Origin of the sequence: Algisphaera agarilytica (assembly GCF_014207595.1) — a bacterium.
Classification (GTDB): domain Bacteria; phylum Planctomycetota; class Phycisphaerae; order Phycisphaerales; family Phycisphaeraceae; genus Algisphaera; species Algisphaera agarilytica.
Genome location: NZ_JACHGY010000001.1, coordinates 1,729,045 through 1,842,485 on the forward strand (window position 1 = coordinate 1,729,045; position 113,441 = coordinate 1,842,485).

Sequence of the window (113,441 nt, forward strand, 5' to 3'; positions counted from 1 at the left end):
AGCGTCTGCCGCGACCACCGCGAGCCCACCTTCGCCCCGCAGTTGCCCATGAACACCACCACCGGCGTCATCACCAGCCCGCCCGCGATCGCCCACCACAGCTCCCCGCCGAACTTCCACAACATCAACCCCAACTGCACCGGCATGAGTTGGAGAAACAGCACCCAGAGGAACGCCCGGGTCCGCTGCGTCGACCAATCGTGGGACACCACCCACAACACCAACGGCGGCCCGCCCATCCCCGTCGTCCCGCTCAGCACCCCGCTGCTCAGACTCACCGCGGGCACCCATTTCTTCGAGACCCGTTCCCGGGGTTTGGGACGCAACAGCGCGGTCAACGCCACTACTCCCAGCAGCACCACCCCCACGCCTTGTTTCATCAGCTCGACCCCGCCCGCGGTGAGCCAGGCCATGATCACCAGCCCGATCGGCACGCCGATCATCCGCCCCACCATCATGCCGGGCATGTCGCGCCAGACGATGTGCTTGCGAAACTTCCAGCTGCCCGCCGCGGTCTGCGTGAGCACCGTGGTCCCCAACACGGCAACGGCTTGATGCAGATCCAGTCCCGCCCAGATCAGCAGCGGCACCGAGACCAGCCCAAACCCAAACCCCGCGGCGCCCTGGACAAACGCTCCCAATGCCAGCGCACCGATCGCGAAGAGAAGATGCGCGGTGCCGAGTTGTTCGAGCAGGGGCATCCGCCGAGCTTAGCCGAAGTAGGCCGGCTCGTTGCCCGCGATCCATTTGATGTTGCAGCCGATCGACGGCCACTGCTGCTCGGGCATCGGCTTCCCAGCCAATAACGCGTCGAGCGCCGCCCGCATGTCTTCGCCGTTGGCGGCGCCGTTGCGGTCGTCGTAGTTGCCGCTGCTGATGCGGTACGGCCGGGTGCTGTCGAGCTGGCCGCGGTAGGCGAGCTTGTGCTCCGCATCGAACAGGAAGAAGTCCGGCGTACACGCCGCGGTGTACGCCTTGGCCACCGATTGGTCGGCGTCGTAGAGATACGGGAACGTGTACCCCCGCTTGGTCTTTTCCTCAGCCATCTTGTCCGGCGCGTCCGCGGGGTAGTTCGCCACGTCGTTGGATTGGACCGCCACGATGCCAACCTGGTCCCCGTAGTCCGCGGCGAGACGGGCGAGTTCGGGCGCAACGTGGATGACAAACGGGCAGTGGTTGCAGATGAACATCACCAGCAGCGGTTTACCGGTGTAGTGACCGAGCGAGACGGTGCTGCCGTCGGTGTCGGTCAGGGCGAAGTCCGGCGCGGGCGTGCCGAGGGCGAGCATGGTGGACGGGGTATGGGCCATGGGGTTCCTTCTCAAGTGCATGTGAGCGTGGCCACATCAATATAGACCGTTGAGATCGAACGATTCATCCTCGAGCTCGAGTGTCCCGCGGATGTCGGGGTCCAGAAGGGTCATATTCCAATCGTCGGGTTCATCGTTCGGGAAGTCTGCCATATCGTAGTCATCCCACCGGTCGAGTCCGCTGTCGTCTCGGCCGTTGCTGCCGAAGGAATACACCTTGAACCCCTGCTCGGTTCGGGTCACCGCCAGACGGTTGCCCCAATCGTCGATCGGCGGCAGGTCTGAGAGTTGGATCTGCTCGATCGACGTGGGCCAAGCCCCTTCCCGCAGGCGGTATCGCTCGGCCTCCAGGCCGTAGATGTGGCAATACAACGTGGTCCGCCCTTGACGAAGTGTCCTCAGGTTCGAGTCGACCGCCTTGGGCGTATAGAACTCGGTGTCGTCGACCTCATCAAGTAGGGCGGGGTCAACTTCGCCATCGTTTTCGACTTGCTCTAGCGCCTGAAGCATGTACTCGTATTCGCGAACCATCCGCAGCTGCATGCGGCCGGGGCAAATCCAATAGGACGCGAAACCGATCCGGTTGGCCCAGTCGTACCACCAGGCTTCGACGCGTTCGTAGGGCGTGCCGGTGAATTCTTCGTGGATCGTCTGGCGGACCTGCTCCCAGACATCGCTGATGTAAATGCCTTGGGCGAGCGTGTGGTTCAGGGCTTCGTCAGGGTCCAGCCATCGGGCGAGATCGCGTTGGGCTTCCCGCTTCATGATGTTGAGGGTGTCCCATCCATCGACGGCGGTTATGAGTTCGCATTGCATCCGAGCCAGGGCGTCATCCGGAAACTCTTGTCGGCTGAGCGAATCTTCCACCATGGAAAAACCCAGGGCGACGATCGAGAGGTCGACCAACGCCGACAGGAGGGTGTCGTCTTGCCGCAGGGATTTGGCTACCAACAACACGTCGCCGACCATCTCGGCCGCTTGCTCGGGTTTGTCTTGTTCAATCAGTAGCAGATGGCGGATCGATAACCACCGGGCTAAGTGCCTAGAGCCAGAGAGGACCTCCAGTTTCTGCTGCAGATCGAATTCTCTTTGGGGATCAAAGTCGAAGGATTCGTAGGCCCGGGCGGCCTTCATGGCTCGATAGCCGTCTCGACTCAACTCGACCATCTGGGTCAGGGTCTCGATTTGGTCGGCTTCGAGGGGGACGCCGAACTCTGGCCAGTCGGCCATGCCGAACACCGGCCAATCCTCATGCCGCGTCTCGCTAACAAACATCAAGATGGCGGCGGCCCGAAGGTGTCGGGCCCCGTTTTCCTCGGCAGGGATCGCCACGGGCTCGGGTGGGAATTCCCCTTGATCCACGACGGCCCGGACCGCGTCCTCGACCGCTCGCTGCCCTTGGTGGTTGGTCCAGCTGATCCAGCCCACGCCAAGGGGCAAGGCGACCAGCAGCAGCAGAGCAACGACCTTGATCCCCCGCCAAAGCCAGCGGAACGTCGTGCGTGTCAACCTGCGTCGGCGAGAAGGCTTGGGGGCGGCGGCTTTGGTGTTCGCGGAATCAGGCATGGTAGGATCACCCTACCATCTGCGATGGTGGCAGAGTTTGGGATATCGCCCCACATCTTCGCGTTTTTGAGTTGGGTTTGAACGGAGTTTGATCGTGCCCTCGATTTGGGAACCCCTATTCGGAATCATCGTGCTCTTGGCGTTGGCGATGACGCTGGGGTCGATTGCCGAACGGCTCAAGCAGTCGGCGATTGTGGGGTTCATGCTCGCGGGGCTTCTGCTGGGGCCGAACGTGCTGGGCCGGTTTGTGCAGTGGTTCCAAGAGAAGCAGAGCGACACCGTGATTACCGGGGCGGACGCGATCCCGCCGCAGGTCCCGGCGGTGCTGCGGGCGATGATCGACCCGGCCCAGATCACCGCCATCGCCGACCTGGGCGTGACACTGCTCATGTTCACGATCGGGCTGGAGTTTTCCTGGTCTCGGCTCAAACGGCTGGGGCTCAAAGCGATCGCCACCGGCGTGATGCAGATCGTCGTGACCATGGCCGCGACCACCGCGATCGTCATGCTCTTCAACCTGTCGTTCACCGCGGGCGTCGCGCTCGGCGGGATCTTTGCGCTCAGCTCCACCGGCGTGGTCATGCCCGCCCTGGCCCGGCGGAGCGAGGTCGACTCGGTCCACGGCCGATTCGCGCTGGGCATCCTCCTGGTTCAGGACATCGCGGTGATCCCGCTGGTCCTGATCATCGCGGCGCTCGGCGGGACGGGCACGGTCGGACAGGTGGTCTGGCACACGGTGGGCCAGTTCGGCATCGTGGCGGGGTTCATCGTCTGTTGTGTGGTCCTGGTGAAGTATGTCGTGCCGAGGGTCGTGGCGTTCAACGCGCCGACGGGCAACCGGGAAGTCACGGTGCTGTTTGCGATCGTGCTGTCACTGGGCGCGGCGTGGGGCGCGCACAAGCTGGGCCTGTCGCCGGCACTGGGCGCGTTTATCGCGGCGATCTTTCTGGGTGAATCCGCCATCGCGCCGCGGCTGCGGGGTGATGTGGGTCCGCTTAAGACGATCTTTGTGACGATGTTCTTCGCGTCGATCGGCATGCTGGGCGATCCGGTGTGGATCGTGCAGCACTGGTGGCAGGTCGGCGTGGCGCTCGGGATTTTGCTGCTGGTCAAGCCGACGGTGGTCTGGGGCGTCGGCCGGGTGTTCAAGCTGGCTCACCGCCACGCGATCGCGGCGGGCGTGTGCATGGGGCAGGTCGGGGTGTTCAGCTTCGTGCTGGCCCGCTCGGCTCAGGACGGCCAGGTCATCTCCGAACAGATGTTCTCGCTGGTGGTCAGCATCACGATCCTGACCCTGTTCCTGACGCCCTACCTCGTGACCTTCGCGCCCACCGCCGGGGCCAAGGGCGAACGGCTACTCCGCCGGTGGGGCCTGGCGAAGATCGGCAGCGGGGTCGACGCCTCGGTCGGCCGGGAGCTGTCGAGCCACATCGTCGTCGTCGGCTTCGGCCCGGCGGGCCGTGCGGTGGCCAACCGCATGTACCAGTCCGGCTCAACGGTGGTGGTCGTGGACCTCAACCCGCAGTCGATCAAGGCGGCCCGCGACGCGGGCATGCGTGCGATGGTCGGCGACGCCTCTTCGCCGGAGCTGCTCAAACAGGTGAGCATCGACACCGCCGAGGCCTTGGTCATCACCCTACCCGACCATTACCTGGCGATGGCGGTGATCGTCGAGGCCCTCGAGCTGGCCCCGAAGGTGCAGATCGTCGTCCGCGCCCGCTACCACCGCTACGTCGACCTGCTCACCCGAACCGGGGCGAACGTCGTCATCGACGAAGAAGCCAACGTCGGCGACCGCCTGAGCGAATCGCTACGGGTAAAGGTGAGCACCGACAGCGAGCGGGATCACGAGGTGATTAAGGAAGAAGCTACGGCTCCTGGGGGTAAAACAGAGACCGAGTAATCTAAATAGTCCTCCGCGTTTCAGTTCTTCTTCTGTGTTGCGACGAGTGTTAAACTGGTCTTTCAATGGAACAAGCCTTATCGAAGACCCGGGTTCGTGTGGCAAACAACCAGTTCGTACACACCGACAAAACAGGCAACGTCGTTGCTTGTTTTGAATTGATGGACCTGGAAGAAATCACGGTTGAGAAGAAACGAGACTATGTTCTCGTCATCGCGTTTGTGTCGCTAGGGATTGCCGCTGCAGTGTTATGCAAGCTGTATATTCCGATCGATTGGCTCTCCTGGCTATTGACCGTCGTCTTTGGCGTTTGCGTGATCTTGGTCATCCTTGGAGGGGAAAGTCGTGACTTGGTTGTTCAGACTTCTGCAGGAACGACACGGATTCCGGTGAATGACGATTTTGAGCAGGCCGAAAGTTTTGCTCACTCGTTAACACATGCGGCGCGGAGGTGTCGCTTCGAAAACGGTATATCAGCGACGCTTTCGAATGACTGCGAGTGAGTTAAGCGATATGGTTGATTAGAAGTGGATCATCCGCCCGTCGGTGCCCAGGGCCGCTTCGTGGACGGCTTCGGACATGGTCGGGTGGGCGTGGATGGTCGCGATGAGTTCTTCGGCGGTGGCTTCGAGGCGGCGGGCCAGGCCCATCTCGGCGATCATTTCGGTGACACCTTCGCCGATCATGTGGGCGCCGAGGATCTCGTTGTGCTCTTTGCCGGTGATGAGTTTGACGAAGCCGGTGGTGTCGCCCAGGGCCTGGGCTTTGCCCGAGGCGGCGAAGGGGAACTTGCCGACGTTGTACTCGATGCCCTGTTCTTTGCAGGCCTGTTCGGTGAAGCCGATGCTGGCGACCTGCGGGTTGCAGTAGGTGCAGCCGGGGATGGAGGAGTAGTCGACGTCGGGGGCGTCGTGGCCGTACATGCGTTCTACGCAGAGGATGGCTTCTTCCGAGGCGACGTGGGCGAGCCAGGGCGGGCCGATGACGTCGCCCACGGCGTAGATGCCGGGGACCGAGGTCTGGTAGTCGGCGCCGGGAGCTTTGTAGTCGGTTTTGATGTGGCCCTTGAAAAGCTCGATGCCGAGGCCGTCTTCGAAGAGGCCGTCGAACCGGCCGCGGACACCGATGGCGACCAGGACCTTGTCGGCTTCGATGGTCTGGGTCTTGGACTCGTCGTCGACCTTGGTAACCACGGCCTTGATGCCGGCGTCGGTGGTCTCGATGGACTTGGTGACATGGCCGGTGAGGATGTTGACGCCCTGCTTCTTGAAGGCTTTCTCGGCGGCCTTGGAGACGTCGAGGTCTTCGACGGGCAGGACGCGGTCGAGCATCTCGACAACGGTGACCTCGGTGCCGAAGGCGTTGTAGAAGTAGGCGAACTCCATGCCGATGGCGCCCGAGCCGACGACCAGGAGCTTCTCGGGTTTCTCGGGCAGGTTCATCGCCTCTTTGGAGGTGATGATCTTCTCGCCGTCGAAGGGCGCACCGGGCAGGGCGCGGGGCGAGGCGCCGGTGGCGATGAGGATCTTGTCGGCCTTGAGGGTGTACTTGGGCTTCGAGGTGAAGCGGACCTCGGCGGGCATGTCCTGGTCGATCGCGGGACGCTTGGGGTCGATCGAGGCGTCGACGTCGGCGTGGTCGTAGATCGAGACCATGCCGGCCTTGGGGATGAAGGCGTGGCCGGCGAAGTGGGTGATCTTGTTCTTTTTGAAGAGGAAGCCGATCCCGTTGCTGAGGTTGCCCGCGACGCTGCGCGACCGGCCGATGATCTTGTCCCAGTCGTAGGACAGGCCCTCGACCTTGATGCCGAAGTCTTCGCCCTCGTGTTGGATCTTGGAGTACATCTCGGCACCGGCGATGAGGGCCTTGGTCGGGATGCAGCCCCAGTTGAGGCAGACACCGCCTAGGGCGTCACGCTCGACGCAGGCGACGGACTTGCCCATCTGGGCGGCACGGATGGCGGCGACGTAGCCTGCGGGGCCCCCGCCGACGACGATGAGATCGAATTGGGTTTGGTTAGCCATAGCGAGGGGATTGTAGCGGCTGAATCCCGGTCGCGAAGCTGACGGTGCTGAAGGGGTTTACCCGCTCAGCCGCACATCGTGGGCATGTCGGCCATGTCGTACATCGCCACGACGTAGGGGTGGTCCTTGTCGTACTCGGCCAGCGGCTTGGGGTTTTCGGCGGTGCCCGGACCGCGGCGGTCGGTGCCGTCCTGCCCGATGGCCGAGTCGCCCAGGGACTGGCGGACCTCGTCGGCAAAGGCGCGGAGTCGTTTGACCACGTCAGGGTGCTGGTCGAGGAGGTCGTGCTGCTCGCCGGGGTCATCACGGAGATTGAAGAGTGCCGAGACGGCTTCATTTTCTTTGCGGAGGTGCAGCTTCCAGTCGCCCATGCGGACCGCTTCGAGTTGGTAGAGCTTGAAGTAGGCCATCGTGTCGTTGGTGGGTTCGGTGCCGTCCCGGAAGAGCAGGCCCGAGATATCAACGCCGTCGATCGGGTGGGTGTCGGGGTTGGGATGGTCTACGCCGACGAGGGCCGAGAGGGTCGGGTAGAGGTCGATGTGGCGGACGATGGCGTCGCAGGTCGAGCCCGCTTCGATGCGTCCGGGCCAGCGCATGAGGCACGGCACGCGCTGGCCGCCTTCCCAGGTCTGTTGCTTGTGGCCGCGTAGCGGGTCGTTGCTTCCGCCTTCGCCCCGGGCGCGGGAGCCGTTGTCGCTGGTGAAGATGACCAGGGTGTTGTCCTCCAAGCCAAGCCGTTTGAGCGTGTCGAGGATGAAGCCGGTGGACCAGTCGATGCACGCGACCGCCCCGCCGTAGCCGCCGTTGCGCGATTTATCGAGGAAGGGTTTGGGTACGAACAACGGCACGTGCACGTACATGTGCGCGAGGTACAGGAAGAACGGCTTGTCTTGGTTCGTCTCGATGAAGCGGGTGCACTCGGCGGTGTAGCGCTCGGTCAGATCGCGCTGGTTGGGCTGTTGCTGTTCAACAGTCTCGTCACGCATCAGCGGCAGCGGCGGGCTGTCTTCCCGGCCGACCTGTCGGCCCATGTCGTTGCTGTACGGCAAGCCGAAGTAGTGGTCGAAGCCGTGACGCGTGGGCAGGAACTCGGGCTGATCGCCGAGGTGCCATTTGCCGACGATCTGCGTGGCGTAGCCCGCGCGCTTGAGCTGCTTGGCGACGGTTTGTTCGGAGGTGTCCAAGCCGATGGGTTCGCCGGGAAACAAGACCCGTTCGACGCCGACGCGTGGCGGGTAGCATCCGGTCATCAGCCCCGCACGAGACGGCGAGCAGATCGGCGACACCGCGTAGCAGTCGGTGAACCGCATGCCGTCTTGGGCGAGCTGGTCGAGGTGGGGTGTGTCGTTGCGGGTCGAGCCGTAGGACCCGAGGTCGCCGTAGCCCAGGTCGTCGCAGTTGATGAGGATGATGTTGGGCTGTTCGGGCAAAGCTCGTCTCCGGGTTTAGGCGAAGACGACGGTCTTGTTGCCGTAGCGCAGGACACGGTCTTCGAGGTGCATGCGCAGGCCGTGGGTGAGGACCAGGCGTTCGACGTCTTGTCCACGGCGGACCATCTCGGCGGGGTCCTGGGCGTGGGTCACCCGGGCGACATCCTGCTCGATGATCGGGCCGGCGTCGAGGTCGGGGGTCACGTAGTGACAGGTTGCGCCGATGAGTTTGACGCCGCGCTCAAACGCTTGGTGGTAAGGCTTGGCCCCGATGAAGGCGGGCAGGAAGCTGTGGTGGATGTTGATCATCCGTCCGTCGTACTTCTCACACAGGTGCGGCGGCATGATCTGCATATATCGGGCCAGGACGACCGTCTCGGCATCCATTTCTTCGCAGAGCGATTCCACGCGGGTGAACGCGGGGGTCTTGTTTTTCGGATCGACCGGGACGTGGTGATAGGGCGCGCCGTAGTACTCGGTGAGCGAGCGGAGGTCGTTGTGGTTGGAGATCACGCCGCAGAGGTGAAACTTCAGGTCGCCGGTGGACCAGCGGTGAAGCAGGTCGGTGATGCAGTGGTCCTGCTTGCTGCACATGAGCACCACGCGGTGCGGGACGTCGGGGTCACGGATCTTCCAGATCATGCCGAACTGTTCAGCGATTGGTGTGAAACGCTTGCGGAGTTCATTGATGCCGAACGGAACCGAGTCGACGTAGATCTCTTGCCGCATGAAGAAGAGCCCGGTCTCGCTGTCGGCGTGCTGGGCGGCTTCAACGATCCAGCCGTTGAACGACGCGGTGAAGGACGACACCGCAGCAACGATGCCGACCTGGTCGGGGCAGGAGAGTGTGAGCGTGTAGCGGGGGCGTTGAGCGGCAGTCATGAGATGGGGCCGAGACGGTACAAGATCGGTGGATGATTTTACTGATATGTGGTGAGGCGTGGGTCAGGCCGCGGCTTGGCCGTGCATGGTCCAGGTGATGCCTTTGCCTGCTCGCTTGGCCTGGTAGAGGTGTTGGTCGGCCTGTTCCATCAGCTCTTCGCCGTCGCGGCAGCCCTCGTCCTGGAGCGAAGCAGCGCCGACCGACAGATCGATCTGGAAGCCCGGGCCCAGCAGGCTGGTGGCTTGTTGGCGGTAGAGCGTACGGATGTGTTGGGTCAGTTCGGCCGCCCGTTTGAGCGACGCCCCGGGGAGGAACAAGACGAACTCGTCCCCGCCGAGACGGATGGCCAGGTCTTCGTGATGCCGGATCGACGAGCGGATCAGGTCGGCCAGCAGCACCAGCAACTCATCGCCCTTGTTGTGACCCAGGTTATCGTTGACCTGCTTGAAGTTGTCCATGTCGATCATGACGCAGAGCAGGTCGGTGTCGGACTCGCGGGACGCCTCGATCAGCCCCGGGAGGTGGGCGTCGAGGAATCGGCGGTTGCCCAGCTCGGTCAGCGCATCACGCATCGCGAGCTTGCTAAGGGTGCTCACGGCTTTCTTGGTGGCGGTGGTGACGCGGTCGTCGAGGGTGCGACGGAGTTGGCGGGCGTCGTAATAGTCGCGGATCCGGCTCACGGCGAGGGTGCGCACGGCGCGGGCCATCCGGCCAACCTCGTCGGCGCGGTCGGTGGGCAGTTCACGGATCTGGGTTTGGCGCTGGTCGAGGGTGAGTGAGTCGAGTTGGTCGGCCAGGCGTGTGATGGGCCGAGCGATGACCGACCACGCAAACCACAGCGCCAGGCTTCCCGCGATCAGCATGCCCAGAGCGACCGCCAGGGTGCTCAGGTCGTTGACGAATTGCAGTTGGCCCAGGCCGAAGCCCACGCCAAGGGTGACCACGACCAACAGCGCGAGTCGGCTGTGCAACACGTTGCGGCGTCGGTGGGCTCGATCGAGCTTCGCTTCGGCGCGGGAGCCCTGGGGGTGCGGGTTGTCGGCGATGGTTTCGACCACACGCTCGTATCGGCGAGCGGCCGCGGTGTGTTTCGTCGGATTTCGGCGAGCTAAGGCCTGCTCCGACGAAGCCGTTGTGCGGCGAACGGTTGTGCGGGTTGGGGCGGGTCCGTTTGGGTTATCAGACGACAAACGGTGGCTGATTCACATCCGCGGGCAGCGCGACGCGTTCGATGTGAGTCGCCAATCGGGAGACGGGGTCGATGTCGACGAGCACGCCTTGCACCTCGGGGTTGCCCTCGGCCACGTCGAAGGCGGCGGGCAGGCCGGTGGACATGTGGTGGACCACGCGGTCGACGCGTCGGCCGAGCACGGAGTCCTGCGGGCCGGTCATGCCCAGGTCGGTGACGTAAGCGGTGCCCTTGCCCAGGCCGGGGACGGGCGCGCCGGGGATCGACGGGTCGCTGCCGGGCGAGGGGAGGATGCGGTGGTCGGCGGTGGGCACGTGGGTGTGGGACCCCAGCACCGCGGCGACGCGGCCGTTGGCGTGCCAGCCGAAGGCGATTTTTTCGCTGGTGGCCTCGCCGTGGATCTCGGCGATGACGATCGCGGGCGGCTGGCTGCGTAGCGACTCGAGGAACCGATCCAGCGCTGCGAACGGGTCGTCGGCCTGCACCGAATTCATGAACAGCCGGCACATGATCATGACCACCACGACATCGGGCCCGCCTTCGATCGGCGAGGGCAGCCGCATGTAGCCCTTGCCCCAGGCCTGCCCGGGCAGGTTGATCGGGCGGATCAGGTTGTCGACCGTGTTGAGCGTGTTCTTGATCTGCTGCTTGCGGAAGGCGTGGTCGCCCAGGGTCATGCCGTCGACGCCCGCGGCGCTGAGCTTTTTGTGCTGCTCGGGGGTGATGCCCGAGCCGTTGGCGATGTTCTCGGCGTTGGCGATGACCAGGTCCGCCCCGTGCTGCTCACGCAGGGTTTTGACCTGTTGGGTCAGGGCCTGTCGACCCGACGTGCCGACGATGTCTCCGAGGTAGGCGATACGCATGGGGGCTGATTTCTGATTGATGACTGATGAATTATGATTTTGTAGCCAGGGGTTGGCTTACCGCAAGATCAAACCCTAACAGATCGCCTCTGGCTTGCCTGATTGTCTTCAAATCATCAATCAAAAATCATCTATCATCAATCACTATGCGCTGTCCCTTTTGCCAAGCCAACGACGACAAGGTCATCGACTCCCGCGAGGCGGAGCACGGGGCCTCGATCCGCCGTCGGCGGGAGTGCAAGCGTTGCGGCAAGCGGTTTACGACCTACGAGCACGTCGAAACCAACACCCGGCTCACCGTGATCAAGCGCGACGGCAACCGGGTGCCCTTCGACCGCGAGAAGCTTATGGGCGGGCTACAGAAGTCGGCGTACAAACGCCCGATCAAGGCCGACCAGCTCACCACGGTGGTCGACGAGATCGAGACCGAGCTGTTCAAACGCGGCAAGAAAGAGGTCGAATCGACCGAGATCGGCCGGCTGTGCGTCGAAAAGCTCAAACGGCTGGACCACGTCGCCTACGTCCGCTTCGCCAGCGTCTACATGAAGATCGCCAACATCGACGACCTGCTCGAAGAGATGATGGAGGTCAAGGAAACCCAGCCCGAGCCCCCGGCTAAGGAACAGGGCAACCTTTTTTGATGCCTTCGCCTGTGCGGCGGGCGGCAGGGGTTCCACCCCTGCACCCGTAAGATTTTCACTCCTCACTCCTCACTCCTCACTCCTCACTCCTCACTCCTCACTCCTCACTCCTCACTCCTCACTCCTCACTCCTCACTCCTCACTCCTCGCGCTCACCAACGCGTCGGCCCACCGCCCAACAGTTTCCGTAATCCCAGCGCCGCAAACGCCAAGCCCACCGCGATGACAGCCAACCCCGCCGCGGTCGCGTCGCCGCCGGGGCGCTGAAGTGACGCGTAGATCGCCAAGGGCAGCGTCCGGGTCTGCCCCTCGATATTCCCCGCCACGATGATCGTGGCTCCGAACTCGCCCAGCGCACGGGCGAACGCCAGCAAGCAACCCGCCGCCAACCCGTGCCAGCTCAACGGCAGGGTCACGCTCCAGAACGTCCGCCACCGCCCCGCCCCAAAGGTGTGGGCCGCCTTTTCCAGGTCCCGGTCCACCCCCGCAAAGGCCACCCGCAGCGTCAGCACCAGGAACGGAAACGCCACCACCGCCTGGGCGATCGCCGCCCCGACCCAGGTGAACACCACCCCGTCCCCGGGCAACACGCCTCCCAACGGCCCGGAGTTGCCCAGCAGCTTCAAGAGCACGTACCCCGTGACCACCGGCGGCACGACCACCGGCAGCATCACCACCAACTCGACCAACCCCTTGCCGCGAAACGACCGCCGGGCCAGGACCAACGCCAGCGCGACGCCGGGGGCCAGGCACAACACCACCGCCGCCGAGGCGCAGAGCAGCGACAAGCCGACCGCCGAGATGATTGCTCCGACATCCATCACCACGACGATAGCAGGTCAGCGCGGCACCGAATCGAATCCCGCCTCGGCCATGCGTTGTTGGGCGGGTTCGCGGCGCAGCCATTCCAGAAGCCGCGTTCCGCCGGGCGAACCATCGACGACGCCCGCCGTGACGACGATCGGATCGTGGCCGGCCGGATCGACGAGGCACAGCACGCCGAAACCGTCGCCATCCTGAATACCCGTGAGGTCGCTGCGGTAGACCACCGCCGCACCGACGTCTCCGGACAACGCGTAGCGAAGCGCCGCCCGGACGTCGGCTGTGGGGATCAGACGCGGTTCGACCTCGTCCCATACCCCGGCGTGGCGGATCGCCTGCTCCGCGTAACGCCCGGCCGGGACCGAGGCGGGGTCGCCGATCGCGATTCGGGCAAATCGCGGATCGCGGAGTTGAGCGAGTTCGATGGGCTCACCCCGCCCGACGATCACCAGACGATTCCCCGCCACGTCTTCGATGTCGCTAGGCAAAACGCGTTGTGCCTCGATGAGCGGGTCCATCCATTGCGGGTGGGCGAGGATGACAAGATCTGCCGGAGCTCCTTCGAGCACCTGCCGGGTCAACGTCCCCGAGCCGGCCAGATTGAGCTGAAGTTCGACGCCGAGTTCGCCTTCGATCGAGAGACGAAGGGATTCGAGAACGGGCCCCAAACTCGCCGCCGCCGAGACCCACAGTACGTCAGATTTCCGCCGGTCTTCGCCGCATCCCGCCAATAAACTGCAGAGACACAGAGAGGTGCCTAGCAGCAAATACCTACAAAACAGGGGCTTACCGGCCAATTGTGGGGAGCGATATTTAGGCAAACGCGAGCCACACAAAACCATTGCGACAAAATGTCCGATAACGCCAAAGTGATTGTGACGAAAAAATCCTTGCATTGAGACCTATGACAACCTTAACATGGGGACGTTCGCCTGCTCATATCACCGCCGATTCTCGGCGTCAAAATTTAGTCTCACTTCTTGTTTCGTCTCTATTCATTTTCAGCTTTTCAGCGCAGATAAGTAAACACATCTTGCTTTCCGAAAGGTTTACACATGGCCAATGTGCAAACAATTGTTTCTCGTAAGGGCGCGGCGGTCCTTACCGTAGGGCCCGAGGCCAGCGCCCTGGACGCTTCCAAGCTCATGAATGAGCACAAGATCGGGGCCTTGGTGGTGTTGGAAAATGACCGCGTCAAGGGGATGTTCACCGAGCGTGACGTGCTGCGGCGCATCGTGGCGGACCAGCGTGACCCTGCGGTCACCCCGGTGGGCGATGTTATGACGGTCGATGTGGTGACCTGTTCGCCGGATATCGAGATCGACTGCGCCCGCAACATCTTTATGGAAAAACGCATCCGTCACCTCCCGGTGCTGGATGCCCAGGAAAAACTCATCGGCCTGATCTCCATCGGCGACCTCAACGCCTGGGAACTCAACGGTCAGGAAATGAAAATCGCAGCATTGGAGGAATATCTCTACGGCACGATCTAGCATCACGCCGACACAAGCATTCGCAACCCCCGTTAACGCGGGGGTGGCGGGTGGGGCCCGGGGGTCCCGGCCAATGGGAGGAACCGGGATCTAGAACGCCTTTCGAGCGTTGAGCCAACTGGTCTTGCCGCCGCCTACGATGGTGGCGAGGCCGAAAGCGGTTTGGGGGACAAACCGCGGGCTCCGTTCGGAGGCGTTTTTTTATGCTCGTCTGGCTCCCCATCCTGCTGTCCGGCGTCGCGGGACTGGCCGCACTGGTATGGGCGTACATCAACTACGGCGGCTTCGGCAAATCACTTCGCTATCAACTGCCCCAGCCGGGCGACCCGGAAAGCGAAGACACCCACCAACATGCCCAAGCCCTGCCGGGCGTCGCGTTGTTGTCGCCCGGCCGAGACGAAGCCGACCACCTGCCCACGGTCATCCCCGAGTGGTGCGAGCAGGAGTACCCCAACCTGCGTGTGGTCTTCATCGACGACGCCAGCACCGACGACACCCCCACCATCACCGCCGAGCTATCCGAGCGCTACCCCAAGCTGCTGGTGGTTCGTAACGAGCAAGAACCCCCACCCGGTTGGATGGGTAAGTGCTGGGCGGTGCATCGGGGCTACGAAGCGCTCCAATCCGAACTCCGGAATCAGCAATCCGATATCGAGTGGCTCTGCTTCACCGACGCCGACATCCATTGGCACCCTCGGCTCCTGCGTACCGCGATCGAGCACGCTCAGGAACACGACGCGGACCTGCTGGGCGTTACGCCGACCCTCCGTTTTGGCAGTGCCGGTGAAGCGATCGTGCAATTGCAACTGGTCCTTGCGTTGGGTTTGATGCTGCCGTTTGAGAAAGCGATGGACCCCGACTCGCCGGTAGCGCTGACGGGTGGCGCGTTCATCCTGGTGCGCAAGAAGTTCTACGACGACATCGGCGGGCACACCGCCGTCAAGGGTGAGATGGTGGAAGACCTGAAGATCGGGGCGGCACTCAAGGCCGCAGGGGCCAGACACCGTGTCGCCACGGCCGGGGAGTTGCAGTGGTGCCGGATGTACAACGGATGGGCCGACATGTGGGAGGGCTTGACGAAGAACGCCTACGCGGGGCTAGGCCACAAGTGGTGGGCCGCGGCCGGGGTGATACTCGCCACGCTGCTGCTTAACGTCGGCCCGGTGCTGTATGTGTTGGCCAGCGCGTTGTGGTTGGCGGTGGTGCCAGGATGGCTGCCGGGAGTGACGCTGGTGGTCTCGCTGCTGACGGTCGCGTGGCAGGCGCGGGCGCTCAACGCGGGTCGGAAGTTGATGAGTATGCCTTGGCCTTACGCCTGGACGCTACCGATCGGAAGCGCCATCTACGCCCTGATCATTGCCGCGAGCGTGTGGCAGTACCACACCAAGGGCAACGCCTGGAAGGGGCGGCGGTATTCCTCAGCTCATGCCGGGGCGTGAGTCCAAAGCCACCCCAATGTCATGAGGGTTGCGCCAAACTCCGGCCACAGTTGTCGCAGAATTTCGCGGAGAAGTCGTTGGCCGTTTGGCAAGACGAGCACTTGATCTCGGTCGGCTGTTGGCGCGGGAGTTCGGTGCCGCACTGGTCACAGAACTTCGCGTCGGGCTCGTTCGGGTCGTTGCAGGCCGGGCAGTCAACGCTCTCCTGCGTTGTCGGTTTAGGGATGTCTTCGGTCAGGCCTTCCTTCAGCGCGGCGGCGGCGGTGGATACGACCGCGTGGACGCCGGGCTTGGTTTCCTCAGCCAGGTAGTTGAACGTGTCCTTGCCGACCGGTGCCATCTCGCTGGCCTGGTACCGAAGCAATGAAGACATGAACCCGGCACCGGTGATCACCGTGCCAAAGAACATCAACGGCATCCCCACAAAGCAGCACCAGAAATACTTCGGGGGGCCGGACCCTCCAAACGCGGAAAAAAAACTAACCAACCCGATAGCCATGAATGTCAAACCGGCGACCAAAACCATCGGCCCGACCACGCGCAGCACGTTGCGGATCGGCTTGTGCGTCTCGCGGATCAATCCCGGGTCTTGGGGTCGTCGGTCGTATCTCATCAAGTAACAAGATAACCGCCGAGTTGCGGCAGGCCGAGGAGTTCTTGCCTCGGAATTCGCATGCCTGCGAACCGGCGGGCTGGTATCCTTGGGTGTCTTAATTTTAGGGGACACCTCTCTTGATGAAATTTCTCGAACTGCTTCTGGACTGGCAAAACCTACGACTCGACTTCGGCGTTGACGCGGTGATCTATGCCGCGCTCGCCCTGGCGGGCACCGCCCTGTTCGTTCTGCGCCTGGGCCTCTCGTTGCTCTTGGGTATCGGTGACGAGATGGACTTCGACACCGGCGAACTCGAGCACGGCGGCGGTTTTCCTTTGATCTCGCTGCTCTCGCTCACCGCGTTCTTTATGGGCGCGGGCTGGATGGGCCTGATCGCTCGGGTCGACTGGGACCTGTCCCCGACCCCCGCAGCCTTTGCGGCGGGTGGCTTCGGGTTCCTGCTCATGCTGCTCTCGGCGAGCCTGATGTTTGGCGCTAAACGGCTGACGCAGGACGTGACGTACGACGTAAAGACCGCCGTTGGGCGGACCGGCCAGTGCTATATGGCGATCCCCGCCAAGGGCGAAGGCAGCGGCCAGGTGCGTGTCAGCGTGTCGGGCCGATCGATGATTGTGAACGCGATCTCCAATGGCGCTGCGATCGAAGCGTTCAAGGACATCACCGTTGTTGATGCACGTGACGACGAAACCCTGATCGTGCAACAGGCCGGCGGTTAACCCCGCCGCAGCAACGGGACTCCGTATTCAACATCCTTCAGCCCTGCGACGGCGATTGCCCATAAGCTCAAGCATCTGAAAATCCAATCCACGTTTTAACCAGGGGTCTATTACATGACTGCATTAAATTTATTGACGCTAGCTCAGTTCGACGAGGTCACCGAGGGCCTGCGTATCGGCCCACTTATTCTGATCGCGCTGATCGTACTCGTTGCGTTTGCCGCGTTCGCGTTCGTGGTGAAGCGCTACAAGCGCTGCCCTTCGAACCGCATCCTCGTGATCTACGGTAAGGTCGGTGGGCAACGCGCCGCCAAGGCGCTGCACGGCGGCGGTGCGTTCGTCTGGCCGGTGATCCAGGACTGGGCGTTCCTCAGCCTCGAACCGATGACCATCGATATTGAGCTGACCAGCGCCTTGTCGAAGAAGAACATCCGTGTGGGTGTGCCCTCGACGTTTACCGTGGGTATCAGCACCGAGCCGGACATCATGAACAACGCGGCCGAGCGTCTGCTGGGCCTGCGGGATCAGGAGATCGCCGCCCAGGCCCGCGACATCATCCTCGGCCAGATGCGTCTGGTCATCGCGACGTTGACGATTGAAGAGATCAACCAGGACCGTGAGAAGTTCCTGGACCTCGTGAACAAAAACGTGAACTTCGAACTCAATAAAGTTGGTCTTTACATGATCAACGTGAACATCCGTGACATCACGGATGAGAGCGGCTACATCGAAGCACTCGGTAAGAAGGCCGCGGCTGAGGCGATCAACCAGGCGAAGATCGATACCGCCAACGCGGACCGCGAAGGCGCGATCGGCACCGCGAACGCCGACAAGGAACGTGAAGTCCAAGTCTCGGCGCAGGTCGCCGCGTCGAATATCGGCCAGAAGCAGGCCGAGCGTGACCAGCGGATCCGCACCGCGGCGCTCGAGGCCGAGGGCATCAGCGGTGAGGCGAACGCCCAGCGTGAACAAGAGATCGCGATCGCCGAGCAGAACGCCATCGCGATCCAGGGCAAGAAGCAGGCCGAGGCCGATCAGCGGATCCGCGTCGCGGCACTCGAAGCCACATCGGTCGAGGGCGAAAACAAGTCCAAGGCCGAGATGGCGGCCTACGAAGCGACGCTCGCCGAGGCCCGCGCGGAAGCCCGCCGCCGCGGTGACGTGGCCCTGGCCAACGCGAGCAAAGACGTCCTGATTGCCGAGAAAGAAGAAGAACTCGCCCGGATGGAAAAAGAGGTCATCGCCCGTGAGATGATCGAACGGCAACAGATCGAGATCAACGCCGAGGCCGAGGCCGAGCGTGTCCGACGCGTGGCCCGGGGTGAAGCCGACGCCGTGCTGGCCAAGTACAACGCCGAGGCCGAGGGTCTGCGGAAGGTGCTGGACGCCAAGGCCCAGGGCTACCACAACCTGATCGAGGCCTGCCAGTCCCGCCCGGACCTGGCCCCGAGCCTGCTGATCATCGAGAAGCTGCCCGAGCTGGTGGCCGAGCAGGTCAAGGCGATCCAGAACCTCAAGATCGACAAGATCACGGTCTGGGACTCGGGTGCCCCTGGAAACGGCGACGGTTCCACGGGCTCGACCGGCAACTTCCTCAAAGGCCTCATCGGCTCGCTGCCCCCGATCCACGAACTGGCCGACCAGGCGGGCATCGACCTGCCCGAGGTGCTGGGTAAGGTCCAGGCCGAGCCGGCGAAAAAGACTCCATCGGAATCGGCAAAACCTAAAGCAGAGCAGGATACCGAGCCCGGGCCTTCCACCCAGGCGTAAACGGAGTTTTAAATGCCGGTCAGTGAATCGCTAATTCCACACCGGAAAAGAATCGAGTTTGATCCGGCGCAACTTCATATACAGGGAACCTCCGCCACGAATTTTATCTGGGCGGAGGTTTTTCATGACGGTTCTGATTGCTTGTTACAACCAAGCCGACGGATGGTTGTGTCTGCCATCGTGTCGTCTGCTGTAGTCGGTGCGATTTTCATCGCTGCGGGTTGGGCGGCGAATAAGTGGATGTCAGAGCCTGAAGAAATGTTGTTCTGGATAAAGCTGATGGGCGTTTTTACGGTGTCAGTTATGTTGAGTATTTATGCGGGCACACACTATGTGTTGCGTCAGAGAGGCCCGTGGTTATCGGCGAACCTGAAGGATCAAACACTTCATAGCCGGATCGCGCGTAAGACATGGCCTTTGGATCAAGTCGATGGGCTCATCGTGCTCGAAGGTCAGCTTAGTATCAGCAACACGCGGCACGTGATGCAGGAAATCAAGGTAGTGGTCTCAGGTCAGGTGTTTCACGTCTACTCTCAGGCCAAAATGATGCGAATTAACGTCAAGCGGACTGCGCGCCGCTTTGCAGAAATCACGGGGTTGCCTGTTGAATACGTCAACCTATCAAAGCGTGGATAGCTTATTGATATTCAGAAACGCGAGTGAGTGAGTTTCATCAGATGCACCAATCGATCCTTTCCCTGACCACCCATGGCCAAGGCACGACCGAGATCACCCACCTGGTCCGCGACATCCTCCGCGACTCGGGCCTGAGCACGGGGACGGTTAACGTGTTTTGCCAGCACACGTCGTGTTCTTTGGTGTTGATGGAGAACGCCGACCCGTCGGCCCGCCAAGACCTGGAAGCTTACATGTCGAGGCTCGTGCCCGAAGACGAGCCGTACTTCGTGCACACCGCCGAGGGCCCGGACGATATGCCGTCGCACATCAAGATGGCGTTGACCCGGACCAGCGAGACGATCCCGTTTGCGGATGGACGGTTGCTGCTGGGAACGTGGCAGGGGTTGTTCTTGTGGGAGCACCGCGATGCTCGTCACACGCGCCGGTTGGTGGTGACGGTGACCGGGGAATGACAACGTGTTACTTCGGTGTCGCCTTGTGATGCTTTACACTGAGGATTAGGCCATGCTCGACCAACTGCTCCAATTGATCCCCAAGGCTCTCCCCTTCACCGCGGTGCTGTTGGCGATGGCGTTGACGGTCACGTTTGCCCATTGGGCCCTGCTGCGACGCGACCCGCTTCTGGGTTACGAAGCGAGGCGGTCGCGGCAGCTTGTCCTGCTTGCGGTGGTCGCGGTGTGCGTGGTGCTGACGATCATCGCGTTGCCGTTGCCCGTCTCGACCCGTGAACAGCTCCTGTCGCTGGTTGGCCTGGTGACCACAGCGGTCATCGGCCTGTCGTCGACCACATTCGTCGCCCACGCCATGGCGGGCTTCATGCTCCGGTCGACCAAAAGCTTTCACGTCGGCGACTTCCTCAAGATCGGCGATCACTTCGGCCGGGTCACCGAGCGGGGGCTGATGCACACCGAGATCCAGACCGAAGACCGCGACCTCACCACCCTGCCCAACCTGCACCTCATCACCCACCCCTACACCGTGGTCCGTGCGTCGGGCACGATCGTCTCGGCGGAGGTCGGCCTGGGCTACGGCGTCCACCACGCCGTGGTCGAACCGCTGCTGCTCTCGGCGGCGCGGCAGATCGGCCTGGGTGAGCCGTTCGTTCGGGTGATGGCTCTGAACGATTTCAGTGTGACCTATCGGGTCAGCGGCCTGCTCAAAGACCCGCAGCAGATGCTGACCACCCGCTCACGCCTGCACAACGCGGTGCTCGATACCCTGCACGGCAACGAGATCGAGATCATGTCCCCGACCTTCATGGTCCAACGGCCCCAGCCCAACCACAGCTCCGAAATCCCCGAATCGGTGCGGAAAAAAGACCGGGTCACGCCCAAGGCCACCGCGGAAGACGTGGCGTTCGACAAGGCCGAAGCCGCGTCGGAGAAGGAAAAAGAAGTCCTGACGCTGGCCGAGAAAATCAAAAGACTTGAGGGCGAGCTCCGCGAGGCAGACTCCGACCAGAAGCCGCAAATCTCTGAGAAGATCGAGCAGCTCAAGGAGCGGGCCGAGCAGGTGGAACGAGAGCGGAACGGGGATGAAGGCGATGCCAAATAGCCTAATTTTACCTTGGCGAGTGCCGAAACACACTTTTGGTGTTGAGGCTAGACGCCGCGGGTTTGCAACCCGATATGTGCTAAATTTCTGTTTTTCTATCCCAAATCAGAAAAATGATGTAATTTAATGAAGTCTGTAGAGAGATAAACAACATCCGGGAAGGGTTCCGATGGGCATGCGAAATACAGGATTGGAAACGCCGTCAACACGGCCTGGCTTTACCTTGATTGAATTGCTGGTCGTCATCAGCCTGATTGCGTTGATGATGGGGCTGCTACTGCCAATCCTCGGCAAGAGCCGCCGTGCCGCGATGGCGGGGGCATGTCTCTCGAATCAGCGTCAACTGATGGTTGCCATCGAAACCTACACGATCGAGAACAAGGGGAACTACCCCAGCCGACTCCCGACCACGGCGGCAGGAGCGGTCTACGCGCAATCAGAGCCGACTATTACCTACACCCAAAACGGAGAAGAGCTCCAGGGGATCGAGTTGCCCCCGCTCAAGCCGGCCCGGCCCAAGTCGTGGGTGGCAGCTGCGAATAGCAAGCTTCACACCATCAGCATGAGCATGACGGTCTACAAACAAGACTACAAGCGTTTCTATCCGCGCGTGGATGCCCCTGAATTTGTCTGCCCGGCGGATGAAGACCCGGTTGGTCCGACCTACGGCGGATGGATGCCCGACGAAGCGATCGACCGGAGCTACGTGTTCAACGGGTTCAACGACTACAAGGCCAATTCACGGAACTGGGTTAATCAGCGTGACCGCTGGTCACTGCCCCAAGACCTATTGACTGAACCGTCGGCGACCGCCACGCTCAGTGAGAAGAAGTCCGGGCTTTCACTTGCTCATCATTTCCACGTCGACATTTTCGACGAATTTGATCCGGTCTCGATTCTCGTTCAGGACCGCCACGACAGCGGAGCCACCCACACCTTCGCCGACGGCAGCGCCAAACTCCTGGAGCCTTACGCCTCCTCTTGGCCCGTCAATCTTTGGGGGATCACTAAGGCCGTGCGTCTCGAGTTCAATTATCAGCCTGACGATCTGGGTTACAACTTGCAGTAAGGCTGGGGCCGAGTTCATCGGCTCTTACAGGTTCCATAAATTTTGCTCGACCCCGGGAACTCCAGCGTTACCGGTGCGTCTGACATCGGGTTGACACTGTCTATTCCAAGCACAGGAGCCCGGTTATGAAATTCTCACGTCGTCGATCGTATGGGTTGGTTTCGGGATGTTTGCTGGGTGCCTGCCTCGGACTCACACCGCTGGTAGGCGCAGACGATGTCACCATCATCATTGAGAAGCCGGTCCACCCCATCGTCCCTGCACCCCCCGAGGCCGTGCCGCAGACGCCGCCTTTCGCGGGTGTCCGCCCCGCAGTGGATCTGGCGATCCTGCTGGATACCTCGAACTCCATGGACGGCCTGATCGATCAGGCCCGCAGCCAACTCTGGTCGATCGTCAGCCAGTTCGCCGCCGCCAAGAAAGCCGGGCAGACCCCGCACCTGCGCGTGGCGCTGTTCGAATACGGCAACACCAGCCTGCCCGCCACCGAGGGCTACCTCCGCCAGGTCGTCCCGTTCACCGACGATCTGGATGCCGTCTCCGAAGCGCTCTTTGCGCTGACGACCAACGGCGGCGACGAGTACTGCGGCCAGGTCATCGACGAAGCAATCACCCGCCTCGATTGGTCGCAGGAACCCAACGCCTACCGCACGATCTTCATCGCGGGCAACGAGCCGTTCACCCAGGGCAGCGTCGACCCGGCCGAGGCGTGCAAGCGCGCGATCGAAAACGGCGTCATCGTTAACACGATCCACTGCGGCTCCTACGACGCGGGTCTGCAGGGGCAATGGAACATGGGTGCCCGCGTGGCTGAGGGCGAGTACCTCAACATCGACCAGGACCGCGTGGTGATCGATATCGAGTCCCCCCACGATCACATCATCATCAAACTCAACGCGGAGCTGAACGAGACCTACCTGTGGTACGGGGAAGAGGCGGATATGTATAGCGCCAACCAGGTCGCCCAAGACAGCAACGCCTCGTCGGTGGGCCAGAGTATCGCGTTGGAGCGGGCGAAGGCCAAGGCGTCGGATGCCTACAGCAACGTTGGCCGTGACCTGGTCGACAGTTTCGGCGGCGGCTTTGGCGGCCGGGTCTATGCGGACGGTTTTGCCGAGCTGGAAGAAGAGGCCTTGCCCGAAGCGATGAAAGACATGGATGCGGACGAGCGGTGGGCGTTTGTGCAGGAAAACGCGGAGAAGCGAGCCGAGCTCCAGAAGCAGATCGCCGAGGCAACCTCGAAGCGTGAAGCTTTTGTCGCCGAGGAACGCAAACGGCGAAGCGAATCAGCGGGTGAAGCGACATTGGGCGACGCGGTGTTACAGGCGATCCAGAAACAACTCGCCGAGGCGGGCTACGATATCGAGCCGACACGGTGAAATAGGCCTAATGACAGAGAGTACGGCTGGCCGCAACTCTTCTCTGAAGGTGGTTTCCACCGCCGCTCGATTAGTGATAGGCGAAACGAAAAAACCCGCAGGTGTCTGTTTGGCACCTGCGGGTTTTGTATTTGACGGAAGTTTGATTACAGCACGTCGATGACCATCTGCCCAATTTCAGTGGTCGAGTAACCCGAGCGGTCCAGCGATTTGCCGGCGAAGTTGGGGGTGACGGTTTGGACGGCGGCGCCGATCTTATCGCCGGCCTTGACCGCGGCGTCGTTGCCCTTGATCCGGCCGACTTCGCGGAGAAGCAGGCCCATCGAGTCGATCGCGGCGATCGGGTTGGCGATGTTTTGGCCGGCGATGTCGGGGGCGCTGCCGTGGACGGGTTCGAACATCGAGGGGCCGGTGCCGTCGGGGTTGAGGTTGCCCGAGCTGGCGATGCCCATGCCGCCGGCGATGGCGGCGCCGAGGTCGGTGATGATGTCGCCGAACATGTTGGGCACGACCACGACGTCGTACACCTCGGGCTTGGCGACCATGAACATGCAGCACGCGTCGACGTGGTGGTAGCCGGTCTCGATCTCGGGGTACTGCTCGGCGACCTCGTTGAAGGTGCGCAGCCAGGTTTCGCCGGCGAAGTTCAGGACGTTGGTCTTGTGCACCAGCGTCAGGTGGCCGCGGTAGCCGGCAGCCTTGCGGGCCTTGGCGGTCTCGAAGGCGTAGCGGACGCAGCGCTCGACGCCGTGGCGGGTCGCGACCATGGTCTGGTTGGCGACTTCGTGGGGCGTGCCCTTACGCATGATGCCGCCGAGGCCGCAGTAGAGGTCTTCGGTGTTCTCGCGGACGCAGACGAAGTCGATCTCTTTGGAGGTCTTGTCCTTCAGCGGCGTGTCGATGCCGGGGTAGAGCTTGACCGGACGCAGGTTGATGTACTGATCCATGTCGAAGCGGAGCTTGAGCAGGATGCCCTTCTCGATCACGCCGCCGGCGAGGCGGGGGTCGTTGGGCTGGCCGCCGACGGCGCCGAGCATGATGGCGTCGTAGCCGCGGAGCGTGGCGATGTCTTCGTCGGTCAGCACGTGGCCGGTGTCGAGGAAGTGGGCCGCGGAGAAGGGGAAGTCCGTCCGGGCGTAGTCGAGGCCGACGGCCGGGGCCACGGCGTCGAGAACAGCGAACGACTGGTCCACCACTTCGGGTCCGATGCCGTCGCCGGCGAGGTTGGCGATTTGAAGGGTCATAGCGTTTTCTCTCGGGGATTCTGGGCCGAACAGTGTACGAGATTCAGCGGGAAACGAAAAAGCCCTCGATCGAGGCGACCGAGGGCTTGGAGGAGCAGTGGGTTTTGAGCCGGATCAACCCGGCAGCGGCGTGTAGCCCTGGCCCGGTGTGTTGCCGGTGCGGGTCCAGTACATGTTGAGGTCGAACGTGGGGTCGCCGGTGATCTCGCGCCAGAGCTTGACGCGGTTCATCATCTCGATGCGGTTTTCCACGCCCATCCACGGCTGGGACCGGCGGAGGATCGGGACGACCTGTTTCATCGTCTCGGGGTCGGCCAGGTCATCGGTGTTCCACAGCTTGAGCTGGCGGACCATGGGGTTGAGGCGGAGCTTGAACATGTAGCGTTTGCTGTCGGTGCGGTTGGCCCGGCCGGCGTGCCAGAGGTCGGTGTGCCAGAACACGATGGTGCCGGCCTTGCAGACGGTCTGGACCTGGCCAAGCACGTTTTGGTATCGGCCGATGGTCGAGACGTGCACCTTGCGGAAGTGTGAGCCGGGGACGAAGAGCGTCCCGCCCATGTCAGGGCCGATGTCGTGGGGGAACAGCGAGATCTGGATATCGAAGCCCGACGAGCGTGGGTCGATCTCGGCGTCCTGGTGCAGGCCCTGGTGGCCGTTGTCCGGGCCCTTGCGCATGTGGGGGCAGTGGTGGTCGTAGCGCGGGTGCGGGCCGACGAGGCTTTCGATGATGCCGCGCACCGCGGGCAGGCGGAAAATCTTGCCGGCAGCCAAAGGCTCGGGCCAGATCTCGTCCCACTGTGCACCTTCGGTTTCGTAGGGGCCGTACAGGCCGGCGTTGAGCTCTTCCATGAGCTGTTCGCATAGGTCCTTGGGGATGAGCTCATCGAAACGCAGGAAGCCATCCGAAACGAAGTCGGCCATCTGCAACGAGTTGAGCAGGTGCTCCTTGCCCAGCGACCGCTGGGTCATGGGGAGTTGGCGCATCGCTTCGTGCTCGGCGTTGGTGTCGGCGGCGGGGGTCAGAGTTGGTTTCACAGGGACACCTCTTCCAATTTCTCGAGGATGACTTCGAATTTCAGATAGTCCAGGTCGAACTCCCTGCCGGTGGGCGGCGCGGTGAGCGGCGAAACCTGGAGGACACGCCAGCCGTCACGCATCGCGGCGAGGGCCGAGGTGTACGGCGGTTCGGGGTCGTCCATCTCCGGCGGATCGGTGGTGGTGCCGTCGTAGTTGCTCCACGCGACGACCGCGCTGCTGAGGCTGGAGTTGGCCAGGTAGAGGAACAGCAGGTTCTGCCGGAGCCCGGTGGTCGGGCCCGCCGGAGCGGGAGTAGGGGTTGTGATCATGGGGTGCTCGTCAGAGGAAAGTGAAACCTTCGGGACATACACAAAAGATACCCCGATACACCGATTTGGCTATGCCTCGAAGGGAGAACCTTGTATCTTTTTCCGTGTTGGATGTTTTGGATGGGGGCATGTATCCGAAAGTCATGACATGGACCCATTTGAGATATTGAATCACTGCCGGCTGATCTTACGCTGGCAGAACCACGTCCAGATCGGCACGCGTTGGCGGTATCAGGGGATGCGCAGCACCTATTGGCGGCTGTACATCCACAGCGCCGACGGCGCAGCGGCGGATGTCGAGGGCGACCGGTATCCGCTCGGGCCCGGGTATGTGCACTTCCTCCCGGCGTGGATGACGTTTGATTACCACGCGAGCCGGGAGCTGATGCAGTTTGTCTGCCACTTTGAGCTGGCCCGCTGGACCCCCCGAGTGACCAATCGCTTGGCGCCTCGGCCGGTCTCGCTGGAGCTCGACTCGGCGATGCAGTCCAGTTGGGATGCGATCCTGGATGGCTACGAGCAGGGTGCGGGCAAATCCCCCGCGACGTGGATGCGAAGCCACGCGCTGATCAACGCGGCGCTGGCCTCGTGGATGGACCAGTTGGGTGAGCAGGAGGTGGCCGAGGGGCTGCACGCCGTGGCGGGGCAGCATGTGGTGGAGCCGGCGTTGTCTTACATCGAGGCGAACCTCGGCGAGCCGATCGGCAACGACGAGCTGGCCGAGCTCTGCCACTACAGCACCGACCACTTCGCCAAGGTGTTCCGCCAGGTCGTCGGGCAGACGCCGGGCCGTTACATCGCCGAACGTCGCATCGCCGCCGCGGCGCAGGACCTGACGTTCACCGATCGTACGATCGACGACATCGCCGAGTCGTTCGGCTTTGCAAACCGCTTCTATTTTTCCCGTGCCTTCAAACGCCAGGTCGGCGTTCCGCCTGCGGCGTATCGCGCGAACCAGCGGTGGTGGTAACGCTATTGACCCTTCGTAACAACAAGGGAGAGCCGGAAGCCCATGTTTGATGAGCAGGACATCCCGGGGAAAGACCAGGTCGTACGAAGCCCTGATAAATCGTACCCGTGCCCTGGCTGTGGGTACGACATGCGGGCCACGATTCGTCAGCGAGGCGGCTTTACTTGTCCGGAGTGTGGTGGCCACTGGAATGACAAGCAGCTTGAGGAGCACGCCAATAAACGACATTTAACCATAGTAGTTTTACTGGCTTGGATACTTGGTATGCCATTTCTTTACGGGTTTTGTCTTGCATTCAGCTGTCTTTGCATCATCCCATTAAGCGATATAAAGCCAGAGCCTATTGTCTGGTTAGTATTCTCGATCCAACTTGTAGTGACGTTGCTTTTAGTCGGTTTGATGAACTGTGACATGGCGGGCAGATGGGCCTGCCGAATGCAAAACAATCCGGTTTATGGCGGAGTACGTTCCGGAGGGTGGTTTTGGTCGACGTTGATTGGGCTGACAATAATTCAGACGAGTTTTACGTATATCTATCCGTTAATTGGTTTGAGAGCCGCCCAAATAGTGGTCGGTAATTGACTATGGGAACTCGTATATGAAGTTGCAGATTAGTGTTTTGGCTATTCACCACCCTTTATCGTCATCCGGGTTGTCGTCATCATCCCCCGGTTCCCAGTCCTTGCCGTAGAGCTCGTCTTCGTCGAGGTCGTCGGTGTCCTGGTAGTCATCGCGGGGCGAGGGTTCGACTTCCACGCGGTCGCCGGCCTCTTGCCAGAGATCGGTGTGGGGGCCGGCTTGCTCTCGACGCGCGTCGCGTTCGGCTTCGAGTTGAGCGATGCGTTTGTGGAAGTTGCGCCACGCCGCGAGCATCGCGACGATAAGGAGGATGCCCACGATCCCGATACCCACGATCAGGATCAGGCCGAAGCGGTACGCCTGCATGCGCTCTTCGGGGGTGGGTTCGTTGGGGTCAGCGACGGCGGCGAGGAGAGTGAGGAAATGCACGCCATCAGTGTAACCCGATGCACCGAAATACGGAGGTGTTTCGGTTACCTCTCGGGGCCGCGGTAGGTGCACACCGTCTTGCCGGTTTCCCAGACGCTGACTTCGTCGAGCTTCGCCCCATCGGGCAGTTCGGCGAGGCCTGGCGTGAGGTAGTCCCACACCACCCGCACGATGTTTTCGACCGAGGGGTTTTGCTCGGCAAACTCGGGCACGTCCACGTTCAGGTGTTTGTGGTCCAGCCTCTCGATCACGTGCTGATCGACCACCGCGTCGAGCGCCGCGGGAGAGACGGTCTGTCCGTGGGCATCGATGGGCGCCCCGACCACGACCTCGACACGGTAGTTGTGGCCGTGCCCGGCGGGGTTGTTGCACTTGCCGAAGGTCTGGCGGTTCTGTTCGTCATCGAACTCGGGGACGTGCAAACGGTGGGCGGCGGAGAACTCGTACTGCTGCTTGATGAGGATGGTGTCCATGGCTTGGTTCTCGATGACTAGGGCGAGCGTCGGGGTGAGCTGCAGGGCGAAGTGGTGGACCGTGTGGTTCAGGGCGGGGGCGAGGGCGGTGAACAGGTCACGCATCAGGCTGCCCATCGCGACGTTCATCGCGGCCTGTTCGTCGGCTATGGCACGGCGCATCCGGGGCAACACGTGGTCACGCACCGCCGTGTCGATTTCTTTGATGTTGATGAAGTAGCCCGTCTGCGGGTCGGCCAGGCCGCGGCAGACGACCTGCACCTCGTAGTACCGCCCCAGCCCACGCATCGCCGGCCACGACGCGAAGGTGTTGTCGCGTGGCGAGTCGTCGTCGCCGGGGTCGGGCGACAGGCAGAAACGGACGGTGCGGGAGAGTTCGAGCATTGGTGCGAGTATAGGACGGGAAATGACGCCTGGTTGTCTGAGACGAACGATCCGAGCATGAAGCGTCAGCAGGTGCAACCCCGCTCGTGAACGCGATGCACTCGCTTACGCGTCGTGCTCGGTTAGCCTATGCGTTATGAAACGAAATCTGCTGATTCTCGCGGCTGCGGCGGCGTTGCTGCTGCTGATGTTTGGGATATACCGCTCGACCCTGCCGACCTCCGCCCTGTTGTCGCCGGAAGAGGCCCAGACCCAGCTCGAAGACCTCGCGGCGCGGTTCAGCGCCGCCATCGAGAACGAGCGGGATGTTCAGCCGCTGCTCGAGCCGGTCGACAAGATCGTGGCCCAGCAGCCGGGCCTGCGTGACGGCCAGAAACTGCTCGGCCAGATCCACGCCCAACTCGGGGATATCCAGCCGGCCTACGACGCGTTCGCCGCGGCCCTCATGATCGACCCGAATGAAGCCCACCTGCAAAACCTCGCGGGCACCGCGGCGATGATGCTCGACGACGTGACCGCCGCCGAGACCCACCACCGGTTGGCAGCTCAGCAATCCCCGGACGATCCGGTGCTGCTGGTTCCTTTGGCCGATGTGCTGCTCAAGACGCAGCGCTGGGATGAGGCCCGCAACATCCTGCTGCGCGTGCTGGAGCTGGACTCGACGCTGCACCAGCCACATGCCGCGCTGTCGGACGTGTACGCCGGGCGTGGGGAAGAAGGGGACGATGTCCGTGCGATCGATCAGATGGAAAAGGCGCTGTCGAAGCTGCCGTTGACCGCGGAGTGGGCGGAGCAGCGTGTGGTGTATGCCCGGAAGCTGGCCCGCCTGTTTTCCGAGCGGGACGAGCCGATGGAAGCGATCGCGGTGTTGGACTCGCTGTCGCCCGAAGCGCGGTTCTCGCCCGATGTGTTGCGGGAGACCGCGGAGTATCTCGAGGCGAACGGGCAAGTGGTCTTGGCGGGACTCCAGTACGAGATGGCGCTGAAGGCCCGGCCGACCGAAGCCGACTACGCCGCCGAATCGGCGCTGTGGTATCTCAAGGGCGGGGACCGAGGCGCAGCCCAGAGCATGATGGAGCGTTTGGAATCGATCGATCCACGCCACATGACCCTCGAGGTGCTCCGGACAAGATTCAATGTCGAGTCGGTTGCACCGGGGCCGGGGACAGACGCGGAGTGATTAATCTTCCGCGGGGGAGATCTTGCGGATGATGTTGGTCGTGCTTCGGCCTTCGACCAGGTCGATAAGTTCGACCCGGCCGCCGTGGGCTTCGACGACCTCGTAGCCGACGACGGTTTCGCGGGTGTAGTCCGCTCCCTTGGCGAGCACGTCCGGCTTGATCGCTTCGATGAGGTTGATCGGCGTGTCTTCGCCGAACACGACGATGTAGTCGATGCTCTGCAGCTCGCTGAGCACCATGACGCGGTCGGCCTCGTGGTTGACCGGGCGGTCTTCGCCTTTGAGGCGCTTGATCGATTCGTCGGAGTTCAGGCCGACCACGAGCAAATCACCATGGGCTGCCGCGGCGCGGAGGTAAGCGACATGTCCCGCGTGGAGGATGTCGAAGCAGCCGTTGGTGAAGACGATGGACTTGCCTTGCTCGCGGTACGCCTCGAGCTCGCGGTAGAGCGCTTCGGGTGGGCGGACTTTGCCGAGCTTGTCGTGGTGCAGCGTAAGCAAGGCAAGAAGCACCTCGTCGATCGGGATCGGCACGACGCCCGACTTCTCAACCTCAAGCCCGGCCGCGACGTTGGCCAGCGCGACCGAATCGACCCAGGGCACATCGTTCGCTCGCGCCGCGGCAAGCATGGCCAGGACCATGTCACCTGCGCCGGTCACGTCGTACACCGAGCGTGCGACCGTGGGCACCGTGTGGGTCTTGTCCTGATCGTCGAGCAACAAGGCGCCGGACTTGTCGAGGGTCAGCACGACGTGGGTGAGCTCGAGTTCGGCCTTGAGTTTCTCGGCCATCGCGTGCGGGTCTTCGACGCCGGTGGCGAGCTGAGCCTCAGTGCGGTTGGGGGTGATACACGTCGCACCGCGATACTTGCGGTAGTCATTGATCGCCGCGGGGTCGACGAAGACAGGGATGTCTTTCTTTTGGGCGATGGCGATCAGCCCCTGACACAACGGCTCGGTCAGCACACCCTTGTTGTAGTCCTCGAGGCAGAGCACATCCGCGCCCTCGAGCAGCAGCTCGGCCTGTTCGAACAGCGCGGTGGTCTGCTCGGCGGTGATGGGGGCTTTGTCCTCGGTATCGAGGCGAAACATTTTTTGCGGGTGGCGGTGTTGGGCCAGGCCGACGATGTTGTGCTTGACCGTGGTGGGGCGCTCGCCGGAGGCGACGAGGCCCGAGGTGTCGATGCCGGCGTTTTGCAGGGCCATCGACAGGGTTTCGCCGGGCTCGTCGTCACCGATCAGACCCAGGCAGGCGACATCGCATTGCAGCGCCGCGAGGTCGAGGCAGACGTTGGCCGCCCCGCCGGGCATGGACTCGGTGCGTTGCACGGCGAGTACGGGGACCGGGGCGTCGGGCGCGAGCCGGTCGGCGTTTCCGTAGGCGTAGCGGTCGAGCATGAAGTCGCCGGCGACGACGACACGCTTGGTGGCCCAGCGGTCCAGGTGGTTGATGAGGTCGGCGTGAGACATGGGTGTATGTTACGGCTTCCGATCCGAGCACGAAGCGTGAGCCAGTGCATCGAGCCGGATACCGTCGAAGTCACGCGCTTACGTTTCGCGCTCGGTGGGTTGTGGTTCGGGCGAGCCCGCCGCTTCGGCGATCGCGTGATCGACCGCCTCGCCGCCGTCGATGAACTGCATCTGCACCACGGGCCGGAAGATCGGGAGCGTGGACTTCACGCCGCCGGCTTTCTTGCGCCATTTCACCCAGTCTTTCTCGGTGATGATCACGGCGTCGGCGCCGCGTTCTTCGGCCGTGTGGAAGACGCCGGAGATATCGGTGCGGTTGTAGTTGCGGTGGTCCTCGAAAACGATGTGCCCGACGCACTTCCCCGCAACCTCGCGCATGGACTTCTCGAAATCGCTCGGGTTGCCCACGCCGGAGCAGCCCAACACGGTTTTGTTGGCCAGGTATTCGACCGGGAGGTCTTTGTAACCCTGCCGCATGTTGGCCCAGTGGTGCCGGGCGTGGGCCAGCGGAGGCCGGCCGGTGAGGCGCTCGATGCGCTGGTCCAATTCGGCCAACTCGTCGGGGTCCACGCGGTCGGCCCGGGTGACGATCACCTGGTCGGCCCGCTTGAGGTTGCCGATCGGTTCACGCAGCAGGCCACGAGGCAACACCCGCCCGAAACCGAACGGCACGCTCGCATCGACCAACACCAGATTCAGGTCGCGGTGGGCCCTGCGGTGTTGGAACCCGTCGTCGAGCACGAACACCGAGACTTCGGGACGATCGGCCAAGACGTCGCGCGCGCCATCGATTCGGGAAGGGTTGGCCATGACCGGGACATCGCCGCCCAGCGAGCCGCGGAGGACTGCGGCTTCGTCGCTGCCCTTTTTGCTTTCGAGGCCCGCGGGTTCATAGCCGCGCATCAGGACCGCGGGTTGGTGACCCATCGCCTGAAGCCGACGTACCAATTCGATAACCATCGGCGTCTTGCCCGTGCCGCCGGCGGTGATGTTGCCAACACTGATGGTTGGTCGGCCGAGCGGTTTCGATGGCATGACGCCGAGGTTGTACAGCGTGTTTCGGACGCCGGTGGCGAGACGGTACGGAGGCGTGCCCAGGTTGGTGACCAGCCGCAGCCCGATGGCGAGGGGGTCACGGGCCTGCCCGGACATGATGCCGTGGAGACGATCGGACTTGGGGATTCGTGGGAGGAGGCGTCGGCGGCTGCGCATGAGATCAGTCGGTTGCGGTTGGATGCGGTTCGCGTGGGATGCCCAAAGCGGTCAGAAGCGGAGTGAGTCGATTCATGGGCAACCCCATGACGGTGCCGGGGTCACCCTCGACCGTGATGGGCCAGCCCGCGTCTTGCCGTTCCTGGAGGTTGTACCCCCCCGCCTTGCCGACCCACTGGTCGGTGCCGACATAGCGTAGCAACTCGTCCTCGGGGACCTGACCCAGGTTCACGCTGGCGGTGTCGACGAAAGACTCGATGGTGCCGTCGGGCAGGCGGAGGCAGACGCCGGTGGCGATGGTGTGACGACGCCCCACCAGGCTTTGGAGCATGGCCAGGGCCTGGTCTGGGGTCTCGGGCGTACCGATGAGCTTGCCGTTTGGAGCCACGCCCACGGTATCGGAAGTGAGGATGACGCTGTTCGGAAACTGCGAGATCAGGCTGTCGGGCAGTTGGGCCGCTTTATGCTCGGCCAAATACAGCGCGGCCTCGGGGCCTTCGGGGACCTGATCGAACGCCTGATTGGGGTCGGCGGGGTCCTGAAAGTCCGGGGTGATTTGATGCGGTTTAAATCCTTTTTCACGCAACAATTGCGCTCGCCGGGGGGATCGGCTGGCCAAGAGTAAACGCGGTTCATTGGTCGGGGATGCGTCGGACAAGGCGGGCATTGTAGGGTCGGGGCTCCTAAACCCAAAAAACCTCAAGGTTTCCCCCACTTAACCCCGATAAATCCGAGGGTGGGTGGCTCCCTTTCACGGACGGAAGGCTATCAGACGTGCGCACGATCGCGATTATCAACCAAAAAGGCGGGTGTGGGAAAACCACCACGTCGATCAATCTCGCCGCTGTTCTCGCGTTGAAAGGCCACCGAACGCTCCTCGTGGATATGGACCCCCAGTCGCATTGCGCGCTGGGCCTTGCGGTTCCCGACACCCAGATCGAACGCAGCACCGCCGACCTGCTCCGCCACGGGCTGGACGGCTCGATGTCCGTCGGTGACATCACCTGGCAGATCAGCCGTGGGCTGGACCTCGCTCCCTCGTCCATGGACCTGGCCGCGATGGAGCAGCAGCTCGCCGCCGCCCCCGACAAAGACCGCCGGCTGGTGCAGGTGCTTTCGACGGTCCAGGACAAATACGACTTCTGCATCATCGACTGCCCGCCCAGCATCGGCCTGCTGACGTTCAACGCGTTGCGGGCCGCCGACGAGGTGCTCATCCCCGTGGAGACCGGCTACTTCGCGATGCAGGGTTCGGTTCGACAAGAACAAACCATCGACATGCTCGTCCGCCGCGTCGGCCACAAGGTGCGCTTCCGCGTGCTGCCGACGATGTACGACGTGCGGACCAAGCTGGCCCGCGAGATTCTTGGGGAACTCAAGAAGCATTTCGCCGAGCGCGTGCTCCCGCTGGTGATCAACTTCAACAGCAAGCTCAAGGAAGCCGCGAGCTTCGGCCAGCCCATCACCGAATACGACGCCGCGTCGCGTGGTATGCAGGACTTCGAGGCCCTCGCCGAGTGGTTGCTCACCAACCCCCCCGCCGCCCCGGTGTCGTTCGCCCCGCAGGAAGACGCGACCATCGAAAACGGCGAGTTGGCTCAGGCTCAGATGCCCACACCCGAAACCACCCGCACCCTCAGCAGCCAGGCCCCGGTCCCCGCGCCGGCCAGCCGCAGCAGCAACCCCGCCTTGAGCCGTGCCGCCGAGCTGGTCGAACGGGCCCGCGCCTTGTCCGCCCGCACCGCGAGCCTCGCCGAGCGATTCAAAGAAGACCCCGACCAGGACGCCTTCGCTCAGCCGATCGCGCCGCCCCCGCAAACACCTACTCCGCAGGCTGATCCGCTGGCCCCAGTGGAGATTCAACCCGCCGCCCAGGTGCCCACGCCCACGGTTCGCCCCGATCTGCTGCCGCGTTCGACCCCCGCCCCGGCGGTTGCCACGACCCCGGCCTCGCCCGAGCTGAGCCCCGCAGCCGCCGCATCAGCGCCGAGCTCCAACGGTGCCGCGACCCTCGCGCCGCAGGCACCCGCGCAGACTCAGGCCGTGGAATCGCTCGAAGAAAAACTCGCCAAGCTCTACGGCGTCCGCAACACCACCCGCGGAATCCTCTTTGTTCAACCCGCCGACACCGAACTGCCCAACGAAGGCAACCTCGCGATCGCCGGCGACTTCAACAACTGGAACCCCTCCCAGACCCCGATGACCAAGGACGAAAACCTTGGCGTCTGGCGGGCCTGCGTCAACGTCCCCCCCGGGCGTTACCGCTACCGCCTGGTGAAGAACGGCCAATGGGTCCAGGACCCGTTCAACCGCACCGTGGAATCCAACCCCTTCGGCGAGTTGAACAACATCATCGAGATCAAAGCCTAAAACAGAAGTGATGAGTGACGAGTAAACACCGATGAGTACATCCCGATCGAATCGCACTCATCACGGTTCACTGTTGACTCATCACTAAAACCTCATGGACGAGAAAACCAACAACACACTCGATGCCTTGGCCGAACTGTTCCTCACCGAGGACCAGCCGGGCGGCGACGCGTTGTCCGGCCCCGCCCCGATCAAGATGCGCCCCAAGGCCGCTCAGGTCGCCCGGCCGTCGTCCATGAACGAGCCACCCGATCCCACCCTCGGCGAACTCGACGAGCTCACCCAGGAACTGCTCGGGGATGCCGCCGCGCTGTTGGCGAGCTACCAGGACACCGATCACACCGCGAGCGATTACCAGCAGCCCCCAGCCGACACCCCGGCTCACGATGAAGACGGGCCGAAGCTGCGGCTGGCGGGCGGAGAAGATGATTCGGAATCGAGCGACCGGTCGAGCGGGAGGCCGCAACCGATTATCGGTGTGGCCGAGGCCGTGGTGCTGGGCAACCTCCCCGGCATGGCCGGTCCCTGGCTGACGCAGTACGGCCAACTGCTGGCCCAGCAAGACGGCGCGGTTGCGATCCTGCACGTGGATACCGACAGCATCGATCTCGAAGTGATCGAACCTACTCAACACGATGCCTCGAACGACCCGGCCGCGGCGGCGTTCCGAGGCCCGAGCCTCCGGGTACCGCCGGGCGGTTTTGCGGGGCGTGACATGATCGCGGTGTTGGAGCAGCTGTGCCGATCCCGCGTCTTGCCGGTGCGGACGATCCTGTTGCACATGGACCCGACGCCCGAGGCGTTGCCCCGTCTGTTGGACCTGGACTACTGGACCCTGCTTAGTGGCGCGGACGACGCGGCGATCGTAGCGGGCTACCGGTTGCTCAAATCGCTGATCGAATCCGATGACGAAGCCGCTCGTGCCCATGTCGGCCTGATGGTGGTGGGTTCGGATAAAGACGCGGGGCAGAAAGCAGCAAAGAAGCTGCGATCTGCCGTGGCGAACTTCCTGCATACGCCTGTCGAACTCATCGGCTACCAGCAGAAGATGATTCCTGCACGCTGCCGCACGCTCGGCACGTTTACCGAACTCCAAACCCTGTGGCCGCGCTTGATCGATTGGCTGTCGAAGCTCGAAGCCCCGACCGTCGATCCCGCTACCGACGTTCAACCCGAACGCGCGCCCGTGGTTTCGGCCATCGATACGTTTGAGTCCGCAGAGGATGTCTCCGCCGCTTCAGAAGCGACGCACGCCACGCTGCCGCCGCTCGACGAGCCGGTCGAGGTGCAAGCCACCCCCGAACCCAAGCCGTCTTCGGATACGCCCGCCTGGGAACTCACGCCCGAGCCCACCGACGCCCAAGAAATCGATCTGTTCAGCCTGATCGATTCGGACGCCCGTGCCGCGGCCTCGATCCCCGGCGGCCTGGCCCTCGAAGCCCGCTGCCCCAGCCAGCCGCACACCCAGCTCGCTCTGGATTCCATCGGCCGGCTGCATCTGTTGCACCGTCACGATTCGGCCGAAGGCGACCCGCCCACGCCGAAGGAAGCGATCGTGGAACTCGTTGCGGTTCGTGACTGGGCTCGCCAGCACCGCCAGCTGCTGCAACTCACGGAGCGCGGCCGCCGCTTCGACCCGGATGCCGACCCCGTGCTGCACCTGTTCACCGACCGGGCCGACCTCTCGGTCAACCTCGTTGCCCGCCTGGGCGATCTGCTGAAGCTGCACCTGTTGCGTGATGTGGCGGTCGGCGACGAGCGGACCTTCTTCTGCACGCCGCTCTCGGCGTAAGCCCCGGCGCTATTCCAAAACTCATCTGAAGTGGTTACTCTGCCGCCATGCGCATCTTTGCGATTGGCGATATCCACGGCTGCTCGTCTGCACTTCGGGCCTTGGTGAAACTGGTGGGGATCGGTGAGGAAGACCTGCTGATCACGCTCGGGGATTACGTGGACAAGGGCCCGGACACGCCTGGGGTGTTGGACTGGCTGTGTGCACGCCAACGCCACAACCCCGAATCGCTGATCGCACTGCGGGGCAACCACGACCAGATGATGCTCGACGCCCGCCACAACCACGCCGCGTTCAAGGATTGGTGGTACAGCAACGGCGACAAGACGCTCGACGCCTACCCCCCGTCCCGCGATGGGGACCCGCTCAGCTCGGTCCCGCAGCGCCACTGGGACTTCCTCGAAGACACACGGCTCTACTACGACACACCCACCCACTTCTACGTCCACGGCAACGTGAATCACGAACTGCCGCTCAGCAAGCAGTCCACGGACTCTCTGCTGTGGGACAAGTTTTACGACCCCGACCCGCACGTGTCGGGCAAGACCATGGTCGCGGGGCACACCTCGCAGAAGTCCGGCGAAGTATTAGACCTCGGCCACGCGGTATGCATCGACACCTGGGCCTGCGGTCAGGGCTGGCTGACTTGCCTCGAACCCGAGACCGGCCGGATCTGGCAGGCGAATCAAACGGGCAAGACCCGCATCACCGAGCGGGTTTGATCCCAACCCAATTTCCGGAGAATGGTTTACGCGTCGTTGGACGCGATGAGGCCGATGTCTTCGGCGTCGTCATCGCTGGATTGCACGTGTCCGACACCAATGGCTTGACGTAGATCGCCCAGGCTGATGAGCCCGACTTCGACCTTGGCCAGGCCATCATCGATCAGCGAGGTGTGGCCGCGCAGGTTGAGTTGATCGCGGATCTCGCGTTCGCTGGCATCGGCGAGGATGAGCTCGACGTCTTGCTCGGTGAGTTGGAGGACTTCGTAGACGCCGATGCGACCTTCGCCGGTGATCGCCTGGCGGCCGGCGTGGGCGGGCGTGTCGTAGCAGGTCTTGGGCACGCTTTTGCCTACGGCCTTGAGCCAGTGCAGGTCGGCCTCATCGGGCTCGACTTCGACCCGGGCCACGGGGTCGAGCCGGCGGACCAGGCGTTGGGCCACGACCATCCGCAGGCTGGCGGCGATCTGGTGGTTGCTCACCCCGCGGTTGCGCAGCGCGGTGATCGCGCCCGCCGCGTCGCGGCAGTGCAGGGTGCTCATCACGACCCGCCCGGTGATCGCGGCTTCGGCGGCGGCGTCGGCCGAGGCGTCGTCTCGCATCTCGCCAACCATCACGATGTTGGGGTCCAGCCGCAGCATCGATCGGATCGCGACGGGGAACGTCAGGCCTTGTCGCTCATTGACCTGGATCTGGGTCAGGCCTTCGAGGCGGTACTCGACGGGGTCTTCGATGGTGACCACGCTGCGGGCGCTGTTGCGGAAGCGCTGCAGGAGGGTGTAGAGCGTGGTGGTCTTGCCGCTGCCGGTGGGGCCGACGGTCAGGAACAGGCCGTCGGGGTTCTCGGCCCAGCGTTCGATGGTTTGGAATTGCGCTCCACTGAGGCCGATGCCGTCGAGCTGCTGGTTGGCCCGTTGCGGGTCGAGCAAGCGGATCGCGATCTTGTCGCCGGCCACCGAGGGGATGGTGGTGACGCGGAGGTCGACGTGGTGGCCGTTGATCTCTTGACGCCAGCGGCCCTCTTGCGGGGTGAAGCTGCGCATGGGGTCGATCTCGGCTGCGCCCTTGACCTGGTTGATCAGCCGCTGCGTGCTGTCGCCGAGGAACTCCGCCGTGTCGTAGAGCACGCCGTTGACCCGGAAGCGGACGATGCAACCGTCGTTGGCGGGGTCGATGTGAATGTCGGATGCGCCTTGCTGAGTCGCATCAAGCACAAGGGTTGACGCGAGGTTGGCTGCGGCACTTTCGTCGCTGCGTAACGCTTCGTGGGTGGCCGGCACCATGTCCGGGTGCAGCTGGCGAAGCGGTTCCTCGCGGACTTCTTCGTTCAGGTCCAAGGGGGCGTCCTCGGCCGAGGCGCGATACAAACGGAAGGAACGTACGGGCGCGGGCGAGGTCTTTTCGGCCATGGTCTTGGATCTCTCGAATAGAGTTGAACTGAAACGTCTGACGGGCCGTGAAGACAGAAGCCCGATCGAATTACCATCCCATCGGCCGAATCATTCCCTCAATACGGTGACTCACGATTCCTGCCAGAAAATTTGCGGGGCCACGGCTCAACTCGGACGCTGACCATCGGCGTCGTGGCCAGCGGAGTGATGCGGCCCAAAAAACTGCCAAATCGGCATGTTTTGACGAAAAATGTCAGGCAAAACAATGAAAAATAGGGGTTTACGACGTTTGGCGTGGCAAGCAGATTGCTTTTTGTTCAGCGAGAGAATGAATCCATGGCTGTGAAGTTTGAAGACTACTACCAAGTTCTCGGCGTGGCCCGCGACGCGTCGGCCGATGAGATCAAGCGCGCTTATCGGAAGCTCGCCCAGAAGCTGCATCCCGACCGCAACGATGCCCCGGATGCGGCGGAGAAGTTCAGCAAAGTCAGCGAGGCGTACGAAGTCCTCAAAGACCCCGAGAAGCGTAAGCGCTACGACCAGTTTGGCGCGAATTACAAAGCGGGTCAGGACTTCCGTCCGCCCCCGGGATTCGAAGGCTTCGGCGGCGACTCGCGGGGCTTTCACTTCGAAGGGCAGGACTTCTCCGACTTCTTCCGCCAAATGTTCGGCGGCCAAGGCGGAGCACAAGGCAACCCGTTCGGGGGTGATCCCTTCGGCGGCGCGGCCCAGGCCCCGCGTGAGCAAGAAGCGGAGATCACCGTCCCGCTCTACGAGGCGTACCACGGCGGCACCCGACAGCTCACCCTCAGCGGCGGCGCGATGGGGGCGGGCAAGAAGGTCGACGTCAAGATCCCGCCCCGACTCAAGCCCGGCAGCAAGATACGCCTGCGTGGCGAAAACCTGATCCTCAAGGTCAACGTGGCGCTCGACCCGCGCTTCGGCGTCGACGGCGTGAACCTCACGGCCGACCTGAAGATCAGCCCCGCGCTCGCGGCGCTGGGCGGCAAGGCCGACGTCGAAACGCTCGACGGCACGGTCAGCATGACCATCCCCCCCGGCATCACCTCGGGCAGCAAGCTGCGCGTCCGCGGGAAGGGCCTGGGGCCGGAAGCCAAGCGGGGCGATTTGCTGGTGCGTGTTCTCGTGAACGTGCCCAAGGAATTGACCGACGAGCAGCGCAAGCTCTACGAACAACTACGCGATCTCGAATTGGATGGCCCCTGATCTAATCAAGTCGGTTTAGCGGTCGATCGTAGATCGACCCGGAGGCGGGCCAAGGCGATCTACGATCGCCCGCTAAACAATCCGAATGAAGAAAGGTGTCGATATGGACCCCAACAAGTTCACTCAGAAAACCCAGGAGGCGTTGCAGAACGCCCAGAGCACCGCGATCGAACGCGGCCACCAGGCCGTGGACATCGAGCACGTCATCCTTGCGCTCGTTGAACAGCCCGAAGGATTGATCCCGCGGTTGCTGGACAAACTCAAGCGTCCGGCCGACGTCGTGGCGGGCGAGCTGCGTCGCGATCTGGACGCCCGCCCATCGGTCAGCGGCGGCAGCGCAGCCCAGGGCCAAGTGGCCATCACCCAGGGGCTGCAGCAACTGCTCGTGGCGGCGGAGAAACAGGCCAACCAACTCAAAGACGAGTACGTCAGTGTTGAGCACCTCGTGCTCGCGATGCTTGCCGACGGCAAGTCCCGAGCGGCGAAAATCTTCAATGACTTGGGGGTTTCGCTCGACGCGTTCCGCACCGCGTTGACCGAGGTGCGTGGTCCTCAGCGGGTCCAGTCTTCCAACCCCGAAGCGACCTACGAATCCCTCGCCAAGTACGGCCGTGACCTCGTCGAGGCGGCACGCTCGGGCAAGATGGACCCGGTGATCGGGCGGGACGAAGAGATCCGCCGGACGATCCGCATCCTGTCGCGTAAGACCAAGAATAACCCCGTGCTCATCGGCGAGCCGGGCGTGGGCAAGACCGCGATCGCCGAGGGCCTGGCCCAGCGCATCGTGCGCGGCGACGTGCCCGAAGGCTTGAAAGAAAAGACCGTCTTCTCTCTGGACATGGGCGCGCTCATCGCGGGCGCTAAGTTCCGCGGCGAGTTTGAAGAACGGCTGAAAGCGGTGCTCAACGAAGTGAAACAGGCCGATGGGCAGATCATCCTGTTCATCGACGAGCTGCACACGATCGTCGGCGCGGGCAAGGCCGACGGCGCGATGGACGCGGGCAACCTGCTCAAGCCCATGCTGGCCCGCGGTGAGCTGCACTGCATCGGCGCGACCACGCTCAACGAGTATCGGCAGCACATCGAAAAAGACGCAGCGCTGGAGCGACGATTCCAACCCGTGCTCGTCGATCAGCCCACGGTCGAAGACACGATCAGCATCCTCCGTGGCCTGCGCGAACGCTTCGAGGTTTTCCATGGCGTGAAGATCACCGACGGCGCTCTCGTGAACGCCGCCACGATGTCGCACCGCTACATCACCGACCGGTTCCTGCCGGACAAAGCGATCGACCTGGTCGACGAGGCCTGCGCGATGATCCGCACGGAGATGGACTCTATGCCTGCTGAGCTCGACGACCTGACGCGACGCGTGATGCAATTGGAGATCGAAGAAGCGGCGCTCAAGAAAGAAACCGATGAGGCGAGCCGCTTGCGGCTTAGCGCTCTGCAAAAAGAACTCGCCGACCTGCGCACCGAAGCAGACTCGATGCGGGCGCAGTGGGAGAACGAGCGCGGCAACGTCGACAAGGTGCGTCAGCTGCGCGAGGAAATCGAGCAGACGAAGCTCGCGATCGAGCAGGCCGAGCAGAGCTACGAGTTGGAGAAGGCCGCCGAGTTGAAGTACGGCAAACTCCCCGAACTCGAGAAGCAGTTGGCAAGTGAGGAAGTGAGCGACGAGGCGCGAGGCGCGAGTGGCGAGGCTGGGTCCTCAAACCTCACCCCTCAAGCCTCACGCCTCTTCCGTGACGCGGTGACCGACGATGAGATCGCTCAGATCGTCGCCCGCTGGACCGGCATCCCCGTTGCCCGGCTGGTGGAGGGCGAGCGCGAGAAGCTTCTGCGTTTGGCGGACCAACTCCACGAGCGCGTCATCGGCCAGGACGAAGCGGTCCAGCTCGTGGCCGACGCGGTGCTGCGTGCCCGGGCCGGCATCAAGGACCCCAAGCGGCCCATCGGCAGCTTCCTGTTCCTGGGCCCGACGGGCGTGGGCAAGACCGAGCTGTGCAAGGCCTTGGCTGAGGCGCTCTTTGACAGCGAAGACAACCTCGTCCGCCTGGATATGTCCGAGTACATGGAGAAGCACAGCGTCGCCCGGCTGATCGGCGCCCCTCCCGGTTACGTCGGTTACGACGAGGGTGGCCAGCTCACCGAAGCGGTCCGCCGTAAGCCCTACAGCGTGGTGCTGTTCGACGAGGTCGAGAAGGCCCACCCGGACGTATTCAACGCGCTGCTACAGGTGCTCGACGACGGGCAGCTGACCGACAGCCAGGGCCGAACGGTGAACTTCAAGAACACCGTGATCATCATGACCAGCAACCTGGGCAGCCAGTTCATGCTCGACGATGCCATCCTGTCCGGCGACGGCGGCAACGCCATGTCCGAGCAGACCAAGAACCAGGTCATGGCCGCGGTGCGTAGCCACTTCCGCCCCGAGTTCCTCAACCGGGTCGATGACATCGTCATGTTCACTCCCTTGGGACTGGGCGAAATAGAGAAGATAGTGACCCTACTCACCGCCGACGTGCAGAAGCGGCTGGATGACCGGCGGATCACACTAGAGCTGACCGATGCTGCCACGAAGCACCTCGCCGAGGCCGGCCACGACCCGGTTTACGGGGCCCGACCGCTCAAACGCTACCTCCAACACCAGCTCGAGACCCGTTTGGCCAAGGCCCTGATCGGGGGCGAGGTCGCGGAGGGCAGCACCGTCACGATGGACTACGCCGAGGATGAAGCAGATACCGCGGACGGTGGCTTGCGATTGATCGTGACCCCCGCCCCTGAACTGCGCTGACTCGATCCCGGCAGCCTGATTCCCGAGGTCTGGCGACACCAGCCCGGCGTGCTCTGTCGGCGCTGGTGGCGACGGTCGGCTTGCGCGTTTGGAGTGGGCCACAGACATCGTGCTTGACACTCAAAACCCCTTGGAACAAAGTGTTTCAGGCGAGAGATTGGCTGCATGAAAACTGTGCAATGGGGTGGAAATCCCCTTGTTTTGCATAGCGTTTAATCAGTTTAATTAGAACTCGGTTAGTAAATGATCAAAATAACGGAAAACCCGCAAATCAGCCTAGACAGGGGGTTGTGTCCGGCTATATTCGAGGTGTTGCCGAGTGCTTTGAAGCACGCCTTTTCGGCATGATGGAAGGGACTTGGGTGGAGGCGAAAGCCGAGGGCCATGTCCCCCAAACCAGAAGCAATCCACGCCCTGTGGGTTGGACCGACGGCAGCGGTCGAAAAATGCTGCACCTAACCCTCCGGGGAAACACCCGATCGCCGTCAATACCTCGTATTGCCACGGCTTGATCGCTTGTGTGTGTTTTGAGCGGTGCAGTCATTAACTCAGAACACATTGTGGATTGACTTGTTTCTCACTCGGGCGACCCTGTGAGTGAGCTTAGACTTGTGCGTGTGTTTGCCCGGCCGCAGTGGCTGGGCTGGAGTAGAGAACTAGATTTGTATTGGAATTGGAGGCTTGAAGCTATGAAACGTGCATTGTTTGGTATTGCTGCTGCTGCTTGTTTTGCGCAGGGTGGCTCTGCCGCGGCTGAGGTTTTGTTTTCGGAAACATTCGAGGCTGATCAGAGCCAGTTCTCCCTCTCGTCGGATTTCATCGATAGCACGAACGACTACTTCGCGGTGGTCGGTACCGGCGACATTTCGACCGTGAACGATTACACCGGCTTCGGTGGTTCGTCTTTCTTCGCTGCGGAAGACACCGACGACAATGGGGGTAACGGCAACGATATCCAAACCCTGACCTTCACCGTCGACATCACCGGTGCGACCGACCTGAGTTTTTCGGGTCTCTTTGCTGAGTCTGGCGGAGCAAACTACGACGCCCTCGACTCTATCGTTATCACTGGTTCGATCGACGCGGGTGCATCCTTCAACATCCTGGCTTTTGAAACGGTCCAAGATGGCGATGCGTTTAACTCCGCGGTGCTCTCGCAAGACACTGACTTTGATGGTGAAGGTGATGGTACGGCTCTCTCCGAAGAGTTCTCTACCTTTACCGGCAGCATCACCGGCACCGGTTCGAGCCTGACCGTTGAAATCGCGGTCTTTATGGACTCGGCGAGCGAAGAAATCGCTTTTGATAACCTGGTTATCGAGGGTGTTATCCCCGAACCCGCCAGCCTCGCGCTGGTCGGCCTGGGTGGCCTGGCCATGCTCGGCCGCGGGCGTCGTCGCGCATAAGTCTTGAAATATATCGCTCCCAGCCTTCTAATAAGGGTTGGGAGTTTTTTGGTCATTTGTGAGATATGTACAGATTGATAAGTCTCCCGCTGTGCGTCGCAGCGGCTCAAATTGGATCATGATCTTTAATGGAGGGCTCAAATGAGCATGAAGAAACTGTTTGGAAGTTTGACGGCGGCAGGTTTGGCGTTTGGCTTGGCTGGTCAAGCCAATGCGGACCTGTTCATCAACGAAGTGATCGGCAGCACCACCGGTGCGGACGCCGAGTTTATTGAGATCTACAACAGCGGGCCCACCGCGGTGGATCTCTCGGGCTATCAGATCCTCGAGATCGAAAGCGATTCCGGTGCCTCGCAAGGTACCGTCGATGACACCTTTGAAATCGCCAGCGGCACCATCGCGGCCGGTGGGTACTTCTTGATCGGCAACGCGACTTTCACGGCGGGCTACGGCATCACGCCGGACCTCGAGCTGAACATCTCGATTGAAAACAGCTCGTACACCCTCCTGTTGCAAGACGACTCCGCGACGACGCTGTACTCGGCATTCGTCACGGATGGCGGCGCCGGCGATGCGGCTCAAGGCGGTGTGGCTCCGGATATCTCCGTCGGCCCCGACGGCACCTTCCTCCCCGCCGGCTTCGGCTTGTCGGGTGATGGCGGTTCGACGGCTTACCTCCTCGAATTTTCTCCGGTCCCCGCGCCTTCGGCGACCCCGGGTGCCGCGAACATCCCCGAACCCGCCAGCCTCGCGCTGGTCGGTCTGGGCGGCCTGGCCATGCTCAGCCGCCGCCGCAAGTAAGCCCCGGCTAACGCCATGGGCTGCGGAATGCAGTGAAAAAATCGGGCCGGCTTGTCGAAAAGCAAGCCCGCCCCTTGAATCAAAAGACTCAGTCAGCCCTTGGAAGAAGGGCAACCCCCGCCTCCGGCCGTCAGCAGTGCTGTGCCGGGCAGGGCGGGGACGGGTAAGCAGGGGTTTGGAAGACAAAGGCGACGACGCCGGCGTATCCCGTGTGAACCTGGATAGGAAAAACCAAGGACGAAACGAACATGCGACGAAAACCCCAAACCCAAGCTTTTACCCTGATCGAACTGCTGGTCGTGATTTCTATCATCGCCCTGCTCATCGGCATCCTGCTCCCCGCGCTGGGCGCGGCCCGGGGCACGGCTCGGAGTATCGCCTGCTTGAGCAACCTCAAGCAGTGGGGCATCGCCACGAATATCTACATGGTTGAGAATCGTGACTGGTTGCCCGCGATCGGTGCCAACTTCGTCGACCCCAAGCTGGAAAACGACCCGGCTTTCTGGTTTAACGCCCTTCCCAACCTCGTTGAGTCGACCACTCCCTACGAGGCGACCCAAGAGGGTTTGACGATGAATGAATACCGAGATGGGGCGGGCGGTATCTGGTTCTGCCCAGAGATTCAGGAAAACGGAGATAATGAATTCCACTACGGCATGAACCTGACGCTTGGCGGCAAAAACAATGTTCGCCCACTGGTTCTTCCAAAGCGTGATCACATCAACGCTTTGGATATCCCCCGTGCCTCTCGTACCGTGGTTTTCGGCGAGCAGGGGAATGACGAAGAGAACATCGGCCTGATCTCCGTTGCGTCGGACCAAGGCAACACGATCCCTTCGCCGGGCTTTGTGGGCCCCAACGACGGTTCCTCACGCATCGCGGCGGACCGGCACCAAGGTGACTCCAGCAATATCCTGTTTGTGGATGGACACGGCTCATCCTTTGATGAGGAAAGTCTTCTTACCTACAGCCAGGCGATGACCGTAGCGGACGTCTTTACGGGCAACTATCAACCCAACGTCACCGCAGATGGTGCGGCTGAGTGGGGGCCGTTTGAGTAACCCGCACCGATTGATTTGAACAGGGCTGTGTTATGCCTTTAAACGTGATCCACGATAAATTTGTTTACTAAATGGAGGATTCAGAATGTCTCGTAATTTGAAATTCAGCACCATGGCGCTGTTGGCGGCAGTCGCCTCGCCGGCCTTTGGTCAGACCACGATTGGCTCGGACACCTTCGACGGCGGTGCAGGTGAGATTTACACCTCCCGCGTCTTCACGCCCGACAACAGTGCGAACAACGGCAACTTTGGCGGATCGATTTTCGACAACTTCGGCATTATCGATCCGACCGGTGGCGGTGTGCCGTTCGACTTCTTGGACGACTCGACGACTTTCATTGCTGACCGTTTCGGTATTTTCCAGTCGGGCGACCGTGACCGGTTTGTCGGCATGCAGGACACGGTGAACGGCAGCAACCCCGGCGGTACGGTCCAGATTGACTGGACGTTCGATATCTCGGGCTATGAGAACATCCAGGTCTCGGTCGATATGGCTGCCGTTGGCGACTTCGAGGGTGATGACACCTTTGATTTCTTCGCCCAGATCGACGGTGGATCTCTGCAAAACCCCATTACCGCGACCGCTCAAAGCGGCACGTTCTATGACGTGACGGTTGAAAACGGCAGCACCTACGAAAGCTATGCCACGCCGTTCTTCGACGACGTTGAATGGGATGACCTGATCGCCAACGGCCCCGGCGTCTCGACCACCGGCGACACGGTCGACTTCCACCCGCTGGATAACGGTCTCGACGGCGACACCACCGCGATGGACGGGTTCATCCCCGAAGAACTGCTGAGCAGCACCACCAACGAAGAGCGTGCCTACAACGTCACGAACAGCTTCGGCAACTTCGATCAGATTGAATTCGAAGCGTTCAAGGATCCCGTGGTGGTCACCACCGCGTCGGGCACCACTCAGCTCGACAACACCCTGCAAACCATCACTGCCGATATCTCGGGAACCGGCGACACCCTGACCCTCAGCTTCTTCGCCAGCTCCAACAGCAGCCCCGAGGTGTTCGCGTTCGACGACCTGCTCATCACCGGTGACCTGATCGATACCGGCACCATCCTCGCAGGTGACTACAACGGCAACGGCGTCGTGGACGCCGCCGACTACACCGTCTGGCAAGACAGCTTCGGCGACACCGTGGTTGCGGGCACCGGCGCGGACGGAAATGAAAACGGCGTGATCGACGCCGCGGACTACACCGTCTGGCAGGACAACTTCGGCAACACGGCCTCCGGATCCGGTGCGACCGTCATTCCTGAGCCCAGCGCTGGCCTGATCCTCGCGGGTCTGGGTGCCCTGGCGGCCCGTCGCCGCCGTAAGGCCTGATTCAGGCGTCCCAAAGCGGCCTGTTTTTCGAATTTTTACTGGAATTTTTACCGTTTTCCGCTAACCTTAAACGTGAATTTGTATAAGTATTTGGAGGATTTTTACCTATGAAAGCTATGACTAAGATGATTTCGTCCGCCGCTGTGGCGGTTCTTGCGGCCAGCCCCGCTCTGGCCCAGCCCACGCTCAACGCGGTCTACGAAGGCGAAACTGCTGGCGGTAACAACGCGTTCCTGTTCGAGATCATCTCCGATGACCTGACCGGTTCGTACGCCATCGAGCTCGGCTTCGAAGCTGCGATCAACGATTCGCTGTTCAATAGTGCCGTGGCGGTTGATCAAGAATCGCAAACCGCGGGTTTCGATGGCCTGCTGGGATACACCGCTGAAGAGGACACCTACTACTTCGACGGTAACTTCGGCACCTCCAACCCCGGCAACAACCCGTTCACCGGTACCGAGACCAATGGTTTCATCCAAACCCCTACGACCCTGTTCATGAGCTTCGGCTCTTCGACCGATCAAGGCAGCCCGGTTTCGGTTGTCCGGATCGTGACCCCTGATGAATCGATCACCTACTCGGGCATCATTGCCCAGGGTGGCGAGAACTTCCAGGTCAGCGGCACCGCGAACGTGCCCGAACCCACCACCGCCGCTCTGTTGGCCGCGGGTGGTCTGGCGATTCTCCGTCGCCGTCGCCAGCAAGCCTGATCGTTTGATCGGCTAAATCAGAGATTACAGCAGCAGGGGTACCTTACCGGGTATCCCTGCTCTTTTTTTCGAAATGGTTCGAAACCACTTCGAGCATCGCCAACGCCGCGAGGGTATGAAGTTGAAAAAACTGCGATTGTTCTCATTGCCCGTCATGATGTGTTTGGCCGGTGCCTTGCACGCTCCCGCCGAAGCACAGCTCCGCATCGTGACCTACAACACGCTGGACAAGCCTGTCAGCTTGTCTGACGACTCGCAATTCCAGACGATTTTCGGTGCAATTGCTACCGAACCGGTAAACGGTATCGTTCGTCCGGTGGATGTTCTGGCGCTGCAGGAGCAAACCCTTAGCGGGTCGGTGAATACCGCTACGGACATCGCTAACCTGCTCAATGCTCTACACAACACCACCTCTTACAGTGCGATTACGACGGGTAACGGCGTGGACCGCTTGGCGATCGTTTACAACAGCAGCACGGTCGACCTGTTGGGTTCGACATCTATCGGTGTTGGAATTCGGCCGGGTGTTCGGGGGCATTTCCGGCCCGTCGGATATACCGACGCGGGGTCGGATTTTTATGTCTACTCGGCTCACCTAAAAGCGGGCAGTTCTTCCAGCGATTTCACCACCCGCGCCTCGGAAGTGAACAACCTGCGTAACAATGCCGATGCTCTCGGGGCGGATGCGAATGTGATTTTTGCGGGTGACTTTAACCTGCAGTCGTCATTTGACGACGCGTATCAGAATTTCTTTGCCAGTGGCAATGCGCAGGCGGTGGATCCATCGGGACTCAGCTTTTGGGGTTCATCCACTCCTGAATTGATGACTCAATCCACGCGCACCACCACCCTTTCAGATGGCGGTGTACCCGGCGGCCTCGACGACCGCTTCGATTTCCAATTAGTTTCTGAAGAAGTCGCTAATGGCAGTGGGTTTGCCATCATCACTCCGGAGAGTACCGGGTCTGCAGCCACGTCTTATCGTGCGTTCGGGAACGACGGGACCAGTTACAACCAGGCCATCAACGCGACCACCACGGGGCGTTCGCAACCCGCATCGGTGCTTAACGCGCTACATGACTTCAGCGATCACCTGCCCGTGGTCGCGGATTACCAGCTCCCCGCATTACTGGATCTGGATGTGAGTATCACGGCGACGGATGTCTTCGCAGGCACCGGGGTGGCCGTCTTAGCGAATGTCGATAACGTCGCTCCCGTGGCTACCGACAACGCAGCGGATAGCCTCAGCTACTCGATGACCGCGACCGGCGATGTAAGTTCGAATACGGTGTTTACCGGTGATCTCAGCGTATCGGATACACCCAACTCTCACGCATGGCTCGTCGATACCTCCGCTGCCGGCCAGAAGGACAGCACGGTGAGCTACACCAGCGCGTCTGACGGCGTGGCCGACCGGGACATCGATGTGACGGTCAATGTTTTCGATCACGCAACCGCGAGCTTTGCTTCCGACAGCGTGACCAAGAGCCTGGAGATCGATTTCGGCACGGTGGAACTCGGCTTCAGCGAGGGGCAAACCGAAGACCTGGTGACGCTGTTCAACCTGGAATCGACGGTTGATTTCACCTCCGCACTCGCGATCGATTCGGACTGGATGGCGGTGTCGGGTGACACGTCCACGTTGGGCTTCCTGGGAACGTTCCCCGTGGAGGGGGATCTGGATGCGGGGGAAAGCCGATTTCAGGTTGTGACGCTGGATACGACGACGGCGGGCACGTTCAGCGCGACGTACGAGCTCGAAGTGGGCGACGCGTTGGAAGCGGCGGGCGCGTTGACCGAGACGCTGACTCTGACGCTGCTCGCGGAAGTGGTTTCTTCGTTGCTTGCGGGCGACTACAACGGCAACGGTGTGGTGGACGCGGCGGACTACACGGTGTGGCAGGACAGCTTCGGCTCGACGGTTGATCTTGCGGCGGACGGCAACGGCAACGGTGTGGTGGACGCGGCGGACTACACGGTATGGCAGGACAACTTCGGCTCGACGTCGGGCGGCGGTTCGTCGGTGGTGATCCCCGAACCCGGTACCGTAACGCTGGTGGGCCTTGGCCTTTTGGGGCTGAGCCGCCGCGGACGACGTGCCGGGTAAGGCATTTGTCGTCTGGTTCCATGAATTACTTAGATGGAGTTTGAGCCATTGTTAGGCCCGACTCCCCGGATTACAGAAAGCGTTTCATCTTGTTCAAAACAGTTTTTTCTCCTGCGGTTGTTTCCGGAGTCCTATTTGCTGTAACCCCCGCCGCCATGGCGGGCCCCTATGACGCCCCCGCAACGTACTACGACACCGCGACCGGAACCGGCTCTACGCTCAAGAGCCAACTCCACAACATCATCGATGGCCATACCGTCTTCAGCTACGGCGACGCCCGGACGATCCTGCAGATCACGGATCAGGACCCCAACGATTCCGACCGCATGCTGTTGGTCTACGACCGGACCTCGCTGGATGTCTCGGCGATCAATCCCAACGGAAGCATCCCGGGCTGGGACAGCGGGGTTTCGTGGAACCGCGAACACACCTGGCCTCGCTCGCGTGGCGTGAACTCGTCAGGCCCCGACAACAGCGACCTCCATCAATTGCGTCCTTCCGACAACGGAATCAACAGCGACCGCGGCAGCCTGAACTTCGGCGGAGCTTTCGGCTCCAACGGCGGCTCGTATGGGACCGTCAGCGACGGCGGGACCTTCTGGTATCCCGGTGATGCCGACGCAGGCATGATCGCCCGCCAGCAGTTCTACATGGCGGTGCGCTACGACGGTTCGGACAGCGACACCCAGGACTTGGAACTGTCTTCGGGCAACCCCGGCTCGGGCCTGGGCAACCTCGACCGTCTGATCGAGTGGCACTTCGCCGCCCCGGCGGACGACTTTGAGCTCCGGCGAAACGATGTCATCTACGACAACTATCAGGGCAACCGCAACCCGTTTGTTGATCGCCCCGAGTTTGTGTGGTCGGTCTTTGTCGATCAGCAAAACGACAGCCGGCTTTCGCTGGGCGGCACCACGGTCAACAGCGATGGATCGTCGACCCTCGACCTCGACTTGGGGCAGGTCTTCGTCGGCGGCGCTGCACCGACTTCAGACACCGTGGCCCTCAACAAAACGGGCAACGACGGCACCTACTACAGCGTGACCACCACCGGCAGCGTAACCAGCAACATCACCGGCAGGCTCAACGCCTTCCAAACCGGGACGACGGGTAGCGAGACTCTGCAGATCGGCGTGAACGCCGACGCCAGCTCGGCCGGGGCCTTCGGCGGAACCGTGACCATCGACAACCTCGACGTCACCACCGCCGGTGGAACAGGTCGAGGCGATAACGACGGCGACGATGTGATCAACGTGACCTACTCGGTCTTCGACCACGCGACCGCGAGTTTCGCCTCGGACAGCGTCACCAAGAGCCTGCAGATCGATTTCGGCACCGTGGATGTTGGATTTAACAGTGGACAGGTGGCGGAGGTCTTCTCGTTGTTCAACCAGGAGTCGACGGTCGATTTCACCTCTGCCTTGTCGGTGGGCAGTTGGTCCGAAGTCGCAGGTGATGGCTCGGCGTTTGACTTCCTCGCAGCGTTCCCGATTGAAGGTGATCTGAATGCCGGCGACAGCCGACTCCAGGCAGCACTTCTGGATACGACGTCAGCGGGCGTATTCAGCGCGACGTACGAGCTTGAGGTGGGCGACGCGTTGGAAGCGGCGGGGGCGTTGACCGAGACGCTGACGCTGACGCTGCTGGCGGAGGTGGTTTCTTCGGTGCTTGCGGGCGACTACAACGGCAACGGCGTGGTGGACGCGGCGGACTACACGGTGTGGCAGGACAGCTTCGGCTCGACGGTTGATCTTGCGGCGGACGGCAACGGCAACGGCGTGGTGGATGCTGCGGACTACACGGTGTGGCAGGACAACTTCGGCTCGACGTCGGGCGGCGGTTCGTCGGTGGTGATCCCCGAACCCGGGACCGTGACGCTGGTGTTGGTCAGCCTGATGGGGATGGCCGGCCGGCGACAGCGTCGGCAGCGATAAGCGTTTTACAGGAAGCGCCAGTCCTGCCAGAGGACGGTGTAGCCCCAGAGCAGGGCGTTGGTGATGCCGTGGGACCACGCGACAGGGCCCAGGCCCAGCCGGCCAGCGCCGTTGACGAAACCGGAGTCGGGGGCGTCTTCGCTCAGTCCGTTGACCGATTTCCAGGTCTCGCCCTTGGCTTTGCGTGGCTTGTTGGTGATCCAGACCAGCCAGCACCAAACGACTCCACACGCAAAACAGCCTGGCCAATCGCGCGGCTGGTGGCTGGCGGTGAATACGATCGTCGAGGCGATGACCGCAAATAAGGTCACGGCCCCCACAGGCGTCTCGACCAGTTGCTTGGTGAATGCGGGGGGCTGTTCATTGGCGTTCTTGCCCGCCTTGGTTTTGCTGATCCAGTCGCCGATGACGGGCAGGTCGCTGGCGAACTGGAGCAGGCCGGTGACGGTCGACCCGGGGCGTTGCAGCCCGCGGAGCATGGCCGAGCGGATGAACATCTCTTCGAACAAGGGCACGATCAACGACATGCCCAGCAAGCGCAGCCCGAGCGCCAGGTATCCCAACGCCGGGGTATCGGTGATCTGTTGATCGATGGGGTGGGGGACGGTTTGGCCCTCCGCGTCGAGGTCAGGCCCGAAGCGGTTGGGTTCACGGCCGAGTTCTTCGTAAGGAAAGACGCCGAAGGCCTTGGACCATTCACCGGCCATCGCTTGTTCCCATCGCCAGCCCAGTTCGCCACCCATGGCGTAGCCCAGGACGACCCAGGCCACCAGCAGCCCGACCCCGGTGGGGATCGCCAGCCAGTGGAACTTGAGGTTGAGCTCGGGGGTGAGCTTGCGGTAGTGCCAGAGCAGCCAGATGGTGGCGACACACTGGGCGATGTAGATGAACGGCTTGGCGGGGGTGAGGCTTTCGGGCAGGAACTGCGTGACCGTCATGAAGACGATCCAGCAGAAGAACGGCACGATACGTGGGTGCCAGGGATTTGAGCGGATCCATCCGTCCAGGCCGGTGGCGGCTTGGGGGGGAGTCGGGGATGGGGAGGTCTCTGGCATTCGCGTGGCTCGGGGACAGGGAGTAGGGCGCTAGGGAGTTGGGATTAGGATAATGATGTTTGTTGGCGGAACACTAAGATCGGAGAGCCAAAGGCAGGCAATGAGTTTACATCTTCGTTTCTGCCCCTACGCTCCAGCTCCCTACTTCGCATCTCCCTCATGACCCACCCCGCCCGACTGCCTATCGACGAACTGCTCAAGTCGTGTGAGGCCCAGCGTTTTCGGGCCTCCGGGCCCGGGGGCCAGCACCGCAACAAGGTCGAGACCGCGGTCCGCTTGCTCCACCGCCCCACCGGCGTCGTGGCTCAGGCCAGCGAACGCCGCAGCCAGGCCCAAAACCACGAGGTGGCCGTGTTCCGGCTGCGGGTCAGCCTTGCTTTATCGGTCCGCTCCCCGGTTGCCGAGGGCTCAGAACCCTTGCCCAGCGACCTATGGCGTTCTCGCTCCAAGGGGGGGAAATTGGCGATCAACCCGTCACACGACGATTTCCCCTGCCTGTTAGCCGAGGCATTGGATGGCTTGGCGAGCCATAGCTTTGAGGTGCCTGCGGTGGCGGGAGCGTTAGGGGTCAGTAACTCACAGCTGCTGAAACTACTGCGTCACGAGCCGCGAGCGATGGAGTGGCTCAACGCCCAACGTGCCGAGGCCGGTCTGCCCGGCTTACGGTGAGGGCCCGGTGGCGGATTGGTTGATCCCGGCCCGCTTATCGGGGGGCTGGGGCGACTAAAAGCGGTTTCGGCGGGTTCCGATAAGAAAAACAGAGTTAAGCCCTCCGATATGCCGGTCGAGTAAGTGGAGGAGATGTATTGCGTTATTGGCGTTGTACGCGCTGAAACGGAATGTCGTCTTGGAGCAGAACACGTGTTACGAGTAGATGTCAGACAAGCCAAGCCGGGGATGAAACTGGCGCTGCCGGTGAAGAATCCGCAGGCGATGGCTCGCACACTGCTCAAAGCCGGATACGAACTCACCGAGGAGGCGATCTCACGCGTCGATGAGATGGGGGTACGGACGCTGTGGGTGGATTACCCCAGCCTCGCCGCGGTTGAAAAATACCTGAGCATGGATGCCCTGAAGGTCCAGGAAGATGTCGCGGCCAAGATCGCGGACACCTTCGATCAGACCCAGGGCCAATCCGCAGCCAAACTGGACTACGAGACCTATTCGAACTCGGTGCAGTCGATGGTCGACCACGTGACGACCAACCCGAAGACCGCGGTGTTCATCGGCGAGATCTCCGACTCCGCCGACGACATGATGCGCCACGCCTCGACCGTGACATACCTGTCCGTGTTGATGGGGATGAAGCTCGAGGCCTATCTGGTCAAGCAACGCAAACACGTCAACCCCGCCCGGGCCAAGGAGATCACCAACCTGGGCGTCGGTGCGATGCTGCACGACTTCGGGATGACGCTCTTGCCCGAAGAGGTGCGTGAGCGGTTCTATCTTGAGAACGACGATAGCGACCCTGAATATCAGGAGCACACCGCGCTGGGCTTTCGGGCGGTCCGCGGTCAGATCGATCCGTCGGCGGCGACGGTGCTGCTGCACCACCACCAGCGATTCGATGGCTCGGGTTTCGCGGGGGCCGACTTCCCCGTGCAGTCGGGTGAGAGCATCCATGTGTACGCCCGTATCGCCGCGGTGGCGGACCAGTTCGACCGGATGCGTAAGCCCATGAATCTCCCGGAGCAGCCGACGGTGGCGGTGCTCAACGCGATGATGAGCGGCGCGATGCGTCAGAAGTTCGACCCCCATGTGCTCAAGGCGTTGATCGAGGTGGTGCCGCCCTATGCGCCGGGCAGCCAGCTGAGATTGAGCGACGGCCGGATGGCGGTGTGTGTGGATCACAACGTCAACGAGCCCTGCCGCCCGGTCGTCCAGACCATCCCCGAGCTGTCCCAAAACGATGCCAAAGACGGGGCGGACGCTGAAGGCGAAACGGTCGATCTGGCCGAGAGCCCGCCAACGCTGTTTGTGATCGAATGCGACGGCCTGCCCGTGGCAGAATTCAATTTCTCGCTCCAATCCTTCAACGAAGCGGCCTAAGGCCCGAGTTGGAAAATTGGGCTAGGTATCGATTTTGAGGCTGATATAATTAAGTTCTCGGGTCAGTTTTCCATCCACTCTTTATTCAATCTGAGGTTTTCCAAGCATGCGGCAACGATGTGATTTGGCTCGGTGTTGTAAGTCGATGACATGGTTTGTCTTGGTCGGTGGTTTCCTGCTGGCGGGCGTAATACCCGCGCAGGCCGCGCGCCCCGAGAAAGACCTCGGCCCTGAACTGACCGAACGGGAGCAGGCGTTCCACGTGCTGAACCGTCTGGCGTTCGGACCTCGCCCCGGCGATGTGGATCGCGTCATGGAGATGGGCTGGGAAAAATGGGTCCGCGAGCAGCTGGACCCCAAGGGCATCGACAACGACGCCCTCAACGAGCAACTCAAGAAGAAGTACCCCTCGGTCACGCTGCCGCTGGACCAGGTGCTCAAACAGTACAAGCTGCCCTATAAGAAAAACGCCACCGCGGAAGAGCAGAAGAAACGCAACCAGCTGCGCTCGAAGGCTCGGGACGAGCTGCGCGACGCCGCGCTCTACCGCGCGGTCAACTCGCCCCGACAGTTCGAAGAAGTCATCGTGGAGTTCTGGCGCAACCACTTCAACATCGACAACAACAAAGACGATGTCGCCTGGACCGCGTCTGACTTCGAGAACACCGTTATCCGCCGGCACGCCTTTGGCAAGTTTGAACACATGCTGCTCGCCTCGTCGCAGCACCCGGCGATGCTTGTCTACCTCGACAACGCCGTGAGTCAGAAACCCCTGACCGAGCGCGAGCTCAAGCTGATGGAGCGGTACGAGAACCGCGACTTTGTGCCACGCAGCGTCGCCGCCCTCGGGCGGGAGCGCGGGCTGAACGAGAACTACGCCCGGGAGATCATGGAGCTACACAGCCTCGGCGTCGACCGCCACTACAAGCAGCGCGACGTCACCGAGCTCGCCCGTGTCCTCACCGGCTGGTCGGTCGGCTACAACGAAGACGGCGAGTACGGCTTCGATTTCAAGACCAACTACCACGACGACGACAACAAGGTGATCTTCGGCAGCACCCTCCGCGGCGGCGGCATGAAGCAGGGCGTGGGCGTGATCCGCGAACTGGCAGACCACAAGTACACCGCGGAGTTCATCGCCTTCAAGCTCTGCCGCTACCTCGTCCGTGACGAACCGAGCGAAGCCCTGGTTGATCGCGTGGCCACGGTGTTCAAGCGAACCAACGGCGACCTGCCCAAGGTGTACGAAGCGATTATCTTCTCCAACGATTTCATGTACCGGCAGAACCACCGCGTGAAATTCAAGACGCCGTTTGAGTACACCGTCTCGGCGCTCCGCACGACCGGTGCCCAGATCAATTCAGCCGGCCCCACCCACAACATGCTCAAGCAGATGGGCCAGCCCACTTACCGCTGTGTCGATCCCACGGGATACTACGACCAGGCCGAGGCATGGCTGGATCCGGGCGTGCTGCTCTTCCGTTGGCAGTTCGCGATGTCGCTGGCCAACAACAACCTGAAGGGCGTCCGTGTGCCCGATCACCTCCAGGCCAACCTCAGCGCCGAGTCGCTCGACAAACGGCTCATCCAACGGCTGGTCCCCGGCGACGTCGATCCGCAGACCCTTAGAGAAGCCCAGGAAGCGCTGGCTAAGGGCGGGGCGTCCTCCGCCTGGGGCGTCATGCTCGGCTCACCCGAGTTCCAGCAGCAGTAACCCCGATCGGCCTAGACTCTTACCGGCCGAACCACACCTTCAAGACCACCCACCGCATCGCAAGCAGGAGTTCCCACGATGTCCCCCACCCGCCGCGACTTCTTGAAACAATCCGGCCTGGTCCTCGGGGCCGGCGGCCTGTCGGGCCTTACGCCCAGCCTCACCTACGGCGCTCCCAACGTGGACGGCAGCCAACCGCCCACGCTCGTGGTGGTCTACCTCCGCGGCGGCCAGGACCCGATCAACTCGATCATCCCCTACGCCGACCCGCTCTACGCCAAGCTCCGCCCAACCATCAAGGTCAACCCGCCCGGCGGCGGAGGCGGTGTACTCAAGATCAACAAGTACTTCGGCTTCCACCCCGCGATGAAGGAAATCGCCGAGCTGTACAACCAGGGCATGATGTGCCCGATCCTCAACTGCGGCTCAACCCACCCGACCCGCTCCCACTTCGACGCGCAGGACTTCATGGAACGCGCTGCACCGGGCATCAAGTCGGTCACCGAGGGTTGGCTCAACCGCTTCCTCTACGCCACACAGACCAGCGAAGATGCTGATCTCCGGGCGCTGTCGCTGCAATCGACGCTGCCTCGCTCGATGCGTGGGCAGTACGGCACGCTGGCCGTGCCCGGCTACGGCGCCGACCAGGTGATGAACACCTTTGAAGACCTGTACGACTGCGACTCGAACAAAGAAGCCCGCAAGAAGAACGCCGCCGAGGGCGAGATGACCGCCGGCGGCGAGTCGGCAGAGCCCGCAGCCGACCTGCTGCCCGAAGAAGCGATGCGCCAGCGGATCGCCGAGACCGGTGACGAGAGCATCCGCAAGCTCCGCCAGATCAACAAACTCGTGGGCAAGGGTGGCCAGGGCAACTACCCCAAGACCACGCTCGGCCGGCAGTTCCGCGATGTGGCCAAGCTCATCAAAGCCGGCGAGGGCCTCGAAGTCGCCGCGATCGACTACAACGGCTGGGACCACCACGCCTACCAGGGCGGCAACCAGGGCACCATGTCCAACATGCTCGGCAACCTGTCCAAGTCGATCGGCGCCTTTGTCAAAGACATGGGCCCGCGCATGGACCGCACGCTGGTGCTGACCATGAGCGAGTTCGGCCGAACCGTCCGCGAGAACGGTAACAACGGTACCGACCACGGCCGGGCCGGCTGCATGATGGCGATCGGCGGGATGGTCAAAGGTGGCCAGGTCTACGGCAAGTGGACCGGCATGGAACGCCGCAACCTCGTCGACGGCCGCGACCTCAAGGTCCACACCGACTTCCGCCGCGTCTTCGCCGAAACGTTGGCGAGCCTCTACGGCTTCGAGGCCGACAAGGAAGACTTCTTCCCCGAGTACAAGAGCCGCGAGAAGCCCGTGGGCTTCCTCAAGCGGATCGCCGAAGCGTAAAGCACGGTTCTGCGGGCGTACCGCCGCGCAACAGTAAAGATTGCGTAAACCCGACGGTTTTAGCTTGCGTCGCATGCTGTACAGCGTTCACAATAAGTGCCTTCTGTATTTCCGTCGGGGCTATTGCTGCGCGGTTCTTATCTTGTTTCGCTATTGATCTGGGAGTCTTGATATGTCCGAAACGCCCTCCGCCCCCGAAACCGCCTCGGCCGAGTCCTCGTCGGCTGCGACGCCTCCCGCCAAAAGGTTGTTCTCCCCCGCACTGGTTCTCGCCTGTGTCGCGGTGGGAGCCGTGGTGTTTGCGATTGCCTGGTCGCAGATCAACTCGCCAGCGGTTGCGGGACGTGGGGTGGATTTTGACCGGACGCTGAACAGCCTGGGCCTGGGCTCGCCGGTGAGTAACAAACTTGGCGATGCTTTTACGGACAGCGATCAAGACCTCGTGGTCGACACCCCGAGCGACGCCGCGGCGCTTCGCGACCCCGATACGCTGAAGTTCTGCTTCCTCAGCGAGAATGCGGGCAACGTCGACCCCGCCATGTGGCAGCCGCTGATGGATGCGATCTCCCAAGCAACGGGCAAGCCCGTTGAATACGCCAGCTTCGCCACGGCCGACGATCAGATGCTGGCGCTCCGTGACGGCGGCCTCGACATCACCCTGTTCAACACCGGCAACGTGCCCCGCGCGGTCAATGCGGCAGGTTTCGTGCCGGTGGCCAGCCCTTCGGTGCAGAGCGAGCCGGCGTCCTACAACATGCTGATCCTCACCAAGGCGGACAGCGACATCAAAGCGGTCGAAGACCTCCGAGGTCACCGTCTCGCGCTGACGCGTTACGGATCGAACTCCGGATACAAAGCCCCGCTGGTCTTGCTCAAAGAGTTGGGCCTCGAGCCCGAGCGTGACTACGACTTCGCCTTCAGCGGCAGCCACGACAACTCAATCAAAGGCCTTGCCGACGGTTCGGTCAAGGCCGATGCCGTGGCGGTGGCGAGCGACCTATTCGCCGCCGCGATCGAGCGCGGTGAGGTCAAGGAAGACGCCTTCACGGTGGTCTACGAATCCGAAGCCTTCCCCCGTGCCGCCTTCGGCATGGCCCACAGTCTCAAGCCCGAGCTCGCTCAGAGCATTCAGGACACCGTACTGAGCTTCCAATTCGCCGGCACCTCGCTGCAAGCCCAGTTCCCCGATAGCGACGGCTTCAGCCCGCTGGCCTACAAGGACAGCTTCGCGCTGATCCGCCGTATCGACGATGCCGTGGGTTTCAAGCACGAGATCAAAACCGAGGTGCCGACCGCTCAGTGATGAGTGCTCAGGGCGTATTACCGGGAAGCGGGGTCTTGGCCGTAATACGCGGACAAAACTTCGTATAGGTCGGCATGCCGCTTCTGGAGTTGGTGTGCTTTTTCGAAGAAGCATTCCGTGGCGACGGCGAAGAACTCCGCGGAGTTTGTGGTGCCGTACTGATCCAGCAGACTGGCTCGGCCTTCGTGTGAATCTTGGCAGAGTTGTTCGTACTCCGCGGTCATGACGTCGACCCAGGTTTTGAGGTCATCACGGCCGCGCAGGATTGGGGTGCCGTCGGCTAGGCCGTCATCGAAGTCGAGCATGTGGGCAAACTCGTGGTAGACGAGATTGCGTCCATCGCGTGGGTCGCGTCCGCCGTGACGGGTACTGTCCCATGCGAGGTACACCAGGCCGTCCATCGCCGCCTGACCCAGAAACTGCGGCCTCGTGTTTTCACGCTCGCGCCCGATTGCCAGGCTGTAAGCGGATTCAAGCACCACGATCTGACGCACGTTGTGGAATCGGTCGAGGCTATCATCAAAGCCCAACACCATGAGGCAGGCCTGCGCGGCGATGGTGAGCTTCACCTCATCGGTGATTTCTACACCGTTGCCGCCGTCCCAGCTTTTGGTGGCGGCAAACACACGGCTGTCATCCTCAAGTTTCCGCTGCTCCCAGCGGTTGAGCTTGTCGTAGTGCCTGACGTTTTCACGGATGATCCGCCTCCACGCCTCGGGCATCGGTTCACGCAGGATTCGTCGGCGTCGCCGTTCCCGGAACCACCCGAGCATCAGGAGGGCTCTCCGTAACTCTCCATCGGTGCACACGTGCAGACGAGGTTGCGGTCGCCATACGGGTTGTCGATGCGGCCCACGGCCGGCCAGAACTTGGCGCCCAGTTCGCGTTGCCGCGGGTCGGGGTACGCCGCGGTTTGGCGGGGGTAGGCGTGAGGCCAGTCGTCGGAGGTGACGTGGTCCGCGGTGTGAGGGGCGCCCTTGAGCGGGTTGTCTTCACGCGGCCACTCGCCGGCCTCGACGCTGGCGATCTCTTCTTTGATCGAGATCATCGCGTCGCAGAAACGGTCGAGCTCGGCCTTGGATTCGCTCTCGGTCGGCTCGATCATGAGCGTGCCCGCGACGGGCCAGGACATCGTCGGGGCGTGGAAGCCGTAGTCCATGAGGCGTTTGGCGAAGTCGTCCACGGTGATGCCGGCCGACTTCTCGAACGGGCGGACGTCGACGATGAACTCGTGGGCGACGGTGCCGGACGGGCCGGTGTAGAGGATGTCGTAGTGGCCGCGGAGGCGTGCGGCCATGTAGTTGGCGTTGAGGATGGCTTGCTCGGTCGCCTCCTTAAGGCCGGCCGGCCCCATCATCGCGATGTACATCCAGGAGATGGGCAGGATCATCGGGCTGCCGTAGGGTGCCGCGCTGATCGCATAGCCATTGCCTTCGGCGGGGTTGCCCGGCAGGTGCCCGGCGAGATGCGCGACGACGCCGATCGGTCCCATGCCCGGGCCGCCGCCGCCGTGGGGGATGCAGAAGGTTTTGTGTAGGTTGAGGTGGCAGACGTCGGCCCCGATCTTGCCGGGAGACGTGAGGCCGACTTGGGCGTTCATGTTGGCGCCGTCCATGTAGACCTGGCCGCCGTGTTGGTGGATCAGGTCGCAGGCCTGGCGGATGGTGTCCTCGAACACGCCGTGGGTCGAGGGGTAGGTGATCATCAGGCAGGACAACTCGTCGGCGTGTTGCTCGGCCTTGGCGGCGAGGTCGTCCATGTCGATGTCGCCGTTGTCCCGGCAGGCGACGGGCACAACGGTCATGCCCGCGATCACCGCCGAGGCGGGGTTGGTGCCGTGGGCGCTGGTGGGGATGAGGCACTTGGTGCGCTGCGTGTCGCCGTTGGCGTGGTGGTACGACCGGATCGCCATCAGCCCGGCGTACTCGCCCTGCGATCCGGCGTTGGGCTGGAGCGACACGCCGGCGAAGCCGGTGATCTCGGCGAGCCAGCTTTCGAGGTCTTCAAACAGCTTGGCGTATCCCTGGGCTTGATCCGTCGGGCAGTAGGGGTGAAGGTCCGCGAAGCCCGGCCAGGTCACAGGGATCATCTCGGCGGCGGCGTTGAGCTTCATGGTGCACGACCCGAGCGGGATCATGCCGTGGCAGAGCCCGTAGTCACGGGTAACGAGGCGCTGCAGGTAGCGCATCATCTCGTGTTCGGTGTGGTAGCGGTTGAAGACGGGGTGGGTGAGGTAGTCGGATTTGCGGCTGGTAAAGTCATCCAAGCCGCCCGAATCAGCTAGGTTGCTCCAGTCGTACTCTGCTTTTTCGTCGCCATAGCAGATGTGTATCGCTTCCCAGACGTCGTCTAGGGTATGCGTTTCGTCGAACGAAAAGATCAGCGTATCCGTATCGGCAAGACGAACGTTATACCCATGGTTTACGGCATGCTGCGCGGTTACCGAAAGGTCGGCTCCATCTCCCAGAGAGCTTGGGTCACGCCATGTCACACTGACTGTGTCGAAAAAGCTTGTGGAAGCAATAAGGAAGTTATTGCCATGCCGGTCGCCTTGATTAATCGCTGACGCGAATGATTTGGCAAGAGCATGGGTCCGCTCCGCAATGGCTTTCAACCCCTCCGGCCCGTGGTAGACCGCGTAGAACCCGGCGATATTGGCGAGCAAGGCTTGCGCGGTGCAGATGTTGCTGGTCGCCTTATCCCGCTTGATGTGTTGTTCGCGGGTCTGGATGGCCATACGCAGGGCGAGGTTGCCGTGGACGTCTTTGGAGACGCCGATGAGTCGACCGGGCATCTTGCGGGCGTATTTTTCCTGGGTGGCGAGGAACGCGGCGTGCGGGCCGCCGTAGCCCATGGGGACGCCGAAGCGTTGGGCGCTGCCCACGGCGATGTCGGCCCCCCACTCGCCGGGCGGCGTGATCAGGCAGCAGGCCAGCAGGTCGGTCGCGGCGACAACCAGGGCCCCGTGTTCGTGAGCGTGTTCGGCAACGGACGAGTAATCGGAGATGTCGCCATCAGTCGCCGGGTATTGCAGGAGAATGCCCGAGTATTCTTTACTTTCCAGATCGGCGTCGCCCGCGGCACCGACCTCCACCTCAATCCCCAAGCCTTCGGCCCGGGTCTTCACCACCGCGATCGTCTGCGGGTGGCAGTCCTCGGCCACAAAGAATTTTTTCTTTTTCTGCCGGGCGATGTTGAAACACATCGCCATCGCCTCGGCCGCCGCGGTCCCTTCGTCGAGCAGCGACGCCCCCGCCAACGGCAGGCCGACGAGGTCGCTAACCATCGTCTGGAAGTTGAGCAGCGCTTCGAGTCGGCCCTGCGAGATCTCGGCCTGGTACGGCGTGTAGGGCGTGTACCACAACGGGTTCTCGAGCACGTTACGCAGGATCACCGGCGGCGTGATCGTGCCGTGGTAACCCATGCCGATCATCGAGGTCATCGGCTGGTTTTCGTCGGCATAAGCTTGCAGTTTCGCCAACGCCGCGGACTCACCCAGCGGCTGCGCATCATCCAGCCCATCGAGCTTCAGAGGCCCGTCCAAGCGGATGTCCCGCGGCACGGTCTGCTCGATCAACGCGTCCATCGAGCCCACACCCACGGTGTCGAGCATGGTTTGCAGGTCGGCCTCGGAAAAGCCCATGTGCCGACGCGGGAAGGTGTCCAGCGGGGCGAAGGCGGTGGCAGGGGTTGAGTTCGAGGCAGCGGTCGGGGGCATCGGAGGGGTTCCAGGGCGGGAGCGGGCAGGGCTGAGTTTAGTCTACGCCAGTGTGGCGACGCCCGGCTGTACAAGGGATGAAAACTCCGGGGCAGCACGCCCGTGAGCGTTCACGATGCATCGGGCGTGGCCGGGGCGGTCAGGTCGATCAATTGCACATCGCCGAGCACCGCATCAAGCTGCTTCAGTTGCAGGTTCGTGGTGTGGTGGACGCGGAGTCGCCAACCGGTGGCTTCCTCATCGGGGCCAGGTACGAGGGTGGGCTGGCTGAAGCGCCACTGGGTGGCCATTGTGTCGTCGAGGGTGATGGTGCCCCGGCGATAGCCGGTGGACAGCACGTTGCCCTCGGCGTCGATCAGCTCCAGACGCAGCGGCCAAACGCCCGGCTCGGGGTTCACAGCGTGCAGCTGCAGCTCCTGCCGGTCTTCGGTGGGTTGCACCGTCAGAACCCACGCCCCGGCGACATCGGCCGAGCCGCCGACCGCGGGCAGGTCGAGGTCGAGCGTTTGCTCGTCGTCCGCCAGGATCGCGTAGCTGCGGATGGCCAGGCGCTCGAAGCGCGGCGTGAGGTAATCCAGGTCGCGCAGCAACACGTTGAAGGTCAGCCGCTGCGAATTGACCCGGACCATCGTTGGGCCGAGGCGGCGGTAGAGCTCATCGACGGGTTCGTTGAGCAGGGCGTCGGGCGTGGGGTAGCCGTCGGTGTTGTAGCGCATGGGTTGGTCGTCGGCGTCGTGGGCGGCGGTGACGCACCAGGCGAGCGGGCCGTAGGCGTGGTCGAGGCCGTCGGGCCGGGCGAGGGTGCCGCGGACAGCGATGGAGTAGAACGCCTTGGGGTTGTTGTGGTTGCGGCTGGCTTTAATGTCTAGCTGCTCGATGATCGGGGCCTGGGGGTCGACCTCGGGCATGGCCTCGACCTGGATGTCCAGCAGCGTGGGCTTTTCCGGCTCGGCCAAAGTCGGCACTGCGAATCCGTTAAACAGGGCCAGAGCGAGAACAGACGCAGTCCAAGAGCGGTGATGTGGCATAAGATGATCCCTTCGGGGCCGCTCCGGCTTACGTCCGATAGCGGCCGATGACCCTCAATCATACCGCCCCGCCGAGACCCGATGCCGACCACCAACGCCCAACTCGCCGCGATTTTTCATCAGATGGCCGACCTGACCGAGATCACCGGCGGGAACCGGTTCAAGGTCAACGCCTTCGCCAAGTCCGGGCGGGTCCTCGAAGACATGACCAAGCAGGTCTCGGAGATCGATCCCGCCCTTTTGCCCAAGGTTGAGGGCATCGGCAAGGGCACGGCCGAGCGGATCGCCGAGTTCCTCGAGACCGGGCAGATCGCCGACCACCAGAAGCTGCTTGCTCAGGTGCCGAGCGGCCTGCTCAAAGTCATGGACGTGCCCGGGCTCGGGCCCAAGACCGTGGCGCTGCTGTGGAACGAGGTGGGCATCGAGTCGATCGACGACCTGAAAGCGAAAATCGAGACCGGCGAGCTCGAAGCTCTGAAAGGTTTCGGCAAGAAGAAGATCGAGAACATCCTGAAGAACCTAAAGTTCGCTGAGTCGGCCGGGGATCGGCAGCGGATCGGCTTAGCGTATGCGTTGGCGATCATGCTGATCGAAGACCTCAAGGACCTGCCCTCAATCGAGAAGATCGAGTACGCCGGGAGCTTGCGCCGGGGCAAGGAAACCATCGGAGACGTCGATATTCTCGTCGCGTCGTCTGGCACCGACGAACAGAAGAAGGCCATCTTCGACGCCTTCGTCAACCACGTCGCGGTGGCGGATGTGATCGCTCATGGCGACACCAAGGCGTCGGTCCGCACCCACGAAGAATCCAAGGGCATGCAGGTCGACCTCCGCGTCGTCGCCCCCGAGAACTTCGGCGCGGCCCTCATGTACTTCACCGGCAGCAAAGAACACAACGTGAAGATGCGCGAGCGGGCCATCGCCCAAGGCATGTCGCTCAACGAGTATTCGCTGTCGAAGGATGGTGAACCCATCGCGGGTGCGACCGAAGAAGACGTCTTCGCAGCGATGAACCTCGCGTGGGTCGCGCCCGAGCTGCGTGAAGACCGCGGCGAACTCGCGTTGGCGGAATCGGATGAACTTCCAAAACTCTTGGAGCTCGCCGACATCAAAGCCGAGTTGCACAGCCACACCACCGCGTCGGATGGCCGATGGAGCATCGAAGAAAACGCCCTCGGCGCAGCTGGCCGCGGTTTCCACACCGTCGCCATCACCGACCACTCCAAGGGCCAGGCCCAGGCCAATGGCCTGAGCGAAAAACGCCTGGTCCAACACATCGAGGCCGTGCGCAAAGTCGCCAAGAAACTCGAAGGCACGATCACCGTTCTGGCCGGCAGCGAAGTCGACATCCTCGCCGACGGCTCGCTCGACTACGACGACGACTTGCTCGCCGAGCTCGACATCGTCGTTGCCTCTCCCCACGCGGCGCTCACCCAAGACCCCGCCAAGGCCACCAAGCGCCTACTCAAAGCGATCGAGAACCCCTACGTCACCATCGTCGGCCACCCCACCGGCCGGATCGTCAACCGCCGCGAAGGCCTGTCGCCCGACATGGAAGCGATCTTCAAAGCCGCCAAGGACCGCGGCATCGCCCTGGAGATCAACGCCAGCCCCTACCGCCTCGACCTCCGCGACACCCACGCCCGCACCTGGGTCCAGGAGTACGGCGGCAAACTCGCCATCAACACTGACGCCCACAGCGAAGACCACCTCAACAACCTCCGCTTCGGCGTTGTTACTGCCCGACGGGCTGGGGCGACCACGGACGACGTGGTGAATACGATGTCGAAATCGACGCTGGCGAAGTGGATCAAGTCCACACGGCCATAGGCCCTATTTAAATTTGTCCTTCAGCAGGTACTCGCTGGGTTGCAGTTCTTCATCGAAGCTGCGCATCGGCACGCCGATCATGGTGTCGCCCTTCTGGTGGTCTTTGATGACGTTGACCGGGCGGTCGATGACCTGCTTGGGGTTTTCGTGGTCGGCGACGAAGAGGCGGACCTGGAGTCGGGAGCGGTCGCTGAAGTACCAGGTGCCGTTGCTGTAGGTCCATTTGGTTTCGCGAGACCAGGCTTCGCTGGGGATGCGGATGTCGAGGATCTCGGCGTCGGGTTGTTGCACGGCCCAGCCGGACTTGGCGATCTCGATCGCGGCATCACGATCAGCGCCGGCGAAGTTGTCGGCGGGCGGCTGGTTCTCGCGGATGATCAGTTCCTTGAGCGAGTCGGCCCGCTGGTTCAGGCTGGCCTGCAGCGCGTCGTATTCCTTCTGCACCGCGGGGCCGTTCTCGGGATCGATCACTACCAGTAGGGCGAGCTTGTCTTCCGCCCAACCCATCCGCTGCGGGATCCCGCCTTGGAACCACATGGGCTTCTGGTTCTCAACCGCCTCGGTCGCGTATTTGTCGGCCTCGGCCATGTCTTCACGGATCGAAGCGGGGAGCAGTTTTTTCTGCTCTTCGATCTTCGCGTCGAATTCCTGGAAGCTCTTGAGAGCCCCGTTGCCCACCGATTCGATGGTCTTGCCCATCTCGGTCTGCTGCTGCATCTGTCGTTGGTAGGCCTTGGCGATGCGGATGAGTTCTTCCTGGGCGGCGGGGCGTTGGGTGAACAGCTCGGCGGCGCGGGCTCGGTTGTCGGTAAACACCCAGTCCTGGCGGTAGTCGCCGCTCAGGCCCGACAGGCGCTTACGGTCGGCGTCGAAGTTGGGGAACTTCGCCGGGTCGATCATCGCCATGAGTTGTTCGTGCAGCGGGGCAAAGTAGTCTTCGCTGCCCTGGATCTGTTCGAGCGACTTGGCGAGGGCGTCTTTGGCGCCGGCGACGCCCTGCCCGTTGGCGGGGAGCTTGGCGAGGCCTTCTTCGACGAAGCCCGCTTGGCGTCGCGCCTCGGCGATGGTGGCCAGCGCCTGAGCGGTGACGCGGTGGTTGATCAGCATCTGATCTTCGACGGGAAGCAGTTCGGCGTGGAGCTTGGTGAGGCCGTTGGCGGGGGCGACGACCTTGTTCTTGTAGGTGAACTGGGTGTTTTTGAAGTTGTCGGCGTGGGGGTAGCCGAGCTTAACCTCGCCGTCTTTGGGGCCGGCGTCGGCGGGTGCCTGGCCGCCATTCATGATCGCGGCGAGCTTCTGGTAGAGGGTGACGTTGGTGTTGTATCGCTCGGTCGCCTCGGCGACGCCCGCTTCGCCAGCGGGCAGCCCGGCGACGAGTTTGCCCGCGGGTTCGAGGTCGCCGTAGGCCTGCTTGAGGCGTTGGGCGAGCAGTTTGCCGGCCGAGCCCTTGGGCGGCGTGGTGCGGCCGGCGAGGTTTTGCTCAACGGATTGGAGGTTGCTCTCGGCGCGGCGGAGCAGGCCGTTGATCTTGTCGACGTCGGCTTGGGTGTCGGCCAGCGCGGGCGCGGCGAAAGCAAAGAGCAACGCGAACAGCGCGGCGAATCCGGTGCAACGGGACATGGACATGGTTGAACCCTCCCTCAGGGTGTTTGAAGTGGCTTGGTAATCACTTCAGCTTACCCGGAGTGGGGCGCGGCGCTAAGGAGAATGATGGCGGGTTTTAGGGGTGGATCATCCGCCGGCGATCGACCGGGCCAGGGCGAGGTAGTCCTTGGCGCCGTTGGAGTCGGGGGCGTAGGCGTGGACCGACTGGCCGAAGCTGGGGGCCTCGGCGAGCTTGATGTTGCGGCGGACCGGCGGCTGGAAGACCTGGCCCTCGGCCCACGGCTGGGTGGTGCCGCGGGCCGCCTCGAAGAAGCCTTCGAGTTCACCGATGACTTCGCTGGCCAGCAGCGTGTTGCCTTCGTGCATGCAGAGGACGACGCCAGCGACGGTGAGGTTGGGGTTGATGCCCTGGCGGACCATGCCGATCGTCTCGAAGAGCTTGGTCATACCTTGCAGCGCGAGGAAGTGGGCCTGCATCGGCACGACGATCTGCGAAGCGAGAGTCAGCGCGTTGATCGTGAGCAGGCCCAGGCTCGGCGGGCAGTCGATGAGCACGTAGTCGAACTGCTGGATCAGGTCTTTGCACTTGTTGCGGAGGATGGTTTGGGCCAGGCCCGTGGCGATCATGTCCGACAGTTCGGATTCGACGCCGGCGAGGTTCGTCTCGGCGGGGAGCACCGCTAGGCGTTTGTCGTCCCGCGCGGTGTAACGCACGACCTCCATCGCCGTGGTCTCGGGATCGGTGAACAAGTCGTAGTTGGACTTCTCGATCTCGTCCGGCTCGATGCCCAGCGAGAGCGTGAGGTGGGCCTGCGGGTCGAGGTCGATGCAAAGGACGTTGAGCCCGAGGTTGGCCAGTGCCGCACCGACGTTCACGGCGGTGGTGGTCTTGCCGACGCCGCCCTTCTGGTTCATGAGAGCCAGGACGCGGGTGGCGTCGGGCTTGGGCAGGGGCTCGAGGGATTTCGGACTTGCGATTTCGGATTTCGGGGTTTCGGGCTCCGAAGCCGCGGGTTCATCTTCAATCGAGTCCGTGTCTTGAGATGCTGCGGGCTCGGTTCCCCCTTCTGCCGGGATAGGGCTGGGGTGAGGGGGCTCGGGGGTTGGCTCAGATGCCGTGGGCGCATCAGTTTCGGCCGACACCGCGGCGGCTGGTTCCACTTGATCAGGCACGGAAGGCTCAACTGCGACTTGCGTGCCCTCGTCCGACCCGCTTTGCGGGCCACCTTCGCCCGGCGGGAGAAGGGTTAGCAATGCCTCTGCAGCGCGGTCGCCCAGAGTGAGCAGGGATTGACCGTTGACGTGCCAGGCATCGCCTTCGATTTGATGTAGATCGTCAGTGTTGATCCACGTCGCCATCGGGTCGGCCTGGGCGACCTGCACCTGGAGTTGGCGGATGACGTGATCGTTGCTGTGATTGGGTTCAGTGGCAGGCCGTATGCGGACGATGGTTTTTGGCGCGGGTTGGCCGTCGTTCAACTCATCGCTGATGAGTTCGAAGATCGTTTGCAGCTGTTGGCTATAGGCGTGGGGGTCGGGGTTATTGAGGCTGGTGTCGGATTCGCCCTGATACCAGATGATCCCCGCGAGACGGGGGTTGAGTCCTTCTTCAAGCAGGGATTCCCAGGCCTCGGCCGACGCAGCGAGCATGAGGTTGGTCAGCGTGGACGGGTCGTCGTGGTCTTCGGGCCGCCAGTCGGCGTAGAGCGAGGTGCCTCCGCGATCGGATTTAATGAGGGCGACGGGTGTGTTGCTGCGGGCCGCGAGGGTGTGTCCCAGCGAGAGTTCGAGGCCGAACCCGCCGGGGTGTTCGCCGCTGTTGGGCGCGAGCGCCGACCATTGGCGGACGTGCGGCCGATCGAGGCGTTCGTTGCCGGGCGAGTTGAGCGGCGCAAAGTAGATGCGAGCCGAGGCGTGCGGGGCCTTGAGCACATCGGGCAGTTCGTGGCTTTGGCCGCTGCCGGACATATTGGATTGGCCGGCCAGGAGGTAGACGTCGATCGGATCGGGCATGCTGGGGGCATTGTAAAGAGTGCGCGCACTTCCGCTTTTGGCGGGATCAGACCGGCAGCGTCGGTCGGGCGATACGGCGGAGCGATGGCAGGACGACCGACTGCATCTGGGCGAGCATCGCTTGCCAATCCGCGGCGTAGGCCCGGTACTGCTCACGGCCCACGTCGGTGACGCGGTATCGCTTGCGGGCGCGGCCGCCGACGGTTGCGGCCTCGGCATGGATCAGGCCCTGCTCGGCAAGGCGGTGGAGCAGCGGGTAGAGGGTGCCGTAGGGCAGGGGCTGCCCGGTAGTCAGTTGGAGCTGTTTCTGGATCGCGTACCCGTGGGCCGGCCGGTCGGCCAAGACCGAAAGCACCAGCACCTCGAGGCTGGCTCGAAACAGGTCGCGGCGGTATCGGGGGGCGGTTTCGGGCATGGGCATCACAATATATCGAATTTCGATATATCTGGTTTGTGGTGGCTCCGGGCTCGCGTTATCTTCTCCGCTCGCACGATTAGTGAACCCGTATCCCCGAAAGGTTTTTCATGGCCAGCACCGGCACCGTCACCCAAGTCATCGGCTCGACCTTTGACGCCCAGTTCCCCGAATCGGACCTGCCCGAGATCTACAACGCGATCAAGATCACCGGCAGCCACAACGGCATCGACATCAACCTCACCGGCGAAGTGCAGCAGCACCTCGGCGGCGGCGAAGTCCGTGCGGTCGCCCTCGGCTCGACCGACGGCGTGATGCGTGGCATGGAATGCGTTGACCAGGGCGAGCCCGTCGCGGTGCCCGTCGGCGAAGGCGTGCTCGGCCGGGTGTTCAACCTGCTGGGTGAGCCCATCGACGAACGCGGCCCGGTCAACACCGGCAAGACCTCGCCCATCCATCGCAAGCCGCCGGCCTTCACCGCCCTGAACCCCCGCACCGAGATCCTCGAGACCGGCATCAAGGTCGTCGACCTGCTCTGCCCGTTCGTCCGCGGCGGCAAGATCGGCCTGTTCGGCGGTGCGGGCGTCGGCAAGACCGTCATCATTCAGGAAATGATCGCCCGTGTGGCCCGTGAGTTCGGTGGCTACTCCGTGTTCTGCGGCGTCGGCGAACGGACCCGTGAAGGCAACGACCTCTGGGGCGAAATGTCCGAGGCGGAATACACCGATGCCGAAGGCAACACCGCTCACGTCATCGACAAGGTCGCCATGGTCTTCGGTCAGATGAACGAACCTCCGGGTGCTCGTCTGCGTGTTGCTCTGTCGGGCCTGACCATGGCCGAAGAGTTCCGCGACGCGTCGGGTAAGGAAACGCTGATCTTCGTCGACAACGTGTTCCGCTTCACCCAGGCCGGCTCGGAAGTGTCGGCGCTGCTCGGCCGGATGCCTTCGGCGGTGGGTTACCAGCCGACGCTGTCCACCGAGATGGGCGAACTGCAAGAACGGATTACCTCGACCGAAAAGGGCGCGATCACCTCGGTGCAGGCGATCTACGTGCCCGCGGACGACCTCACCGACCCCGCCCCCGCCACGGCGTTCTCCCACTTGGACGCGTTCGTCGTTCTCGCCCGGGGTATCGCTGAGAAGGGCATCTTCCCCGCGGTCGACCCGCTGGCCTCGACCTCGACCATCCTCGACCCCGGCGTGCTGGGCGAAGAGCACTACGCGGTCGCCCGCTCGGTGCAGTCGATCCTCCAGCGTTACAAGTCGCTGCAGGACATCATCGCCATCCTCGGTGTCGACGAGCTGTCGGAAGAAGACAAGCTGATCGTCGGCCGTGCCCGTAAGATCGAGCGCTTCCTGTCGCAGCCGTTCTTCGTGGCCGAGGTGTTCACCGGTTTCCCCGGCATCTACACCCCGCTGAAGGAAACCATCGACAGCTTCAAGCGCCTGTGCGAAGGCGAAGGCGACGACATCCCGGAATCGGCGTTCATGTACGTCGGCACCCTGGACGACGCCAAGGCCAAGGCCGAGAAGATGGCCGCCGCCGCGAGCTGATCGCTCTACAAAGTCTGGAACCCACTCGAACCCGCGGAGTCATCCGCGGGTTCTTTTTCTTTCACGATGATGCCCGCCGCGTTCAATTCGCCGTCGGTGATCACTTGGTTTTGGTCCAGGTCGACTTTATCGATGGCGGCGTTGAAGTGCGCGTTTTCCGAGAGAACACGTTGCTCGTGGACGCTGATGATGAACGGGATCCCGAAGTATCCGGAGCCGAGGTTTTTCTCGGCGGGATAACTGGACTTCACGTGAGACGCGAAAGCCGACATGCCGGCATCGGATTCAAAGCTGACCGCTTTACGGGATTCGGACGCCTTGACCACCTTGGTGCCGCCGACATTGATGAGGCAACCCATCTGAACCAGAGCCAGGCAGACCGTGAGAGACAAAAGAATGGCGCGTTGCATGGGGACTCCCTGAAATGGAAATGAGCGTATCCGTCTAATGGACGTAAATCGCCGGGTTATCTTTCATCAGCGGGAGCAAAGAAGCAAGAAATTCCATCGGCGGGGTGGGGGTTCCCTTAAAATGCGGCCGTATCATTGTTTGAATCGCCCCGTTGCTGAAAGAGCTTGCCATGCACCCCGCCCTGCAAAAAACCGCCCCAATCGTGTTGATCCTGGTCCTGTTGCTGATTGGCGTGTCACGCTGCATCAAGATCATCCCCGCTGGCCACGTCGGCGTGGCGACCTTGTTTGGCAGTGTCGATGATGAGGCTTACGAGGCGGGCTTTCATATCGTCAACCCGTTGCTGGGTTGGTCGCTCTACGACACGCGCCAGCAGTCGCATTACGAGACCTCCAACGTTCCGAGTCAGGACCAACAGAACACCGAAGTCGACATCTCGGTGCAGTACCGCGTGATCGGGACGATGGCGCCCTCCATGCTCGAGAACACCGGCTCGAAAGAGAAGGCGATCGAAGTCCACCTCGTGCCGAACCTGCGCTCACTGATCCGCGAGTCGGGCAAGACGATTCAGCGTGCCGAAGACTTCTTCAACGACACCACCCACCAACGGCTGGAGACCGACATGACCGAGAGCCTGCGTCAGACGCTCGGGCCCAAGGGGATCGAGGTCGAGGAGGTGCTGATCCGCGACTTCCGTTTACCGTCGGTCATCCTGCGGCAGGTGGAGCAGAAGAAGGTGAAAGAACAGGAAGCCGAGCGCGAAAAAGCGGAGCTTGAACGGATCACGATTGAATCGCAGCAGAAGGTCGTTCAGGCCAAGGCCGAGCGTGAAGCCGCCCAGGAAGAAGCCGAGCGTCGGAAACTCATTGCCGACGCCCAGGCCTACGAGATCCAGAAGATCAACGAAGCGATCTCGGCAAACCCCGCGTACATCCAGCTGCAATCTCTGGAAGCCCTGAAGTCCATGAGCAAGGATCCCGCGGCGAAGATTTACTTCCTGAATGGCGACAGCCCCGCCCCCCTGCCGCTGCTGAATCTGGGCGAAGGCAACAACGCCCTGAACAAGTAGCGATAACTCGCAGACCCGGAGGCCGACATTCGCTCTCGACAGCGCGTGTGCCCCGGGGGTACACTGGTGACGTCTAGAGTGGTATTTCTTTGATTTTCATGTCTTTATCGCCGTTCGGCAGCATGGTTGGAATGAACCGTGTATCGGGAGAAGCCGTATGAACACTGAAGCGCTCCGGCCCGCCTTGCCGATGGGATAGATGGTTCGCGTAGCGGCGGATCGGGCGTTCCAAGAGGGTCCGAGATTATCCCGCCAGCGTGATGAGTGATGCGGCGACAACACGCCGCGAGACCCGAACGGCTCGGGTCGGCTACGCTATCTCCGGCGGGCAGATCGAATCGAGGTACATCGATGATCCAGGTGTTTCGGAAAGTGGTCAAGGCAATCGCACTCGCGGCCGTGGTGGCCGGCGTGCATTCGGCCGCGCCCTCGGCGGCGGTGGCTCAGGTGCAGAACGATCGGCCGGTGTTCATGAGCGACCGCGCGTTTCTCGACGAATGGCAGCTGCGCTGCTTCAAGTACTTCTGGGAACAGACCAGCCCCGCGACCGGCATGACCGCCGACCGCGCCCCCGCCGACGGCAGCCGATTGGTCTACGCCGGCGAAGAACCCGCGGGCAGCATCGCCGCGGTCGGCTTCGGCCTCACCGCGCTGACCATTGCGGATGAACGTGGCTGGGTGGAAACCGACGCGTCGCAAGAGCGCGTCGTTACCACGCTGCGTTTCCTGCTCGACAAGGCCGAACACAAGGAAGGCTTTTTCTACCACTTCATCGACATGACCACGGGTCAGCGGATCTGGAACTGCGAAGTGTCGTCGATCGACACCGCCCTGCTCTTGGCGGGTGTGTTGACCGTACGTCAGTACTACTCGGATCACGCTGAGATCCCCGAGCTCGCGACCGCGATTTACGACCGCGTGAACTGGCCGTGGATGATGAGCGACGGCAAGACGCTGAGCATGGGTTGGACGCCGGAAGAAGGCTTCATTACCTGGCGGTGGGACCACTTCAGCGAGCACCTCGTGCTGCAGATGCTGGGCCTGGGCAGCAACACCCACCCGCTTCCCGAGCACACCTGGCACAACTGGAAGCGTGGCCCGGTCTACACCAACGAAAACACCGGCGAACGTTTCATGTCGTTCCCCCCGCTGTTCGTGCACCAGTTCAGCCACGCGTGGATCGATTTCCGCGGCAAGCGTGACGACTACGCCGACTACTGGACCAACTCGGTCTTCGCCACGCGGGCCCACCGCGACATGTTCAGCTCGCCCGAGCTGACCGAGCGTTTTCCGCACTACAGCGAGATGCTCTGGGGCATCACCTCCAGCGACTCGGCCAATGGCTACACCGCCTGGGGCGGCCCCGATCCCTCGCCGCACATCGACGGCACCATCGTGCCCTGTGCCGCAGCTGGTTCGATCCCGTTCAAGCCCGACGAGTGCATTGCCGCCGTCCGCCACATGGTGGATGTCTACGGCGACAAGGTGTGGAAGCACTACGGCCTGGCCGACGCCTTCAACCCCGCCACCGGCTGGGTCGCCAACGACGTGATCGGCATCGACGTGGGCATCACCATGCTCATGATCGAAAACGAACGCTCCGGCTTCGTCTGGCGTCAATTCATGGCCAACCCCGAGATCAACCGCGCCATGCTCACCGCCGGCTTCCGTCCGCTGCCCGCGGATCAGGAACAAGCCGTGGCCCTGTTCTTCGATGGCGACGGCCCGAGCTACGCCTACGCCGAGGACTCCCCGGAATCGTCCGAGCCGACCGACACGGACGCCACTTCGGCCGAGTGATCGGTTCCTCACTTTCGACAAACCACGCTGCCCCGGCTTCGATCGAAGTCGGGGTTGTTTTTATGCGTTGCGCTGGCACCGGAGCGGGCTTCGACCTGAAACCCACGCCGCCCGTTACAATCCGGTGGTTCTGCGGCCTGCTTTCCGCATCGGCAACCATCAAGAGTCGGGAGACCTCGGCGTGGCGCAACTCAAAAACAAAGTCGGCAACTTCTTCGCGTGGGCCCTCAAAGGCAAGGAGCCGGTGTCGGTCGATGTCACCCGCCGGGAGGACCCAGACCAACCCGAGGTGAAGAAAGAAGTCTCGATCCAGCAGCTCAAGCAGGGCTACGGCGAGGTCATCGAGACCATGCAGTCGGTCCGCACGCACCTCGAACAGCAGGCCGACCGCAGCGAGAAGATGATGGAGCTGCTCAGCGGACTGCCCGATGTGCTGCAGTCGATCCCCGACAGCGCCAACCGGCACACCGGGATGCTCCAGGCGATCCACAACCACCTCGAAGACCAGAATCAGACGTCCAAGCAGCTCACCGACGCCATCACCGGCCTCGCCACCGCGTCGTCCCACCAGCAGCGGGCGTTGACTTCGATCGACAACCACCTGACCGAGGGCCACGCGAGCCGCACCGAACTCAGCCAGGGTGTCGCCGCGTTGAACGACACGCTTGGCGAAGTGAAGCAGTCCAACGCCGCGACGCGTGACTCGATGGGCGCGGTGGTCGAGCAGACCCGGGTCAACGACGAGCGGATGCGGGAGATGTACCAGCGCAGCCAGAAGATGAACACCATGATGGTGGTTCTTTGCCTGGTGTTGGCGACCGGGGCGTTGGCGCTGGGTGGGTACATGGCGGTGCTGGTCAGCAAGGTGGTCAACGAAGAGCCCGGCGTGGCCGCCACGACGGTCCAGCCCGCCCCGGGGGATATGGCTTCGTTTGAGCCGGCGGGGCCGCCGCTGCCCGAGTAGACCTGCCCGGGCATAGAATCGGTTACCGAATCAACCCGCCGCTCCGTGTTTATTCGGGGCGGCACCTTTGGAGTTTTCCTTGACCACGCTTTCCTCGTCTTCGTCCCCGACCTCGGCCGATGCCGGCATCTCTCCCGAATCTCTCGCGCAGTGGCGGCAGGCCTTCGACGAGAACCCGCAGCACCGGCTGATGCAAAACGCCGTGACCCGGGCGGCGCTGGACGATGTGGCGCTCGACCGTGAAGTGGTCACGGGCATCGACCACACCTTCAGCCACGTGCTCGACGACTGGGCGGTGACCAGCCAGAAGAAGTCGGGCCGGTGCTGGATGTTCGCGGGTTTGAACCTTCTGCGCGTCGGCGCGATGAAGAAGATGAACCTCAAGGCGTTCGAGTTCAGCCAGAACTACACGTTCTTCTGGGACAAGCTCGAGCGAGCCAACTACTTTTTTGAACAGATCCTGCTGACTGCGGACCGCGACATCGACGACCGCGTCGTCGCCTACCTGCTCGACCACCCGCTCGACGACGGCGGGCAGTGGAACATGTTCGTCAACGTCGTGAAGAAGTACGGCCTCGTGCCCAAGTCGGCGATGCCCGAATCCGAAAGCTCATCCAACACCCCGCGGATGAACGCCAACCTCAAGACGATCCTCCGTGAAGGCGCCGCCACGCTACGCAACCTGAAGGCAAACGGCGCGGTCCGTGAAGCACTCGACGCCAAGAAACAAGACCTGATGCAGACGGTCTACCGCGTCTTGGCGATCCACCTCGGCACCCCACCGACCGAGTTCGACTGGCGGTGGAACGACAAGGACAAGCAGTTCCACCACGTCGGCACCGTCACCCCGCAAGAGTTCGCCGAGAAGTACTGCACGATCGACCTCGACGACTACGTCTGCCTCGTGCACGACCCGCGTCCGTCTTCACCGCAAGGCAAAGCCTTCACCGTCGCCCACCTGGGCAACGTGCTCGGCGGCGACTACGACGGCGGCGTGCGCTACGTCAACGTTGATATCAACCTCATGAAAGACGTCACCCGCCGCAGCATGACCGAACGCGGCGAGCCGGTGTGGATGGGATGCGATGTCGGCAAAATGATGCACCGCGAACTCGGCATCTGGGACGCCAAGCTGTTCGACTACGAGGGCGTGTATAACGCCAGCTTTACCCACGACAAAGCGGATCGCCTCATCCACCACCAGACCTTGATGACCCACGCCATGATGTTCACCGGCGTCGACGTCGACCCCGGCACCAACTCGGCCCGCCGCTGGCGCGTCGAAAATTCCTGGGGCGACGAGAACGGCATCAAGGGCTACTACACCATGAACGACTCGTGGTTCGACGAGTACATGTTCGAGGTGGCGGTTCACAAAGACCTCTTGCCCGCCGACGTGGTTGCCGCAGCTCAGAGTGAACCCGTCGTCCTGCCGCCGTGGGACCCGATGGGGTCGTTGGCCGAGTGATTCAGCTTTCCTGAACCGCATCCACCACGATCGAATAGCGTGTGACTTCCACGACGCGGATGGGTGTGCCGGGCTCGAGGAAGGCGCCGAGGCTGGTGACGTCGATGACTTGGCCGTCGATCTCGGCTTCGCCGGCGGGGCGTAGGGTGCTGAGGACTTTGCCGGTTTGGCCGACGGTGATGTGGCCGTTGCCGTGGACTTCGTCGCCGGCGAGGTGGGTGGGTTCGGTGACGTCGCCGGCGCTGGCCTGGGCGTCGGCGAGGACGAGACGGCTGAGGCCGGGGATGTTGCCGAAGTTTCGCATGAGCAGGCCGATGCCCACGCCGCCGAGCACGAAGGCGATGACGGTGGCGAGCAGTGCGGCGAGGAGCTGGTTCCACATGCCCGGGGCAGGGATGCCGCCGGTGCTCGGGATCACCGAGATCACGAGCGCACCGATCATCACGATGATGCCGACCACGCCGAGGACCCCGAAGGTCGCACCCCCCAATCCGATTTCGACGATCAGCAGCGTAAGCCCGACCATGAACAGCAGGATGTGCCAGATGTCGGCCAGGCCGATGATCATCGGGGCGCCGAACAAGCCCACGAGGGCGAGCAGCGCGATGGCTCCGGGGATGCCCAGGCCGGGGGCTTGGAGTTCGAGGAACACGCCGATGGCGAGCAGGACCACGAGGATCGCTCGGACCCAGAGCTTGGTGAGGAAGCCCGCGAAGTTTTCCGACCAGCTCTGGTCGATCCGCGTGACGCTGGCGGCGCCGAGGTAGCGTTGCAGGTCGGCGTCGTTTTGGATGGTGGCTTTGGAAAGGCCGATGTCGGCGGCGAGAACGTCGTCGGTGGTGAACAGCAGGCCGACGCCGGAGTGGAACCGGCCGTTGGGCGCGGACTTGCCGGAGGGCAGGCTGATGACGGGCTTCCAGACGCCGACGTCTTCGGGGCGGTAGGACTCGGCCTCGGCGAGGTCGAGGGTGGTGTTGGTGGGGCCCAGTGTTTGGCTGTTGCTGCTGCCGGGGATGGGCAGGCTGGGGATGTTGCCGCTGGGGGTGCTGGTGGAGTTGTCGATGGGGATGCCGGTGGAGGCCGAGAGATCGCCGTTGACCATGACGGCGTAGTCGGCCTGGTTCACGACGAGGCGCTCGCCGGTGTCGGGGTGTTCGATGAGGTAGAGTTCGACGCCGAGCACGCACATCGCGTGGAAGGTGGCGTAGGTGTAGCCGTTGGTGGCGGCCGAGTTTTTGAACTCCGCGGCGATGGGCGAGAAGGCCTTGGCACGCTCGGTGGGCGAGAGGTTCATGCCCGGCACGATCGGGGCGCAGTCGCCGGTCTGGGCGGCGGGGGCCATGATGATCTCGTCGCAGGCCGCGGCGATCATGATCCCGGCCGAGAGGGCCTTGGGTTTAATCCAGGCGACGGTGGGGACGGGGACCTCGGTGGGGTCTTTGAGGTAGCGGGAGATGTCGAGGGCGGCGGTGACGAGTCCGCCGTTGGTGTCGATCTCCAACACGATGACCGAGGCGCCGTCGGCCAGGGCACGATCGATGCGGCGCTGCAGGCTGTCGAGGGTGAAGTCGTAGATGATCCCTTCGATGGGGATGACCGCGACGTTCGACCCGCTGGGCAGGCTCGACACCGTTTTGGCGGGGGCGGATGCGGCGGTTGGATTGGACTCGGCCGACGCCTCGGTCTCAACGACCTCGCTTTCGGCGGCGGCCTCGGTCACCGGCGGATCAACCTCCGGGCTGGGTTCAGACGCCGGCTCGGCCAGCCCCAGCATCAATCCGAGGAGAACAAGCAGCAGCCCGGCACGGCGAAAAGATCGTTTCATCACGCCTCATTATAGTTCGCCCCCTCCGCCCCCGACACACTTGCCTGCCCGTTTGCCGAGGGGTAAAACCTATGTTCCCCTCTAAGCCAACCAGGAGTTTCTTATGGCCTCATCCCCCCTACGCGTCACCGTCTGGCACGAGTACCGGCACGACAACCCCGACAGCGAACACCCCAACGCCACCGCCATGGAGCTCTACCCCGATGGCATGCACGGCGCGATCAAGTCCGCGATCGAAGAGCACCTCGGCAGCGATGTCGTAGTCACCACCGCCACCCTCGACCAGGACGACGATCACGGCCTGTCGGACGAACTCCTGGCGAACACCGACGTGATGACCTGGTGGGGCCACATGGCCCACGACAAGGTCAAAGACGAGTGGGCGCAGAAAGTCGCCCAGCGTGTCCGCGAAGGCATGGGCCTGGTCGTGCTGCACTCGGGCCACTACGCCAAGCCGTTCAAGCTCCTCATGGGCACCAACTGCCACCTCAAGTGGCGCGAGGCCGGCGAGAAGGAGCGGCTCTGGGTCCTCAGCCCCGGCCACCCCATCACCGCCGGGATGACCAAGGACTACATCGAGCTCGAGCACACCGAGATGTACGGCGAGCACTTCGACATCCCCGACCCCGACGAGCTGGTGTTCACCTCCTGGTTCGAAGGCGGTGAGGTCTTCCGCAGCGGCTGCGTCTGGAAACGCGGCGCGGGCAAAGTGTTCTACTTCCGCCCGGGCCACGAGACGTTCCCGATCTACCACAACGCCGAGGTCCGCCGGGTGATCGCCAACGGCGTGAAATACGTTGCCCCGCCCGAGGGCTTGGCCAAGCCCATCACGGTGACGTGGGACGAGCCCCAGCGTGACCTGGGGGCCGAGGTGCCCGGCGGGGTCGTGCCGTATCGCGAAGGCTCGCCGTGTATCAAAGAATCGCTCTCGCCGATCGAGGCCGAGCACGAGGTGGACGAGTCGCTGCACAAGCAGGCGAACGAGTAGCCTCGAACGGCGATCCGTAAAAATTTCATGAATTGTGGAGGATTGGCCACCATCCGCCGATATCTCCTGCGCGGATGCTGTATGCTCTCCGCCCCCCGCCTGCACGCGCCGACCCGTCGGCGTCCCGCCTGCCCCCGGCTTTGCCGGACCCACCCCCAAACTGGCCACCCCGGCCAAACGGAAGTTTGAGAAACCCGATGTTCGATTCGTTAGCCCAGACTGTACTTTGCGTGACCCACGGCCTCAGCAACTCCGCCGAAGCCGCCCAGCTCGACAAGCCCGGAAAGAAGATGGACCGCCGCACCCGTTCGCTGTTCAAGCGTCTGCCGATGGACACCAACAGCGACCTCGAGGTCCTGCTCAACCAGGAAGGCGAAGCCGACCCGTCACTCCGCGCGGCCTGAACACGCAGTAAAACCAGATATTCGGTTTAGCGGGTGACGCGAAGCGTCCCCGGAGATATCGCTGCGCTACAGCACGGTCTGGATCAGCATCATCCCGCCGAAGCCGAAGGTAAACGCCCAGGCGACGCGCTGGCAGCTCAGCGTCTTATTCGCTTCGGGGATGAGTTCTTCCACGACCAGGAAGATCATCGCCCCCGCCGCGAAGGCCATCAGCCACGGCATCAGCGGGTTGAACAGCCAAGCGGCCAGCACCGCGGGTACCGCCGCGATCGGTTGGGGCACGCTGGTCAACACCGCCAGCCAGAAGCACTTGTGCAGCGACACCCCCGCGGCGCGAAGCGGGATCGCCACAGCCAAACCCTCGGGGATGTTGTGGATGCCGATCGCCAGCGCGAGGTACGAGCCCATGTTGGGGTTGTGGGCGTACTCGGTGCCCTCGGCGGTGTAGCCCACGCCGACCGCGACGCCCTCGGGGATCGAGTGGATCAGCATCGCCAGGAAGATCAGCAGCCCGCCCGCCCCGCCGACGCCTTTGCCCAGGCGTTCGCCCAGGTCGTGGTCTTCGATCAGCTTGCCGGAAAGCGAGAGGAAGCCCGCGCCGATGAAGAGCCCCCCGAGGATGGGCAGCATCTTGGCCAGGGTCCAGTGAAACGCGGCCTCGCCCTCGCCGACCTGCAGCCCCGGGAGGATCAGGTTGTAGACCGAGGCGGCAAACATCAGCCCGGCGGCCACGGCATAGCCGGTGCCCGAGTGGCGCTTGGGGTCCAGACCCGGGACCATCAACGGCACCACCCCGAGCCCACACGCCAACGACGCGAGCAGCCCCGCCACCACCGCCTTGATGAGGATGTCGTCGGGCATGACGCCATCGTACCGGGCGGCCCGTCTGTGGGATATGATTGAGCCTCGTGATTCGTTGCCGTTGTATTGGAAACGGATCATTTTCCCGTCGTGAATCCGAGGAACTCTTGAGATGAAGCCAATCGCCCTGCTGTGTTCTGCCGTGGTCCTCATCGCGGGCTGTGCCGTGTCGCCGTCGCACGCCGAGCCCGCCCCCAAGCTCAAAGCCCTGATCATCGATGGCCAGAACAACCACGCGGTCTGGCCCAAGTCGACGATCATGATGAAGCAGTACCTCGAGGACACCGGCCTGTTCGAGGTCGAAGTCGATCGCACCCAGTTCACCTGGAAAGCCAAACGCGAGCAGAAGTGGCTGCCCCTGGCGGGCGTCGGTGAGACCCAGGACCTGGAGCAGCCCAAGCCCGACCCCGACTTCAAGCCCGACTTCAGCGGCTACGACGTGGTGATTTCCAACTTCGGCTGGAAGGCCGCCGATTGGCCCGAAGTCACGCAGCGGTCGCTCGAGGACTACATGGAGAACGGCGGCGGCTTCGTCTCGGTCCACGCCGCGGACAACAGCTTCGCCAACTGGGAAGAATACAACCGCATGATCGGCCTCGGCGGTTGGGGCGGACGCAACCACAAGAGCGGCCCCTACGTGTACTACAACCTCGAAGGCGAACTGGTCCACGACCACTCGCCCGGCGGCGCAGGAGCCCACGGCAAGCAGCACGAGTTCCCCATCACCATCCGAGTGCCGGACCATCCGATTACCAAGGACATGCCGTCGGAGTGGCTGACCACCAAAGACGAGTGCTACGGCAAGCTCCGCGGCCCGGCCGAGAACATGACCATCCTCGCCACCGGGTTCGACCTGACCCTGGGGCCCGACCTCGACCGCCACGAGCCGGTCTTCATGGTCATCGACTACGGCGAGGGGCGGATCTTCCACACCACGCTCGGCCACGACACGCCGGCATTCGAAGGCGTGGGTTTCATTGTTTCGTTCACCCGCGGGGTCGAATGGGCCGCCACCGGCGAAGTGACCCAGCCGATCCCAGACGACTTCCCCACCGCGGAAAAATCGAGCCGTCGGCCGTTTCCTGCGATCGATAAGCTGAAGTGATCCAGAATCTACTTTGTCGGTAAGGCGACCCGTCGTGAGTTCTATGAGCTCGCGGCGGGTTGTTGCATACTCAGGCAGTGCAACGCGCCTTGGCCGACCACCAGATGGTTGCTGCGGATCGGCACGGGGGTGTGATTCGGCATCGCGTCGTCGAGCAGGCGTAGGGCGCGGTCGTCGGCGGGTTGGCCGAACGTCGGGACGAATATGCGGCCGTTGGCGATGAGGAAGTTGGCGTAGCTGCACGGGAGTTGCATGCGTTGGGCCGGGCCGAAGCGGTCGCCGGGGTAGTCGTAGAAGATCGGATCGACGGCGGGGAGCTCGATCACATTCAAGCCGGCATCGCGTAAGGGCGTGGTGTCGATCGCGGGGTGGACCACGACGGAATCTGGAGAGACGAAGCGTGCGGCGTTGTCGATGTGGCCGTCGGTGTCGTCGCCGGGGAGTTGGGCGGACAGCCAGATCGTGCGGGTGATGCCGAGGGCGTCGTTGAGCAGTTGCTCCATAGTGTCGCGGTCGGTCGGGCCGTTACGGCTGGGGTTGAGCAGGCAGTCGGTGGTGGTGAGTAGGGTGCCTCGGCCGTCAGTTTCGAGGGCGCCGCCTTCGAGGACCTGGTCGTGTTTCACGATCGGCAGGCCCAGCGCCTCGGCCAGCTTTCCGGAGACCGCGTCGTCGAGGGCGCGGGTCTCGTACTTGTCGCCCCAGCCGTTGAAGCGGAAGTCCTGGATGACGAGTTGAGGCATCGTGGTTTGGCCCCCTCTCCCTTGAGGGAGAGGGCTGGGGTGAGGGTGACGAAGCTCGCCATCCGCCGCAGCTTGGCGTAAAAGGTCAGACGAGTGCTCAGCCCCCTCACCCTGCCCCAACCCCTCCCTCAAGGGAGGGGAGCCAGCCTCATCGCGCCACACAAACAACGGCCCGAAGTCACGGATCCACGAGTCGTTGGTCGCGATGCCCAGCTCATCGGTCGTGCGTACCCGCACCACCTCGGCCATCGCTTTGCACCACGCCGCGTGCTCGGCCTGGGCCTTGTCCAGGCAGCCCGGCCAGGTCTCGGGGTTGTGCGGCGGGACCACCCACACCGCTTCCAACGGCTCCCACTCAGCGGGCCAGCGGAATGAAACGTGTTCAGGGGGCGGAGGGGAAGCCATTATCGGGCGTTGAAAAGTTTTGGGGAAACTTTGATAAGTTGCGTGCTGACTGGGGTTTGCTGCGTCTCAGGATAACAGCCCGCTCGCCCCGCGTCCGCCCCGCCGACCCGGTACACTCAAGGGGCTTGGGCCGACGTCGGCCCGGGTCCATTTTATCTGCACCCCCACCGCGCTCGAATGGTTCGAGAGGCGGGCGGGGGTCGTGTCTGTTTGTTTTGACAGGAGTAGTTTCATTATGGCAGAGAACGAATCCCAGACGACCGTCATCGGCGCTGACTCGTACTTCAAGGGCGAGATGCAGTTCGAACGCACCGCCAAGATCATCGGCCGGTTCGACGGCAAGATCTCCGGCAAGGGCGAGCTGCAGGTCGGTCAGTCGGCGACCTGCAAGGCCGACATCGAATCCTCGATCGCCAACATCGACGGCACCATCGAAGGCAACATCACCGCCAAGGACGCCGTGAAGCTCACCGCCAACGGCAAGGTCAAGGGCGACATCACCGCCACCAAGATGACCATGGCCGAGGGCGCTTCGTTCTACGGCATGTGTGCGGTCGGTCCCGACGCGGCCAAGAACGCCGGCGGTGGCGGCGCTCCCCAAGGTGGTCAACCCCAAGGCGGACAACAACCCCCCAAGAAGTAAACACGCCCCGCGATGATCGCCGGTGACGGCGAGCGTTTGCGCGCCCGTCGGAAATCGCCTCAGCGATCGCGTGAGTCGTTGCGCGCGGGTTCTGCGCGCACGGTGTGTGGTCTTGTGTTGGTTGTTGTCGTTGTCGCGTGCTCAAAGCACGTGGTTGTTGTCCTTGATTGATTTGCCCCAGGTACCCGTAGGAGACCGACGGTTGTTTGCGCTGCCGCAGCGCATCGGCGTAGAGACCCATGGCGCGTAGTCTGCCCCCCAAGACGGTGCAGTGTTACCACTGTGACCACCGATTCGAAGTCGGTGGCCGCGCCCAGTCCACGTCCTGCCCGGGCTGCAACAAGCCGGTGATGGTCGCCGACCAGGTCATCGACAAGCAGCGTGGGCCGATCCGCGAGCTCAAGACCTGTGGCAAGATCATCGTCAAGAAGCGCGGCCGATTGATCTGCCACCACGTCGTGGCGCACAACGGCCTGGAGTGTGAAGGCATCGTGGATGCCCAGACCGTGTTGAGCCGCCAGCCCGTCTTCCTGGGCAAGAAGGCCAACTTCAAGGGCGACCTGACCGCCCCGTCGGTGGAGATCACCGAGGGCGCCCAGATCCAGCCGAGCCTGTTTGCCATCGGTCCGCCGATCGATGAGTCGCCCCCACCGGAGCAGCCCCCGGACGAAACCCCGGATGCCCCCGGCCCCGATGAAAAGGAATCCTCATGACCGCACGAATCCCCCGTGGCGTCGTTGTCTTGTCGCTTATGGCGATCGCTCTGGCCCACCCCTCGATATCGCTGGCCGCGGAAGATGAGATCGCCCAGCTCAAGGTGGAAAACGCCGAGCTGCGCGAACAAGTGCAAGCGCTCACCGCTGAACTCGATGCACTCCGCCAGGAACTGGCGGCGCTCAAGCAGGACAACGCCGACTTGGCCAACGAAACCCAGGTGCTCGAGAAGCAAACGACCGAATTACAGGAACTCGCGGGCGTGGCGACCGCGGACCGCAAGCAAAACGCCCAGACGCAGCGTATCCGCCGGGCGTACGACGCCGAGACCGACCGAACCGTGGTGACGTTCGGCCCCGAGGCTCTGGAGGTCACGGGCAACGCGGGAGACTTCTACTTTTCCGTGGTGTACAGCCACCCGGGGCAGGACGAGGTGGCGGTGGATTCCGCGACCCTTTTTTTGCAGACCTACCGTTCCGGCCGACTGTTTAACAAAAGCGACGTAGTCGAATTCCTGGTCAACGGCGAGGAGGAGTCGTTGGCCATCACTGGCTTTGACCTCCGCCCACGCAAAGCGGGCATGGCGGGCCGGACCCAGATCGACCGGAGCGACGAGGTGGTGGAAATGAAACTGGACCGCGAGGCGCTGCTGGCTCTGGGTGAGTCGCGGAGCTTGACGGTTCACGAAGGTCGCGTCGTCCTGACGTTTGATCAGGACGACCTGGCGGGTCTCCGCGCGGTTGCCCTGCGGATGGGTCAGGAGTAGGTCAGGCATGCCTACCTGACACGGCTCATATGTACAGAGGCATACGTCAGGCAAGCATGCCTGACCTACGGCCCCAAAGGTGAACACAAAAAGAAGCCCCCCACCTTGCGGCGGGGGGCTTCGGCGTCTTGAACGGTGGAAATCGGGGTGGCGAAAAGCCGACTCGGTTTAGCCGAGGTCTTGAGCGAGGCCTTCGATCGCGGCGTTGAGCTTCGCGTCGGATTCGTACGTGCCGTTGGCGATCTCAGCACGGACACGGGCGACCAGGTCTTCACGCACTTCGGGGATGTCGGCCAGCTTGGCGAGGATCTTAGCGGTGTCGGACAGCTCGATCTGATCCGAGCCGCGCGACACATCGGTCGACGAAGCCGCGGGGCGTTCGATCTTGCCCGTGGGCAGGTACGACGCGGCGCTGGGGCCATTGAGGGGGGCGATGTCACTCATAAAAGCAAAAACTCCTTGCCCACGGAACGGCTAGCTGAGCTCAGCTTCGGAGCGGTGTCCAACGGGGAACACCTAGCTGATTCAAGCCGCCGCGGCGGGCTCGTCTTACGGGATTCATATCGCCAAGGAAGGGGCTGAACCTTGAAGATATGCCGCACGACACAATTGTACGCTAACCGTATCAAAAACAAACATTTAAAGAAAATTAGATTCGGGCGAATGTTGCATAAGTCCGCTAACAACCCCCCCGCCACTACTGGTGTCGGGTGCTCCAAACCGTGGATTACACACGGTTTATCCGCAGTCATGAACAGCGTTTAGCGTCGTTTGGGGGCACCAAACAGAATACGAAAAAATATGCAAAAAAGTTTTCCGCCGGCCTCCATGAATTTTGATCAGCCGTGGTGCACGGCCCACGCCGCGATCGCCGCCTGATGATTCAGGGCCACATCGTGTACGCGGAAGAGCGGGACGCCCGCGGCCACGCCCAGGGCCGTGGTCGCGGCGGTGCCCCCGGCCGGGTCGGGCTCGATCTTGCCCTCGGGGTCGCCCTGCAGTTTGGCGAGGAAGCTCTTGCGGCTGGTACCCAGCAGCACGGGTTGGCCGGTGGCGACGTATCGCGGCATCGCCCGGAGGATGGCCAGGTTGTGTTCGACCGTCTTGCCGAAGCCGATGCCCGGGTCGATCACGACTTGCGAACGCTCGACGCCCGCCGCCACCGCCGCCTCGACGCGCTCGGCGAGAAACGCCTCGATCTCTTGCACCACGTCTTCGTAGCTCGGCGCAGCCTGCATGCTTTTGGGTTGGCCGTGCATATGCATCAGGCAGATCGGGGCGCTTCGCTCGGCCGCGAGGGTAAGCATGCCCGGGTCTTCGCGGCCGGCGCTGATGTCGTTGAGCATCCCCGCCCCGGCATCCAGCGCGGCGCGGGCAACCTTGGCCTGCGTGGTGTCGATGCTGATCGCCACGTGTTCGTAGCCCTCGCCGTCGAGCGTGTGGCGGAGCGCTTCGATCACCCCCGCGGTCCGCTGGATCTGCTGGTCGGCCGAGACCCGCTCCGCCCCGGGCCGGGACGACTCGCCGCCGACGTCGATCAGGTCGGCCCCCTCGCGGGCCATGACCAGCCCGCGCATCACCGCGACATCCAAATCGTCGTACTTCCCGCCGTCGCTGAAACTGTCGGGCGTGAGGTTGAGGATGCCCATGAGCCGGGGCCGGTCGAGCGTCATGGTGGGTCGGCCGGGGAACCGAAACTCGGCGGCGGCGGTCGGGTTGTCGGGGGTGGTCGGATTCATGGGGGTGGCGAGTTACACCTTTACTTTAAGCCAGCCGCCGTGGAAGAACCGGCTGGTAAAGAGTACCCCGCGCATCAGCAGCTCACCGCACAGCGCGTACCACACGCCGATGAGCCCCATCTCCAGCGTCACGCCGAAGACCCACACCGCCGGTAGCCGGATGCACCAGGTCGAGAAGTTCGACAACAGCATCGGCCAGCGGGTGTCGCCGGCCCCACGCATTGCTTCGCTGAGGATCAAGTAGCTGCCGAAGCCCAACTGAACAAAGCCGCAGATCCGCACCAGCGTCGGGCTGATCGCCAGGAGTTCGGGCTGGTCGGTCATCAGCCGCACCCACAGGGTCGGGAACAGGACAAACGTCACGCCCATCAGCGTCATGATGCCCACGCCCACCGCCCAGCAGTACACCACCGCCCGGCGGGCCAGCGCCTCGCTGCCCGCGCCCAGGTATTGCCCCGCCAGGGTCGCCGCCGCCACGCCAAACGCCATGCCCGGCAGGAAGCTGATGGCTTCGATGCGGATCGCCACGATATGCGCACCTTGCAGGGCCGAGCCGTCGCCGGCGATGTCGTTGACCGCGATGAAGCCGACGATCATGAGCACGAAGAAGTTGCCCAGCCAGTGGCCGAAGCGATCGACGAGGTTGGGCACCGCGATGCGGACGATGCGTTTGATGGTGTGGGCGTGGGGCTGGAGCCGGTGGGGCCGGAGGCGGATTGGGCCGTTGGGCCGACGCAGGACAAATAGCGTGAGTGCCGCGCCGACGACCCAGGCCACCGCGGTGCCGGTCGCGATGCCCGCCACGCCGTAGCCGCGCGCGACCAGGCTGACGGTCAGCGCGATGTTGACGATGTTGACCCCGAGCATGATCCAGAACGGGCTTCGCGTGTCGCCCGCCGCAGACAAGGACATCCCGCCGACAAACAGGATCGCCGCGACCGGCGTGGCCAGAGCGACGATGCGCAGATACGTCGTGGCCAACGCCAGGCTCTCCTCGCGCAGCCCCGCCCAGCCGCTGATCAGCCCGGCCATGGCGTACACGATGGCGCCGACGATCACGCCCCAGCCGACCGCGAGGATCAGCGCTTGTCCGAGACCGGCGTTCGCCAGGCCACGGTGGCGTCCGCCGACCGCACGAGCGATGAGTGCTGCGCCGCCCGAGCCGACCGCCATCATGAGCAGGCCAAGCAGCCAGCCCATGTAGGCCGCCACCGCGATCGCGTTGGTTGCCTCGACCGACAACCGCCCCGCCACCGCGGTGTCCACCGTCGATACCAGCCAGCTCAGCAACTGCTGCAGGAACGGCCACACCGCAAGCACATAGACCTGCCGCGGCAGCGACAGCCCTTCGAGCTTCCCGCCCAGGGTGACCTCGGCGGGGCTCGATTCGGGATTATCGATTTCGGATTCGGCGGCGACGGCTTGAGTCATGGAAGGGGGATCATAGCCCGCCGAGGTTGGCAGAAACCTACATATTATTCGGAAGGTTCACGCGGTAGTCGAGCAGCACGTCGTCGCCCAACCGTTCGACGTCGATCAGCGACAGCTCCAAAGCGTCGTCCATCGTCTCGCAAACCAACCCTTGGACGGCAGGAAGAGCCGCGGCGTCGCCGACGAGCTTGGGGGCGGTGAATACGAGCAGTTGATCCACGAGATTCGCTTGCAGCATCGCCCCGACCAACGTCGCGCCGCCCTCGACCAGGATGTTGGTCACGCCCTCGCCGGCGAGCTGCTTCAGTTCTTCGCGCAGGTCGCCCTTCAGCACCGTCACAGGCGGGCCGTTGTCGAGCAGCATCTTCGCGTCGGCGGGTAGGCGTCCCGAGCGGTCCACGACCAGGCGACGGGCGGTGCGGAGGACGTGGGACGTGTCCGCGGGCCGGGCGGTCAGCGACGGGTTGTCCGTGATCGCGGTGCCCACCCCGACCATGACCGCGTCCATCCGGCCGCGGATCTGGTGCACCCTGTCCCGGGATGCTTCGTTGCTGATCCATTGGCTGTGCCCCGTCGCGGTGGCGGTCTTGCCGTCGAGCGTCTGGGCCCACTTCACGATGACCCACGGCAGCCCGTTGGTGACACGCTTGATAAACGCTTCGTTGAGTCGTTGTGCCTCGGCCTCTTTGATGCCGACTTCCACCTCGATCCCCGCGTCGCGCAGCATCGCGATGCCGCGCCCCGCGACCTCGTGGTACGGGTCCTGCATCGCGATGACCACGCGCCCGATGCCCGCATCGATCAGCGCCTCAGCACACGGCGGCGTCTTGCCGTGGTGCGAGCAGGGTTCCAACGTGACACACATCGTCAGGCCACGCGGGTCGATGCCCTTGGCCTTCGCGTCCGCCAACGCATTGACCTCGGCGTGGGCTTCCCCACATTTTTCGTGGTAACCCTCAGCCACGATGTCCCCGTCGCGCAGCAACACCGCCCCGACCATCGGGTTTGGCTCGACTCGTCCGCGCCCCCGCTCGGCCAACGCCAACGCCCGCTCCATCGCTTTGCTTACCAATTCTGCATCATTCACCGGCGGGCCGCCCTTTCCTGAGACGAACAACCTGACATACTATCTAATGTCGGTTCACAACCGCTCCACGGGGTCACCCAGCTCGAAAGAAGGCTCGTTATGAAAAAACTCATTGTCCGCGGCGGACTTGTTCTCATCGCTCTCGTCGTTGTTGGCGTGGTCGTGCTCTACTTCTCACTCAACGGCATCATCAAGAACGTCGTCGAGACCCAGGGCACCAAGGCCACCGGCGTCGCCACCACGCTCAGCAGCGTCAATCTCAACCCGTTGGGCGGGGCGTTGGCCCTGAGCGATTTCGAGCTGGCCAGCCCCGAGGGCTTCACCAACCCGTCACTGTTCAAGCTGGGTGGGGCCGACGTCCAGGTGGACACCAGCACCCTGCCGATCCCGGTGATCGGCAACAAGGGCGACGAGATCGTGGTCGATCGCGTGTACATCGACGGGGCCGAGGTCGTCGTGGCCTTTGAGAACGGCAAGCTGAACCTGAAGGAACTGCTTAAGCAGATCGAAGAGAACGCCGGGGCCAAGGAAGACAAGCCCGCCGGCGAGGACGCCCCGGCCGAGGAAAGCGAAACGAAGGGCGTGCTCATCAAGGACCTGAAGATCACCAACACCAAGGTCCGCGGCGAGATCAGCCTCGTGCCCGGCACGCCGCCGGTGCCGGTGGACTTCGTGATCGCCAACATCGAAGAGAGCGACTTCCGCGAAGCCGACACCGGTGCGGTCATCGGCTACGTTATCGAGACCATCATGCTCAACGCCACCACCGAGGTGTTCAAGCAGGTCGAGGGCCTGGGCGATGTGGTCGGCGATCTGGGTGACCTCGGCGTCAAGGCCGTCGAAGACCTCGGCGGCGAAGCGACCAAGGCGATCGATGGTGTCGGAAAGAGCCTCGAGGAAGGCCTCGGCGGATTGCTCGGCGGGCAAAAGAAAGAAGAGTAAGCAGCGCGATACTTGGGTGATTGTTTTCGGATCGCCTGCGCGGCGGGCGGCAGGGGCTCTGCCCCTGCACCCCGAAGGCAATAAAACGACCGATGCACCACGAGCCTGCGCGATTCGATGGGGGTACAGGGGGATATCCCCCTGCCGCCCGCCGTGCAGGCGACCTGCAGATTTAACTTAAGAGTTTCAATTTCTTATTCGATCACGATCGACGCGGGGTCGAAGTTCACTTTCGGCGGCTGGGGGTTCATCTTGTCGAGTGTTTCGACGAGCACCTTGGTGATCAGCAGGTTGCGGAACCACCGCCGTTCGCCGGGGACGACGTACCACGGGGCGTGGTCGGTTGAGCACTTGGAGAGGGTCGTGTTGAACTCTTCCATGTACTCCTCCCAGTGTGCCCGTTCGGTGAGGTCTTCGGGGTTGAACTTCCAGTGCTTGTCGGGCCGATCGAGTCGGCGTTGGAGGCGCTGCTTCTGGTAGTCCTTGGAGATGTGGATCATGAATTTGACCACCGCGGTACCTTCGTCGGTGAGCATCTTTTCGAACGCGTTGATGTGGTCGTAGCGCTGCTTAATCACGTCTTTCGGGGCCCAACCCTTGACCTTGACGATGAGCGTTTCTTCGTAGTGCGAGCGGTTGAACACGCCGATGTTGCCGTCGGCAGGGGTGTGGTGGTGGACGCGCCAGAGGTAGTCGTGGGCGAGCTCTTCCTTGGTCGGGGCTTTGAACGAAGTGACCTGGCAGCCCTCGGGGTTGACCGGGCCGAACACGTGGCGGACGGTGGAGTCTTTGCCCGCGGCGTCCATCGCCTGGAGCACGACGAGCAGCGATCGCTTACCCTCGGCGTACAGCCGTTCCTGCAAGTCGACGAGGTGGTGGGACAGTGCGCCGAACGCGTCCTGGCCGTAGTCCTTCTCGATCGGGCCTTCGTAGCGGGTCGGGCGGTCGTGGACATCGACGCCCTTGCCGGGCTTGACGATGTAGTCGTCGGTGTCGAGCTGTTGGTCGAGGAGCGAAAGGTCGAAGTCGGCGAGGTGGGCGGGTGGTGTCAAGGAATCGGTGTCCTGAGTTAGGGGTCCGGGCCGGACCCGTTTTCGGCGTATTCCATAGCATACTCCAGCGCGAGCAACGCCTCGCCCAGGCGGTACATCCGGTCGGGCCCGTCGTACTCGGGGAGGCCTGAGCTCTGGCCGATGACGCGGCGGGTGGCGACCTCGGCCGTGCGGCGGTCATCGAGCTTGACCGCCAACCGCAGCAGCGGCGCCCAGGTCTCGACGCCGGCCCAGGTGTCCTGCTCGCCGCGCAGCCGACGCCCGGTGTCCGCGTGGTAGTACAGCCGCAGCTGGGGCATGCGGTCTCGCGCGAACTCCAGCACCCGCTGCGAGACCGCGGGGTTGGTCCGCGCGCAGCGCTCCGCCACGGTGAGGACGTTGCTGAGCTGTTCGATTCCGTTGGCCGAGTACAGGCCGTCGCCCACAAGGTGGGGCATAACCGTGGCCACCTCGGGGCGGATCATCTGGTGCAAGAGTCCCGCGGGGGTTTGGGCGTTATCGATGAGTTTCGCGGATTCGGCCACGACTTGATCCCAATCTTCTTTGCCTTCCAGGCCCGCCTCTATCACGGTGGTGAGCAGGTCGGGGTCGTAGTCGACGAGGAACGAGTTGGTGATGAAGTTGTAGATGTCCGGGTGGAGGTTGAAGTAGTTGCGGATCATCCAGGTGCCGTTGTCGCGCGCGGCGTGGCGGGCGTAGGCGTCGAGGATCAGGGCGACGGTGGCGCGGTCTTCGTCGAGGCCGAAGGCTTCGCTGCCGTGCCAGAGCGCCTCGGCGGCGCGGAGGGCTTCGGTCGTGCCCGACGCGTCTTGCTGGAGCTCGCCTTCGGGTGGATTGGGGCGGTAACGCCACGCGACCATGCCGTGAGCGGGGTCGCCGGGGACACGCTCGACCAGGAGCTGGGTCAGGATGATCTCGCGCAGCGGGTTGTAAAGCGCGCGGTCGTTCGACATCGCGGCGAAGGTGGCGAGTTGGGTGACGTCCACGGCATAGACCGCGCCGTCCTCGCGCTGCAGCTCGCCGTTCTGCACCGAAGCGAACGCCGCGGCCCGCAGCCGATCCCGCGCGGCGGCGACGTCGGTGTCGGCATACTTCGCGCTGCGCTGCGACACCGCGATCCAGACCGCGGGGACCACCAGAAGCAGCAGCAACACCCGCACCGGCGTCCAGAATCGGCGGTCGGGCGTCTGCAATCGGGTTGAATCCAAGTCCTGCATCACGTTCGATTTTACTCGCCCAAAGCCCGGGGATGGCTATCCCCGGGCTTTGCCTGCATCATGGAGCCATGAGCGAAGACTCTCCCCGCGTCCGCCACGTCGTCGGCTGCATGACCGGCACCAGCCTCGACGGCCTCGACGCCGCGCTCGTCCGCATCACCGGCACGGGCCTGGACATGACCGCCGAGTTCGTCGGCATGGTTAGCGCCCCCCTGCCTGATGCGCTGCGTACCACACTCCTGTCGATGGCCAACGGCGAATCGCATCCGCCCATCGAGTTCATGCGGGCCGCGCGGTACTTGGGCGTCGTCCACGCCGAGGCCGTCGCGCAACTCCTCAGCACGCACGCCTCAGACCTTAAGCCGGATTTCATCGTCGCCCACGGCCAAACCATCTGGCACGCCCCCCCCGACCGGTTGAGTTGGCAGTTGTTCGATCCCTGGCCGATCGTACGAGCCCTGCAGTTACCCGTTTGTTACGACCTGCGGCAGGCGGATTTGGTTGCGGGAGGCGAGGGGGCGCCGATCACGCCGATTACCGACTGGGTCATGTATCGAAAGCCTGGGAAGAAACGGTGTGTCTTGAATCTTGGTGGTATCGCAAACATCACCGTACTCCCGTCGAATGGGATGATTACTGATGTGATGGCTGAAGATGTTGGTCCATGCAATTTGCTTATAGATCAAGCGGTCAGGCTGCTTCACCCTCACGAATCTATGGATCGCGACGGCAAGTTTTCTCGGGACATTTCTACGATCAGCACGGTGTTCTACGAGATTCGGAAAGCTCCGTTCTTCTCGAGACCTAGACCAAGGACGACCGGTCGAGAAGATTTTGATATGGAATGGCTTCGCGATGTTGCACGAAAAAGTGAGGCCAATGCCGATTGCTGGGTGGCTTCGGTGGTTGAGGCGGCTGCCCGTCTCGCTTTGGCTGAGCTTGGGCTTGAAGATGGCGACGAGTTGATTTTGGCCGGAGGGGGCACGCGGAATCCTACTTTGCTGAAAAACATCAGAGATAGAGCGACGCGCTGGGGCGATCGTCAAGTAGCGGTTGGCACATCCGACGAATTCGGCATCCCCTGCGAAGCGCGTGAGGCGATGGGGTTTGCGGTGCTTGGGGCGTTGTCGCAGGACGGCGTGCCGATCACGCTGCCGCAGGTGACCGGAGCAGAGACGCCGGGCGTGGCGGGGGTTTGGGCGTATCCCGACGGGTCATCAGCGTGAGGGGTGATAATCCCGGGCCTGGTTGTTTAGCGGGCGATCGCAGATCGCCGATGGTCTCAGATAGCTACCAACCGGCGATCTCCGATCGCCCGCTAAACTGGGAATTGCCATGTCCGACCCTTCGCTCGACCGCAGCCAACTGGAGACCGAAAAACGGCTCGCCTCGGCGGCGGCAATTGATGCGTTATCGGTCGCCCAGACGCTCCAGCTCATGAACACCCAGGACATCGAGGTCCCGCGGATCGTGCGGACCGCGCTGCCGGCGCTCACCAAACTGATCGAGCGGATCATCGCTGGGATGCGCGAAGGCGGCCGACTGATCTACGTCGGCGCGGGGACGTCCGGCCGGCTGGGTGTGCTCGACGCCAGCGAATGCCCGCCGACCTTCTTCACCGACCCCACCGACGTCGTGGGCGTCATCGCCGGGGGCGACAAAGCGCTGCGTCGCTCGGCCGAGGGCAAGGAAGACGACCCCACCGGCAGCCACCTGACGCTGACCAACATGCAGCTCACCGAGCACGACACGCTCGTGGGCATCGCCGCGGGTGGGACGACGCCTTTTGTGTGGGGCGCGATCGAATTCGCCCGCAACAAGGGCGCGGCGACCGGGATCATCACCTGCGTGAAACTCAGCACGCTGCGTAAACCCATCCAGCGGGCTCCGCTCGTGCCTGGAAACGCGCCGGTCGATCTGCCCGCCCCCCCGGAAGAGCAGTTCCGCGTGGATCACCCGATCGAGCTGATCGTCGGCCCCGAGGTGGTCACCGGTTCGACCCGCCTCAAGGCCGGCACCGCGACCAAGCTCGCGCTGAACATGATCACCACCACGACGATGGTTCAGCTCGGCAAGACCTGGGGCAACCTGATGGTCGACGTGCGGGCGACCAACGACAAGCTCACCGACCGGGCCCAGCGCATCCTCATGCAGCAGCTCGGCATCGACCGCGAGGCGGCGGGCGAATTACTCGATCAGGCCGACGGCCGGGTGAAGTTGGCGCTGGTGATGCACCGCAAGAACCTCGATGCCGAGGCGGCCGAGGCGCTCATCGACGAGCACGGCGGGAAGCTCCGGCCGATCCTTGGGTCGCCGAAATAAATAAGCCAACCACAGAGACACGGAGGCACCGAGTTAAACCCTGCCAATGACTGCGCGGGTCTTAACTCGGTGCCTCTGTGTCTCTGTGGTTCTATCCGGTCGTTCTTACGACGTCAGGCTACGCATCTTTTGCACGCATTTGGTCAAAGCGGGCACGGGGTTTTCGACGTCGGCTTCGTACTCGAGGACCGCGGTGCCGTTGAAGCCGTTGTCGTCGAGGGCTTTCACGAAGGCGGGCAGGTCGAGGGTGCCGGTGCCGACGACGACGTCGTTCCACTGGGCGTTGGGGTCGAAGACAAAGTCTTTGTAGTGGACGCCGAAGACCGCGTCGGCGTAGTGCTTGGCCCACTCGACGGGGTTGCCGTTTTGGGGGCCGGTCTGCATGCACCAGGCGGTGTCGATGCAGACGCCGACGTGGCCGTCGCCGAGCTTGATGAGGTGGTCGATGATGTCGCGGGAGCCGCCGAACATGTAGCCGCCGTGGCAGTGGATGCCGACCTGGATGCCGTAGTCGGCGGCGAGCTTGGCGGTCTTGGGCACGGCGGTGTGGAAGCTGTCGACCCTGAAGTGGGCGGTGATGAGCTTGGCGCCCGCGGCTGCGGCGCACTCGAACCACTGGCGTTCGTTGTCGTTGCCGACGAAGGTTTGGACGCCGATGGAGTTGACCGCCACGCCGCCGTCGCGGTAGGTCTTGACGATTTCTTTGAATTCTTCGGGCTTGTCGAAGTCGGCGTGGACCGCACAGACCTCGATCGAATCGACGCCGATCTCCTTGACCTTCTCCGCCACGTCGGCGTTGTCTTTGAAGTGGCGGAAGCAGAAACTCTGGACACCGAAATTCAGGGCGGGGCTGGGCATGATACTTCTCCGAGCGCGGTGATTCGCGAAGCGCTAGGGTACAACCATGCCTTCGCGATGTCTGCGTCGAATTGCGGAATTTAATACAAAAAATGAACAGCCTGGAACACCTGTTCCAAATGTTTGAGTGTTGTGCTCGGAGGGGGTTTTGAGCCGCCTAAGCTGGAGGGCCGACGCAAAGAAAAACCGCCCCGGTGTTGGCCGGGGCGGCTTTGGGCGGCGTTGCTTACGGGTCCCTTCCGTGTGATCTTTCCCTGGATCTAGCCGCTTCCCGCGTCTTGGGCCCCGATGACTCGGGGCCGGTTCGCCTTGCGGGAGCTCTCTTTTCCCGTTTGCGATCGTTGCGGGTTGTCTGAAACGAACTTGTTTGTGTTTAGTACACGATGGCCACGGCGTCTTCGACCGCTTCGATGACCGAGCGGACGTGGAACGGCTTCTTGAGGTAGCCGTCGAAGCCTTGGTTGATCAGGTGTTGGGCCTGGCCGTCGGTGAACTTGCCGGACATGGCGATCACCTTGGTGGCCTGCAGGTCGTCGCTGGCGCGGACGAGCTTGAGCACGTCTTCACCCTGGACATCGCCCAGGTGCATGTCGAGCAGCAGGACGTGCGGGCGGAACTTTTCACACTCGATGCCGGCGGCGAAGCCGGTGTCGGCGGTCTTGACTTCGTAGTTGGCTTGTTCGGTCAGCACCTTGGTCAGGACGCCGACGATCTCGCTGGCCTGGTCGACGACCAGGACGCGGGTCTTGCCCGACTGCAGCCCGTCGAGCGGGATGTTGTGGGCCTTCATGAAGCGGAGCAAAGCCGGCATGGGGATGCGGCGGTCTTTGCTGCCGGGGATGCGGTAGCCCTTGAGCTGGCCCGAGTCGAACCACTTGCTGACCGTGCGGGGCGCGACGTTACAAATTTTGGCGACTTCGCCCGTGGTCAAGATGTCTTTTTGTTTGGCCATAGCGGCAAACCCTTCAGCTTTCTCCTTGAATCTCCCGGCCCACACGACGTCGGTGCGTGAGCTGTACCCCATTCACATCGACCAGCCCCGCCAATCGGTTAACCCTCCTAACACGAAAAAACATTACCGCCCCCATGGGCGGCTCAGGCGGAGTCTTAGGTATTTTCAGACAGGTGGTGAAGGCGAGAAGATCAACCCCCCGACACCGGCGGGATCAGGGCCAACTCGTCATGGTCCGCTAAAACATGCGCTGAATCGACGTAAGCGAGGTTGACCGCCACCGCCAACGTTTCTCGCGCCGAAGCCAACGCGGGGTAACGCTCGGCCAACTCCGTCAGCGCATCGTCCACGCGAGACTTCAACGGCAGCTCAAGTTCGATTTCTCGGACCCCCACACGGTCCGCGAGCGACGCAAAAAACAGGACTTTGATCTTCATCTTTTTTTGGGGCTTGCTGATTTCAATGTGCGGCGGTGTCCGAATAACCCCCGAGCAGAGGCAAAAACATCAGGGGCGTGCCCGCGTGCAGCTCGGTGTTCGAGGCGGGCAAGCGTACCCAACCTTCGGCCGTGGCGGTGTGTGACAGATCGCCCGAACCCTGCCACGGCAAGACCTCGACCTGCTCGCGGGTCTCGCCCACGAAGCGCGCAGCGCGGAACGCCTCACGGCGGGCGTTGGGTTTGGTGGGCGTTGACAGCCACACCCGCCGCCACGGCAACACCGGGTCGAGCCCGAGCATCCTGCGGACCATCGGCCACGCAAAAAGGTGGGCCGTCGCCAACACGCTCACCGGATTCCCCGGCAACCCGATCACACAAGCCGCTTGCGGCTTAGCGCTGCGATCGCCCTGCGGTTTGGCTACGAAGACGGGTTTGCCCGGCTGCATCTTCACGCCGTGCAAGACGGTTTCGTATCCCAGGGTGGGCCACGTCGCGGGGAACAAGTCGCGTTGCCCGACGCTGACACCGCCAGAGGTGATGACCAGATCGGCGTCAGCCACGGCTTGCGTGCATGCCTCGGTTACGGCTTGCGCTTCGTCAACCACATGTTCTTGCCGAACGACCTCGCAACCCATCGCGTATAGCAGCGCCACCAGCATCGGCCCGTTGCTGTTGCGGATCTGCTGCGGCTCGAGTTCCGCCAGCGGCGTATCGATCGGCCGAAGCTCGTCGCCCGAGCTGAGGATGACCACCCGGGGCTTACGCGTCACGCTGACTTGGCCGGCCCCCACCGCCGCGGCGATCCCGAGGTGGTGTGGCCGGAGCATGGTGCCTGCGGGAATGATTTCCTGTCCGGCCGTGGCGTCGGCACCGCGTTGGTGGATGTTCATCCCCGGCTTCACGCCCTCGACCGTGAACCGCACCGTGGGCGAATCGCCTTCGGTGACCTGCGCTTTTTCGATCTGCACCACCGCGTCGAACCCGGTCGTGTCGCGTGGGACCGCGGCGCCGGTTGCGATGCGGACGACATCGGCTTGCGGGTCGAGTTCCAAGCCGTCGGGCAGCGTGCCCCCTGCCGGGATGCTGCCCACGACACGGAAGTCCTTCTCTGCGGCCCACGCGTCGGCCCGCAGCGCGAACCCGTCCATGGCCGAGCGGTCGAACGGCGGTTGATCCCGGTCGGCGGTCACCGCCTCCCGTAGCACCCGCGCGGCCGCTTTGGGCAACGCAACGTGTTCGGCCTCCAGCGGATTGCAGCAGGACAGGGCCTCGGGAAGGGCTTGTGAATAGTCGGGCAGATCGGCCATGGCTTCATCTTACGGGTCTGCCCCTATCGGGGTAACGCGTCAGATGCTGAAGTGAGTAAAATCCCCGCCATGCAACAGACTCAAGCCGCCATCAGCGACACCCAGGGCAACTTCAGCATCCAGACCATCGACGTCGGCAAGCCGGGCCCCGGCGAGGTCGCGGTGGATATCAAAGCCTCGGGCATCTGCCACACCGACTACGACTCGATGAACTGGGACCAGCGCGTCGTCATGGGCCACGAGGGGGCGGGCATCGTCACCGCCATCGGCGACGGCGTCACGACCTGCGACGTCGGCGACAAGGTCCTGCTCAACTGGGCCATCCCCTGCATGGCCTGCCCGATGTGTGTGCGTGGCCACCAGAACCTCTGCATGACGCAGAACACCGTCACCGCCGCCGACCCCGCGAATTGCGCCGCCCACCCCGAGTCCACCCAACTCGACGGCCAACCCATCTACCGCTCGTTCGCCGTCGGCACCATGAGCGCCCACACCGTCGTCAAAGAAGCCGCGATCATCCCCATCCACGTCGACATCCCCTGGGACTCGGCGTGCATCGTCGGCTGCGGCGTGATGACCGGCTACGGCTCGGCGGTGAACAGCGGTAAGGTGAAGGCCGGCGACAACACCGTGGTCATCGGCTGCGGCGGCGTGGGCCTCAACGCGATCCAGGGCTGCCGTATCGCCGGGGCGGGCAAAGTGATCGCCATCGACCTCAGCGAAACCCGCCTCGAAATGGCCAAGCAGTTCGGCGCGACCCACACCATCCAGGCTCAGCGCGACGACAAGGGATTGCTCAAAGCAGCCGAGCAGGTTGCACAACTCTGTGGCGGGATCGGGGCCGATGTCGCGGTCGAAGCGACGGCCGTGCCCGCGCTCGGCGCGGCGCCACTCGCTATGGTCCGCTCCGGCGGCACGGCCGTGCAGGCCTCGGGCATCGAGCAAGAGATCACCATCGACATGAACCTCTTCGAGTGGGACAAGGTCTACATCAACCCGCTCTACGGCGGCTGCCGCCCCACCATCGATCTGCCCATCCTGCTCGACCTCTACGCCAAGGGCGAACTCCTGCTCGACGAGATGATCAGCAAGCAATACGCCCTGGGCGACCTCGGCCAAGCCTTCGACGACATGCACCACGGCCGCATCGCCAAGGGCGTGATCATGTTCGATTGATCCACGCCAAGGCAGCAAGGCAAATTTTTCCACAGATTGGCACGATTAGCAGGATTTCAAGACAAACCAAGGCAATAAACAAGTGGTTTGTTTTTGCCTTTAATCATCTTAATCCTGTAAATCTGTGGATAAACATGCCTTTGGTTTTTTCCTTTATCGAGAGCGAATCCATGCCGCGTTTCCGCACGATCGAAGTCTCCGACCCGCCGTTTGAGTCGGCGAACCTGCGCTATATCACGATCAAGACGCCCAACCTCGTCGGCCGAGGTGACATCAGCGTCTTCGTCCCCAATGGCGCACAAGAGGCAGGTAAGCTACTCCCGCTGGTCACGCTGCTCCACGGCGTGTATGGCAGCCACTGGGTCTGGTCGCAGAAAGCTGGCGTGCACCTCACCGCCCAGCGCATGATCGACGCCGGTGAGATTCCGCCGATGCTCATCGCCATGCCCTCCGACGGCCTCATGTTCGACGGCAGCGCCTATCTCCCGCACAACGACCGCAAGTTCGACGCCTGGATCGTCGAGGATGTGCCCGATGCCGTGATCGAAGCGGGCATCCCCACCGCCGCGGATTCGCCACGATTCATTTGCGGCCTATCGATGGGCGGCTACGGCGCACTTCGACTCGGTGCGGCAAACCCCGATCGCTTCGCCGCCTTCGCCGGCCATTCCTCAATCACCGACTTCGACCAGATGAAGCTCTTCGTCGAAGAGCTGGATGAAACGTACGGCCAACCCACCGTCGAACGCTCGGTCTTCCAAACCCTCAAACAGAACGCAGGCCATTTGCCCCCCTTCCGCTTCGACTGCGGCCCGGACGACATCCTTATCGAGCACAACCGCAAACTCCACGCCGACCTCGACGCCGCGGGCATTACCCATACCTACGAAGAACACCCCGGCGGCCACGAATGGCCCTACTGGACCAAGCACATCGAAGCCAGCCTGAAGTTCTTCGCTGAAGAGTTGGGCTGATGCTTATCTGCCCGACTCAGCGGTGGGCTGAAGCTTGCCTTCGCTGATTGCTTGGTTGATGTGATCGATGACCGCGTCGTATTGCCCGGTCTGATCGAGTTCAGAGAAGCTGACGGTCAGCACGAAGAAGCAGCAAAGAATTAACAATACCACGGCCGCGCCACGCCAGAGCCCCGAGGCGCTGCCCAGGGCGGGAGTAACTTTTTCATCTTCTCCATCCGGGTTGCGCGGGCCGTCGAGGTGGTTCAGCAAAGTCTGGCGGCAGGGGCCAATGACAAACTCGGCGAGGAACGCGCCGTAGAAGGTTGAGAGCAGTGCGACCGCCATGCCCGCCCCGATCGACGAGGGGCTGCTGAGGTCGGACAGCATGGTGATCAGGCCGGTGAGGGTGATCACGATTCCTGCGCCCCACGCGACTTGGTACGCCTGAGCCGCCACCGCGACCCGCTGCCGAAGTCGCGTTTCGTCTGCATCGCCCGGCCCGGCAATGACCGCGCCGATGGTGTCAACAATGTCGCTGAGCGAGAAACAGCACAAGGCGCATCCCGCGAGCAAGACGACCACCCCCATCAGCGAAGGCAGATCGATGTACCGCCCCAAGTTACCCCCGCTCCCGGCCCAAAGGGTCCAGGCGAAACCCAGTAGGACGACATGAAGCCCAATAAGACGCGAGAACAATTGCATGCGTTGATTCCTCGGAGATGATCCGCCCAGAGGCGTAGGTCTAAGCGGGTTATCGGCCGTGGCGGGAAAGCGGGATGAATCACGGCTCGGGATTTTGGCCCAGCCGCTTTCGGGGGTACACTCCCGCCCATGCTGGAAGCGATTGTTTTTGATTTTGATGGCGTGATCGTCGATTCCGAGCCGCTGCACTACCAGGCGTTTGTCATGGTGGGCAAGAGCATCGGGTTCGAGTTCTCCTATGAGGAATACCTGGCGACGTACATCGGGTTTGACGACCGCGATGCGTTCCGGGTGATGCTCGAGGCGTCGGGGGAGAAGGTGACGCCGGAGCGGGTGGCGGAGTTGTGTGCGCAGAAGCAGCCGATGTTCGACGCGGTGGCAAAGATGGGGGCCCAGAGCGGGTCGCTGGCCATTCCCGGGGCGTTGGAGCTGATTGATGAGTGTGCGAAGGTGGACCTGCCACGCGCCATCGCCAGCGGCGCGACGCGGGCGGACATCGAACTCATGCTCGAACTGCTGGATCGCAGGGACCGGTTCGACATCATCGTGACCGCCGACGACGTGGAGTTTTCTAAGCCTGATCCCACGAGCTACGCCATGGCGGTGGAGAAGCTCGGCATCACGCCGGGCAACGCGCTGGCGATTGAAGATACCGCCGCGGGCCTCGCTTCGGCAGGCGGCGCGGGACTCATGACCTTGGGCCTGACCACCACCGGCCCCGCCGAGGCGCTTGCTGATGCGGGCCGGGTGATCGACGACCTGACGGGCGTGGACCTGGAACAACTCAAACTCTGGTATTGATCAATTCAGCCGCTTGCGGCTTAGCGTTTCTGGATTCGTTGGAGGACTGAAGATGGCAGATTCAAACGCCCCCCTCATGCTCAGCATCAGCGGCATGCGCGGCCTGGTCGGCAAGTCGATCACGCCCGATGTCGTCGCCCGCTACACCGCGGCGTTCGGCAGCTGGCTCAAGACCGCCCGCAACACCGCCAACCCCACCGTCGTGCTCGGCCGAGACTCGCGCCCGTCCGGCGAGATGTTCGAAAACGCCGCTGCCGCCGGTCTCGCCAGCATCGGTGCCAAGGTCATCCGCGTCGGCATCCTCTCGACGCCCGGCGTCGCCATCATGGGCCAGCACCTTGGGGCTGACGGCGGCATCGTCATCACCGCCAGCCACAACCCCACGCCCTGGAACGGCGTCAAGCCGCTGCGCCACGACGGCGTCGCCCCGCCGCCCGATGCGTTCGAGCAGTTCATCGCGATGTTCAAATCCGACGAGGCCGACCACGTCGAGGTCGATGCGCTCAAGCCCATCACGAGCAACACCACCGGCGTCGAGGTCCATCGCGATCTGGCCGCCGACCTGGTGGACGTTGAGCTGATCCGAAACGCCAAGCTCAAAGCCGTCGTCGATTCGGTCCACGGCGCGGGCGGCGACGAAGCCGCGGCGCTGCTTGACCTCCTCGGCGTCGAAACCGTTCAGCTCTACAAAGAACCCACCGGCCAATTCCCTCACGTCCCCGAGCCGACCAAAGAAAACCTCACCGAGCTCTGCGAAGTCGTTGCCCGTGAAGGGGCCCACGTCGGCTTCGCGCAGGACCCCGACGCCGACCGCTTGGCGATCGTGGATGAGCAAGGCCAATACATCGGGGAGGAATACACGCTCGCCCTCTGCGCCATGCACAAGCTCGGTAAGGGCGACGTCGCCGTGGCAAATCTCTCGACCAGCCGGATGATCGACGACATCGCCGAGGCCGCGGGGGCAACCGTCGTGCGGACCCCGGTCGGTGAAGCGAATGTCGCCGCGGGCATGCGTGCGAACAACGCCAACCTCGGCGGCGAAGGCAACGGCGGCATCATCTGGCGGCCCATCAGCCAGGTCCGCGACAGCCTCGTCGGCATGGCCCTGGTCCTCGAGATGCTCGCCCAGCGCAAGATCAGTCTGTCGTCCATCGTCGCCGCCACCCCGAGCTACGCGATCGTGAAAGACAAGCTCGAACTGCCTACGCGTGAACAAGCCGACCCGACATTGGTCTGGACCGCCCAGCACTACGCCGACCAAAAGGTCGACACCCAAGACGGCGTCCGCGTCGACTGGGAAGACCGCTGGGTCCACGTGCGACCGAGCAACACCGAGCCGATCCTGCGCATCATCGCCGAAGCCGCGACACAGGAAGCCGCTCAGGCTTTGGTGGATGAAGTCCGCGCCGGCATCGCGTCGATCGAGTCTTGAGAGGCCGCTTGCGGCTTAGCGCTAAGCTGCAAGCGGCGGTCGCTACCAATTGATCCGCACAGGCTGCTCATCGATCAGTCGGGCCTCGTCGCCGACTTGGAAGGTGACGCGGAGCAACACCTCCCGCCGCGTGATGGCCGAGGAGTCCAGCCGCAGCCGCAGCAGGTAAGCCCGCGTGATCGGGTCGTAATACCGCTTCTGTTCGTCGAGGGTCAACAGATCGATGTCCCAGCTGTAGAGCAGCCGACCCACATCGATCCCCGGCGCATGCCCTGCCGCGAACAACTCGAACCGCAGCTGCCCCGACGCTTTGATCGAGTCGCCCATCTGGTCGAACATCTCGATCCGAGCTTCGAGGATCGGCGTGTCCTGCTCACGCACAAACCGCGTGGAGGGATAGATGCGAAGCGCCACCGCCTTCGGCTGCCAACCAGCTTCGTCCGTGGCCTCGCGATCACTGGTTCTCGGCGTAGCGGGCCCTTTGGGCTGACAACCGCTCAGCGCAACCCCGCACACAGCCAGGGCCATCACAAGGATCGCGGAGCGGTGAGCGGAGGGGAAGCGCATGATCATCGGTTATGAGAATAGACCGCGCTACCCACCGCATCAACACGACCCGTCGTCCCAGCCCCTCACCTCAAGCCGCCTTCGGCAACCGCTTCACTTCTTGGGTGCCCTCCGCCTCCACCACGCGCACCACCCGCTCCCCATTATTCGCCGAATCTCCCCCCGACACGCCGCCTTCCAGCAACCTTCCCACGGCATACCTTCCGCGTCCCTTGCTCTCGATCATCCGCCCCAGCTCGCTCCCCGGGGCCGTGTGTTCCTGCCAGCGGTCCCGTAGCTCCCTCGCATACGCCACCAGTTCCGGGTCGTTCTTCCGCTGAACCGCCCGCAGGGCCTGCTTCGCCGCCGCCTTCTCCGCCTCCAGCCGCGCCAGCTCCGCCTCGTCCGGCCCCATCACCGCCTTGTCCTCCGCCACCTCTTTCGCCGGCTCACCAAACCCGCTCCCCGCCCCAAACCCACCGACCGCCACCGCCCTCGCCCCCGGAAGTAAACCCGCCCCCGGAAGCCCCGACAAGCCCGCCCCGGGCCCTTGACCCTCCTCGGCGCGGCTCTTGCCCTTCCCCTTCTTCTTCGCCTCCCGCTCCCGCTTCTCCACGTTGCTCAGCTGGTCCTCCAGCAACCGCGTCTCCGCCGCCCGTCGCTCCGCCCCGGGCAACACCACCGGCGTCGCTTCGTGCCACTGCACCTCCGGGGGTAAAGGCAGCACCACCCGCCCCTCCATCATCGCCCCGCCTTGCGTCTCAAACGGATACCACCATGACGTCATCTCATCACCCACCCGAACCCGCTTCTACCAAAAAACATGCACGCCCCCGGCCGTGTTCCCGTGCTTCTTCTTGAGCTTCTCCAACGTCGACCGCCCCGCCGCCCGGAACGCCAACGGCACAAACCCCATCGCCTCCCAAAACCGATTCGCCTCCAGCGACTGCTTGCACCAGCAGCAATACAGCTTCGTCCCGTACGCACTCTGATCAAACTGCGCCTGCAGCAACGCCGCCGCCACCAGCGACCGCCGGTACGCCGGCGCCACACACATCTGATAGATGATCCCCACGTGGTCCTGCTTCATATACCGATCCACGCCCAGGCAGTAGCCGACGGGGTTCCCGTCGGAGTGATCAGTGAACAGTGACGAGTGAACAGTCGAGTCCTCGTTGCCCGTGCCTTCCCCCTTGTTCACTGAGGACTGTGAACTGTTCACTGTGCTCGTCGCCACCGCGACGAGCACGTTGCCTTGCTCGATCCGCTTCCGGATGGCCTGTTCGTACTGAAACCCGACCTTGTCCGAGTCGGCTTTCTGCAGCGCATCGATAAACGCGAAGTCGTCCTGCACCGCCCGCCGAATGCGGATGTCCAGCCGCGGCTCAACCGCCCGCAAACCACCGCCCAAGCCCGACGCCTGCTCGATCCGAATCACTTCCGACATGATTGCCTCCCGGAAATAGGGGTTCGTTGTATCCACGCCAAGACGCTACGGCGTCAAGGCACCAAGAAAACCAAAACGCGGTTGAGCCGCCGATTCCACAGATGAAGACCGGATTCAAGGCCATCCAACCCATCGGCGAAATCTGCGAAACCTGCGGCCAAACCCGACTCACCAAAGGCCCCTCGCCGATTTCTCGGCGGAGGACCAGGAGACGAAGACACCCCGCCACAGAGCGTGACGGGGCATCTGGGGGGTTTTACGCTGCTTCGGTCAGGCCCTGGAACCCGATGCGGGTCTGCACCGGGGCACAAGCCGGCCCCGGCTGTTCCGTGGGGTTCACCCACAACGCCGTCACCCACACCTTCGTGCCCGGCTGGACCTCTGGCTCAATCACAATCTGCGGATTGTGCTTCGTCGATCCACCGCGGTACTGCCAGGCCGTGAGTTGGGCCGGCGGATCGTCACCGATGTGGGTGTACAGGTTCACCGACCGCACGCCAGCCGGTTTACGCTTCGTCTCGCCGTCTTCCCGGCGGACCTCCAGGTCCAACACCGAGCCGTTCACCGCAGCGACGCGCAACACCGGCATCTCCACCGGCGGGCCGATCGGCGTCGGCTGACTATCGCGTACCGGGATGCGCAATTCGTCACGCTTCGCGTCGGTCATATATGGCCAGCCTTGCAACACGCTGACCAACAGCCGGGCCTGACGCACCATCTCCGCCTTCTTGGCATTCTTGTCCGCCACCGCTGGCTTGGTCTTGGTCGACGGGTTGCTGGTCACGGCGTAAGCCGCCGCAAATGCGCTGTACGTGCTGCCAAAAGGTACCAGTTGATCGGCGGTCACCCCGAACGCTTCGGGTGTCGCTTCCAGCCGATCATTCAGGTTCTGCGCCCAGCCTAGAAGCTCGGCTTCACGACTCGGGATATACGATTCTTGCACCATGATCCAACTCCTGCGGCCACGCCGCGTGTGATCGCCCCGCGGAAATGCACATGTTGTGCCCCGGAACGCTAAGAAATTTACTCAAGCCCCAGAAGCCAAAAACGTTTGTGCCCCGGAAAAGAACGCTTGAGTTGTGAACACTGCTGACTTCGACCACCCCGCCGCCCCAGCTTCACTCCACGGATCGTGTTTTGCCCAAAAGTCACCCTCGCCGATAAACCCCGGCATCCCACCGCGCCCGCTCCCGTCTGCTCGACCTATCGCCGTCGGATCGGACCTCTCCGTTTCCGATAAGCCCGCCCGAATCCCTGAAAACGATCTATTTACACGTAAAAACGAATCATTCACGCGCGTGAATAAAGCGAAAACAATCGATAACAAGTTGCGCACGGTCGTGAACAATTCAGATACGCGCGTGAACGCCCCACCTCATACGCGAGTACATCTTGGAATCGCGTACAAACAAAACGCTCAACAGTAGAACTAAACCGAAACCGATCGTGTTTGAACCATTTAAGGTTAAAAGCCCTTTGCGCACGACTCGAAATGATCGGCGTCTTGCGAAAAACTATAGCATTCACGAGTCGTTTCAGTTTAGAAATTCTATTGGAGCGGCTCTCCCCTCCTTAGCCCCGGAACGAACCGGAGTCGATGTGTTCAAGAACATCCGTATCGAAAGGCTACACTGCTCGCGGCCACCCATCGTGTACATGGATTAATGTACCCCTCCCCTTTTCCGCCCCCGATAGTGCTACTGACAATTATTACCGAGGCATGTTATCCCAGCCACCCGCCGAGAATAGTGTAGATCACTTTTGGGAAGCGGAAGAAGCAACAAAGGTTGGATTACCAGGTAATCGGTCGAGTTCGGTTACCCCAGGCTCAGCCAACCAATCAATAAAGCTCGGCGCATCAAGGCGTCCTGTAAGCACACGAACCAACCCTTCCATAAATACCTCATGCCTAACCAGCGTGATATCCGTGGCAGCAGCAGCTTTCTTTTTTGACGTTTCATCGAAGTCTGGTTTTCCTAGCGTTACCCGATGCATCGACTTGTCAAAATCTGCAGATTTCTGGACTACTTCCCATGCCGCGCGCTTGTCAATCAGAGGCGGCTTCTTCGTAACGGTTTTGCATTCGATGATCAGAGACTTTTCATTCAATGCTAGGCTGAAGTCTGGCACATTCTGACGGTCGCCATCATCAATCACATCAACTACAAGTTGCAATTCCTGCCGAAGCAGCTCGACAATCGCATCTTCATAGTCGGTACCAATAGCTTGATTGCAAGCCTCGACTTGTTCTGCTAGCCCAACTTCACCGGCAGCCTGAACATGTGCAGCGGCGTAAGGTACCGCAGCATCGTTAAGATTTTGACCAAGTGCATCAATGAGGCTCTCTGCTCGCTCTTTTCCGTGAATCAATTTCGCCAACTTATCGAGTGGCGTTTTCAGGATGTCCATGATTGTTCCGACGCCATTGGCAGTCAGCGCCATCAATCGCTGACGCCCAAAACCGGGAACCCGTGATCTTGTCGCAATTTTAAGGACATCGAGGCCATCGACTGGCACACCCCACCGGATTCTGCGAGCTAGCATGCGAAGGTGATTCGTTGTTGATTGTGGGATGGCAAGTTCCTTTGCCCCTGAAATGCAGCTCAAACCATCTAAAATCCAAGCAAAATCAGATGCCAGCCGGTGGATGTATCCTGAAGAAATTCTCGACACAAACTGTATCTTTCGCTCGCCTTCTCCAGCCATAAACAAGCCGAGAGCATGTACTGATGCGATAACTTTTGAGTCGTTTGGATCAAGCGGCGTTAAGAGATTGTTTTGTTGAATGAATAGCTTTGATTCAGCTTTTACTTCCCCCGCAGGATAAGGAAGAAAACGCGTCGGAGTATCACTTGAGAATTCAGGGCACGAGGCAATCCAGTGGATGATGCCGATCTGATGATCATCAAACGCATCGTTGATTTGCGAGCCCTTGTTTCCAAGCAAGTCAACAAACTGTCCAGCTGTTTCCGGTAGCAAGCCTGATTGAGCAGTAGCTCTTCCTAAAGAAGTGATTTGGATCGCGCCATCTTCTTGCGCAAGATAGTGCCTATCGATAAGCCAAGTGGCGGCATCCTTGGCTTTCTTGATTATCGCCTCCAGTAACTTGGGATTGTGTTCTTGCGTTTGATGCCAATAGAAGCTGTTTTTGAAGAACGTCTCGACTTCCTTCCGAGTCGAAACAGTTCCGGCTGCAACAAGACCTAAGATTGTTCGTCGCATACTGAGGGAAACCAGTTGTGATATGATTTTCTCATTCGCCGGGGCGACGAGCTTGTTTGCGTGGGCTAGTTCAGCATTGTTTTTAGGCAAAAGATAAGCGTTGCCATCGGGGTGTAAACCAAGGCGACCCGCGCGGCCTGACATGTTGCGGTAATCACCCAATGACATTTTGTGATCGTCTCGATAGGTGAAAAAAAGCTTCGAGAAGACAACCGTGCGGAACGGGAAGTTGACGCCAGCTGAAAGTGTTGACGTGGCAAAGCAAACATCGAAATCAGATTTATCGAAGCCTTGCTCAATGACATTGCGTTCGTCGGGGGTCAGGTCGGCGGAGTGAAATGCGACACGTCTTTCCGCATTACTCTTAAGCGATTGTGATGACTCGGTCGGCTCCGAAAATAGCTCCAACTGATTCGAAATCGCGATGCCTTTTTGATCGCGGTTGCATTGCTTGCTGTATTCGTCTGCATATCTTCGAGCTTCGTTTCTTGTCTCTGTAAAGACTAAAACTGGTCCTTGCCCTCTGGAAATGAGACTTCGAACAAACGAATGTAGATTAGACGAAGGGGTGGGGTCGACTGTCGTGGAGCCCTCATCTTGACCGAATTCAACTGTATATCTTTGCCCTGCGTAGCAAATATGTTGCTGTAGCACAACATCGCGTTTTGCGCAATGCACGACCTCGCATCCCATCCAATCTGCTACTTCGTCGGGATTTTCCGCTGTAGCTGTGAGTCCGACGAACTGTTTGGGTTTGCGCTGTCTCAGAAGCGTGCATAACGTCTCAACGGAGGCTCCACGATACTTGTCTCCAAGTAACTGTAATTCGTCGGCAATGATCACCGTTTGAGACACGCGAAGGCGACCCGAGAGTAAAAGCCCAAGTGCTTTCTCGTATGTTGAGATCAGCAGGCGTGAGCGAATGTCCCCGTCTTCGCGGTCACCTGTGCTGATGGCCACAGAAATATGAGAGCCAAATTGATCAGAGGTAAATCGTCGTGAAAAGTCTGCGTATTTCTGCTCAGCCAACGCCTTGTGTGATACAAGATATAGAGCGTCGGCATCACCTTTAAGTGCAGACGCCAAAGCCAGCTCACCGACAAGCGTTTTGCCGGAGGATGTCGGAGCACACACTATCGCGCTTGTACCATTATGTACTCCGTGGTTGACGGCGAGCTGCTGTACGTCAGTAAACTCCTTGATGTTCCAGCATTTCAGCCAAGACGCCAGTTCTGGGCCGACAATGGACTCATCGATTGTGAACATGTTATTCCTCTCCGGAAGCTGGTTTATATGAAGCTACCTCAATCAACGGTATTTCATGAGTGCTGTGGTTGATAGTTCCGGCCTCTCAAGCTCCCGCAGCGACTGCCCCGCGATTCCATGCAGGTCGCCTTACATCCTGACGCTGGTCTGCATGACGTTGGCGAGCTGATCTGCGCGGTCGTGGAGCGCTGGCTGGCGCTTGGCGTAGCCGGCGGATTGCTCGGCGAGCTTGGTCTCGTACTCCTGCTTGGTGGCGGTGATGAGCGGGGCCGCGAGGGACTCGTTGAGCTTGATCTCGGTACCGCAGTTCTGGTCGGCGGGCATCGCGCCTCGGCCGGGGGGCCGCCTCACCATCACACCACTCACCCGAAAACCGTCCATCGATTCACAACTCCGGAAATCAATCATCAAAGGGCCCAGGAATTCCGCCGCGGCTCCAGTGTACGCCCCCGCCCTCATTCGAAGCCTCCTGCACGGTAGAGTTTTTCGTTTTCGATGATGTACACATGGTTGCCAAGGGTTGCGGCCCGGATCGGGGCTTCGGTCCAGATGCGGTCGCCGATGGTTTCGTGGCGGCCGGTCGAGACATCCAGTGCGTGCAGGTAGCCGTTCTCCAGAACAACCACTTCCCGGTTGGTCGAGGCGAGGCTTGGTGTGTCGGGGGTGACCAGCCAATCGGATTGTCCGACGACTTCGTAGGTGCCGGTGCCTGGATTCACTTTACGGAGCTTGTCGTTTTCGTAGACGTAGAGGCTGCCCCCGAAGTACGTCATCGAGGTGACGCCCTCCCAATTGGCGGTGCCGACCTGGCGGTAGTTGTTTTGGCTGAGCGAGACGGCGTAGAGCTTTCGGTTTTCCACGATGAACACTTCGCCGTTGCCGTAGGCCATTGAGAGGGGGCCGATTTTCCAGGCGTTGGTTGGGCCGACGATCTTGACTTGCAAGGGGTTGGCGGCGGGGTCGATGCTGTGGAGGTTGCCGTTTTCGACGATGTAGAGGTGGGTGTCGGAGGAGGCGAGGGCGACCTGGCCGACGTTGAATTTGGTGCCCAGGGGCAGGACGCGCTCCTTGCCGTTTGCGGGGTTGACCTCGTAGACGTCGCCGTTTTCGATGATGTACAGCTTGCCCCGGCAGCCGGTGATGTCGTGGAACTGGTTGTCCCATGCGGCGTCGCCGAGCCGGTGGTGTTTCTTAGGGTAGACCCGGCCCGCAAAGCGTTTGTCCTCAGCGGATAGTTTGTTGTTGAAGGGGATTTGGTAGTCCCCGATCGTAAAGCGGTTCGGGATCGGATAAGCCATGATCGATTGTGGATCGAACCGGCCGGCGTTGACGTGGCTGTGGTCGTAGGCGTCGAGCACGTTGCTGCGTATCTTGGCCTCGCTCCAGGGCGGTGTCAGGCTTTTGTAGTAGTTGAAGACGGCGGGTTCGTTCCACTGGAAAGGGATGTCGGTTCGGAGGTGTTCGTGGATCATCCCGATGGCATGACCGAACTCGTGCAAGATGACGCGTTCATCCAGCCAGCCAAAGTTCATCGTGGGCTGATCTTGACTGCGGTCCAAAGCAAACTTGCCCAGAGCGGACCACGACCCCGTGTCTCCGCCCCATTTGAACCCCACACGGATTTCGGCGTCGCCGTCATCGACGAACTCGAACTGGAGGGCGCAGTGGTCAGACCACTGGGGGGCAACATCCCGCACTTGTTGATGCTGGGCGGGGGTCCCATTGAGGAAGCGAACGCGGAGTGTCGACCGATCTCGCCAGGCGGTGTTCATGTCGGCCGCAAGTGACGGGGTGCCGCCATCGTTTAGGACAGCGTTCTGCGGCGGGGTGGCTCGTATGCCTTCTGGGTAGGCGGTGGTGCATATGTGCGCTTCTTCAGCCGTAGCGCAGACGGTTGATGCCATGAGCAAGCCCTTTCCGGCGATGAGTATGGCCGATACAAGCTGAGCTGAGAGTGAGGTGAGTTTCATTGATCTGGTTTCGTTGTATGGCAGAGGTGCCAAGGGTTCAGAGATCGAGAGTGTTGGGTCAAGTTTTGCTGGTGAAGTGCTGTGCCCATCTGCGCCCCGAATATGGGCGGTTATGGCATGTAGCGTCCCTCGCGGCGAACGACTGAGGAATCAAGCATTTGCCGCGCACGGCTGGCCTTGCGCAAAATCCCGCAAGTCCGTAAGGCCGTCCCCACCACGCCAACCCGAAAACCGTCCATCGATTCACAGCTCCGGAAAACAAACATCAAAGGGCCCGGGAAATCTGCTGCGAGTCCAGTGTAAGCCCCCGTTCCGGACGACACTACCTTTATTTTCCCTACTCGAAGCCCCAATGATCTGCAGGTTATCCACAGGCTGGGCGGCCGGGTGAATCCTATTCACGGCCGATGTGCTGCCATCTATATAAGCAGCCAGTAACGCCCCAGGGCCCCGAATCGGCCTCCCAAACGCGCA

General features: G+C 62.5%; 100 protein-coding genes (1 of these 100 running past the window's edge). 51 read left to right on the plus strand and 49 right to left on the minus strand.

From position 1 onward, the window contains the following. The 3 genes in view from HNQ40_RS07255 to HNQ40_RS07265 are tightly spaced (at most 36 nt apart) and all read right to left on the minus strand, a layout consistent with a single transcriptional unit that may run on beyond the window. Window positions 1–701 carry the 5' portion of a sulfite exporter TauE/SafE family protein gene (locus tag HNQ40_RS07255; protein ID WP_184677214.1) on the minus strand. 70 nt of this gene lie to the left of the window's left edge, so the window shows 701 of its 771 coding nt (coding positions 1–701); it begins with the start codon at window positions 699–701; its stop codon lies off the left edge, out of view. A gap of 9 nt (window positions 702–710) precedes the next feature. Continuing rightward, on the minus strand, window positions 711–1,310 hold the full coding sequence (locus HNQ40_RS07260) for a thioredoxin family protein (protein ID WP_184677215.1): 600 nt from the start codon (window positions 1,308–1,310) through the stop codon (window positions 711–713). 36 nt (window positions 1,311–1,346) lie between these two features. Beyond that, window positions 1,347–2,876 carry a hypothetical protein gene (locus HNQ40_RS07265; RefSeq protein ID WP_184677216.1) on the minus strand — a complete coding sequence of 510 codons (1,530 nt, stop codon included), beginning with the start codon at window positions 2,874–2,876 and terminating at the stop codon, window positions 1,347–1,349. A gap of 94 nt (window positions 2,877–2,970) precedes the next feature. On the opposite strand from HNQ40_RS07265, the gene HNQ40_RS07270 reads away from it, so the two are divergent. Further along, window positions 2,971–4,779: a cation:proton antiporter gene (locus HNQ40_RS07270; RefSeq protein ID WP_184677217.1), complete on the plus strand. Its 1,809-nt coding sequence runs from the start codon at window positions 2,971–2,973 to the stop codon at window positions 4,777–4,779. Window positions 4,780–4,844: 65 nt separating this feature from the next. Then, window positions 4,845–5,282 (plus strand): hypothetical protein, encoded by a 438-nt coding sequence (locus HNQ40_RS07275; RefSeq protein WP_184677218.1) that lies wholly within the window; start codon window positions 4,845–4,847, stop codon window positions 5,280–5,282. A gap of 18 nt (window positions 5,283–5,300) precedes the next feature. On the opposite strand, the gene lpdA is transcribed toward HNQ40_RS07275, so the two are convergent. The 5 genes from lpdA to HNQ40_RS07300 form a co-directional block, all read right to left on the minus strand. After that, window positions 5,301–6,803, minus strand: coding sequence for a dihydrolipoyl dehydrogenase (lpdA, locus tag HNQ40_RS07280; RefSeq protein WP_184677219.1), 1,503 nt, complete (start codon window positions 6,801–6,803; stop codon window positions 5,301–5,303). Window positions 6,804–6,868: 65 nt separating this feature from the next. Further along, window positions 6,869–8,233, minus strand: a complete 1,365-nt coding sequence (locus HNQ40_RS07285) for a sulfatase family protein (RefSeq protein ID WP_184677220.1) — start codon at window positions 8,231–8,233, stop codon at window positions 6,869–6,871. 15 nt (window positions 8,234–8,248) lie between these two features. After that, on the minus strand, window positions 8,249–9,115 hold the full coding sequence (gene purU / locus HNQ40_RS07290; RefSeq protein WP_184677221.1) for a formyltetrahydrofolate deformylase: 867 nt from the start codon (window positions 9,113–9,115) through the stop codon (window positions 8,249–8,251). Window positions 9,116–9,178: 63 nt separating this feature from the next. Continuing rightward, a complete protein-coding gene (locus HNQ40_RS18600; RefSeq protein ID WP_184677222.1) occupies window positions 9,179–10,174 on the minus strand; it encodes a GGDEF domain-containing protein in 996 nt (331 codons plus the stop codon). 121 nt (window positions 10,175–10,295) lie between these two features. Next, entirely contained in the window at window positions 10,296–11,168 is an 873-nt protein-coding gene (locus tag HNQ40_RS07300) for a TIGR00282 family metallophosphoesterase (protein ID WP_184677223.1), read from the minus strand. A gap of 146 nt (window positions 11,169–11,314) precedes the next feature. On the opposite strand from HNQ40_RS07300, the gene nrdR reads away from it, so the two are divergent. Next, window positions 11,315–11,809 carry a transcriptional regulator NrdR gene (nrdR, locus tag HNQ40_RS07305; protein ID WP_184677224.1) on the plus strand — a complete coding sequence of 165 codons (495 nt, stop codon included), beginning with the start codon at window positions 11,315–11,317 and terminating at the stop codon, window positions 11,807–11,809. A gap of 152 nt (window positions 11,810–11,961) precedes the next feature. Here nrdR and modB read toward each other — a convergent pair whose 3' ends face one another. Both modB and modA read right to left on the minus strand, forming a co-directional pair. Further along, on the minus strand, window positions 11,962–12,630 hold the full coding sequence (gene modB, locus HNQ40_RS07310) for a molybdate ABC transporter permease subunit (protein ID WP_184677225.1): 669 nt from the start codon (window positions 12,628–12,630) through the stop codon (window positions 11,962–11,964). An 18-nt stretch (window positions 12,631–12,648) separates the two neighbouring features. Next, window positions 12,649–13,527: a molybdate ABC transporter substrate-binding protein gene (modA, locus tag HNQ40_RS07315; RefSeq protein WP_315852768.1), complete on the minus strand. Its 879-nt coding sequence runs from the start codon at window positions 13,525–13,527 to the stop codon at window positions 12,649–12,651. A 159-nt stretch (window positions 13,528–13,686) separates the two neighbouring features. Here modA and HNQ40_RS07320 point away from each other — a divergent pair, with 159 nt between their 5' ends. Beyond that, window positions 13,687–14,124 (plus strand): CBS domain-containing protein, encoded by a 438-nt coding sequence (locus HNQ40_RS07320; protein WP_184677227.1) that lies wholly within the window; start codon window positions 13,687–13,689, stop codon window positions 14,122–14,124. A gap of 203 nt (window positions 14,125–14,327) precedes the next feature. Further along, on the plus strand, window positions 14,328–15,563 hold the full coding sequence (locus tag HNQ40_RS07325) for a glycosyltransferase (protein ID WP_184677228.1): 1,236 nt from the start codon (window positions 14,328–14,330) through the stop codon (window positions 15,561–15,563). A 19-nt stretch (window positions 15,564–15,582) separates the two neighbouring features. Here the strand turns inward: HNQ40_RS07325 and HNQ40_RS18075 are convergent, their stop codons facing one another. Beyond that, the gene (locus HNQ40_RS18075; RefSeq protein WP_221435412.1) at window positions 15,583–15,936 is read right to left on the minus strand and encodes a zinc ribbon domain-containing protein; all 354 of its coding nucleotides are present in this window, start codon (window positions 15,934–15,936) and stop codon (window positions 15,583–15,585) included. Between HNQ40_RS18075 and HNQ40_RS18080 the strand changes: the two genes are divergently transcribed. From HNQ40_RS18080 to HNQ40_RS07365, 8 genes are all read left to right on the plus strand, one after another. Then, window positions 15,935–16,183, plus strand: coding sequence for a hypothetical protein (locus HNQ40_RS18080; protein ID WP_221435413.1), 249 nt, complete (start codon window positions 15,935–15,937; stop codon window positions 16,181–16,183). The genes HNQ40_RS18075 and HNQ40_RS18080 overlap by 2 nt on opposite strands. A gap of 115 nt (window positions 16,184–16,298) precedes the next feature. Then, the gene (locus tag HNQ40_RS07335) at window positions 16,299–16,895 is read left to right on the plus strand and encodes a hypothetical protein (protein WP_184677230.1); all 597 of its coding nucleotides are present in this window, start codon (window positions 16,299–16,301) and stop codon (window positions 16,893–16,895) included. Between the two features lie 114 nt (window positions 16,896–17,009). Continuing rightward, on the plus strand, window positions 17,010–18,665 hold the full coding sequence (locus tag HNQ40_RS07340; protein ID WP_184677231.1) for a flotillin family protein: 1,656 nt from the start codon (window positions 17,010–17,012) through the stop codon (window positions 18,663–18,665). Between the two features lie 12 nt (window positions 18,666–18,677). Further along, a complete protein-coding gene (locus HNQ40_RS07345) occupies window positions 18,678–19,301 on the plus strand; it encodes a hypothetical protein (RefSeq protein ID WP_184677232.1) in 624 nt (207 codons plus the stop codon). A gap of 41 nt (window positions 19,302–19,342) precedes the next feature. Beyond that, entirely contained in the window at window positions 19,343–19,756 is a 414-nt protein-coding gene (locus HNQ40_RS07350; protein ID WP_184677233.1) for a secondary thiamine-phosphate synthase enzyme YjbQ, read from the plus strand. A gap of 52 nt (window positions 19,757–19,808) precedes the next feature. After that, window positions 19,809–20,858 (plus strand): mechanosensitive ion channel family protein, encoded by a 1,050-nt coding sequence (locus HNQ40_RS07355; RefSeq protein ID WP_184677234.1) that lies wholly within the window; start codon window positions 19,809–19,811, stop codon window positions 20,856–20,858. Between the two features lie 169 nt (window positions 20,859–21,027). Next, window positions 21,028–21,927, plus strand: a complete 900-nt coding sequence (locus HNQ40_RS07360; protein ID WP_184677235.1) for a type II secretion system protein — start codon at window positions 21,028–21,030, stop codon at window positions 21,925–21,927. A 125-nt stretch (window positions 21,928–22,052) separates the two neighbouring features. Then, on the plus strand, window positions 22,053–23,306 hold the full coding sequence (locus HNQ40_RS07365) for a vWA domain-containing protein (RefSeq protein WP_184677236.1): 1,254 nt from the start codon (window positions 22,053–22,055) through the stop codon (window positions 23,304–23,306). A 146-nt stretch (window positions 23,307–23,452) separates the two neighbouring features. Here the strand turns inward: HNQ40_RS07365 and HNQ40_RS07370 are convergent, their stop codons facing one another. The 3 genes from HNQ40_RS07370 to HNQ40_RS07380 form a co-directional block, all read right to left on the minus strand. Further along, complete coding sequence (locus tag HNQ40_RS07370) at window positions 23,453–24,550, minus strand: 3-isopropylmalate dehydrogenase (RefSeq protein ID WP_184677237.1); 1,098 nt, start codon at window positions 24,548–24,550, stop codon at window positions 23,453–23,455. Window positions 24,551–24,664: 114 nt separating this feature from the next. Further along, window positions 24,665–25,585 carry a phytanoyl-CoA dioxygenase family protein gene (locus tag HNQ40_RS18270; protein WP_221435414.1) on the minus strand — a complete coding sequence of 307 codons (921 nt, stop codon included), beginning with the start codon at window positions 25,583–25,585 and terminating at the stop codon, window positions 24,665–24,667. After that, a complete protein-coding gene (locus HNQ40_RS07380) occupies window positions 25,582–25,896 on the minus strand; it encodes a hypothetical protein (protein WP_184677238.1) in 315 nt (104 codons plus the stop codon). The genes HNQ40_RS18270 and HNQ40_RS07380 overlap by 4 nt, the downstream gene beginning before the upstream one ends. Window positions 25,897–26,044: 148 nt before the next feature. Here HNQ40_RS07380 and HNQ40_RS07385 point away from each other — a divergent pair, with 148 nt between their 5' ends. Beyond that, a complete protein-coding gene (locus HNQ40_RS07385; RefSeq protein ID WP_184677239.1) occupies window positions 26,045–26,866 on the plus strand; it encodes a helix-turn-helix domain-containing protein in 822 nt (273 codons plus the stop codon). Window positions 26,867–27,493: 627 nt separating this feature from the next. Here the strand turns inward: HNQ40_RS07385 and HNQ40_RS07390 are convergent. Together HNQ40_RS07390 and HNQ40_RS07395 are read right to left on the minus strand one after the other, a co-directional pair. Further along, on the minus strand, window positions 27,494–27,874 hold the full coding sequence (locus HNQ40_RS07390) for a hypothetical protein (RefSeq protein WP_184677240.1): 381 nt from the start codon (window positions 27,872–27,874) through the stop codon (window positions 27,494–27,496). Between the two features lie 44 nt (window positions 27,875–27,918). After that, entirely contained in the window at window positions 27,919–28,731 is an 813-nt protein-coding gene (locus HNQ40_RS07395) for a 6-carboxytetrahydropterin synthase (protein WP_184677241.1), read from the minus strand. Between the two features lie 136 nt (window positions 28,732–28,867). Here HNQ40_RS07395 and HNQ40_RS07400 point away from each other — a divergent pair, with 136 nt between their 5' ends. Continuing rightward, the gene (locus HNQ40_RS07400) at window positions 28,868–29,911 is read left to right on the plus strand and encodes a tetratricopeptide repeat protein (protein WP_184677242.1); all 1,044 of its coding nucleotides are present in this window, start codon (window positions 28,868–28,870) and stop codon (window positions 29,909–29,911) included. On the opposite strand, the gene rfaE2 is transcribed toward HNQ40_RS07400, so the two are convergent. The 3 genes from rfaE2 to HNQ40_RS07415 all read right to left on the minus strand — a co-directional run bounded on the left by rfaE2 (window position 29,912) and on the right by HNQ40_RS07415 (window position 33,251). Beyond that, a complete protein-coding gene (gene rfaE2, locus HNQ40_RS07405; protein ID WP_184677243.1) occupies window positions 29,912–31,381 on the minus strand; it encodes a D-glycero-beta-D-manno-heptose 1-phosphate adenylyltransferase in 1,470 nt (489 codons plus the stop codon). Window positions 31,382–31,459: 78 nt separating this feature from the next. Further along, window positions 31,460–32,593 (minus strand): tetraacyldisaccharide 4'-kinase, encoded by a 1,134-nt coding sequence (gene lpxK / locus HNQ40_RS07410; protein WP_184677244.1) that lies wholly within the window; start codon window positions 32,591–32,593, stop codon window positions 31,460–31,462. 4 nt (window positions 32,594–32,597) lie between these two features. Beyond that, the gene (locus tag HNQ40_RS07415) at window positions 32,598–33,251 is read right to left on the minus strand and encodes a Maf family protein (protein ID WP_184677245.1); all 654 of its coding nucleotides are present in this window, start codon (window positions 33,249–33,251) and stop codon (window positions 32,598–32,600) included. A gap of 116 nt (window positions 33,252–33,367) precedes the next feature. Between HNQ40_RS07415 and HNQ40_RS18605 the strand changes: the two genes are divergently transcribed. From HNQ40_RS18605 to HNQ40_RS07430, 3 genes are all read left to right on the plus strand, one after another. Beyond that, entirely contained in the window at window positions 33,368–34,963 is a 1,596-nt protein-coding gene (locus HNQ40_RS18605; protein WP_184677246.1) for an AAA family ATPase, read from the plus strand. Between the two features lie 94 nt (window positions 34,964–35,057). Beyond that, a complete protein-coding gene (locus HNQ40_RS07425; protein ID WP_184677247.1) occupies window positions 35,058–36,755 on the plus strand; it encodes a hypothetical protein in 1,698 nt (565 codons plus the stop codon). Between the two features lie 47 nt (window positions 36,756–36,802). Beyond that, window positions 36,803–37,477, plus strand: a complete 675-nt coding sequence (locus HNQ40_RS07430) for a metallophosphoesterase family protein (protein WP_184677248.1) — start codon at window positions 36,803–36,805, stop codon at window positions 37,475–37,477. 26 nt (window positions 37,478–37,503) lie between these two features. On the opposite strand, the gene HNQ40_RS07435 is transcribed toward HNQ40_RS07430, so the two are convergent. After that, window positions 37,504–38,886 (minus strand): GspE/PulE family protein, encoded by a 1,383-nt coding sequence (locus HNQ40_RS07435; RefSeq protein WP_184677249.1) that lies wholly within the window; start codon window positions 38,884–38,886, stop codon window positions 37,504–37,506. A 318-nt stretch (window positions 38,887–39,204) separates the two neighbouring features. Here HNQ40_RS07435 and HNQ40_RS07440 point away from each other — a divergent pair, with 318 nt between their 5' ends. From HNQ40_RS07440 to HNQ40_RS07480, 9 genes are all read left to right on the plus strand, one after another. Beyond that, window positions 39,205–40,095, plus strand: coding sequence for a DnaJ domain-containing protein (locus HNQ40_RS07440; RefSeq protein ID WP_184677250.1), 891 nt, complete (start codon window positions 39,205–39,207; stop codon window positions 40,093–40,095). 103 nt (window positions 40,096–40,198) lie between these two features. Beyond that, window positions 40,199–42,889 carry an ATP-dependent chaperone ClpB gene (clpB, locus tag HNQ40_RS07445; protein ID WP_184679198.1) on the plus strand — a complete coding sequence of 897 codons (2,691 nt, stop codon included), beginning with the start codon at window positions 40,199–40,201 and terminating at the stop codon, window positions 42,887–42,889. Window positions 42,890–43,578: 689 nt separating this feature from the next. Next, window positions 43,579–44,295, plus strand: coding sequence for a PEP-CTERM sorting domain-containing protein (locus tag HNQ40_RS07450; protein WP_184677251.1), 717 nt, complete (start codon window positions 43,579–43,581; stop codon window positions 44,293–44,295). 141 nt (window positions 44,296–44,436) lie between these two features. Beyond that, on the plus strand, window positions 44,437–45,096 hold the full coding sequence (locus HNQ40_RS07455; RefSeq protein WP_184679199.1) for a lamin tail domain-containing protein: 660 nt from the start codon (window positions 44,437–44,439) through the stop codon (window positions 45,094–45,096). Window positions 45,097–45,344: 248 nt separating this feature from the next. Continuing rightward, window positions 45,345–46,157, plus strand: coding sequence for a type II secretion system protein (locus tag HNQ40_RS07460; RefSeq protein ID WP_184677252.1), 813 nt, complete (start codon window positions 45,345–45,347; stop codon window positions 46,155–46,157). Between the two features lie 85 nt (window positions 46,158–46,242). After that, the gene (locus HNQ40_RS07465) at window positions 46,243–47,499 is read left to right on the plus strand and encodes a PEP-CTERM sorting domain-containing protein (protein WP_184677253.1); all 1,257 of its coding nucleotides are present in this window, start codon (window positions 46,243–46,245) and stop codon (window positions 47,497–47,499) included. A 116-nt stretch (window positions 47,500–47,615) separates the two neighbouring features. Further along, the gene (locus HNQ40_RS07470) at window positions 47,616–48,209 is read left to right on the plus strand and encodes a PEP-CTERM sorting domain-containing protein (protein WP_221435415.1); all 594 of its coding nucleotides are present in this window, start codon (window positions 47,616–47,618) and stop codon (window positions 48,207–48,209) included. 115 nt (window positions 48,210–48,324) lie between these two features. Continuing rightward, a complete protein-coding gene (locus HNQ40_RS07475; protein ID WP_184677255.1) occupies window positions 48,325–50,316 on the plus strand; it encodes an endonuclease/exonuclease/phosphatase family protein in 1,992 nt (663 codons plus the stop codon). A gap of 155 nt (window positions 50,317–50,471) precedes the next feature. Beyond that, entirely contained in the window at window positions 50,472–52,250 is a 1,779-nt protein-coding gene (locus HNQ40_RS07480; protein ID WP_184677256.1) for an endonuclease, read from the plus strand. A 5-nt stretch (window positions 52,251–52,255) separates the two neighbouring features. Here HNQ40_RS07480 and HNQ40_RS07485 read toward each other — a convergent pair whose 3' ends face one another. Beyond that, window positions 52,256–53,305 (minus strand): CPBP family glutamic-type intramembrane protease, encoded by a 1,050-nt coding sequence (locus tag HNQ40_RS07485; protein WP_184677257.1) that lies wholly within the window; start codon window positions 53,303–53,305, stop codon window positions 52,256–52,258. Between the two features lie 159 nt (window positions 53,306–53,464). Here HNQ40_RS07485 and HNQ40_RS07490 point away from each other — a divergent pair, with 159 nt between their 5' ends. The 5 genes from HNQ40_RS07490 (at window position 53,465) to phnD (ending at window position 59,775) form a co-directional block, all read left to right on the plus strand. Next, entirely contained in the window at window positions 53,465–53,974 is a 510-nt protein-coding gene (locus tag HNQ40_RS07490) for a peptide chain release factor family protein (RefSeq protein WP_184677258.1), read from the plus strand. A gap of 228 nt (window positions 53,975–54,202) precedes the next feature. Continuing rightward, entirely contained in the window at window positions 54,203–55,354 is a 1,152-nt protein-coding gene (locus HNQ40_RS07495; RefSeq protein WP_184677259.1) for an HD-GYP domain-containing protein, read from the plus strand. Window positions 55,355–55,499: 145 nt separating this feature from the next. After that, the gene (locus HNQ40_RS07500) at window positions 55,500–57,068 is read left to right on the plus strand and encodes a DUF1800 domain-containing protein (protein WP_184677260.1); all 1,569 of its coding nucleotides are present in this window, start codon (window positions 55,500–55,502) and stop codon (window positions 57,066–57,068) included. A gap of 78 nt (window positions 57,069–57,146) precedes the next feature. Continuing rightward, complete coding sequence (locus HNQ40_RS07505; protein WP_184677261.1) at window positions 57,147–58,472, plus strand: DUF1501 domain-containing protein; 1,326 nt, start codon at window positions 57,147–57,149, stop codon at window positions 58,470–58,472. 172 nt (window positions 58,473–58,644) lie between these two features. Then, window positions 58,645–59,775 carry a phosphate/phosphite/phosphonate ABC transporter substrate-binding protein gene (phnD, locus tag HNQ40_RS07510; protein ID WP_184677262.1) on the plus strand — a complete coding sequence of 377 codons (1,131 nt, stop codon included), beginning with the start codon at window positions 58,645–58,647 and terminating at the stop codon, window positions 59,773–59,775. Window positions 59,776–59,792: 17 nt separating this feature from the next. Here phnD and HNQ40_RS07515 read toward each other — a convergent pair whose 3' ends face one another. From HNQ40_RS07515 to HNQ40_RS07525, 3 genes are all read right to left on the minus strand, one after another. Next, a complete protein-coding gene (locus tag HNQ40_RS07515) occupies window positions 59,793–60,548 on the minus strand; it encodes a M90 family metallopeptidase (RefSeq protein ID WP_184677263.1) in 756 nt (251 codons plus the stop codon). Continuing rightward, the gene (gene gcvP, locus HNQ40_RS07520; RefSeq protein WP_184677264.1) at window positions 60,548–63,493 is read right to left on the minus strand and encodes an aminomethyl-transferring glycine dehydrogenase; all 2,946 of its coding nucleotides are present in this window, start codon (window positions 63,491–63,493) and stop codon (window positions 60,548–60,550) included. Before gcvP ends, HNQ40_RS07515 begins: the two co-directional genes overlap by 1 nt. A 110-nt stretch (window positions 63,494–63,603) precedes the next feature. Next, window positions 63,604–64,521, minus strand: coding sequence for a hypothetical protein (locus tag HNQ40_RS07525; protein WP_221435416.1), 918 nt, complete (start codon window positions 64,519–64,521; stop codon window positions 63,604–63,606). Between the two features lie 81 nt (window positions 64,522–64,602). Here HNQ40_RS07525 and polX point away from each other — a divergent pair, with 81 nt between their 5' ends. Next, the gene (gene polX, locus HNQ40_RS07530; protein ID WP_184677266.1) at window positions 64,603–66,351 is read left to right on the plus strand and encodes a DNA polymerase/3'-5' exonuclease PolX; all 1,749 of its coding nucleotides are present in this window, start codon (window positions 64,603–64,605) and stop codon (window positions 66,349–66,351) included. A gap of 3 nt (window positions 66,352–66,354) precedes the next feature. On the opposite strand, the gene HNQ40_RS07535 is transcribed toward polX, so the two are convergent. The 3 genes from HNQ40_RS07535 to HNQ40_RS07545 form a co-directional block, all read right to left on the minus strand. After that, complete coding sequence (locus HNQ40_RS07535; RefSeq protein WP_184677267.1) at window positions 66,355–67,977, minus strand: hypothetical protein; 1,623 nt, start codon at window positions 67,975–67,977, stop codon at window positions 66,355–66,357. A gap of 105 nt (window positions 67,978–68,082) precedes the next feature. Next, a complete protein-coding gene (locus HNQ40_RS07540) occupies window positions 68,083–69,969 on the minus strand; it encodes an AAA family ATPase (RefSeq protein ID WP_221435417.1) in 1,887 nt (628 codons plus the stop codon). Between the two features lie 46 nt (window positions 69,970–70,015). Beyond that, a complete protein-coding gene (locus tag HNQ40_RS07545; protein ID WP_184677268.1) occupies window positions 70,016–70,384 on the minus strand; it encodes a PadR family transcriptional regulator in 369 nt (122 codons plus the stop codon). A 110-nt stretch (window positions 70,385–70,494) separates the two neighbouring features. On the opposite strand from HNQ40_RS07545, the gene atpD reads away from it, so the two are divergent. Next, entirely contained in the window at window positions 70,495–71,940 is a 1,446-nt protein-coding gene (atpD, locus tag HNQ40_RS07550) for a F0F1 ATP synthase subunit beta (RefSeq protein WP_184677269.1), read from the plus strand. 5 nt (window positions 71,941–71,945) lie between these two features. On the opposite strand, the gene HNQ40_RS07555 is transcribed toward atpD, so the two are convergent. Continuing rightward, on the minus strand, window positions 71,946–72,350 hold the full coding sequence (locus HNQ40_RS07555; RefSeq protein ID WP_184677270.1) for a hypothetical protein: 405 nt from the start codon (window positions 72,348–72,350) through the stop codon (window positions 71,946–71,948). 152 nt (window positions 72,351–72,502) lie between these two features. Here HNQ40_RS07555 and HNQ40_RS07560 point away from each other — a divergent pair, with 152 nt between their 5' ends. The 4 genes from HNQ40_RS07560 (at window position 72,503) to HNQ40_RS07575 (ending at window position 77,652) form a co-directional block, all read left to right on the plus strand. Beyond that, complete coding sequence (locus HNQ40_RS07560) at window positions 72,503–73,420, plus strand: prohibitin family protein (RefSeq protein WP_221435418.1); 918 nt, start codon at window positions 72,503–72,505, stop codon at window positions 73,418–73,420. 351 nt (window positions 73,421–73,771) lie between these two features. Then, window positions 73,772–75,220, plus strand: coding sequence for a glucoamylase family protein (locus tag HNQ40_RS07565; RefSeq protein ID WP_184677272.1), 1,449 nt, complete (start codon window positions 73,772–73,774; stop codon window positions 75,218–75,220). Between the two features lie 181 nt (window positions 75,221–75,401). Continuing rightward, complete coding sequence (locus HNQ40_RS07570; protein WP_184677273.1) at window positions 75,402–76,184, plus strand: hypothetical protein; 783 nt, start codon at window positions 75,402–75,404, stop codon at window positions 76,182–76,184. Window positions 76,185–76,263: 79 nt separating this feature from the next. Continuing rightward, a complete protein-coding gene (locus tag HNQ40_RS07575) occupies window positions 76,264–77,652 on the plus strand; it encodes a C1 family peptidase (protein WP_221435419.1) in 1,389 nt (462 codons plus the stop codon). A 1-nt stretch (window position 77,653) separates the two neighbouring features. Here the strand turns inward: HNQ40_RS07575 and HNQ40_RS07580 are convergent, their stop codons facing one another. Next, window positions 77,654–79,477: an NfeD family protein gene (locus tag HNQ40_RS07580; protein ID WP_184677274.1), complete on the minus strand. Its 1,824-nt coding sequence runs from the start codon at window positions 79,475–79,477 to the stop codon at window positions 77,654–77,656. 103 nt (window positions 79,478–79,580) lie between these two features. Here HNQ40_RS07580 and HNQ40_RS07585 point away from each other — a divergent pair, with 103 nt between their 5' ends. Then, window positions 79,581–80,465: a ThuA domain-containing protein gene (locus tag HNQ40_RS07585; RefSeq protein ID WP_184677275.1), complete on the plus strand. Its 885-nt coding sequence runs from the start codon at window positions 79,581–79,583 to the stop codon at window positions 80,463–80,465. A gap of 197 nt (window positions 80,466–80,662) precedes the next feature. Continuing rightward, on the plus strand, window positions 80,663–80,869 hold the full coding sequence (locus HNQ40_RS07590; protein WP_184677276.1) for a hypothetical protein: 207 nt from the start codon (window positions 80,663–80,665) through the stop codon (window positions 80,867–80,869). 66 nt (window positions 80,870–80,935) lie between these two features. Here HNQ40_RS07590 and HNQ40_RS07595 read toward each other — a convergent pair whose 3' ends face one another. Then, window positions 80,936–81,730 carry a ZIP family metal transporter gene (locus HNQ40_RS07595; protein ID WP_184677277.1) on the minus strand — a complete coding sequence of 265 codons (795 nt, stop codon included), beginning with the start codon at window positions 81,728–81,730 and terminating at the stop codon, window positions 80,936–80,938. 112 nt (window positions 81,731–81,842) lie between these two features. Here HNQ40_RS07595 and HNQ40_RS07600 point away from each other — a divergent pair, with 112 nt between their 5' ends. Continuing rightward, entirely contained in the window at window positions 81,843–82,835 is a 993-nt protein-coding gene (locus tag HNQ40_RS07600; RefSeq protein WP_184677278.1) for a ThuA domain-containing protein, read from the plus strand. A gap of 41 nt (window positions 82,836–82,876) precedes the next feature. Here HNQ40_RS07600 and HNQ40_RS07605 read toward each other — a convergent pair whose 3' ends face one another. Next, window positions 82,877–83,980: an agmatine deiminase family protein gene (locus HNQ40_RS07605; RefSeq protein ID WP_184677279.1), complete on the minus strand. Its 1,104-nt coding sequence runs from the start codon at window positions 83,978–83,980 to the stop codon at window positions 82,877–82,879. Window positions 83,981–84,215: 235 nt separating this feature from the next. Here HNQ40_RS07605 and HNQ40_RS07610 point away from each other — a divergent pair, with 235 nt between their 5' ends. From HNQ40_RS07610 to HNQ40_RS07620, 3 genes are all read left to right on the plus strand, one after another. Further along, window positions 84,216–84,623, plus strand: coding sequence for a bactofilin family protein (locus tag HNQ40_RS07610; RefSeq protein WP_184677280.1), 408 nt, complete (start codon window positions 84,216–84,218; stop codon window positions 84,621–84,623). A 239-nt stretch (window positions 84,624–84,862) separates the two neighbouring features. Further along, window positions 84,863–85,336, plus strand: a complete 474-nt coding sequence (locus HNQ40_RS07615) for a polymer-forming cytoskeletal protein (RefSeq protein WP_184677281.1) — start codon at window positions 84,863–84,865, stop codon at window positions 85,334–85,336. Then, entirely contained in the window at window positions 85,333–86,103 is a 771-nt protein-coding gene (locus HNQ40_RS07620; RefSeq protein ID WP_184677282.1) for a hypothetical protein, read from the plus strand. Before HNQ40_RS07615 ends, HNQ40_RS07620 begins: the two co-directional genes overlap by 4 nt. Before the next feature lie 168 nt (window positions 86,104–86,271). Here the strand turns inward: HNQ40_RS07620 and flgM are convergent, their stop codons facing one another. The 4 genes from flgM to ribD form a co-directional block, all read right to left on the minus strand. Next, window positions 86,272–86,547: a flagellar biosynthesis anti-sigma factor FlgM gene (gene flgM / locus HNQ40_RS07625; protein ID WP_184677283.1), complete on the minus strand. Its 276-nt coding sequence runs from the start codon at window positions 86,545–86,547 to the stop codon at window positions 86,272–86,274. A gap of 395 nt (window positions 86,548–86,942) precedes the next feature. After that, on the minus strand, window positions 86,943–87,842 hold the full coding sequence (gene folP / locus HNQ40_RS07630; RefSeq protein ID WP_221435420.1) for a dihydropteroate synthase: 900 nt from the start codon (window positions 87,840–87,842) through the stop codon (window positions 86,943–86,945). 12 nt (window positions 87,843–87,854) lie between these two features. Beyond that, the gene (locus HNQ40_RS07635) at window positions 87,855–89,273 is read right to left on the minus strand and encodes an MATE family efflux transporter (RefSeq protein WP_184677284.1); all 1,419 of its coding nucleotides are present in this window, start codon (window positions 89,271–89,273) and stop codon (window positions 87,855–87,857) included. Between the two features lie 37 nt (window positions 89,274–89,310). Beyond that, the gene (gene ribD / locus HNQ40_RS07640; RefSeq protein WP_221435421.1) at window positions 89,311–90,360 is read right to left on the minus strand and encodes a bifunctional diaminohydroxyphosphoribosylaminopyrimidine deaminase/5-amino-6-(5-phosphoribosylamino)uracil reductase RibD; all 1,050 of its coding nucleotides are present in this window, start codon (window positions 90,358–90,360) and stop codon (window positions 89,311–89,313) included. Window positions 90,361–90,459: 99 nt separating this feature from the next. Here ribD and HNQ40_RS07645 point away from each other — a divergent pair, with 99 nt between their 5' ends. Continuing rightward, the gene (locus HNQ40_RS07645) at window positions 90,460–91,302 is read left to right on the plus strand and encodes a DUF748 domain-containing protein (RefSeq protein ID WP_184677285.1); all 843 of its coding nucleotides are present in this window, start codon (window positions 90,460–90,462) and stop codon (window positions 91,300–91,302) included. 194 nt (window positions 91,303–91,496) lie between these two features. On the opposite strand, the gene HNQ40_RS07650 is transcribed toward HNQ40_RS07645, so the two are convergent. Both HNQ40_RS07650 and HNQ40_RS07655 read right to left on the minus strand, forming a co-directional pair. After that, a complete protein-coding gene (locus HNQ40_RS07650) occupies window positions 91,497–92,354 on the minus strand; it encodes a polyphosphate kinase 2 family protein (RefSeq protein ID WP_184677286.1) in 858 nt (285 codons plus the stop codon). A gap of 17 nt (window positions 92,355–92,371) precedes the next feature. Beyond that, window positions 92,372–93,562, minus strand: a complete 1,191-nt coding sequence (locus tag HNQ40_RS07655; RefSeq protein ID WP_221435422.1) for a hypothetical protein — start codon at window positions 93,560–93,562, stop codon at window positions 92,372–92,374. A 77-nt stretch (window positions 93,563–93,639) separates the two neighbouring features. Here HNQ40_RS07655 and HNQ40_RS07660 point away from each other — a divergent pair, with 77 nt between their 5' ends. Together HNQ40_RS07660 and HNQ40_RS07665 are read left to right on the plus strand one after the other, a co-directional pair. Further along, window positions 93,640–94,797, plus strand: a complete 1,158-nt coding sequence (locus tag HNQ40_RS07660; protein ID WP_184677288.1) for an anhydro-N-acetylmuramic acid kinase — start codon at window positions 93,640–93,642, stop codon at window positions 94,795–94,797. A 109-nt stretch (window positions 94,798–94,906) separates the two neighbouring features. After that, window positions 94,907–95,893 carry an N-acetylmuramic acid 6-phosphate etherase gene (locus tag HNQ40_RS07665; protein WP_184677289.1) on the plus strand — a complete coding sequence of 329 codons (987 nt, stop codon included), beginning with the start codon at window positions 94,907–94,909 and terminating at the stop codon, window positions 95,891–95,893. Window positions 95,894–95,998: 105 nt separating this feature from the next. Here the strand turns inward: HNQ40_RS07665 and HNQ40_RS07670 are convergent, their stop codons facing one another. The 4 genes from HNQ40_RS07670 to HNQ40_RS07685 form a co-directional block, all read right to left on the minus strand. Continuing rightward, on the minus strand, window positions 95,999–96,751 hold the full coding sequence (locus tag HNQ40_RS07670) for a sugar phosphate isomerase/epimerase family protein (protein ID WP_184677290.1): 753 nt from the start codon (window positions 96,749–96,751) through the stop codon (window positions 95,999–96,001). 373 nt (window positions 96,752–97,124) lie between these two features. After that, window positions 97,125–97,703: a response regulator gene (locus HNQ40_RS07675; protein WP_184677291.1), complete on the minus strand. Its 579-nt coding sequence runs from the start codon at window positions 97,701–97,703 to the stop codon at window positions 97,125–97,127. A 191-nt stretch (window positions 97,704–97,894) separates the two neighbouring features. Beyond that, the gene (moaD, locus tag HNQ40_RS07680) at window positions 97,895–98,140 is read right to left on the minus strand and encodes a molybdopterin converting factor subunit 1 (RefSeq protein WP_184677292.1); all 246 of its coding nucleotides are present in this window, start codon (window positions 98,138–98,140) and stop codon (window positions 97,895–97,897) included. A gap of 22 nt (window positions 98,141–98,162) precedes the next feature. Continuing rightward, a complete protein-coding gene (locus HNQ40_RS07685) occupies window positions 98,163–99,449 on the minus strand; it encodes a molybdopterin molybdotransferase MoeA (protein WP_184677293.1) in 1,287 nt (428 codons plus the stop codon). Between the two features lie 69 nt (window positions 99,450–99,518). On the opposite strand from HNQ40_RS07685, the gene HNQ40_RS07690 reads away from it, so the two are divergent. Further along, entirely contained in the window at window positions 99,519–100,625 is a 1,107-nt protein-coding gene (locus tag HNQ40_RS07690) for a Zn-dependent alcohol dehydrogenase (protein WP_184677294.1), read from the plus strand. Window positions 100,626–100,795: 170 nt separating this feature from the next. Beyond that, on the plus strand, window positions 100,796–101,599 hold the full coding sequence (locus HNQ40_RS07695) for an alpha/beta hydrolase (protein ID WP_184677295.1): 804 nt from the start codon (window positions 100,796–100,798) through the stop codon (window positions 101,597–101,599). Between the two features lie 3 nt (window positions 101,600–101,602). Here the strand turns inward: HNQ40_RS07695 and HNQ40_RS07700 are convergent, their stop codons facing one another. Next, the gene (locus tag HNQ40_RS07700) at window positions 101,603–102,283 is read right to left on the minus strand and encodes a MotA/TolQ/ExbB proton channel family protein (RefSeq protein WP_184677296.1); all 681 of its coding nucleotides are present in this window, start codon (window positions 102,281–102,283) and stop codon (window positions 101,603–101,605) included. 129 nt (window positions 102,284–102,412) lie between these two features. Here HNQ40_RS07700 and HNQ40_RS07705 point away from each other — a divergent pair, with 129 nt between their 5' ends. Then, a complete protein-coding gene (locus tag HNQ40_RS07705; protein WP_184677297.1) occupies window positions 102,413–103,084 on the plus strand; it encodes an HAD family hydrolase in 672 nt (223 codons plus the stop codon). A 52-nt stretch (window positions 103,085–103,136) separates the two neighbouring features. Continuing rightward, complete coding sequence (glmM, locus tag HNQ40_RS07710; protein ID WP_184677298.1) at window positions 103,137–104,516, plus strand: phosphoglucosamine mutase; 1,380 nt, start codon at window positions 103,137–103,139, stop codon at window positions 104,514–104,516. A gap of 42 nt (window positions 104,517–104,558) precedes the next feature. Here the strand turns inward: glmM and HNQ40_RS07715 are convergent, their stop codons facing one another. The 7 genes from HNQ40_RS07715 to HNQ40_RS07745 all read right to left on the minus strand — a co-directional run bounded on the left by HNQ40_RS07715 (window position 104,559) and on the right by HNQ40_RS07745 (window position 112,901). After that, complete coding sequence (locus HNQ40_RS07715) at window positions 104,559–105,083, minus strand: hypothetical protein (RefSeq protein ID WP_184677299.1); 525 nt, start codon at window positions 105,081–105,083, stop codon at window positions 104,559–104,561. A 70-nt stretch (window positions 105,084–105,153) separates the two neighbouring features. Beyond that, complete coding sequence (locus tag HNQ40_RS18505) at window positions 105,154–105,849, minus strand: hypothetical protein (RefSeq protein ID WP_221435423.1); 696 nt, start codon at window positions 105,847–105,849, stop codon at window positions 105,154–105,156. A 24-nt stretch (window positions 105,850–105,873) separates the two neighbouring features. Continuing rightward, a complete protein-coding gene (locus HNQ40_RS07725; RefSeq protein WP_184677301.1) occupies window positions 105,874–106,509 on the minus strand; it encodes a GNAT family N-acetyltransferase in 636 nt (211 codons plus the stop codon). Between the two features lie 256 nt (window positions 106,510–106,765). Further along, window positions 106,766–107,455: a hypothetical protein gene (locus HNQ40_RS07730; protein ID WP_184677302.1), complete on the minus strand. Its 690-nt coding sequence runs from the start codon at window positions 107,453–107,455 to the stop codon at window positions 106,766–106,768. A gap of 809 nt (window positions 107,456–108,264) precedes the next feature. Next, complete coding sequence (locus HNQ40_RS07735) at window positions 108,265–110,997, minus strand: DEAD/DEAH box helicase (protein WP_184677303.1); 2,733 nt, start codon at window positions 110,995–110,997, stop codon at window positions 108,265–108,267. 129 nt (window positions 110,998–111,126) lie between these two features. Further along, the gene (locus tag HNQ40_RS07740) at window positions 111,127–111,348 is read right to left on the minus strand and encodes a hypothetical protein (RefSeq protein ID WP_221435424.1); all 222 of its coding nucleotides are present in this window, start codon (window positions 111,346–111,348) and stop codon (window positions 111,127–111,129) included. Window positions 111,349–111,452: 104 nt separating this feature from the next. After that, on the minus strand, window positions 111,453–112,901 hold the full coding sequence (locus HNQ40_RS07745) for a M12 family metallopeptidase (RefSeq protein ID WP_184677305.1): 1,449 nt from the start codon (window positions 112,899–112,901) through the stop codon (window positions 111,453–111,455). Window positions 112,902–113,441: the final 540 nt, after the last annotated feature.

What these genes read in the sequence shown, in the direction of transcription:
- HNQ40_RS07590 (WP_184677276.1), top strand. Translation starts at nt 80,663, where the DNA reads ATGTTCGATTCGTTAGCCCAGACTGTACTTTGCGTGACCCACGGCCTC.
- lpdA (WP_184677219.1), bottom strand. Translation starts at nt 6,803, where the DNA reads ATGGCTAACCAAACCCAATTCGATCTCATCGTCGTCGGCGGGGGCCCC.
- HNQ40_RS07320 (WP_184677227.1), top strand. Translation starts at nt 13,687, where the DNA reads ATGGCCAATGTGCAAACAATTGTTTCTCGTAAGGGCGCGGCGGTCCTT.
- HNQ40_RS07515 (WP_184677263.1), bottom strand. Translation starts at nt 60,548, where the DNA reads ATGCTCGGGTGGTTCCGGGAACGGCGACGCCGACGAATCCTGCGTGAA.
- HNQ40_RS07685 (WP_184677293.1), bottom strand. Translation starts at nt 99,449, where the DNA reads ATGGCCGATCTGCCCGACTATTCACAAGCCCTTCCCGAGGCCCTGTCC.
- HNQ40_RS07555 (WP_184677270.1), bottom strand. Translation starts at nt 72,350, where the DNA reads ATGCAACGCGCCATTCTTTTGTCTCTCACGGTCTGCCTGGCTCTGGTT.
- HNQ40_RS07485 (WP_184677257.1), bottom strand. Translation starts at nt 53,305, where the DNA reads ATGCCAGAGACCTCCCCATCCCCGACTCCCCCCCAAGCCGCCACCGGC.
- HNQ40_RS07665 (WP_184677289.1), top strand. Translation starts at nt 94,907, where the DNA reads ATGTCCGACCCTTCGCTCGACCGCAGCCAACTGGAGACCGAAAAACGG.
- HNQ40_RS07605 (WP_184677279.1), bottom strand. Translation starts at nt 83,980, where the DNA reads ATGGCTTCCCCTCCGCCCCCTGAACACGTTTCATTCCGCTGGCCCGCT.
- gcvP (WP_184677264.1), bottom strand. Translation starts at nt 63,493, where the DNA reads ATGCCCCCGACCGCTGCCTCGAACTCAACCCCTGCCACCGCCTTCGCC.
- HNQ40_RS07340 (WP_184677231.1), top strand. Translation starts at nt 17,010, where the DNA reads ATGACTGCATTAAATTTATTGACGCTAGCTCAGTTCGACGAGGTCACC.
- HNQ40_RS07435 (WP_184677249.1), bottom strand. Translation starts at nt 38,886, where the DNA reads ATGGCCGAAAAGACCTCGCCCGCGCCCGTACGTTCCTTCCGTTTGTAT.
- HNQ40_RS18505 (WP_221435423.1), bottom strand. Translation starts at nt 105,849, where the DNA reads ATGACGTCATGGTGGTATCCGTTTGAGACGCAAGGCGGGGCGATGATG.
- HNQ40_RS07260 (WP_184677215.1), bottom strand. Translation starts at nt 1,310, where the DNA reads ATGGCCCATACCCCGTCCACCATGCTCGCCCTCGGCACGCCCGCGCCG.
- HNQ40_RS07400 (WP_184677242.1), top strand. Translation starts at nt 28,868, where the DNA reads ATGAAACGAAATCTGCTGATTCTCGCGGCTGCGGCGGCGTTGCTGCTG.
- HNQ40_RS07670 (WP_184677290.1), bottom strand. Translation starts at nt 96,751, where the DNA reads ATGCCCAGCCCCGCCCTGAATTTCGGTGTCCAGAGTTTCTGCTTCCGC.
- HNQ40_RS07595 (WP_184677277.1), bottom strand. Translation starts at nt 81,730, where the DNA reads ATGCCCGACGACATCCTCATCAAGGCGGTGGTGGCGGGGCTGCTCGCG.
- HNQ40_RS07350 (WP_184677233.1), top strand. Translation starts at nt 19,343, where the DNA reads ATGCACCAATCGATCCTTTCCCTGACCACCCATGGCCAAGGCACGACC.
- HNQ40_RS07430 (WP_184677248.1), top strand. Translation starts at nt 36,803, where the DNA reads ATGCGCATCTTTGCGATTGGCGATATCCACGGCTGCTCGTCTGCACTT.
- HNQ40_RS07610 (WP_184677280.1), top strand. Translation starts at nt 84,216, where the DNA reads ATGGCAGAGAACGAATCCCAGACGACCGTCATCGGCGCTGACTCGTAC.
- HNQ40_RS07355 (WP_184677234.1), top strand. Translation starts at nt 19,809, where the DNA reads ATGCTCGACCAACTGCTCCAATTGATCCCCAAGGCTCTCCCCTTCACC.
- HNQ40_RS18080 (WP_221435413.1), top strand. Translation starts at nt 15,935, where the DNA reads ATGAACCCGGCACCGGTGATCACCGTGCCAAAGAACATCAACGGCATC.
- HNQ40_RS07495 (WP_184677259.1), top strand. Translation starts at nt 54,203, where the DNA reads ATGAAACTGGCGCTGCCGGTGAAGAATCCGCAGGCGATGGCTCGCACA.
- lpxK (WP_184677244.1), bottom strand. Translation starts at nt 32,593, where the DNA reads ATGCGCAGCCGCCGACGCCTCCTCCCACGAATCCCCAAGTCCGATCGT.
- HNQ40_RS07505 (WP_184677261.1), top strand. Translation starts at nt 57,147, where the DNA reads ATGTCCCCCACCCGCCGCGACTTCTTGAAACAATCCGGCCTGGTCCTC.
- HNQ40_RS07715 (WP_184677299.1), bottom strand. Translation starts at nt 105,083, where the DNA reads ATGCGCTTCCCCTCCGCTCACCGCTCCGCGATCCTTGTGATGGCCCTG.
- HNQ40_RS07540 (WP_221435417.1), bottom strand. Translation starts at nt 69,969, where the DNA reads ATGCCCGATCCGATCGACGTCTACCTCCTGGCCGGCCAATCCAATATG.
- clpB (WP_184679198.1), top strand. Translation starts at nt 40,199, where the DNA reads ATGGACCCCAACAAGTTCACTCAGAAAACCCAGGAGGCGTTGCAGAAC.
- HNQ40_RS07365 (WP_184677236.1), top strand. Translation starts at nt 22,053, where the DNA reads ATGAAATTCTCACGTCGTCGATCGTATGGGTTGGTTTCGGGATGTTTG.
- HNQ40_RS07275 (WP_184677218.1), top strand. Translation starts at nt 4,845, where the DNA reads ATGGAACAAGCCTTATCGAAGACCCGGGTTCGTGTGGCAAACAACCAG.
- HNQ40_RS07455 (WP_184679199.1), top strand. Translation starts at nt 44,437, where the DNA reads ATGAGCATGAAGAAACTGTTTGGAAGTTTGACGGCGGCAGGTTTGGCG.
- HNQ40_RS07745 (WP_184677305.1), bottom strand. Translation starts at nt 112,901, where the DNA reads ATGGCATCAACCGTCTGCGCTACGGCTGAAGAAGCGCACATATGCACC.
- HNQ40_RS07500 (WP_184677260.1), top strand. Translation starts at nt 55,500, where the DNA reads ATGACATGGTTTGTCTTGGTCGGTGGTTTCCTGCTGGCGGGCGTAATA.
- modA (WP_315852768.1), bottom strand. Translation starts at nt 13,527, where the DNA reads ATGCAAGGATTTTTTCGTCACAATCACTTTGGCGTTATCGGACATTTT.
- phnD (WP_184677262.1), top strand. Translation starts at nt 58,645, where the DNA reads ATGTCCGAAACGCCCTCCGCCCCCGAAACCGCCTCGGCCGAGTCCTCG.
- rfaE2 (WP_184677243.1), bottom strand. Translation starts at nt 31,381, where the DNA reads ATGTCTCACGCCGACCTCATCAACCACCTGGACCGCTGGGCCACCAAG.
- HNQ40_RS07490 (WP_184677258.1), top strand. Translation starts at nt 53,465, where the DNA reads ATGACCCACCCCGCCCGACTGCCTATCGACGAACTGCTCAAGTCGTGT.
- HNQ40_RS07525 (WP_221435416.1), bottom strand. Translation starts at nt 64,521, where the DNA reads ATGCCACATCACCGCTCTTGGACTGCGTCTGTTCTCGCTCTGGCCCTG.
- HNQ40_RS07535 (WP_184677267.1), bottom strand. Translation starts at nt 67,977, where the DNA reads ATGTCCATGTCCCGTTGCACCGGATTCGCCGCGCTGTTCGCGTTGCTC.
- HNQ40_RS07700 (WP_184677296.1), bottom strand. Translation starts at nt 102,283, where the DNA reads ATGCAATTGTTCTCGCGTCTTATTGGGCTTCATGTCGTCCTACTGGGT.
- HNQ40_RS07385 (WP_184677239.1), top strand. Translation starts at nt 26,045, where the DNA reads ATGGACCCATTTGAGATATTGAATCACTGCCGGCTGATCTTACGCTGG.
- HNQ40_RS07325 (WP_184677228.1), top strand. Translation starts at nt 14,328, where the DNA reads ATGCTCGTCTGGCTCCCCATCCTGCTGTCCGGCGTCGCGGGACTGGCC.
- HNQ40_RS07470 (WP_221435415.1), top strand. Translation starts at nt 47,616, where the DNA reads ATGACTAAGATGATTTCGTCCGCCGCTGTGGCGGTTCTTGCGGCCAGC.
- glmM (WP_184677298.1), top strand. Translation starts at nt 103,137, where the DNA reads ATGGCAGATTCAAACGCCCCCCTCATGCTCAGCATCAGCGGCATGCGC.
- purU (WP_184677221.1), bottom strand. Translation starts at nt 9,115, where the DNA reads ATGACTGCCGCTCAACGCCCCCGCTACACGCTCACACTCTCCTGCCCC.
- folP (WP_221435420.1), bottom strand. Translation starts at nt 87,842, where the DNA reads ATGAATCCGACCACCCCCGACAACCCGACCGCCGCCGCCGAGTTTCGG.
- HNQ40_RS07440 (WP_184677250.1), top strand. Translation starts at nt 39,205, where the DNA reads ATGGCTGTGAAGTTTGAAGACTACTACCAAGTTCTCGGCGTGGCCCGC.
- polX (WP_184677266.1), top strand. Translation starts at nt 64,603, where the DNA reads ATGCCGACCACCAACGCCCAACTCGCCGCGATTTTTCATCAGATGGCC.
- HNQ40_RS07585 (WP_184677275.1), top strand. Translation starts at nt 79,581, where the DNA reads ATGGCCTCATCCCCCCTACGCGTCACCGTCTGGCACGAGTACCGGCAC.
- HNQ40_RS07465 (WP_184677253.1), top strand. Translation starts at nt 46,243, where the DNA reads ATGTCTCGTAATTTGAAATTCAGCACCATGGCGCTGTTGGCGGCAGTC.
- HNQ40_RS07425 (WP_184677247.1), top strand. Translation starts at nt 35,058, where the DNA reads ATGGACGAGAAAACCAACAACACACTCGATGCCTTGGCCGAACTGTTC.
- moaD (WP_184677292.1), bottom strand. Translation starts at nt 98,140, where the DNA reads ATGAAGATCAAAGTCCTGTTTTTTGCGTCGCTCGCGGACCGTGTGGGG.
- modB (WP_184677225.1), bottom strand. Translation starts at nt 12,630, where the DNA reads ATGGATGTCGGAGCAATCATCTCGGCGGTCGGCTTGTCGCTGCTCTGC.
- HNQ40_RS07660 (WP_184677288.1), top strand. Translation starts at nt 93,640, where the DNA reads ATGAGCGAAGACTCTCCCCGCGTCCGCCACGTCGTCGGCTGCATGACC.
- HNQ40_RS07615 (WP_184677281.1), top strand. Translation starts at nt 84,863, where the DNA reads ATGGCGCGTAGTCTGCCCCCCAAGACGGTGCAGTGTTACCACTGTGAC.
- HNQ40_RS07480 (WP_184677256.1), top strand. Translation starts at nt 50,472, where the DNA reads ATGGCGGGCCCCTATGACGCCCCCGCAACGTACTACGACACCGCGACC.
- HNQ40_RS07600 (WP_184677278.1), top strand. Translation starts at nt 81,843, where the DNA reads ATGAAGCCAATCGCCCTGCTGTGTTCTGCCGTGGTCCTCATCGCGGGC.
- flgM (WP_184677283.1), bottom strand. Translation starts at nt 86,547, where the DNA reads ATGAGTGACATCGCCCCCCTCAATGGCCCCAGCGCCGCGTCGTACCTG.
- HNQ40_RS07460 (WP_184677252.1), top strand. Translation starts at nt 45,345, where the DNA reads ATGCGACGAAAACCCCAAACCCAAGCTTTTACCCTGATCGAACTGCTG.
- HNQ40_RS07335 (WP_184677230.1), top strand. Translation starts at nt 16,299, where the DNA reads ATGAAATTTCTCGAACTGCTTCTGGACTGGCAAAACCTACGACTCGAC.
- HNQ40_RS07675 (WP_184677291.1), bottom strand. Translation starts at nt 97,703, where the DNA reads ATGGCCAAACAAAAAGACATCTTGACCACGGGCGAAGTCGCCAAAATT.
- HNQ40_RS07395 (WP_184677241.1), bottom strand. Translation starts at nt 28,731, where the DNA reads ATGCTCGAACTCTCCCGCACCGTCCGTTTCTGCCTGTCGCCCGACCCC.
- HNQ40_RS07635 (WP_184677284.1), bottom strand. Translation starts at nt 89,273, where the DNA reads ATGACTCAAGCCGTCGCCGCCGAATCCGAAATCGATAATCCCGAATCG.
- HNQ40_RS07565 (WP_184677272.1), top strand. Translation starts at nt 73,772, where the DNA reads ATGATCCAGGTGTTTCGGAAAGTGGTCAAGGCAATCGCACTCGCGGCC.
- HNQ40_RS07475 (WP_184677255.1), top strand. Translation starts at nt 48,325, where the DNA reads ATGAAGTTGAAAAAACTGCGATTGTTCTCATTGCCCGTCATGATGTGT.
- HNQ40_RS07580 (WP_184677274.1), bottom strand. Translation starts at nt 79,477, where the DNA reads ATGAAACGATCTTTTCGCCGTGCCGGGCTGCTGCTTGTTCTCCTCGGA.
- HNQ40_RS07345 (WP_184677232.1), top strand. Translation starts at nt 18,678, where the DNA reads ATGCCGGTCAGTGAATCGCTAATTCCACACCGGAAAAGAATCGAGTTT.
- HNQ40_RS07450 (WP_184677251.1), top strand. Translation starts at nt 43,579, where the DNA reads ATGAAACGTGCATTGTTTGGTATTGCTGCTGCTGCTTGTTTTGCGCAG.
- HNQ40_RS07265 (WP_184677216.1), bottom strand. Translation starts at nt 2,876, where the DNA reads ATGCCTGATTCCGCGAACACCAAAGCCGCCGCCCCCAAGCCTTCTCGC.
- HNQ40_RS18075 (WP_221435412.1), bottom strand. Translation starts at nt 15,936, where the DNA reads ATGTCTTCATTGCTTCGGTACCAGGCCAGCGAGATGGCACCGGTCGGC.
- HNQ40_RS07695 (WP_184677295.1), top strand. Translation starts at nt 100,796, where the DNA reads ATGCCGCGTTTCCGCACGATCGAAGTCTCCGACCCGCCGTTTGAGTCG.
- HNQ40_RS07735 (WP_184677303.1), bottom strand. Translation starts at nt 110,997, where the DNA reads ATGTTCACAATCGATGAGTCCATTGTCGGCCCAGAACTGGCGTCTTGG.
- HNQ40_RS07620 (WP_184677282.1), top strand. Translation starts at nt 85,333, where the DNA reads ATGACCGCACGAATCCCCCGTGGCGTCGTTGTCTTGTCGCTTATGGCG.
- nrdR (WP_184677224.1), top strand. Translation starts at nt 11,315, where the DNA reads ATGCGCTGTCCCTTTTGCCAAGCCAACGACGACAAGGTCATCGACTCC.
- HNQ40_RS07380 (WP_184677238.1), bottom strand. Translation starts at nt 25,896, where the DNA reads ATGATCACAACCCCTACTCCCGCTCCGGCGGGCCCGACCACCGGGCTC.
- HNQ40_RS07300 (WP_184677223.1), bottom strand. Translation starts at nt 11,168, where the DNA reads ATGCGTATCGCCTACCTCGGAGACATCGTCGGCACGTCGGGTCGACAG.
- HNQ40_RS07360 (WP_184677235.1), top strand. Translation starts at nt 21,028, where the DNA reads ATGGGCATGCGAAATACAGGATTGGAAACGCCGTCAACACGGCCTGGC.
- HNQ40_RS07730 (WP_184677302.1), bottom strand. Translation starts at nt 107,455, where the DNA reads ATGGTGCAAGAATCGTATATCCCGAGTCGTGAAGCCGAGCTTCTAGGC.
- HNQ40_RS07690 (WP_184677294.1), top strand. Translation starts at nt 99,519, where the DNA reads ATGCAACAGACTCAAGCCGCCATCAGCGACACCCAGGGCAACTTCAGC.
- HNQ40_RS07370 (WP_184677237.1), bottom strand. Translation starts at nt 24,550, where the DNA reads ATGACCCTTCAAATCGCCAACCTCGCCGGCGACGGCATCGGACCCGAA.
- HNQ40_RS07725 (WP_184677301.1), bottom strand. Translation starts at nt 106,509, where the DNA reads ATGTCGGAAGTGATTCGGATCGAGCAGGCGTCGGGCTTGGGCGGTGGT.
- HNQ40_RS07545 (WP_184677268.1), bottom strand. Translation starts at nt 70,384, where the DNA reads ATGCCCGAAACCGCCCCCCGATACCGCCGCGACCTGTTTCGAGCCAGC.
- HNQ40_RS07705 (WP_184677297.1), top strand. Translation starts at nt 102,413, where the DNA reads ATGCTGGAAGCGATTGTTTTTGATTTTGATGGCGTGATCGTCGATTCC.
- HNQ40_RS07645 (WP_184677285.1), top strand. Translation starts at nt 90,460, where the DNA reads ATGAAAAAACTCATTGTCCGCGGCGGACTTGTTCTCATCGCTCTCGTC.
- atpD (WP_184677269.1), top strand. Translation starts at nt 70,495, where the DNA reads ATGGCCAGCACCGGCACCGTCACCCAAGTCATCGGCTCGACCTTTGAC.